We start from the raw sequence: 114524 nt of genomic DNA on the forward strand, positions 1-114524 counted from the left end.
TGCTGGTCGATCGCGGCCGGGTGGTGCTGGCCAACCGCGCCGCGCGCGACGTACTGGGCGCGCATGTGGTGGGCGAGGATGCGCGCGTCGCAATCCGCCACCCCGCCGCCGCCGCCGCGCTGGCGCAACCGGATGGCCGGCCGGTCGATCTGGTCGGGATCGGCGCGCGCGACCGGCACTGGGCGATGCGGGTGGCGGGCACGTCGGGCGGCCTTGTCGTGATCGACCTGCACGACCGCACCGAACATGCCGCGGCGGAGCGGATGCGCGTCGATTTCGTCGCCAATGCCAGTCATGAACTGCGCACCCCCCTCGCCTCGATCCTCGGCTATATCGAGACGCTGGACGACGAGGCGGGCGAGGAACCCGCGTTGCGCCGCCGGTTCCTGACGATCATGATGGCCGAGGCGCAGCGGATGCAGCGTCTGGTGGAGGACCTGATCTCGCTGTCGCGGATCGAGGCGGACAAGTTCCGCCTGCCCGACCAGTCGGTCGATCTCGGTATGCTGATGGCGGAGGTATGCGCGGAGTTGCGCGGTTCCGGGTCGCCGCGCGCGATGGACGTGGAATGCGCGACGGCCGGAGAGGTACCGCCGATCGCCGGCGACCGGGCACAATTGTCGCAACTGTTCCACAACCTGATCGGCAACGCGATGAAGTACGGCCGCGCCGCGACGCCGGTGGTCGCGCGGATCGAGCGGGTCACGGCGGGGATCTCGATCGTCGTCACCGATCAGGGCGACGGCATCGCCTCCGAACACCTGCCCCGCCTGACGGAGCGTTTCTACCGCGTCGACCCGGGTCGCAGCCGCTCGCTGGGCGGTACCGGGCTCGGCCTCGCGATCGTGAAGCACATCGTCGAGCGGCATCGCGGCCGGCTCGACATCGCGAGCCGGCCGGGGATCGGCACCACCGTCACCGTCACCCTGCCCCATCCTGCGACACCCGGTGCCGGTTTGGGCGCCGGATCGGGCGCGGGCGCTGTCATCAAAGAGTAACGCCACGGTCACATAGGCCGGATCGCCGGGCGGCTCGCCGCTCCCTTCAGGACGATCGATGCGCCGCCTTCTCCTCCTTGGCCTGATGATGCCGCTGGTCGCGTGCCAGGATCAGGCGAACGGCGGCGGCGCCGGCGCGCGCGACCAGATCACCGCGGTGGGATCGTCCACCGTCTATCCCTTCACGACCATGGTCGCCGAACAATATGTCGCCTCGGACCCGCAGGCCAAGGCGCCGGTGATCGAATCGACCGGTACCGGCGCGGGGATGAAGCTGTTCTGCGCGGGGGTCGGCGCGGCCCACCCGGATATCGAGGACGCCTCGCGCCGAATGAAGGCCAGCGAGTACAGGGACTGCGCCGCCAACAACGTGCGCGACATCCTGGAAATCCAGGTCGGGATCGACGGCATCGCCTTTGCGGAGGCGAAGAACGGGCCGAAGATGCGGCTGACCCCGACCGATCTCTATCTCGCGCTCGCCGCCGCGCCGAACGGCAAGCCCAATCAGCGGCGTAGCTGGGCGGATGTGAACCCCGCGCTGCCCGCCACCCCGATCCAGGTCTATGGCCCGCCGGCGACCAGCGGCACCCGCGACGCGCTGGCCGAACTGATCCTGACCAAGGGATGCGAGGCGTCGAACCCCGCCGCGAAGCCGCTCGCCAAATCGGATGCCGATGCGCACAAGGCGTTGTGTACCCGCGTGCGCGAGGACGGCGCCTATGTCGACGCCGGCGAAAACGACAATCTGATCGTCCAGAAACTGCAATCCAACCCCGATGCGATCGGCGTGTTCGGCTACAGTTATCTGGAGGCCAATGCGGAGGTGGTGAACGGCGTGCCGATCGATGGCGTCGCACCCACCTATGCCGCGATCGCGGCCGGCCGCTATCCGGGATCGCGGCCGCTCTATCTCTACGTCAAGAAGGCGCATCTGAACGCGATCCCCGGCCTGCGCGCCTTCCTGAAACTCTATGCGGGCGCCTGGGGACCGGAAGGGCCGCTGGTACGCCGCGGGCTGATCGCCGCACCCGACGCGGTCCGCGCCCGTGCCGCGCAGGTGATCGTCACCGAAACCCCGCTCGATCCGGCGACGCTGTCGTGAGCGGGATCGGCATCATCCTGATCGTCATCGGCCTCGCGCTGATCGGCTGGCTGACGGCACGGACGCGGGCAGGTGGTTTCCGCATCGCCGGGGCGGATACGGTCCAGCGGTTCAGTTCGCTGCCCGGTCATCATGGCTGGTACGTCGCCTTGTGGACATTGGTGCCGCCGCTCGCATTCCTGGCGATCTGGTCGCTCGTGTCGCCCGCGATGGTGACCGAAACGGTGCTGAACAGCCCGGTCGCGATGCGGCTGCCGCCGCCGGGGTTCGACCGCGCCTCGATCCTGTCGGAAGCGCGGGAACTGGGGGCGGGCCGTGCCTATGGTGCCTTCAACGAACTGTCGCGACTGCTCGCCCCTGCCTATGCCGCAGCGCAATCGCGCTATAACTGGATCGCGACCGGCCTGTCGCTGTTGCTCGCCTTTGCCGGCGGCGCGTTCGCCTTCACGCGAGTGCGGCCGGGGTTCGGCGCGCGGACGAAGGTGGAGCGGATCGTGATGGGGCTGCTGCTCGCCGCCTCGCTGATCGCGATCCTCACCACGATCGGCATCGTCGCCTCGCTGCTGTACGAGGCGGGGCGGTTCTTCCGCATCGTGCCCGTCACCGATTTCCTGTTCGGCACACACTGGAGCCCGCAGGTGATCGACGGGCGCGATCCGGGGGCGTCGCTGGGCGCGGTGCCCCTGTTCTGGGGCACCTTCTTCATCGGTGCGGTGATCGCGATGGCGGTCGCGATCCCGTTCGGGCTGATGAGCGCGATCTACCTGACCCAATATGCCGCGCCGCGCACCCGGCGCTGGATGAAGCCCATTCTCGAAGTGCTCGCGGGCGTTCCGACCGTCGTCTACGGCTATTTCGCGGCGCTGACGGTGGCACCGGCGGTCCGCGATCTCGCAGTGTCGATCGGCATCGGCGGTGCGTCATCGGAAAGCGCGCTGGCAGCGGGTGCGGTGATGGGGGTGATGATCATCCCCTTCGTGTCGTCGATGGCCGACGACAGCCTTGCCGCCGTGCCCGGCGCGATGCGCGACGGCAGCTTGGCGATGGGCGCCACCTCGTCGGAGACGATCCGCAAGGTGCTGTTGCCCGCCGCCCTGCCCGGCGTGGTCGGCGGCGTCCTGCTGGCGATCAGCCGCGCGATCGGCGAGACGATGATCGTCGTGATGGCCGCCAGCGGCGTCGCGACACTTACCGCCAATCCGTTCGCCAGCACCACCACCGTGACGCGTCAGATCGTCGACCTGCTGACCGGTGAGGCGGAGTTCGACAGTCCCAAGACGCTCGCCGCCTTCGCGCTGGGGCTGACGTTGTTCATCGTCACGCTGCTGCTCAACATCGTCGCCCTCCATGTCGTCAAACGCTACCGGGAAGCTTATGAGTAACACGCTCGTCGCGCAGACGCCGGTCGTGGGCACGGCGCATGATCCCGTGGCGCGCGTCCCGACCGACTGGTCGACCACGTCGATGCAGCGCCGCATCCGCCGCCGTTACGCCGCCGAGCGGCGGTTCCGCCTGATGGGGCTGGCCGCGGTGGTGATGTCGGCGGGATTCCTCGCCTTCCTGCTCGTCACCATGCTGATGCAGGGGCTGGGCGGCTTCACCGAAACGCGGATCGCGGTGCCGATCGATTTCGGCGCGGCGCGACTGGCGGTGACGCCCGCGCAGATGGAGGGGCGCGGCGCCGATCTCGCGCTGGCGGGCGCAGGGCTGAAAGGGACGGTCGATACCGCCGCCGCCCGCGCCTTTGGCGACGCGACGATCCTGTCGGACGGCGCCTGGCTGCGCGTGCGCGATGCGGTGAAGGCCGATCCGTCGTTGCTGTCGCGCCGGGCGACGTTCGAACTGCCCGCCGCCAGCGGCCTTGACGTCGCCGCCAAGGGGCAAGGCACCGCCGCAGCGGAGGGGACGCTGGCCGCCCTGCGACAGCGCGGCGTCGTGTCGCGTGGCCTCAATCGCGGCTTCCTCATGGGAGCCGATGCCACCGACCCTACCCGCGTCGGCATCTGGGGCGCGTTCAAGGGATCGTTGCTGACGATGCTCGTCACGCTGGCGCTGGCCTTTCCGATCGGGGTCCTGTCCGCGCTCTATCTGGAGGAATATGCCCCCCGGAACCGCTGGACCGACCTGATCGAGGTGTCGATCAACAACCTTGCCGCCGTGCCGTCGATCATCTTCGGCCTGCTCGGGCTGGCGGTGTTCCTCGGCACGTTCGGAATGCCGCGCTCGGCGCCGATCGTCGGCGGACTGACGCTGGCGCTGATGACGATGCCGGTGATCGTCATCGCCGGGCGCAATGCGATCAAGGCGGTGCCGCCGTCGATCCGCGACGCGGCGCTGGGCATCGGCGCCTCGCCGATCCAGGTCGTGTTCCATCACGTCCTGCCGCTTGCCCTGCCCGGCATCCTGACCGGCACGATCATCGGCATGGCCCGCGCACTGGGCGAGACCGCGCCGCTGCTGATGATCGGGATGCGCGCCTTCATCGCCGCGCCGCCCACCGGCCTGTCCAGCCCCGCCACCGCACTGCCCGTCCAGATCTTCCTCTGGTCGGATCAGGTCGATCGCGGCTTCGTGGAGAAGACATCGGCGGCGATCATCGTCCTGCTGGTCTTCCTGCTCGCGATGAACGGGTTCGCCATCTACCTCCGCAACCGATTCGAGACACGCTGGTGACCGACGCAAACTCCAAGATGCCGTCTCCAAAGATGACGGCGCGCAACGTCAACGTGTCGTACGGCGCCAAACAGGCGCTGCACGACGTGTCGATCGATATCGAGCAGGATCGCGTCGTCGCCTTCATCGGCCCGTCGGGCTGCGGCAAGAGCACGTTCCTGCGCACGCTGAACCGGATGAACGACACCGTCGCTTCCGCCCGCGTGACCGGGGACATCCGCCTCGACGGGCAGGATATCTATTCCGCCGAGATGGACGTGGTGCAGTTGCGTGCCCGCGTCGGCATGGTGTTCCAGAAACCGAACCCCTTCCCCAAGTCGATCTACGAGAACGTCGCCTATGGCCCGCGCATCCACGGGCTGGCCGGGGGCAAGGCCGATCTGGACGTGGTCGTCGAACGCTCGCTGACCCGTGCCGGCCTGTGGAACGAGGTGAAGGACCGGCTGGCCGATAGCGGCACCGCCCTGTCGGGCGGCCAGCAGCAGCGATTGTGCATCGCCCGCGCGATTGCCGTCGATCCGGAGGTGATCCTGATGGACGAGCCGTGCAGTGCGCTCGACCCGATCGCCACCGCGCGGATCGAGGAACTGATCCACGAACTGCGCGGCCGCTATGCGATCGCGATCGTCACGCACAACATGCAGCAGGCGGCACGCGTCAGCCAGCGGACGGCGTTCTTCCACCTCGGGACGCTGGTGGAATATGGCGCCACGTCGGATATCTTCACCAACCCGGTCCAGGAACGGACGCGGGACTACATCACCGGCCGCTACGGCTAAGGCGGAGGGAACGATGGAACATACCGTCAAGGCATTCGACAACGATATTGGCCAGTTGCGCGGGCTCATCAGCCAGATGGGCGGGCTGGCCGAAGACGCCATCGCGCGGGCGATGCAGGCGTTGCAGCGCACCGACCTGCAACTGGCGGCCGAGGTGCGCGCCGGCGACAAGGCGATCGACGCGATCGAGGCGGAGGTCGAGCGGCTGGCGGTGCGGATCATCGCCCTGCGTGCGCCGCTGGCCGTCGATCTGCGCGAAGTGGTCGCCGCCTTGAAGATCGCCAGCGTGGTCGAACGAATCGGCGATTACGCCAAGAACATCGCCAAGCGCGTGCCGATGATCGAAAGCGAGCACCGGATCGAGCCGGTCTCCGTCCTGCCCGCCATGGGGCGGATGGCGGCGGAGATGCTGCACGACGTGCTCGACGCGTTCGGCGCGCGTGACGCGACGGCGGCGCTGCGCGTGTCGGAAAGCGATTCCGCGCTGGACGATTTCTATGATGCGATCTTCCGGACGCTGGTGACCTATATGGTCGAGAATCCCGCGACGATCAGCCAGTGCGCGCACCTGTTGTTCGTCGCCAAGAATCTGGAACGGATCGGGGATCAGGCGACCAACATCGCCGAGATGGTCTACTTCGCCGCGACCGGCGCCCAGATGCCCGACCGCGATCGCGGCGGCGACCAGAACTGAATTGATGGGACTGAACCGATGGCCCGTGTCACCATGCTGCTGGTCGAGGACGACGCAGCGCTCGCCGAACTCCTCGAATTCCATTTCCGACGCGAGGATTTCGACGTCCACCACACCGCCGACGGCGAGGAGGCGTTGCTGATCGCGCGCGAGCGGACACCCGATATCGTCCTGCTCGACTGGATGATCGAGGGCGTGATCTCCGGTCTGGAGGTATGCCGTCGCCTGCGCCGCGCGCCGGAGACGCAGAACGTGCCGATCATCATGCTCACCGCGCGCGGCGAGGAGGAGGACCGGGTCCGGGGACTGGAGACGGGCGCGGACGATTACGTCACCAAGCCGTTCAGCCCCCGCGAACTGGTAGCCCGCGTCGGTGCAGTGCTGCGCCGGGTGCGGCCGGGGCTGGCGGGCGAGGCGCTCAACTATGCCGATATCGAGATGGATACGGTCGGCCACAAGGTGAAGCGCGGCGGCGAGACGGTGGCGCTCGGCCCCACGGAGTTCCGCCTGCTCAAGCACTTCCTCGAACATCCCGGCTGGGTCTTCTCGCGCGAGCGGCTGCTCGATGCGGTATGGGGGCACGACAGCGATATCGAAAGCCGCACCGTCGACGTGCATATCCGTCGCCTGCGCAAGGCGATCAACGTCGGCGATCGGCCGGACATCATCCGCACGGTACGGTCCGCCGGCTACGCGCTCGATTCGGAGGGCTGATCCCGGAACAAGGATCGCGGCGATCGTACCACAGCGGACACATTCCGGACATGGAACGTTGGGCTGCGGCGTGGACAATCAAGGTTCGCGTCGACATTCTCAGGAGATTCGCCATGAAGCTCATCCTTCTCGCCGCAACGGCGCTGATCGCCACACCGGTGATCGCACAGGACATGACCACGCAGACGGCGCCGGCCACGCAGACCGCCCCGACGACGCCGCCGTCCGATCCCGCCGCACCCGCGGACCCCGCCGCGCCGGCAACCCCGGCGGACCCTGCCGCCCCTGCCGCCGATCCCGGCATGATGGCGCAGGACGCCGGCACCGCACCCGCCCAGACCACGGGTCAGACCCCCGGCACCACCACGGCGTCGCCCGCCGGCATGAGCACGGGCGATCCGGTCGGCGGTTATCAACCGTCGCAGCCGGCCACGGCCGGTGCGCCCGGCGCGCCGACCACGTTCCGCGCGGCACCCAGCCCGTCGGAAGCATTCCCCGCGCCCGCAGCGCTGGAAAAGTATCCGGTCTGCAAGAAGGGTCAGTACGACAAGTGCCGTCAGCGCGGCGGCAAGTAATCGCCTGATCCGGTGACGTGATCGGGGCGCCCGCCACAAAGGCGGGCGCCCCTTTTGCTGTTCGGAGGCGGCGGCGGCGCGGGACCTATCCGTCGACCAGCTTCATCAACCGTCGCTCGACCGGGGCCAGCAACGGCCCCAGTTCGTGGCCGCGCTTCAGGACGACGCCCGCCTCCCCGACCAGCGCCCACATACCCTGACGCTGGCGCAAGGCAGGACGTTTCTCGATCCTGATTTCGGGCCGCTCGGCAGTGCGGCGGAAGGCGGAAAACACCGCCGCCTCGCGCCCCAGATCGATCGCATAGTCGCGCCAGTGGCCGGCGGCGACCATCCGTCCATAGAGATCGAGGATACGGGTCATCTCGGCGCGATCGAAACCGACCTGCGCCTCGCGTCGGGCGGGGAAGGGTACGACACCCATCAGGCCCGGCCGCGTTCCCGATCTTGCTCGGTGTCGCGCCGGTCCGCCTGCTCGGCCAGCAGCGCGTCGAGCCGCTTGCGCAACTGCTCCACCTCGCACCGCAGCAGTTCGGTCTTCTGCGTCACCGGATCGAACGTCTCTGAGCATTTGGTGCCATAGGGCAGGAAATCCGGGCGGGGGGCGGCCCCGCCTTCCACCATCGTCGGGCGAGCGGGGATGCCGACCATCACCGCGCCGTCGGGCACGTCGCGCGTCACCACCGCATTGGCGCCGATCCGCGCACCGCGCCCGACGGTGATCGGCCCCAGCACCTGCGCACCCGATCCCACGATCGCTCCGTCGAGCAGGGTTGGATGCCGTTTGCCCGCAACACCGTTATCGGGGCTGGTCCCGCCCAGCGTCACGCATTGATAGATGGTCACGTCGTCGCCGATCTGCGCCGTCTCGCCGATCACGACGAAGCCGTGATCGATGAAGAAGTTGCGGCCGATCGTGGCGCCGGGATGGATGTCGATCGCGGTCCAGCCGCGCGTGACGTGATTCACGATCCGCGCCATCAGGAACATTCGTGCCCGGAACAGCCGGTGCGCCACCCGGTGACCCGCCAGCGCCCATACGCCCGGATAGGTGAGCACTTCCGCCCGGCTGCGCGGCGCGGGATCGCGGGCACGGATCGAATCGATATAGGCGACGAGGCGGCTCGGCATAGTATATTTCCTTGCGCTGCGATCGCGCCCTGTCGCCGATCTAGGATGACCACCCTCGAATTGCCAGCATCGCGGCGAACCGGGGCGTGCATCGGATAAAGCCGATCTATCTTGTGGATATTCCGCACTGCGGTCACGTTGCCCCCGGAAAGGATATCCATGCCCGATTTCGCGACGTTCGATTTTTCCGCCATCCTGCCCTTCATCCTCATCGGATTCGCCGCGCAGGTGGTGGACGGAGCATTGGGCATGGCGTTCGGCGTGATCTCGAACACCGCCTTGTTGTGGATCGGCGTCCCGCCCGCCGCCGCTTCTGCCGGCGTGCATACGGTGGAGACGTTCACCACCGCAGTCTCCGGGATCAGCCACACCCTGCATCGCAACGTGAACTGGAAACTGTTCCTGCGGTTGATGATCCCCGGCGTGATCGGCGGGGTATTGGGGGCCTATGTCCTGTCCAATATCGATGCCGCGGTCGCAAAGCCGTTCATCCTCGTCTATCTGGCCGGGATCGGCATCTATCTGCTGTACCGGGCGGCGCGCCATGCGCCGACCACCAGGGAGCCGAAGATCGTCGAGCCATTGGGGCTGGTCGGCGGATTCCTCGATGCGGCGGGCGGCGGTGGCTGGGGGCCGGTCGTCACGTCGAACCTGCTGGTGCAGGGGGCGACGCCGCGGACGACGATCGGCACGGTCAACACCGCCGAATTCTTCCTGACGCTCACCATCTCGATCACCTTCCTGACGCAGCTCGGCTGGGCGGCGTTCACCGTCGCGACGGTCGGCCTGTTGATCGGGGGCGTACTGGCGGCGCCGTTCGGGGCGATGCTGGCGAAACGAGTGCCGGCGAAGACGTTGCTGACCATGGTCGGCGTCATCCTCATCATCACCAGCCTGTTCGGCTTGTGGCGCGCCCTATATCATTGATGGATGGGGTTCCATTGAGGTAGCGAGGCGTCGATGGCCGTCACCTATCTACCCACGCTGAAGCAGCTCCAGTATCTGGTCGCCCTGCACGACCATGGTCATTTCGGCCGCGCGGCGGAGGCGTGTTTCGTCACCCAGTCGACCCTGTCGGCGGGGCTGCGCGATCTGGAGGTGCTGATCGGCGTGGTGCTGGTGGAGCGGACGCGCCGCATCGTCCGCTTCACGCCGCTGGGCGAGCGGATCGTCGCCAAGGCGCGGCGGGTGTTGCGCGAGGCGGACGAACTGGGCGATCTGGCCCGCGCCGCCGGCCGTCCGCTCACCGGCGATATGCGGATGAGCGTGATCCCGACGATCGCGCCCTTCATGCTGCCGCGTATCCTGCCGAAACTGCGCGCCGACTATCCCGACCTCCGCCTCTTCCTGCGCGAGGAACCGAGCGCCGCCGCGTGCGAGGGGTTGCAGAACGGCCGTACCGACTGCGTCCTGCTCGCCCTGCCCTTCGCCTGCGGCGAGGTGGCGTCCGCGCCGCTGTTCGACGACCGCCTGTTCATGGCGTTTCAGGGTACCGAGGCGGACAGCCTGCCTGCGGCGATCACCGACGATACGATCGACGGCAGCCGCCTGCTCCTGCTGGAAGATGGCCATTGTCTGAAGGACCATGCGCTGGCCGCCTGCAACCGTCCCGAAACGCGGGCGGAGGCGACGATGATGGGTACCTCGCTTCATACCATCGTCCAGATGGTCGACAATGGTCTGGGCATCACCATGCTGCCGGAAATGGCGATCGCGGCGGGTATTCTGGACCATACCAGCGTTACCGCCCGGCCGCTGGCCTCCCCCGATGCGGTACGGCAGATCGCGCTGGTGTGGCGCCGCGCGTCGCCGCGGGAAAGCGATTTCAGGCTGTTGGCCGCTATCCTTAGCGAAGCGAAACAGGGCCGCGCCTGATCCCGATATGCGCGCGGATCGTCGCGTTTCGGGAACAAAATCGCGTCTTGCGCGGTCAACCGCAGGTTACACCATCGCAACGACCGGGAGCTTTGTATGCGATCCACTTTCCTGCTTACCGCCGGCCTGATGCTGGCCCCCGCCATCGCCACCGCCCAGACCACGGCGCCTGCCGCCCCTGCGACCGCGCCGCAGACTGCACCGGCAACGGGTGCAACGACCGCACCCGTCGGTACGCCGCAGACGGGACCGGGCACCACCGCCCCCGCGACGACCGCCGCTGCCCCGGTCGGCACCGGCACGATCGTCCAGGCACTGCCGAGCATCCCCGCCCATGCCACGCTGGTGCGCCTGCTGACTGCGGCGAAGCTGGATGCGCAACTCGGTGGTGCCGGTCCGTTCACGCTGTTCGCACCGAATGACGAGGCTTTTTCGCGCCTGCCCGCAGGAACGCTGGATACGCTGCTGGCCCCTGCCAATGTCGCGAGCCTGACGACGATCCTGAAGAACCACGTCGTGCCCGGCGCCCTGACCAGCGACCAGATCAAGTCGCAGATCACTGCCGGCGGCGGACGTGCCACGTTGACGACGCTGTCCGGCCAGCCGCTGGTCGCGACGATCGACAACGGGTCGATCCTGCTGACCGATGCGGTCGGCAACAAGAGCTATGTCGACAAGCCCGCCGACGTGCGTGAGGCGAACGGCGTGATCCATTCGACCAACGGCATCAGCCTGCCCAAACTGGGCTGACCCGATCCTTCAAAACGGTACGGGCCACTTTCGATCATTCGGAAGTGGCCCGTACCGGCGGTGCCTTACGGCCCTGTCGTCAATCCTCCGCCGCGATCCTGACCCGCATCCCGTCGAGCGCGTCATCAAACGGGATCTGGCACGACAATCGACTGGTCGTATCCCGCTCACCCACGGAATCGAGCAAGTCGTCCTCATCCGGGCCGATCGGCGGCAGGCGATCGACGAAAGCGGCGTCGACATGGACGTGGCAGGTCGCGCAGGAGCAGCAACCGCCGCATAGGGCCAGCAGTTCGTCGATGCCGCCGTCACGGATGACCTCCATCACCGACAGCCCCGCCTCGCCGTCCAGCTGGCGTTCTTCCCCTGTGCGCGTCGTGACGATAAGCGTCGGCATCATGCAATCTCCGGTATCATCGCTCTGCCATGCCGCCCGACGCCATCGGGTTCAAGTATCCCGGCCCCAACTATCACAGTGGAATCAACGATCATGGGGCTGAGTGCGGAACAGTTGAAAGCGGGTCTCGACGCACTTGCCCTTACCGAGCCGGCGATCGCGGACGCCATCGCCCGCATCGGCTACCCCGCACCGCGCCTGCGCGAACGTGGCTATGCCACGCTGTTACGCACGATTCTGGGCCAGCAGGTCAGCGTGCAGTCTGCCAATGCCGTGTGGCGCAAACTGGACGGGATGCTGGGCGATGCCAGCGATCCCGTCCGCGTTGCGGCGGCCAGCGACGAGACGTTGCGCGCCGCCGGTCTGTCGCGCCAGAAGGCCGGTTACGCTAAAAGCCTCGCCGACGAGGTAACGAGCGGTCGCTTACCCCTTGATGCGCTGGCGGAGGATGACGAGGAGGCGATCGCCCAACTGGTGCGGGTCAAGGGCATCGGCCGCTGGTCGGCGGAAGTCTATCTGCTGTTCGCAGAGGGCCGCCCCGACATCTGGCCGGCGGGCGATCTCGCCGTCCAGATCGAAATAGGGCGTATCTTCGGGCACGATACCCGCCCCTCGGAAAAACTGGTCCGCTCACTGGCCGAAGCATGGCGCCCGCACCGCGGCGCCTTGGCGATCTTCACCTGGCATCATTATGGCGCGGGGCCGGATACAGCGCCGGTGTGACCCGGTCGTCATGACCCGTGGGACAAGGGGTACCGGACGCCGACGAGCGCCCGGTGCCCCTATCGGGGAATAGTGCGCGGTTTCAGGCGAACACAATGTTTGCGCGGCGGCGATAACGAACGGCGGCACCGATCATGCCGAACCCGAGGAACATCATCGCCCAGGTGGCTGGTTCCGGCACAGCGGCGGCGAAGGCGTTGCTCATCACCGCGATATTGCCGCGGCCATAGACATTGTCGGTCGTGTCGACATAGAATCCGTATTCGTCACCGGCATTGACGAGGAACGAGAAACCTCCATTCTGGGATTTCTGCCCACCATCGTTCGTCAACTGCACGCGGTTGCCCTTCACGATGTAGCCGGCCGTGTCATATCTGGCTCCATCGACCGTGCTGTACCCGAACGTACCGAAGATGGTCTGGGTAAAGGTGGCGATATCGGCATAGATCGTGGAGCCGGCCAAGGCCGTCTGATTGTCACCACCGCTCAGTGTGAAATTACCGGCGGCGTCGTTTTTAACGACAAAGCCATCCGCATTGCTGTTGACCAGAATAGGCGCTGCCGCCGCCGGAACGGCAGACAGTGCGACGACGGCTGCTACTGCATAAGCGAACGACTTCATCTGTTTTCTCCGTAATACCGCAGACACGAACTTGTGTGTTGCAGCCTTCTATCCGGCGAAACGATGCTTTGAAATTTCGTATTTCGGTTAATTTATCCCAGAATATGACAATAATGATTGTTATATAGTTGATATGACATTCACCAAATCTGTCAGCAATATAATAACCGTTGCTCACCCGCCTTGAATTGGCTTTACGGGATGACCGGCATGTGATTGAAATCCAAGCAACATCATCCTATACCTGTCCGGCGGCGACCACGTTCCCGCCCCGTTTCGGGCAATTCAAGACCGGGACGGCCCGGCAGCCTGAAAGGAGGCTGTCGCATGGCATGGATATCGCTGATACTCGCGGGTTGTTTCGAGATAGTGTGGGCAACGGCGATGAAACAGTCGCACGGCTTCTCGCGGCTGTGGCCCAGCGTGGTGACGATCTGCGGAATGATCGTAAGTTTCGCACTGCTGTCATGGTCGATGCGGTCGCTGCCGCTGGGGACGGCCTATACGATCTGGACCGGCATCGGCGCGGTCGGGGCGTTCGTGATCGGGATCATCGTCTTCGGGGAGGCGGCGACGCCGATGCGAATAGTGGCGGCGCTGCTGATCGTCGGCGGGCTGGTGCTGATGAAGCTGTCGAGTTGATCAGTCGTCCGGCTTCTCGGTGAAGTCGAAGCGGATGCTGACCCAGGTGCCGATCATCGCCCGCCCGCCAACCCGGGGCGGCAGCACGCGGAACTGCCACGCCGCCTGCCGCATCGCGCTCCCGATGCCCGACCCCATCGGGGATTCGCTCAGCACCCGGCAGTTTTCGACCTGATAATCCTCGATCGTCCGGCACGCGATCACCCCCCACCCACCAGCAGGCGCGCCGCGCGGCAGATAGGCGGCCAGCGCGCCACGTGGCGGTCGGCGATACCATTCGGCCCGGTAGAGCCGCTGCCCGCCTGGCCCCTCACCCGGCCCGGCAACGTTGCCGCTGTCGCTGCCGGTGGCCGCCCCCCGGCCCTCACCCGCGCCGCTGCCGGCATTGGCGCTGCGCGTACTCATGGCACGGCCGCTGGCGGCGAACAGCGCCTCGCCACCCGGCAACAGGCCGGGGATCGTGATGGGCGGCGCCTCGCTGGGGCTGCGAAGCGGCGGTGGCGGCGGTGGCGGCGGCAGCGATGCAGCGGGCGGTGTTTCCGCCCGCTGTGCCCGGGGCGGCGCACCCCCGCTGCGGGTGGCACGGCTGGCGGTGGTCGCCCGCGATCCGGCGATGCTCGCCGCCGGGTTGGTGCTGACGTCGAAGGTGGTCAGCGCGCCGTCCTGCGCCCGCTGCGTCAGGTGGGGGGCGATCCGCAGCAGCAACCACAACAACAGCAGATGCGCGAGGACGGTGAGCACCATGGCGGTCGCCCGACGACGGTCCGACGAAGCCGTGTAAGATGTCGATGCCATCGCACGGCCCGCCTAGACGGCGGTGTCGCGCATCGCAACCGATACGGTCAGCGCGCGGGCGTCCAACGCTGCGTACGACAGAAAAAGGCGATGCAGCCCTGCACCTTCAGCGAACCGTCCCCCTCGTGCTTCAGGATGGATTTGTAGGTCTTGCCCGATTTCGGATCGTAGATCCGGCCGCGCCAGTCACTGCCGCCGTCGGTGAAACCGGTCAGGATCACCAGCCCTTCGATCGGCCGGTCGCGCAGTTTGGGGTCGGGATTGCTGGAGTCGACCGGCGGGCCGGATGGTGGCCCCTTGAGCAGGCGGGTGATCCGGCCGCAGGTCGATGTGCCGCACGGGGCGATCGTCACCACCGCCGTCTTCTCCTCGGTCAGCCAGCGGCCGGCAATCGGCGTGGCCGCATCGGCGGCGGCGGGGACGAGGGCGATCGCCGCGACGAGCGACAGAAGGTTGGTGCGCATCGATTGTTTTTGTCGTGGCCCGCGGCGAAAGGCAATGGGACGGAAAAAACGCTTGTCCCACAAGGTTTCACACGGGGTTGCCCGCCCCGCCCGCATCCGGCAGGACCCCCGTCGATGATCCCGACCACCTCCCGCTCGCTCGGTGACAGCCACCGGAGCATCGCGTTGCCCCCCGCCGGGGGAATCTTCCGGCGTTTCCTGGCCTTTGCCGGCCCCGGCTATCTCGTCGCGGTCGGTTACATGGATCCCGGCAACTGGGCGACGGACATCGCCGGCGGTTCGGCCTTCGGCTACACCCTGTTGTCCGTCGTGCTGCTGTCGAACCTGATGGCGATGGTGTTGCAGGCATTGTCGGCACGACTGGGCGTCGCCGCCGGGCTCGATCTGGCGCAGGCATGCCGCGCGCATTATTCGAAACCCGTCACGGTCATGCTGTGGCTGCTGTGCGAGATCGCGATCATCGCCTGCGATCTGGCGGAGGTGCTGGGCACCGCGATCGCGCTGAAATTGCTGTTCGGCCTGCCGCTGGTCTGGGGCGTGATCGTCACCGCGGTCGACGTGTTCCTGATCCTCGCGCTGCAACGCTATGGCTTCCGCAAGCTGGAGGCGTTCATCATCGCCCTGCTCGTCATCATCGCGGGCTGCTTCGTCTTCGAACTGATCCTCGCCCGGCCGGACATGGCGGCGGTGGCAGGCGGACTGGTGCCGACGCCGGAGATCCTGACCAATCCCGCGATGCTCTATATCGCGATCGGCATCCTCGGCGCGACGGTGATGCCCCACAACCTGTATCTCCATTCCTCGATCGTCCAGACCCGCGCCTTCGCACAGGACAGCGCCGGCAAGCGCGAGGCGGCGAAAATGGCGACGATCGACGGCACCATCGCGCTCGGCCTCGCCTTCTTCATCAACGCCGCGATCCTGATCCTGGCGGCCGCCACCTTCCACACCGCCGGCCGCACCGACGTGGCGGAGATCGACGAGGCATACCGTCTGCTCGCCCCCTCGCTGGGACTGGGGGCGGCGAGCGTGGTGTTCGCGGTGGCGCTGCTCGCCTCGGGCCAGAACTCCACCGTGACGGGGACGCTCGCCGGGCAGATCGTGATGGAGGGGTTCCTGAACATCCGCCTGCCCGTCTGGGCGAGGCGGCTGGTCACGCGGGCGCTGGCGATCGTGCCGGCGGTACTGGTGGTGGGCGCCAGCGGCGATGCCGGGGCGACGCAGTTGCTGGTATTGAGCCAGGTGATCCTCAGCCTGCAACTGCCTTTCGCGGTGGTGCCGCTGGTCGCGTTCACCGGCCGGCGCGACATCATGGGCGAATTCGCCAGCCCGATCTGGCTGCGGCTACTGGCCTGGGGAATCGCAGGCATCATCATCGGGTTGAACGGCACGCTGCTTTACGGAATGTTGTGACGGCGGCGCATACGAATGGGGCGTGACTTCGGCGCCGCCGCGGTACACACCGATCCGGACCAATTATTCGGGATACCCCTTTTGGCCTCTTCCGTTCCTGCCGTGCCCGTCGCCGACGCCGATCCACTGGCCGACGCCATCCTCGAAACGCTCGTCCATCGCATCGGCAAGGACCGGCGCGCCGCGCGGCCTCACGACTGGCTGGCCGCCACCATCCTGACCGTGCGCAACGACATCATCGAGAAGTGGATGGCCTCCACCCGCGAGGCGCATACGATGGGCGCCAAGCGCGTCTATTATCTCAGCCTCGAATTCCTGATCGGCCGACTGCTGCGCGACGCGCTCGCCAATCTGGGACAGACCGGCGAGATCGGCCGCGCGCTGGCCTCGCTCGGCGTCGATCTTGCCGAAATCGAGGAGATCGAGGCGGATGCGGCGCTGGGCAATGGTGGCCTCGGCCGGCTGGCGGCGTGCTTCATGGAAAGCATGGCGAGCCTCGACCTGCCCGCCTATGGCTATGGCATCCGCTATGTGAACGGCATGTTCCGGCAGCGGATCGACGACGGGTTCCAGGTCGAACTGCCGGAAAACTGGCTCCAGCACGGCAATCCGTGGGAGTTCGAGCGGCGGGAAAGCGCCTATTTCGTCGGTTTCGGCGGTGAGGTGGTCGGCAGCGAAAGCGGCCATATCCACTGGAAGGTCGGCGAGGCGGTGGAGGCGATCGCGGTCGATACGCCGATGGTCGGCTGGCGCGGCAAGCGGGTCAACACGCTGCGACTGTGGACCGCACGGGCGATCGATCCGTTGCAACTCGACCGGTTCAACGCGGGCGATTTCGCCGGGGCGCTGGCGGGACAGTTGCGCGCGGAGACGCTGACCCGCGTCCTCTATCCCAACGATTCCACCGCGGCGGGTCAGGAACTGCGGCTGCGGCAGGAATATTTCTTCTCGTCCGCGTCGATCCAGGACATCGTGCGTCGCCACGTCCAGTATTTCGGCGACATCCGCACCCTGCCCGACAAGGCGGCGATCCAGCTGAACGACACCCATCCGGCGGTGTCGGTGGCGGAACTGATGCGGGTGCTGCTCGACTTCCACGATCTCGGGTTCGACGAGGCATGGGAGATCACCAAGAAGACGTTCGGCTATACCAACCACACATTGCTGCCCGAGGCGCTAGAAAGCTGGCCCCTGCCGCTGTTCGAGCGGCTGCTGCCGCGTCACATGCAGCTGGTCTATGCCATCAACGCCCGCCTGCTGCGCGAGGCGCGGGCGGCGGGCAGCGACGATGCGGCGATCAAGGCGATCAGCCTGATCGACGAGGGCGGTGAGCGGCGGGTGCGGATGGCGAACCTGGCATTCGCCGGCAGCCATTCGATCAATGGCGTCGCCGCGCTCCACACCCAGTTGATGAAGCAGACGGTGTTCGCCGATCTGCACAAGCTGTATCCGGACCGGATCAACAACAAGACCAACGGCATCACCCCGCGCCGCTGGCTGCAACAGTGCAATCCGGGCCTGACCGGCCTGATCCGCGAGACGATCGGCGACGCGTTCTGCGACGACACGACCAAGCTCGACGCGCTGGCCGCCCATGCCGACGACAGCGCCTTCCAGCAGAAGTTCGCTGCGGTGAAGCGCGCGAACAAGGTCGCGCTGGCGCAGTATCTGAAGGGCACGATGGGGGTCCGCCTCGATCCCGACGCGATGTTCGACGTGCAGATCAAGCGTATCCACGAATACAAGCGCCAGTTGCTCAACCTGATCGAGACGGTGGCGCTGTACGACCAGATCCGCAGCCACCCCGAACGCGACTGGGTGCCACGCGTGAAGCTGTTCGCGGGCAAGGCGGCGTCGAGCTATCACAACGCCAAGCTCATCATCAAACTGGCCAACGACGTCGCGCGCCGGATCAATGCCGATCCGGCGATCGGCGGACTGTTGAAGGTGGCGTTCGTCCCCAACTACAATGTCTCGCTCGCGGAGAAGATCATCCCGGCCGCCGATCTGTCCGAACAGATCAGCACTGCCGGCATGGAGGCATCGGGCACCGGCAACATGAAGTTCGCGATGAACGGCGCGCTGACCATCGGCACGCTGGACGGCGCGAATGTGGAAATCCGCGACCATGTCGGCGCGGAGAACATCGTGATCTTCGGTATGACCGCCGACGAGGTCGCAGCCAAGCGTGCCGGTGGCTACAATCCGCGCGAGGCGATCGAGGCATCGCCCGAACTGGCGCAGGCCTTGGCCAACATCGCATCGGGCGTCTTTTCCCCCGACGATCCCGATCGGTACAAGGGGCTGATGGCCGGTTTGTATGACGGCGACTGGTTCATGCTCGCGGCCGATTTCGACAGCTATGCCGCCGCGCAACGCGAGGTGGACCGCCGCTGGTCGAGCCGTCCCGAATGGAATGCGGCAACGATCCGGAACGTCGCCCGCGTCGGTTGGTTCTCGTCTGATCGAACGATCGGCGAATATGCCAGGGAAATTTGGGGAATCATGTGAACCCACCGAGTGACGCCATCTCCGCCCTGATGGAAGGGCGTCACGACGACCCCTTCTCGCTCCTGGGTGTGTTTTCCGGGCCTGAGGGGAGTTTCGCCCGCACCTGGATACCGGGTGCGGAAACCGTGGAGGCCTTCGACTTGTCGGGCGCCTCATTAGGCATCCTCGCCGTGGCGAGCCATGCCGGCCCCGATGGCGAGGGGTTGTTCGAGGGACCGATCGCCGGCGATCCGCAGCCGGTGCGCTATGTGGCGCGCGGGCACGGATCGGAATGGTCCGTCACCGATCCGTACAGTTTTGGCCCGGTGCTCGGCGAAACAGACGAATATCTGTTCGGCGAGGGCACCCATCTGCGCCTCTGGGACAAGATGGGCGCCCATCTGATCGGGCATCAGGGTGCGACCGGCACCCATTTCGCGGTCTGGGCGCCCAACGCCCGGCGGGTGTCGGTGGTGGGAAATTTCAACAGCTGGGACGGCCGCCGCCATGTGATGCGACGGCGCGGCGGGGTCGGCATCTGGGAGCTGTTCCTGCCCGATCTTGGCGCGGGTCATGCCTACAAGTTCGAGATTCTTGGGTCAGACGGCCGGTTGCAGCCGCAAAAGGCCGATCCGTTCGCCTTCGCCGCCGAATTGCGCCCGCGTACCGCCTCGCTCACCACCGGGCCGATGCAGCATGTGTGGCAAGACGACGGCCACCGCGCGCACTGGGCCTCGGTCGATCCGCGCCGGGTGCCGGTGTCGATCTACGAAGTCCATGCCGGGTCGTGGGACAAGGACGAGAATGGCTGGTTCCTCAGCTGGGATGCGCTGGCCGACAAGCTGATCCCCTATGTCGTCGAGATGGGCTTCACCCATATCGAGTTCATGCCGATCACCGAACATCCCTATGATCCATCATGGGGATATCAGACGACCGGGCTCTACGCCCCGTCGGCGCGGTTCGGCGATCACGAGGGGTTCGCCCGCTTCGTCGACGGTGCGCATCAGGCGGGAATCGGCGTGCTGCTCGACTGGGTGCCCGCCCATTTCCCCATGGACCCGCACGGCCTGATCCGGTTCGACGGCACTGCGCTCTACGAGCATGACGATCCACGTCAGGGTTATCACCCCGACTGGAACACCGCGATCTACAATTTCGGGCGGCGCGAGGTGTCGAGCTATCTCGTCAACAACGCGCTGTTCTGGGCGGAACGCTATCATCTCGACGGGCTGCGCGTCGATGCGGTCGCGTCGATGCTGTACCGCGACTACAGCCGCAACGCCGGCGAATGGATTCCCAACGCGGAAGGCGGTCGCGAGAATTGGGAGGCGGTGGAATTCCTGCGTGCCGCCAACCGCGCGGTGTACCGCGAGCATCCCGGCATCTTCACCGTCGCCGAGGAATCCACTTCGTGGCCCGGCGTGTCCAGCCCGGCGCCTGCCCCCGGCGAACGGGATGGCGGACTGGGCTTCGGGTTCAAGTGGAATATGGGCTGGATGCACGACACGCTCCAGTACATGGCGCGCGATCCGCTCCACCGGCAGCACCATCATGGCGAGATCACCTTTGGGCTCGTCTACGCCTATTCCGAGAATTTCGTCCTGCCGCTGAGCCATGACGAAGTCGTGCATGGTAAGGGATCGCTCCTTGCCAAGATGCCGGGTGAAGACTGGCAGCAATTCGCCAATCTCCGCCTCTATTACGCGTTCATGTGGGGTTATCCCGGCAAGAAGCTGTTGTTCATGGGGCAGGAATTTGCCCAGCGGGGCGAATGGTCCGAGGAACGCGGGCTCGACTGGCATCTGCGCGCCAGCCCGGCGCACGAGGGAGTGCGCAATCTCGTCCGCGATCTCAACCGGCTGTATCGCGACACGCCCGCCCTGCATGCGCGCGATTGCGAGCCGGAGGGATTCGAATGGCTGGTCGGCGACGATGCCGCCAATTCGGTCTTCGCGTGGCTGCGCAAGGCGCCGGGACAAAAGCCGGTGGCGGTGATCGCCAACATGACGCCGATCGCGCGCGCGCCATATCGGATACCGCTGCCCCATGACGGCCGCTGGCGCGAGATCATGAATTCCGATGCCGCGGACTATTGGGGATCGGGGCTCGGCAACATGGGCGGCGTCGAGGCGAAGGATGGCGCGGCCTGGGTGACGTTGCCCCCGCTGGCGACCGTCATGCTGGAATATGAAGGATAATCGCGTGCCGGTCTTGTCCGGGCATCGGCGCTACCGCACAGTCGCGGCAGCAACGCCGATCCCGGACCGGAACCGGGCAATCATAATGGGCCATAACAGGCCATAACGGGAGAGTGACCGTGGATCATCGTCGGGGCCAGCCGCTTGCACGCGATGCGATGGCCTATGTGCTGGCCGGGGGTCGCGGCAGCCGGTTGTTTGAAATGACCGACACGCGCGCCAAGCCCGCGGTCTATTTCGGGGGCAAAAGCCGGATCATCGATTTCGCCCTGTCCAACGCGATCAATTCGGGCATCCGCCGGATCGGCGTGGCGACGCAATACAAGGCGCACAGCCTGATCCGCCACCTTCAGCGTGGCTGGAACTTCCTGCGCCCCGAACGCAACGAAAGCTTCGACATCCTGCCGGCCAGCCAGCGTGTGTCGGAATTTCAGTGGTATGAGGGCACCGCCGATGCGGTGTTCCAAAACATCGACATCATCGAAAGCTATGCGCCGGAATTTATGGTCATCCTGGCCGGCGACCATATCTACAAGATGGATTACGAGATCATGTTGCAGCAGCACTGCAACAGCGGTGCCGACGTGACGGTGGCGTGCATGGAAGTGCCGCGGATGGAGGCGACCGGCTTCGGCGTGATGCATGTCGACGAAAATGATCGCATCGTCGATTTCATCGAGAAACCGGCCGATCCCCCCGCCATTCCCGGCAGCCCCGACATCGCGCTCGCCAGCCTGGGCATCTACGTCTTCGCGACCCGCTTCCTGTTCGAGGAACTGCGCCGCGATGCCGCGACGCCGGGATCGAGTCGCGATTTCGGCAAGGATATCATCCCCCATCTCGTCAAGCAGGCCCATGCGCAGGCGCATCGTTTCAGCGCGAGTTGCGTCCGTTCCTCGGAGGAACCGGGTTCCTACTGGCGCGATGTCGGCACGATCGATGCCTATTGGGAGGCGAATCTCGACCTGACCGACGTGGTGCCCGAACTCGATCTCTACGAGAACAGCTGGCCGCTCTGGACCTATTCGGAGATCACGCCGCCGGCCAAGTTCGTCCATGACATCGACGGCCGGCGGGGATCGGCGGTCGCCAGCCTCGTGTCGGGCAATTGCATCGTGTCGGGCGCCTCGATCAACCGCAGCCTGCTGTCCACCGGCACCCGGGCGCACAGCTTCTCGATGCTGGACGAAGCGGTGGTGCTGCCCAACTGCCATATCGGCCGTGGATCACGATTGCGGCGGGTGGTGATCGATGCGGGCGTGAGAATCCCCAATGGCCTTGTGGTGGGCGACGATCCGGTACTCGACGGCGCTCGCTTCCGCCGGACGGACAAGGGCGTCTGCCTGATTACCCAGCCGATGATCGACCGGCTGGACGCGTGACGACGCCGGCATCGCCCCCTCTTTCACCAAGAGGGGGATCGGCGACGCCCGTCCTGTCGCTCGCGTCCGAAGCTTATCCTCTCGTCAAGACCGGCGGACTGGCCGATGTCGTCGGCGCGCTGCCGGCCGCGCTGGGGGAGCATGGCTATCTGCTCACCACGTTGCTGCCGGGTTATCCCGCGCTGGCCCCCATGATCCGGGGCGGGCGCGAAGTACATCGATGGCCGGACCTGATCGGTGCTGAGGCGCGATTGGTGGAGGCCAGCCTTGGCGAACACGCGTTGCTGATCCTCGACGCGCCCGCCCTGTTCGGCCGTGACGGCGGCCCCTATGGCGATACGGGCGGTCGCGACTGGGACGACAACTGGCGCCGCTTCGCCGCCCTTGCCCGTGCCGGAGCGGAAATCGCGGGCGGGGTCGTACCGGGTTATCGTTTCCCACTGCTCCATGCGCATGACTGGCAGGCGGGCCTTGCCCCCGCCTATGTCCGCGCTCTGGATCTGCCGGTAAAGACGGTGATGACCGTCCACAACATCGCCTTCCAGGGGCGGTTCGACCTGAGCCTGTTCCCGGCACTCGGCCTGCCTGACTGGATGGCGAGCATCCACGGCGTCGAATATTACGGCGCGCTCGGCTATCTGAAGGCGGGATTGCAGGCCGCCGATGCGATCACCACCGTCTCCCCCACCTATGCCCGCGAAATCCGCGATCCGACATTCGGCATGGGACTGGAAGGGTTGATCGCCACGCGCGCGGCCAGCGTCAGTGGCATCGTCAACGGCATCGATCCCGCCGTCTGGAGCCCCGCCGCCGATGCTGCACTGCCTGCACGTTATACCGCCGCCACGCTGGACGATCGCACCGTCAATCGCAATGCGGTCGAAACGACGTTCGGCCTGGCTCCGGCGGACGGTCCGATCTTCACCGTCATCAGCCGGCTGACGTGGCAGAAGGGAATGGATGTCCTTGTCGACCTGCTCGACGATCTGGTCGCGAGCGGCGGGCGACTTGCCTTGCTGGGTTCAGGCGACAAATCGCTCGAAGCGGCATTCCTCGCCGCCGCTACGCGGCACCCCGGCCGGATCGGCGTTCGTATCGGCTATGACGAGGCACTTTCGCACCTGTTGCAGGGGGGCGCGGATGCGATCCTGATCCCGTCGCGGTTCGAGCCGTGCGGTCTGACGCAGCTCTATGGCCTCGCCTATGGTTGCGTTCCCGTCGTCGCGCGTACCGGTGGACTTGCCGACACGGTGATCGACGCGAACGAGGCGGCGCTGGCCGCCGGGGTCGCGACCGGCATCGTCCATGACGGCGTCACCCCCGATGCGCTACGCCATGCGATCCGCCGCGCGATCGATCTCTACGCCCGCTCCGACACATGGCGGAGGCTGCAGCGCAACGGCATGGCGGCCGACTTCTCTTGGCGGGAGAGCGGACGGCGCTATGCTTCGCTCTATCACGACCTGATGGAGCCGGCATGATCCGCGACTATCCGACGACGCCCTATTCCGACCAGAAGCCCGGTACCTCCGGCCTTCGCAAGAAGGTCCGCATATTCCAACAGCCTAATTATGCGGAGAATTTCGTCCAGTCGGTGTTCGACGTCATCGACGGCAAGGACGGCGCAACGCTGGTGATCGGCGGCGACGGCCGCTTTCTGAACCGCGAGGTGATCCAGGTCGCGATTCGGATCGCTGCCGCGAACGGGTTCGCGCGGGCGATCGTCGGGCAAGGCGGCATCCTGTCAACCCCCGCCGCCAGCAACCTGATCCGCATCCGGGGTGCGCTGGGCGGGCTCGTCCTGTCGGCCAGCCACAATCCCGGTGGGCCGGATGAGGATTTCGGCATCAAGTACAACATCGCCAATGGCGGCCCCGCGCCGGAAAAGGTGACGGAGGCGCTGCACGCCCGCACGCTGACGATCGACCGCTGGCGCGCGGTGGAAGCGGACGACATCGATCTCGACGCACCTGGCGAAATCCGCGTCGGCGACATGATCGTGGAGATCGTCGATCCCGTGGCGGACTATGCCGCACTGATGGAAAAGCTGTTCGATTTCGACGCGATCCGCGCGGCGAAACTGACGATGGCGTTCGACGCGATGAGCGCGGTCACCGGCCCCTACGCCACCGAAATTCTCGAACGCCGGCTGGGTTTCGCACCGGGCACGGTTCGGAACGGCACGCCCTTGCCCGATTTCGGCGGCCATCATCCCGACCCCAACCTCGTCCACGCACATGAATTGTACGAGACGATGATGGCCCCCGACGCGCCCGATTTCGGGGCGGCATCGGATGGCGACGGCGATCGCAATCTCATCATCGGGCGCGGCCGGTTCGTCACGCCGTCGGACAGTTTGGCGATGCTCGCCGCCAATGCGCATCTCGCGCCGGGGTACAAAGACGGACTGAAGGGCATTGCGCGATCGATGCCGACCAGCGCCGCCGCCGATCGCGTTGCCGCGAAACTCGGTATCCCCGCCTATGAGACACCGACCGGCTGGAAGTTCTTCGGCAACCTGCTCGACGCCGGCATGGCGACGATCTGCGGTGAGGAAAGCGCAGGCACCGGCTCCGACCACGTCCGCGAGAAGGACGGATTGTGGGCCGTATTGCTCTGGCTCAACATCCTGACCGCGACGGGCAAGTCGGTGGATGCCATCGCGCGCGATCATTGGGCGACCTATGGCCGCAACTACTATGCTCGCCACGATTACGAAGGCGTCGAGAGCGAGCGGGCCGATGCGCTGATGGCGGAACTGCGTGGACGGCTGACGACGCTGCCGGGCGAGCGGTTCGGCGACCTGACCGTCGAGACCGCCGACGACTTCGCCTATCACGATCCCACCGATGGCTCGGTCAGCCGCAATCAGGGCGTCCGCGTGCTGTTCGAAGGCGGCAGTCGCGTCGTGTTCCGCCTGTCGGGCACCGGCACCAGCGGCGCGACCTTGCGCGTCTATCTCGAACGGTTCGAACCGGACGCGATCGAGGGCGACACCAATACGATGCTGGAGGAGATCGTCACGGCGGCGGACGCCATCGCCGGAATCATCCGCCATACCGGACGCACCGGGCCCGACGTCGTTACGTGACGACGTCGCCGCGTGGCTGGCTGCGGCGGGTCGCCGATCTCGTCCTGCCAGCCGCCCCCTCCCCGCCAGACCGCATCTGCGGTGCCCATGTCCGGGGCGACGCGACCAGCTTCACGGTCAGGGCGCCGTCCGCCAGCGCCGTCACCCTGTGCCTGTTCGACGGTGCGGTCGAACGACAGGTGCCGATGGCGCGGGAAGGCGAGCGGTGGGCCGTCACCATGCCCGGCATCGGCGCGGGCCAGCGTTACGGCTATCGCGCGACCGGCGTTCATGATCCCGCCGCCGGACACTGGTTCGATCCGGCCAAGCTGCTGGTCGATCCCTATGCGATCGAACTCGACCGGCGCTTCGTCTATGATCCGGCACTGTCGCAATACGGGTTCGACACCGCCGCGCTGGTGCCCAAAGCCATCGTCTGCGCGCCAGCCGATGCCGGCCCGCCGCCACCGCCGCTGTTCGCGCCCGGGGGCCTGATCTACGAACTCAACGTCCGCAGTTTCACCATGCGGCATCCGGACGTACCGGCGGAACAGCGCGGTACCGTCGGCGCGCTGGCGCATCCCGCGATCGTCGCCCATCTGCGGAAACTGGGCGTCGCGGCGATCGAACTGATGCCGATCGTGGCATGGATCGACGAACGCCACCTGCCCCCGCTGGGGCTGACCAATGCATGGGGTTACAACCCTGTCGCTTTCATGGCGCTGGACCCGCGATTGTGCCCCGGCGGGGTTGCGGAACTGCGCGACACCATCGCGACGTTGCGGGAAGCGGGGATCGGCGTGCTGCTCGATCTCGTCTTCAATCATACCGGCGAAAGCGACACGGGCGGGCCGACGCTCAGCCTGCGTGGACTCGATCCGCAGTCCTATTCCCGTACGCCGAACGGATCGCTGGTCAACGACGCCGGCACCGGCAACACCCTCGATTTCGGACAGCCGCATGTCCGCGATCTGGCGCTGACGGCGATGCGGCATTTCGCCATGCTGGGCGTCGATGGGTTCCGCTTCGATCTTGCGCCGGTCATGGCGCGGTCACCGCGGTTCGACGCTGCCGCCCCGATCTTCACCGCGATCACCGCCGATCCAGTGCTGGCAAGCCGGGTGATGATCGCGGAGCCATGGGACATCGGCCCCGGCGGCTATCAACTGGGCCGGTTTCCCGACAACTGGCTGGAATGGAACGACAGGTTCCGTGACGATGTCCGCCGGTTCTGGCGCGGCGATGGCACCGCCGGCACGCTTGCCACCCGCATCGCCGGGTCCTCCGACATCTTCACCGGCCCCCATATCCGCAGCGTCAACTTCGTTGCCGCGCATGACGGCTTCACCCTGGCCGACATGTTGAGCTTCGCCACCCGCCACAACCACGCCAATGGCGAAGACAATCGCGACGGCCATGGCGGCGAAATCTGCTGGAACAACGGCGTGGAGGGACCGAGCGACGATCCCGCCATCCGCGCTGCGCGTGACAGCGATGCCCGCGCGCTGCTCGCCACCCTGTTTGCCTCGCGCGGTACGCCGATGCTGACGGCAGGTGACGAATTCGGCCGGAGCCAGCGCGGCAACAACAACGCCTATGCGCAGGACAACGAGACGACGTGGCTCGACTGGGCGAACCGCGATACCGCGCTGGAGGATTTCGTCGCCCGCCTGTCGCGGTTCCGGTGCGAAGGGCCCCTGGCCGATCAGGACTGGCTGACCGCCGCCGACTGGCGCGACATGACCGACCGGCCGATGACGCCGGATCGCTGGGCCGACACCGGCGGATTCCTGCTGCGCCTGCCGGCGGGTGACGACACCGTCTATATCCGCATCGACCGCGGCGAACGGCGGGTCACGCTGGCCCGCGCCACCCTTCTGGAGAGTCGATCTTGATCGCCCGCCTGATCCTCGCTGCCACCACCCTGCTGACGGTCGCCGCGACACCGCTGTCGCCGGCACAGCGGTTCGGCAGGCTATATCACGATGTACAGATGCGGCGGCTGTTTCCCGACGGCAAGACCTTCGCGGATGCCGTGCCGAAGCGATCCGATGCCCGCATCATCGCCGCCTATCGTCATTGCCGGTGTGGCAGCGATGCCGGCCTGCGCCGGTTCGTGCTGACGCATTTCACGCTGCCCGAAGCGCCCGTCACCAGGCCGCAGCCACGGCGTACCCTGACGCAGCATATCGACGAACTCTGGCCGCAACTGACCCGCACCACCACCAACGTAACTGCCGGATCGTCGGCGCTGACATTGCCGCGCCGCTATGTCGTGCCGGGCGGGCGGTTCCGGGAGATGTATTACTGGGACAGCTGGTTCACGATGCTCGGCCTGCCCCCCGCCGGACGACAGGATCTGGTCGAGGACATGGTGATCGATTTCGGCAGCCTGATCGATCGTTACGGCCACATCCCCAACGGCACCCGCACCTATTATCTCAGCCGGTCGCAACCACCCTTTTTCTATCTGATCGCGGGGCTGTCGCACGATGCCGCGACGCTTGCCGCCCGCAACCGGCAATTGCGTACGGAACATGCATACTGGATGGCCGGCGCAACCGCCCTAGCCCCCGGCACCGCGCAGGCACGGGCCGTGCGGTTGCCCGATGGTGCGTTGCTCAACCGGTATTGGGACGACCGGGATGATGCGCGCGACGAAAGCTACCGCGAGGATACCGAACTCGCGGATGCTACCCCGGGCCGGCCGCGCGGCGAACTGATGCGCGATCTGCGCGCAGCGGCGGAAAGCGGCTGGGACTTTTCCTCACGCTGGCTGGGCGACGGCCGGACACTGGCGACGATCCGAACGACGCGACTGGTGCCGATCGATCTGAACAGCCTGATGGTGGGGATGGAACAGGCGATCGCCGTCAATTGCCGTACATTGGGCGATACGGCCTGCGCCGCCTCGTTCGACGCGCGCGCCACCGCGCGGATCGCCGCTATCCGTCGGCACCTGTGGAACGGCCGGTTTTTTGCCGATCACGACCTCGATACCGGTCGCGCCAATGACAAGGTGACGGCGGCCATGGCATTCCCGCTGTTCGCCGGCGTCGCCACCCAGGATCAGGCCCGCCTCACCGCCCGGGCACTCACTGCGTTGATCGGCGAAGGCGGCGTACGGACCACGCCGGTCGCCTCGGGCCAGCAATGGGACGATCCCAATGGCTGGGCGCCACTGCAATGGATCGCCTATCGCGGCCTGCGCCGGTATGGTGAGGACAGGCTGGCGATCCGCATCCGTACCGCGTGGCTGGCGACGGTAAATCGTGAATATGATGCGTCGGGCAAGCTGCTGGAAAAATACGATGTGGTCGACCGCCGGCCCGGCGGCGGCGGCGAATACCCCAATCAGGACGGGTTCGGCTGGACCAACGGCGTCACCCGCGCGATGCTGCTGGAAAAATGACGCGTCATCGCTGACGGGCCATCATCTCCGTCATCGGCATCAGATTGTGGTGCAGATGATCCATGATCCACAACGATCCTACCAGCACCAGCACGACGATCAGGATGCCGAACGCCAGCGCCAGCGTATTGTTGGTATTGTCCGGCCCGGTGGTGATGTGGAGGAAGAAGACGAGGTGGACGCCCATCTGTGCCACCGCCAGCGCGATCAGCGCGACGGGAATGGCAGGCCCGTAGATCAGCCCGCTGCGGGCCGCGGCAAATGACGCGATCGACAGCAATGCGGCGAGCCCCAGTCCCACGAGATAACCGGTAAGCCCCGCAGCGACCGACTCAGGCTCGCCTTCCTCGCCCGGCGCCTGATCGTCGCCGCGCGGCGTATCGTCGGGGTGGCGCGTATCGCTCATGCGGCGGTTCCCAGCAGATAGACGACGGTCAGCAACGCCACCCAGATGATGTCGAGGGCGTGCCAGAACAGGCTGAAACAGGCGATCCGGCGCCGGATGTCCTCACGAAATCCCTTCGCCTGCACTTGCGCCATCATCGTCGTCAGCCACAACAGCCCCAGAAAGACGTGGACGCCGTGACATCCGACCAGCGCAAAGAATGCCGACAGGAAGGCGCTGCGCGACGGTCCGGCCCCCTCGTCGATCAGGTGCGTGAATTCGTACAGTTCCAGACACAGGAACGCAGCCCCCAGCGCGCCCGTTGCCGCCATCGCGATCTGGAACAGCCCGCGCCGGTCCGCAATCATCGCCAGCCCCGCCAGCCCGCATGCGAAGGACGACAACAGCAGCAACGCCGTTTCCCACCCGACCAGCGTCAGGTCGAACAGCTCGACACCCCGCGGCCCGCCCGCCGTCTCGCCGACCAGCACCGCATAGGCGGCGAAGAAAGCCGAGAACATGATGAAGTCGGACAGCAGGAAGATCCAGAAGCCGTAGCCGACCACAATCCGCTTGGGCGCCGGGCCACGTTGATCGCTTGGTATCTCGCCATGTCCCAACTGATGGGGGTCGGCGGGTGTGGCGTTGCTCATACCAGTGCCTCATCGGGAACACCCAGCAGATCGGCCTTGCCCTGACGGCGCAGGCGGTCACGGCGTTCCACCTCGTCGCCGGCGATGGTGTATTCCGCCTCGTCACGCCATGCGAAGACGACGAACGTCGCCCATGCGCCGACGAACCCGACGATCACCAGCCACCAGATATGCCAGACCAGCGCGAAGCCCATCGCGCTGGCGAAGAACGCACTGACGATGCCGGTCGGTGAATTGCGCGGCATCTCGATGTCCTGGTAATCGGGTTTCTCCGACAAGGCCCGGTTTTCACGCGCGGTGGATTTCAGACCCCAATAGGCTTCCTCGCCGCGCACATCGGGCAGGGTCGCGAAATTGAAGATGGGCGGCGGCGAGGTCGTCGACCATTCCAGCGTGCGCCCATCCCATGGATCGCCGCTGACATCGACGCGGTCATGCCGGGTGCGGATCGATACAGTGAACATGATGACCTGACAGCCGATACCACATGCGATCAGCACCGCGCCCCCTGCCGCTGCGATCAGCCATGGTTGCCAGCCGGCGACATCGTAATGACCCAGCCGTCGCGTCATCCCCATCAGCCCCAACACATACAACGGCATGAAGGCGAGATAGAATCCCGACAGCCAGAACCAGAACGACCGTTTTCCCCATTTCTCGTCGAGCGAGAAGCCGAACGCCTTGGGCCACCAGTAGGTCAGCCCCGCGAACGCGCCGAACAATACACCGGGGATCACGATGTTATGGAAATGCGCCACGAGGAACAGCGAGTTGTGCAGCACGAAATCGGCCGGCGGCACCGCCAGCAACACCCCCGTCATCCCGCCGATCACGAAGGTGACGATGAACCCCACCGACCATAGCATCATCGACGTATAGCGGATGCGTCCGCCATACATGGTGAAGATCCAGTTGAAGACCTTCACGCCGGTCGGCACCGCGATGATCATCGTCGAAATACCGAAGAAGCCGTTGACGTCCGCCCCCGCCCCCATCGTGAAGAAGTGGTGCAGCCACACCATGAACGACAACAGACATATCGCCATCGTCGCGAGGATCATCGATCGATAGCCGAACAGCGGCTTGCCGGAGAAGGTGGATACCACCTCGCTGAAGATGCCGAACGCGGGCAGGATCAGGATATAGACCTCCGGGTGGCCCCACGCCCAGATCAGGTTCACGAACATCATCTGGTTGCCGCCCAGTTCGTTCGTGAAGAAGTGGAAACCAAGGTACCGGTCGAGCGTCAGCATCGCCAGCGTCGCGGTCAGGATCGGGAATGCGGCGACGATCAGCAGGTTCGTCGCCAGCGACGTCCAGCAGAACATCGGCATCCGGGTATAGCCCATGCCGGGCGCCCGCATCTTCAGGATGGTGGTGACCAGATTGACGCCGGACAGCAAGGTGCCGACCCCCGACACCTGCAACGCCCACAGGTAATAATCGACGCCGACCCCAGGGGAAAAGCTCAGCTCGCTGAGCGGTGGATAGACCACCCAGCCCGTCTTCGCGAATTCGCCGATGACGAGGCTGATGTTGACCAGCAAAGCACCCGCCGCCGTCAGCCAGAAACTGACCGAGTTCAGCGTCGGAAACGCCACGTCGCGAATGCCCAGTTGCAACGGCACCGCGAAGTTCATCAGCCCGATCATGAACGGCATGGCGACGAAGAAGATCATCATCACGCCGTGGGCGGTGAATATCTGGTCGTAATGATCGGGCGGCAGGTAACCGGGATTGCCATAGGCGATCGCCTGCTGCGCCCGCATCAACAGCGCGTCGGAAAACCCGCGCAGCAGCATCACCGCCGCCAGGATGCAGTACATCACCCCGATCCGCTTATGATCGACGCTGGTGATCCATTCGCGCCACAGATAGGGTATGTGCCCCGCCCGCCATGTCCAGCCGAGCAGCGCGAGGATGCCAAGTCCCGCCAGTCCGAACGCGACCAGTGGCAGCGGCTGTTCCCAAGGAATCGAGTCCCAGCCGAGTTTACCGAACATGATTGTCCTCCCGCCCCGACCGGGCCTCGTCATGCACGCCGACACCGGCATTGGCGACGATCCGGTCGTACAATCCCGGCATCACCGCACGATAGCCACGCGGGGCCACATTGACCGTCGGTCGCGACAGTGCGGCGAGACCTTGACCGTCCAGCACGGGTCCGGCGGCCTTTGTCCGGGTCACCCAATCGGCGAACTGCGTGGCCGGCAGTGCGTCGACCGAAAAATCCATATCGGCGAAACCCTCACCGCTATAATGCGCGGACAGCCCATGAAAGCGGCCGGGTTTGTCGGCCTGCAGATGCAGCCGCGAATCCATGCCCGACATCGCGTAGATTTGACTGCCGAGTTGCGGCACGAAGAAGCTGTTCATCACGGTGCCGCTGGTGATCCGAAACGCAATCGGCGTGCCGGCCGGGATCACCAGCCGATTGACCGTCGCGATCCCCTGTTCCGGATAAATGAACAGCCATTTCCAATCGAGCGCGACGACCTGCACCATCACCGGTTTCCGCTTGGACACCAGCGGCCGCTCCGGGGCGAGTTGATGGGTGCCGATCCACGTCAGCCCGGCAAGGAAGATGACGATCAACGCCGGCACCGACCAGACCAGCAATTCGATGCGCCCGGAATAGGACCAGGTCGGGCGATAGGTCGCCCGCTTGTTGCCGGCACGAAACCACCAGGCGAAGCCGAGCGTCACGACGATCGTCGGCACCACGATCAGCATCATGATCGCCAGCGCATTGAACAGGATGGTCCGCTCACCTGCGGCGACCGGGCCGGCTGGTGACAGGACACCGGGCGCACATGCGTTGAGCGTCAGTACCCCGGCCAATGCCAACGGATAGACAATGGCAGATCGCGCGCGTCGCCGAACTTGTTCATTCCGGACAGCCATCAGGCCTGCCCCCTTCCCGTACCCGACCGCTACTTCCCACCGGCAACGTCGAACGCTAGGCTAAAACCATGCGTCCGATCCGCCACCGCAGCGCGCTTTTCATGCCCGCGTCCAACGCACGGGCATTGGAAAAGGCCCGTAACCTGCATTGCGATATCGTGATTCTCGATCTGGAAGATGCCGTCGCGCCCGAACGCAAGACGGAGGCGCGCACCGCCGCCCTCGCCGCCATGACCGATGGCGGGTTCGGGGATCGGGGCTGCGTGATCCGTGCGAACGCCGCGGCCACCGCGACGGGCAAGGATGATCTGACTGCCCTGACCGGAAGTGCAGCGGATGCGGTATTGCTGCCCAAGGTCGACGGCGTCACCGATCTGATCGACGCCCGCGCCCTGCTGGGGCCGGTGATTCCGTTGTGGGCAATGATTGAAACCGCGAAAGGCATCGTCGCACTGCCTGAGATCGTCAAGGCAGCCAATGAACTGGGGTTGGCTGCGCTGGTTGCGGGAACGAACGATCTGGCGCTCGATCTGCGCTGCCGCGTCGACGGTCATCGTACCGCGCTGTTCCCGCATCTGGCCGCGATCGTCGCTGCCGCCCGGGCGGGTGGCATGATGGCGCTGGACGGGGTCCTGAATGCGATCGAGGATGAAGATCGACTGGTTCGGGATTGTCTACAGGGGCGAGATTGGGGATTCGATGGCAAGACGCTGATTCACCCGTCACAGATCACCGCCGCCAATGCGGCATTCGGGCCGGATGCCGCCGAAATCGAGTGGGCGGAACGGGTCGTCGCCACCTTCGCCGATCCTGCCCATGCGGATCGTGGTGCGGTGCGGATGGACGGTGCGATGGTGGAGCGGCTTCATCTTGCCGAAGCAGAACGGATATTGGCGTTGGCCGGGCAACGCTGACGACCCGTCTGCCGTTCTCCACGACCGGTCAGGTGGCCATCATATCGGCAACGTCAGTGATGTCTGACGCACTGCTTTCGTCTTGCCAGCCCCGGCCGGGCAGCTCCGCCACCCGGTCAAAGCCACCCTGCCGTCCCGATTAGCGTCCGACCCAGTCCGCCACCTGTTGCGCCACCTGATTGGCCGCCTGGTTCAGCGCCGGCCCGGTCGATGCCGCATCGATCGCACTGACGGGAACACGCGCCTCGAACCGGCGCTTTTCGGTGCCCGTCGCACCCGATCGGGTCAGCGCTGCATCGAACGTGACGACCGCCATGCGCGCATCGGCGTCGAGGCCGAAGTTACGCAATTCACCGGCAAGCTGGTCGTTTGCCTCCGTTACTGCCTGAACCTGGCTCAACACCACGCGACCAGTGCGTGCAGTCGTCATATCTGAGAGCAGCCGCGCGAACAGCCGGGCGGGTGGTTCTGCCCATTGCGCGTCCTTTACATAGGCGATGCTGGTCGTGCTGGTCTGTACCGGCACCCGGGTCGTAGCCAGCGATTGCGGCGTCACCGGCACCGCGATCACGATCGACTTCGCGGTCGCACTGTTCTGCATCTGCCCGACCGGCAGGGCGGCGGTGCTGTTCAGCGTCAACAACGTATCGGGCGGCGTCGCACCGAAGCTGATGCACCCGGAAAGCGGCAGCACGGCGATCAGCGCCATCGGCAGCAGAAGCGATCTTGTCATGGCGACCCTCACTTACCCTTATAGTCCGGCAGCTTCTGCTGCCCGATCAGCGAGCTGGCGCCCTGCTGATCCACCTTTTCAGCCACCGACGACAGGGCCGCCGCCGTCACGCGCAGGTCGCGCACCAGCCTGTTCGCTTCCGGAACGGTCTGCCGCGAGAAGGTCTGGAGGCCGGGGCGGGCGTCGCCGATCGCGGCATTCAGCGTGTCGGCGGATTTACGCGCCGAATCGATCGCACCATTCAGGTTGCGGATCGTCGGCTGGATGTCGTTCGCCAGCAATCCGTTGGTGGTCGCCGCCAGATTGCCAATCTGCTGCGACGCCTCACCCGCCTGCTGGATCGCGACGCGGGTCTGCGCCAGTGTCGCGGCAATTTCCGGTCCACGATCGGCCAATGCATCGGTCAACCGGTTGGTATTTTCCAATATGCCTGCAATCGACGCCTGATTGCGATCGGTCAACAGTCCGGTCAACCGTTCGGTCAGCGTCGACAACCGTTCCAGCAACTGCGGTGCGGAATTCAGGATCGCCCCGATCCCGCCCTGCTTGGTCGCAATCACCGGCACGCCATACGGGCACTGGGTGGGATTGGGCGGATCCGGGCAGACGATCGGCTGCGCGCCCTTGCGCGCCCCGTCGAGCGAAACGGTGCTGGTGCCGGTAAAGCTGCCCACCACCGTCGCCGTCGTGCCCTGCAGGACCGGCGTATCGTCATTCACACTGATGCGGACGCGCACGAACTGCGGATCGTTCGCCCACAGCGCGATCTGCTTCACCTGCCCCGACGGTACGCCAGAATAGGTCACGACCGATCCACGCGCCAGACCATCGACCGACTGGCGGAAGAAGATGTCGTATTCCTTCTCCTCCGCCCCGCCGACGCGGGCGATCCACACCGTGAAGAGCGCGAGCATCGCGAGCAGGATCAGCACGACGGCACCGACCAATATGTGGTTAGAACGGGTTTCCATCAGCCTGTCCCTGTTGCCTTGCGGCCTGTATCGTCAGTGGTCGGGGTCGCCCCGCGGGCATGATCGTCGGCAAGCGTGCCCTGCGAACGGGTGTCGGTACGGTTCGTTGCGACCTCGGTCGGGTGGGCATCCGCCTCACGATCGGTGTCCTGCAACTCCTGCGTAGAGGCAGCGGCACGGCCGCGTGGACCCTTGAAATATTCCTGAATCCAGGGCTGGTCGGTTTCGAGCAGTTCGTCGATCGTACCGACCGCGATCACCCGTTTTTCCGCCAGTACCGCCACCCGGTCACAGATCGCATACAACGTATCGAGATCGTGGGTGATGAGGAAGACAGTCAGCCCCAGCGTCCGGCTCAACGACCGGATCAGCTCGTCGAACGCCGCCGCGCCGATCGGATCGAGTCCGGCGGTCGGTTCATCCAGGAACAGCAATTCGGGATCGAGTGCCAGAGCCCGCGCCAGCCCGGCCCGCTTTTTCATGCCACCCGACAGTTCGGCGGGGTATTTCGGACCGGCATCGGCGGGCAGGCCGGTCATCACCACCTTGTACGACGCGATCTCGTCGATCAACGATCGCGGCAGCTCGCGGTAGAATTCCCGGAGCGGCACCTGCACGTTTTCCGCCACGGTCAGCGTCGAGAACAAGGCGCCGCCCTGGAACAACACGCCCCAGCGTTTGCGGATATCGGTCGCCTCGGTTTCGTCGCGACCGATCGTCGGCTCACCAAACACGGTGATCTCGCCGGTGTCGGGCGTCTGAAGCCCGATGATCGAGCGCATCAGCACGGACTTGCCCGTCCCCGATCCACCAACGACGCCGAGGATTTCGCCACGGCGAACCTGCAGGTCGAGATTGTCGTGAATCACCGACTCGCCGAAGCTGTTACGCAGCCCCTTCACCTCGACGATGATATCGTCCGCGTTGCTGGCCCGGTCGTGAGGCATCAGTTCCACCCCACCCAGGTAAAGAACACCGCGAAGAACGCGTCCAGCACGATGACCAGGAAAATACCCTGCACCACCGCGGAGGTGGTACGCAGACCTACCTGTTCCGCGTCCGCTTCCACCTGCATCCCCTGGAAACAGCCTGCGATCGCGATGATGGCGCCGAATACGGGTGCCTTGATCAGGCCGACATACAGGTCGGTGATCGGCACTACCTCGCGAATACGCGCGACGAAGGTAACCGGCGGAATACCGAGCGACACCCATGCCAGCAATCCGCCGCCGATGATCGCGATCAACGATGCGTAGAAGCCAAGCAGCGGCATCAGCACGATCGCCGCCAACGTCCGCGGCAGCACCAACGCTTCCATCGGCGACACGCCGATCGTGCGCATCGCATCGATTTCCTCGGTCAGCTTCATCGTGCCGAGTTGCGCGGCGAACGCGGAGCCAGACCGGCCGGCGACCATGATCGCAGTCATCAGCACGCCCAGTTCGCGCAGCGTCAGCCGCCCAACAAGGTTGATCGTGAACACCTCCGCGCCGAACTGGCGCAACTGGACCGCCCCCTGTTGCGCGATGACGATGCCGATCAGAAAACTCATCAACCCAACGATGCCGAGCGCGGCGACGCCGACCGTCTCGAACTCATGGACCACCGAATTGAACCGGAACCGGCGGGGATGGCGGATGACCGACATGAACGCGAGCGTCGTCGCCCCGAGAAAACCAAGCAGCCCCAGAAGGGTACGGCCGGTGACGACCACCGCCTCGCCTACTTCGCCCAGTACGCGGGTAAAGCCGCTGCCGTGGCTGGGGCGCATCGCGACCTGCTGGTCGGACTGGACCACCTGATCGAACAGCTGCTTCCCGTCCGGCTCCAGCCCTTCGACCGGCGCATCGTGACGGGCAGCGAAGCGGTGAACGACATAGGCACCGACCGTGTCGATCCGGTCGACTCCGGACAGGTCGACCCGTGCGACCTTGCCCTCCACCTTGTCGAGTCGATCGGGCAGCGACCCAAGCCGCGCCAGCGACAGATCACCCGAGAAGCGGATTACATCTCCGTCTGCGCTGAAATCTGCCGTGGCGGTCATCGTCCGCACCATTGGGCGAAACCGGCAGCGACGGCAAGCGGCATGCAATCGCCCCCGGAAACATACCGTTTCACAGCAACACGTCGATCAGATGAATGGCCAGCCCTACCAGCCCGCCGACCACCGTGCCATTGATGCGGATAAACTGCAGATCCCGGCCGACCGCATTTTCCAACCGGTTGGTGATCGTCCGTTCGTCCCACCCACGCACGGTTTCCGATACCAGCCGCACGATCGCATCGCCGTAGCTGGCAGCGATGCCGACCACCGCCCGGCGAACGAAGCGATTGATCGACAGTGCCAGCCGGCGATCATCGCGCAAGGTGGCACCGATCTGATGCAGCACCTCTCCCAATTGCCCGGTCATCGCCGCCTCCGGATCGCGGGCGATCCGCAGCAACGCGGCGCGTGCCTGTTCCCACAGACCATCCAGCCACCGCGCCATCGCCGGATTGGCGATCAGTTCCACCTTTACCCGCTCCACCCGCTCACGCATCGCGGAGTCGTGCTGCAGATCCCAGGCCAGCCGATCCAGCCCCTCCTCCGCCTTCAGGCGCAACGGATGTTGGGGATCGGCCGCCATCTCGGCGATCAGGTTGTTGAGACCGGCGATCAGCTTGTCGGCGATGGTTTCGTCCAGCCCGGTCCAGCGCAGGATCGCGCCGGCCCGCTGGTGGATCATCGCGCGCATCAACGGCTCGTTGCTGCCAAGCGCCGCGCCGGCCCATCGGATCGCCGCGTCCAGCACCGGCTGATGCCGCTGCTGTGCCATCGCCGCGTTAAGCAATTGGCCGGCGATCGGTGACATCTCGGTCTGACGCAGGCGGTTGGCGACCGCCGCCTTGGCCATGCCGCCGAAACGCGCCGGATCGAGCGACTCGAGCACCTGTGCCACCATTCGCGACGCCCCCTGCCGAAAGCGTCCGCCTGCCCCCTCCGGAGGGTCTGTCAGCCAGCGCGCCACGGCGTTCGCCACGTCCAGCCGCCGCATCCGCCGTCCGACGACACGCGGCACGAGAAAGTTCGTGCGCAGGAACGAGGCCAGCGTATCGCCGATGCGATCCTTGTTCTTGGGCACGATCGCGGTGTGCGGGATCGGCAGGCCGAGCGGATGGCGAAACAGGGCCGTCACCGCGAACCAGTCAGCCAGTCCACCGACCATCGCCGCTTCGGCAAAGGCCCGGACAAATCCCCAGGCCGGATGCGACGCCACCAGCGACCGGCTGACGAGGAACAGCAATGCCATCGCGATCAGCAGGGCCGTCGCCACGCGCCGCATCCGCACCAGACCCGGGGGGGCCGTATCAAGGAGGCGCGCGCCGATCACTGTCATCTCCGTAACAATGACCGGCGGCACGGATGGTTCATGTCGTGCCGTTCGTCGCGACGCGCGATCATTCCGCCGGCTGGGTGCCGCCCTCGCGATAGCCGATCGTTCCAGGCCCCCGGCCCAGTCGCGTATCGCGGACAGGTCCCTCTATCACGGTCGCGCCATCGTCGCCCGGGCGGAAGGTGAGCAGGCGCCGCCCCAGACGACTGCCCATCCGGCTTTCGACCCCAACGGCCAGGCTGAATCCCGCCGGCACGATCAGCAGCGTCAGCAGCGTCGACAGGATCAATCCTCCGATCACCGTCACGCTCATCGGCGCGCGGAACGATCCGTCGCCGGTCAGCGACAGTGCCGTCGGTACCATGCCCGCGACCATCGCCACCGTGGTCATCACGATGGGCAGCGCACGCTTGTGCCCGGCATCGACGATCGCCTCGAATTTCGGGACGCCGTGGCTCATTTCCTCCAGCGCGAAATCGACCAGCAGGATCGAATTCTTGGCGACGATGCCCAGCAACATCAGCAACCCGATATAGACTGGCAGCGATACCGACATGCCCGCGATCCAGAGCGCCACGCATGCACCCAGCGGCGCCAGGAACAGCGACCCCAGATTGACGAACGGCGGCAGAAAGCGGCGATAGAGCAGGACCAGCACGGCAAAGAGCAGGAGGAAACCCGAGGTGACAGCGAGGATGATGTTGGTCACCAGTTCCGCCTGCGCCTTGGACTGACCCACCGTCAGGCGGCTGACCCCGATCGGCATCGATTTGACCGCGGGCAGCGCCAGGATCTGCTTCATCGCATCGCCTTCGACGATACCCGGTGCCAGATCGGCCCCGATCGTCAACTGGCGTTGCTGGGCGATCCGGTCGATCTGCGTCGGTCCCGCGCCGAAGCCAATATCGGCCACCACCTTCAGCGGTACCGAGCCGCCATTCTGCGTGGTGACGGGCAGGTTTTCGATGCTCGACAGCTTTTCACGCGCGCTTTCGGCGAGGGCGACGCGAATCGGAATCTGCCGGTCGGACAGCGAGAAGCGGGCGCTGTTCTGATCGATATCGCCCAGCGTCGCGACCCGGATCGCGTTGGACAGCGCACTGGTCGTGATGCCGAGATCGGCGGCAAGGTCCATGCGGGGCCGGATCACGATCTCCGGTCGTTGCAGCCCGCCCGCAGTGCGCGGTGCGCGCAGGATCGGCAGGCGGCTCATCTGCTCGACGATACGGTCAGCGGTCTGCTGCAGCAGGATCGGATCGTCGCTGCCCAGCGTGATCTGGAGATCGCGGCTAGGCCCGCCCCAGCCATTCTGATTCTGGAACGACACGCGTGCATCGGGAATGGCCGCGAGGGTCGGCGTCAATGCACGCTCGAACTCGACGCTGGTCTGCTCACGCCCTTCCGCCAAGGTCGCGGTGACACGACCGGTGCCGACAAAGGCGCGTTGATAGACCGACATCACCGTCGGCTTCTGCGCCGACAGGATGCCGGCGACGTTGCTGACGACCGCGTTGGTCTGTTCCAGCGTCGACCCGGGCGGCAGTTCGACCAGCACCGTGCTGCGGTCATTGTCACGTTGCGGCTGGAATTCCTGCGGCAACAGCATGAAGATCGCGACCGTCGCGACCAGTGCCAGCACGCTGAATCCCATCACCCAGACGCGGTGATCGACCAGATGCCCCACCAGCCGCCGCCAGCCGCCCCGCGCCGCCAGCGTGCGCTGGCGCGATTGATCGAGCGTCCAGCGCAACACCTTTACATAATTGCGCATCACCGGGCCATCTTCGGCAATCTCATGCCCGCCGGCCTTCATGAAATACGCCGCGATCATCGGCGTGATGAGGCGCGCCACCGCCAGGCTCATCAGCACCGCGGCGACCACGGTCAGCCCGAAATTCTTGAAGAACTGGCCCGACACGCCCGGCATCAGCGCCACCGGCAGGAACACCGCAACGATCGACATCGTCGTAGCCAGCACCGCCAGCCCGATCTCGTCCGCCGCGTCGATCGACGCCTGATAGGCATTCTTGCCCATCCGCATGTGTCGGACGATGTTCTCGATCTCGACGATCGCATCGTCCACCAGCACGCCCGCCACCAGACTGAGCGCGAGCAGCGTCATGTTGTTGAGGCTGAACCCCAGCAGATCCATGAACCAGAAGGTCGGGATCGCCGATAGCGGGATCGCAAGCGCGGAGATGAACGTCGCCCGCCAGTCCCGCAGGAACAGGAACACGACGATCACCGCAAGCACCGCGCCCTCGATCATCGAGTCGATCGCAATCTCGTAATCGCGTTCGGTATAGGTGACGCTGGTCGACAGCAGTTTGAAATGAACGGACGGATTGCGCTTTTCCAACGCCGCCAGCTTCTGCTCCGCCTCATGGAAGACGGTGACGTCGGATGCGCCCTTGGTCCGCGTGAAGCTGAACGACACCACCTGCCGACCATCCACCGCCGCCGCCGATTTCTGTTCGGCATAGGCATCGCGCACGTCGGCGATATCGGCCAGCCGCACCGTGCGGCCGTTACCCAGCGAAATCTGCGTCTGCCCCAGTGCATAGGCATTCTTGGCGTTGCCCAGCACGCGGACCGACTGTTCGGAGCCGGCGATCTCCGCCTTGCCGCCGGTGGCGTTCAGGTTCACCGCGCGCAGCTGCGCGTTCACCGCATTCGCGGTCAGGCCTTGCGCCTGCAGCTTGATGGGATCGAGGATGACGCGGATTTCGCGGCTGACGCCGCCGTTGCGCTCCACCGCCCCCAGCCCCGGCACCGACAGCAATTCCTTGCTGACCGTATCGTCGATGTACCAGCTAAGCTGCTCCACCGTCATGTCGGTGGTCAGCGCGGAGAAGCTGGCGATATCGTTATCGCTGGTGTCGACGCGGCCGATCTGCGGTTCCAGGATGCCGTCGGGCAGATCGCCGCGAATCTGCGTGATCGCGTCGCGCAGATCGTTGACCGCACGATCGATGTCGGTACCCAGTTGCAGCTGCACGACCGTCTGCGAATTGCCTTCCTTCACGGTCGAACGGATCTCGTCGATCCCGCGCAGGCTGCGGGCGGCCGCCTCGACGCGCTTGGTGACCTGCGTCTCCAGTTCGCTGGGCGCGGCGCCCGGCTGGCTGATCGCGACGAACGCGATCGGAAAATCGATATCGGGCTGCTGATTGACGTCCATGCGCATGAAGCTGACGATCCCCGCCAGCGTCAGCGCCACGAACAGCACGATCGGGACCACCGGGTTGCGGATCGACCATGCTGAGATGTTACGGAAGTTCATCGCGCCATCATCCCTTCGCCGCAACCGGCGGCGTCGCCCGCTTCAGCACGGGGTTCACCTTCTGCCCCGGGGACAGGAAGGCCCCGGCAGCCATCACCACGCGCTCGTTGCCGGCAAGACCATCGACTACCGAGACGCCGGCATCGGTGACCTGACCGACCGTCACGGCGCGCCGCTCTGCCCGGCTCTGGGCATCGATGATGTAGACGTAATTGCCCTTGCCGTCGCTCTGTACCGCGGATTCGGGCAGCAGCGGCACCGAACTGACCCCGCCGACCACCTGTGCGGAGGCGAAACCGCCAGGACGCAGCGCCGGGTCGTAGCGCAACGCGATCCGGGCGATGCCCTGCCGCGTCTGCGGGTCGATCACCGGCGACACCTGCCATACCTCACCGGTGAAGGATCGCGTACTGCCGACCGGCGTCACCACCGCCCGCGCACCGGCGCGCAGGCCCTGAAGGTCCGCCTCGCTCATCTGTGCACGCATCTCCATCTGGCCGCCCTGTGCCATGCGGAACAGCACGCCGCTGCCCGAACTGACGATCTGGCCGGGCTCCGCCTGCCGGGTCAGCACCAGTCCGTCGGCCGGTGCCCGGATGTCGAGCCGGCCATTGCGCGCGGTCGATTCGGCATAGCTGGCGCTGGCCACCTTCACCCGCGCCGCCGCGGCATCGCGCGTTGCCGTGCGACGCTGAAGATCGGCCTTGGAGATGAAACCGCGATCGACCAGCGTTGCCGCGCGGTCCAGTTCGGCCTGCGCCAGCGTCAGGTCCGCGCGGGCAACGCTGACCTGCGCGCCCAACGCCGCAGCGGTCTGCGTCTGGACCGATCGGTCGACCGTCGCCAGCACCTGCCCTGCCCGCACCCACTGGCCGGGTTCGACCGCCACGCGGGTGATCATCCCGCCCTCGCCCGCCACGCCGACCGGCATCTCGCGCCGTGCCGCCAGCGTTCCCGTCGCGGCAATGCCGCGGTCGACACTGGTTCGGCCGGGCACCACCACCGATACGCTGGGTAGCTGTTCGCCACCGCTGGCAGCGGCGGCCGCCGGCGGCTGTTCGCCCCGCCGCGCGAACGCCCAGACACCGGCAGCCAGCAGCAGCGCGATCACCGCACCGATCAGCCACCGCTTCCGGGACGATCTCGTCCCGTCCGCCGTCAGCTGACCTTGCGTGAACGAGCCCGTTTCGTAATTCATGCCGCCGCCATCCCCATCGCGCCCGACTTCAAGCGCACCCATCCGAGCTGTGTTATCGAAATAGATCACCCGGCTCAAGTCCTATACGGCCAAGCCGGTGCCAACGCTACCGATCCCGTTCATCAACCGTTGTATCGCAACGCCCTAGGCGGGCATCAACCTTTCGGGAGATTTTGATGAACCGCCTTGCCCCTTTTGCCGCCCTGACCGTGATCGCCGCCCTGGCATCCCCCGTCGCGGCCCAGACCGGCCAGCCCGGCATCGTCCCGATGATCCCGGCCACTGGCACCGTTCTCGACGTCTCGGCGGAGGGACGGACGACGCGGGTCCCGGATCTGGCGACGATCCGTGCCGGCACCGTCACGCAAGGCGCAACGGCGGCGCAGGCGATGGCCGATAATGCCGCCGCCATGGCCCGCGTGCTCGCCGCGGTGCGCAAGGCCGGGGTGGCATCGCGTGATCTCGCTACCGCCACGGTGCAGTTGCAGCCCCAATATCGTTACGTGGAGAATCAGGCGCCAGTGGTGACGGGCTATCAGGCGACCAACAGCGTCTCGATCCGTTTTCGCGACATTGCCCGGTCGGGCGCGATCCTCGACGCGCTCGTCGGAGTCGGTGCGAATCAGATCGATGGGCCGTCGCTATCGGTCGGCGAACCCGATGCCGCCCTGGACGAGGCACGTGCCGATGCGGTGAAGCGTGCCCGTGCCCGCGCGGACCTCTATGCCCGCGCTGCCGGGCTGCGGGTGGTCCGGATGATCTCCGTCGCGGAGGCAGGACAGGATGCCGGTGGGCCGGATCGCCCGCCCGTGATGTTCGCCCGGATGGCCAAGGCGGATGCTGCCCCCACCGAAATCGCACCGGGCGAAAAGGACATCACCGCCACGCTTCAGGTCCGCTTCCTGCTCGATCAGTAACGACGAAAGGGCCGCCCGGTCGCCCGGACGGCCCTTTCCTGCAATCGCTTGACGATGATCGGGTTAGCGAACCCGACCGCGACGAACGAGGTTCACGATCGCCAGCAGGATGATGGCACCCAGCAGCGACACGAGGAACGAGGTGATGTTCAGCGGCGCGTTGTTGATCGAGCCGCCCGAGATGATGAGCCCACCCAGAAACGCACCGACGATGCCGACGATGATGTTCAGGAAAATGCCCTGCTGCGCATCGGTACGCATGATGATGCTGGCGAGCCAGCCAATGACGCCGCCGATAACCAACCAAATGATAAGGCCCATGATCCAGTCCCTCCGTTGTGCCCGCGACCGGAGCGGGCGATGGGGAGGTAACTGTGTGCGGACTATCTTGTTCCGGCCCCGGATCGATTGTTAACGGTCCGGTGACCCGAAACGAGATTCAGTATTTGAGCTGGCGTTCGTATAATGAGCGATAATGCTGGATTCGCGTGACCCGCAATCCCGGCATTCCGGAGCGGTCGATCGCCCGCTGCCAGCCGGCAAACTCCTCCGCGGTCAGGTTGTAGCGCTCGCATACCTCGTCGACGGACAGCAGCCCGCCATTGACCGCCGCGACCACTTCCGCCTTGCGGCGCACGACCCAGCGGGTGGTGGACGGCGGCGGCAGCGTCTCGACCGTCAGCGGCTCGCCGAGCGGGCCGATGACTTTCGCGGGACGGATCTTCTGGTTCTGGATCATGGTCAACCTCTATCGGGGCTTCTGCCCCTCTCGATACGCGTGACGACGGTATGGACTATGCAGTTGAAGATCGGCTGAAACGCCGCGGTAAATACGCGCTTCATCTTTGCCGCCAACGGACGAGACGGGCCGCGACCCTGGCATTGAACGATCCGTGCGCCGGCGCGAACGGCCCCGCCGCCACCCTGGCCACCCCGGCCATCTGCAACCCGGCCTGGATCATCGCGGTCGCGCTGCTTCCCTGTCGCACCGCTGCGTCCAGCAGCAGCGTGACGCCCGATCCCGACGGCAGGGCCGGAATGACCCCGCGCGGTCGGTCGAAAAAGGTAAAGCTTAGGTCCACGGGCGTCTTCTCGTCGTCGCTGCTGAGGATGCCGCTTTACGACACGGGTCGTGAATGTCGGGTAAAGCCATACCTAAGCCCTCGTGAACCTTCGTTAATTTCCCCGCGCATCGCGCGACTTTGCACCAGCGGCCACCGACCACTATGTGGCGGTGATGGAACAAGAAGCCGATTTCCAGCTGACCGGCGACGGTACGGGCCAGCGTATCGTGGTGGCGATGTCGGGCGGGGTCGACAGTTCGGTGGTCGCCGCGCTGGCGGTACGCACGGGGGCAGAGGTGATCGGCGTCACCCTGCAACTCTACGATCACGGCGAGGCGGTGGGCCGGGCCGGCGCCTGTTGCGCGGGCCGCGACATTCGCGATGCGCGTGCGGTATGCGACCGGCTGGGTATCGCCCATTACGTGTTCGATCACGAAAGTGCCTTCCGGGCGGCGGTGATCGACACGTTCGCCGATGAATATCTCGCCGGGCGCACTCCGATTCCCTGCGTCCAGTGCAACACCGGACCGAAATTCACCGACCTGCTGGGATTGGCGCGTGAACTGGGTGCGGACTGTCTGGCGACGGGACATTATGTCCGCCGCGTCGCGGGGCCGACGGGGGCGGAACTGCATCGCGGTGCCGACCCCGCCCGCGACCAGAGCTACTTCCTGTTTACTACCACCCAGGAACAGCTCGATTATTGCCGCTATCCGCTGGGCGGCCTGCCCAAATCCCGCGTTCGCGAGATCGCTGCCGAACTCGGGCTGGGAGTCGCGGCCAAGCCGGACAGTCAGGACATCTGCTTCGTGCCGGACGGTGATTATGCCGGACTGGTCCGCAAGCTGCGCCCCGAGGCAATTCACGGCGGCGATATCGTCGACCTCGCCGGCGCGAAGCTGGGCGAGCATCGTGGCCTGATCCACTTCACCGTCGGCCAGCGCCGCGGGCTGGAAATCGGGGGCAGTGCCGAACCGCTCTATGTCGTCCGCCTCGAACCCGCCACCGCGCGCGTCGTGGTCGGCCCGCGACGGGCCCTGGCGGTCGATGCGGCACGGCTGGAACGGATCAACTGGATCGGCGGCGATCATCGCGGCCCCCTGACGGCCAAGGTGCGATCGATGGCACGGCCGGTGCCGGCCCGACTCGATGGCGATATGGTGGTGTTCGATTCGCCCGAATACGGCGTCGCGCCCGGCCAGGCCGCGGTACTGTATGCCGGTGACCGGGTGCTGGGTGGCGGCTGGATCGCGGCAACGGAAGCGGCCGCGATTGCCGCCTGACGCGAGCGGCCAGATTATCCTGTTTGGGCGAAGGCGGCGGGAGAGAGCATGATTGCCGCTCGATCTCCCGCCCTATCGTGTCGCCGGTGCCGGTTTGACCGGCGGCTCCGCTCCGAATTCGTCTTTGTTATTGACGGCGCAACGACAGTGACGATCGATTAGCCGGATCGCGGACGAAAAAAAAGGCCGGACGAACCGGCCTTGTGAAAGTTTTTAGGAGAGGATGCCTGAAAGGCACAGTCGTTGTGCATTGCAGCGCAGCATTTCGCAAGTGCAACTTGATCGTTTCTGCGTGCGTTTTTTGCATTCGCAAGGCTCCGGCTCGTCAGGGCAGTAAAAAAGCGCCCTCGATCACCGTGACGCAGGCGCCGCCCAGTATGACGCGATCCCCATCGAGCCGACAGGACAGCCGACCGCCGCGCTCGCTTGCCTGCCACGCGCTGAACGCATCGCGACCCAGTCGCTGCGCCCAATAAGGCACGATCACCGAATGGGCGCTGCCGGTCACCGGGTCTTCGGGAATGCCGAAAGCGGGGGTGAAGGCGCGGCTGACGATATCGGTGGCATCGCCCGGTGCCGTCACGATTACGAGCAGCCGCCCCCCGGCTGCCAGTGCCGGCTGATCCGGTCGACATGCCCGCACCGCCGCCTCGTCGCGCAGGACCACCACCGCATAGCCGCCGTCATGAAACAGCGTCTCGACGACGTCGGTCACGCCGAGCGCCGCGACGATCGCCGGCAGCGGCCGGGGGGCCGGCGCCATCGCCGGCAGGGCGAGCAGATACCCCGTCCCTTCGCGCCGGACCTCCAGCACGCCCGCCTGCCGGGTACGGAACCGCACCCGATCGAGCGCGGTGTCCGAGCTCAGGACCACATGCCCGCTGGCGAGCGTCGCATGGCCGCACAGCGCGATCTCGGCCGCCGGGGTGAACCAGCGCAATTCGAAATCGGCGGCACCACTGTCGTCCGGCAGGAAGAAGGCGGTTTCGGACAGGTTGTTCTCCTGTGCGATCTTCAGCAGCATCCCGTCGTCCAGCCAGCGCGACAGCGGCATCACCGCCGCCGGATTGCCGCCGAACGCCGTATCGGCGAAAGCATCGACCTGCGTGAAGGGAATACGCATGACCTAAAGCCTCTTGCCGAACCAATGCGGCGTCACGTCCGCCTCGACCAACGGATTGTCGGTATCGACATGCCCCTCGGGATCGAGATGGATCAACACCTCGACCTTGGGGAACGCCGTTTTCAGGTTGGATTCCACCGCCTCGACCAGATCGTGGGCGGCGCCGACCGTCAAATTGCGGTCGACCTCCATATGGAACTGCGCGAAATCATGGCTGCCGGAGCGGCGGGTGCGGAAATCGTGGATGCCGCGCAGGCCCGGCTGACGCGCCGCCACGTCGAGAAATGCCGCGCGCTGATCGTCGGGCCATTCCTTGTCCATCAACTGGTCGATCGCGTTGGACGACGCCTGAAACGCGCCCCAGGCGAGCCACAGGGCGATGACGATACCGAAGATCGGATCAGCGCGGGTCAGCCCGAAATACTGGTCGAGCACCAGCGCGACGATCACCGATCCGTTCAGCAGCACGTCCGACTGGTAATGGACATTGTCCGCCATGATCGCGACCGACCCGGTTTCGCGGATGATGCGACGCTGGTACCAGAGCAGTACCACGGTCGCCGCGATCGCGACGAGCGACACGCCGATGCCGAATTCGGCGTCCTGGGTCGGCGTCTCGCTGCCCAATGCCATGATCGCGCGCCAGGCGATGCCGACCGCGGAAGCGGTGATGAGGCCGACCTGGAACAACGCCGCCAGCGCCTCCGCCTTGCCATGGCCGAAGCGATGGTCGCTGTCCGCCGGCGTCGCCGCCAGCCGCACGCCGTACAGCGTGACGAGGCTGGCCAGCAGATCCAGCCCGGTATCCGCCAGCGACCCCAGCATCGCCACCGATCCGGTATGCCAGGCGGCGAAGCCCTTCAATCCCAGCAGGAACGTCGCCATCGCGACACTGGCCAGCGCGGCCCGTGTCGCATGTGGCACCATCTGCCGGCGTTCCTCGCGCGTCATGGAAACAGCAGTCCCTCATTCCAGCCGTTGCCGTTATCGTCGCGGATGAACACGCGGCGCTCATGCAGCCGGTGCGCGCGATCCTGCCATAATTCGATGCGCTGCGGCATGACGACATAGCCGCCCCAAAAGGGCGGACGCGGTACGCCGCCGCCTTCGAAGCGCGCCGTCACCTCGGCGAAGCGGGTTTCGAAGGTCGCGCGGCTGTCGAGCGGGCGGGACTGGTCCGACGCCCACGCCCCGAGTTGCGAATCGCGCCCGCGCGATGCGAAATAGGCATCCGACTGCGCATCGGTCGCCAGCGTCACCGGCCCCTCGATCCGCACCTGCCGGCGCAGCGATTTCCAATGGAACAGCAGCGCCGCCGCCGGATTGACGGCAAGATCGGCGGCCTTGCGACCCTCCCGATTCGTGTAGAACACGAACCCGTCCGCGCCATGCCCCTTCAGCAACACCATACGCACCGACGGGCGGCCGGCAGCATCGGCGGTGGCGAGGGCCATCGCATTGGGATCGTTGAGTTCCGCCGTCTTCGCTTCGGCATACCAGCTATCGAAGAGCGCGATGGGATCGTCAGCCATCCGCGCGCCATACCCGATCGCGGGTTCGAACGGAACGAGTCCGCGCGCGGGATCGACGGGTTTTCGAACCGGGCCGGATCGGTGGCCGCATATGGCCGGGTTCGTGCCGATTTAGGTTGCATCATCGCCCCCACCTGCGAAACGTCGCCGGTCACTGATTGGAAGGCGCGTCGATAACCGTGATCGCGATGCATCCCGCGCCCCTGTTCGATGCGGCGACCCATGCCGGGCGCTGGATCGAGGATTACCTCAGCCGCGCGCCGGCGCACGACATGATCCACGCCGGCCCGGTCGCGCCGTGGCGGGCGATGTTCGAGGAACTGGCCGCGGTCGCGTCCGACGATCTGGGCCATGCGCGTGAACGGGTGCAGCGCCATGCCACCGATATCGGCACCGGTTTCCGCATCATCGGCGATGGCGAGGAACGTCCCTGGCCGGTGTCGCCGGTACCGTTGCTGATCGACGGCGCGGAATGGGCTGGAATCGCCGCCGGGGTGCGCCAGCGCGCCGAACTGCTGGAACGGGTGACGGCCGATCTCTACGGACCCGGGCGGCTGGTCGCGGATGGCACGATCCCCGCCGCGCTGGTCACCGGCAGTCCGCTGTTCCTGCGGCCGATGGTCGGGCTTGATCCGCCCGGTGGACGCCACCTGCAATTCGTCGGCATCGATCTGGCGCGCGGACCGACGGGCGAGTGGCGGGTGCTGGCCGATCACCTGCGGGCGCCCGCCGGCGCCGGCTATGCGCTGGAGAACCGGCTGGCGGTCGCGCGCACGCTGGGCGGGTTGCAGGACAAGCTGAACATCCAGCGTCACGCCCCTTTCTTCACCGCTTTCCGGGCCGGTATCGCCGCCTTGTGCAAGCGCACCGATCCGCGCATCGGCCTGTTGACGCCGGGGCGGTTCAACCCGTCCTATCCCGAACAGGCGCATCTGGCGCGCTATCTGGGATTGCTGCTGGTGGAGGGCGCCGATCTCGCGGCGCTGGAGGGCAAGGTGTATGTCCGCACCATCGCGGGGCTGAAGCGAATCGACGCCCTGTGGCGGCGGCTGGACCCGCGACTGCTGGACCCCCTCGCCTTCGATACCCATTCGCAGATCGGCGTGCCCGGCCTGATCGACGCCTATGCCGATGGCGAGGTCGTGCTGGCCAACGCACCCGGCGCGGGCGTACTGGAGGCGCCGGCCTTCGCCGCGTTCATGCCGACGCTGGCCAAGGCGATGCTGGGCGAGTCGTTGCTGCTGCCGACGATCGCCACCTGGTGGTGCGCGGGCGCGGCCCAGCGCGCGCATGTCGAGGCCAATCTGGACCGGCTGACGATCGGCCCCGCCTTCGGTCATCTGCCGCTCGGGCTGGCGGATCATGCCTCGCGCGCCGATCTGCTCGCCGACCTGGCGCGGCGACCGCAGGATTATGTCGGTCAGGAGGAAGTCGCGCTGTCGACGATGCCGGCGGTGGTCGGCGACCGGCTGGAGCCGCGACCGTTCATCCTGCGGGTCTTCGCGGCGCGCGGCGGTGACGACGAATGGGTGGTGATGCCGGGCGGCTTCGGGCGGATCGGCGAACATCCCCGTGCCACCGTCGCCGCGATCGGCGAGGGACTGTGGTCCGCGGACGTCTGTATCCACGGTCCCGATCCGGTCACCCCGGTTTCGCTGCTGACCGCGCTCGATTCGTTGCATGTCCGGCGCAACCCCGGCACCCTGCCCAGCCGGGTGGCGGATAATTTCTACTGGCTTGGCCGCTATCTGGAACGGGGCGAGGCGTTGCTCGCCGCGATCCGGGTGCTGCTGGGCAATTCGATCGATATCGATGGCGGCGCGGTGCTGCCCCCCGCCACGCTCGGCAAGCTGGTCGGCATGATCGTGGGGGCCGGTGCGGCGGCGCATCCCGCCAACCTGTCGCGATCGACGCTGACGGGCTTCGCCCGCGCCGCGATGGAGGACGAGGGCTGGCAATCGGTCGCCACCGTGAACCGTCATGCCCGCGCGATCGGCGAGGCATCGCGCGACCGGCTGTCGGCCGACATGGTCCGCCTGCTCGAAGCCCCGTTTCCGGCGCAGCGCGGGATGCTGGAACGGGCCGGGTCGCTCCAGCGCCGCTATGCCGCGATCGCCGGCCTGTCCGCCGAGCACATGGTGCGCAACGAATCGTGGCGGTTCCACGATCTCGGCCGCCGGATCGAACGCGCGATGGCGAGCGCGCGGGCGCTGCGGCTGTTCGGCATGGCGGACGGCGCGCGCGGTGGCGGGCATGACGACCTGTCGACGCTGCTCGACCTGGCCGACAGCCAGATCAGCTATCGCCAGCGTTATCCGACGGGCATCGCCCGCGTGCCCGTGGTCGATCTCGTCGCGCTCGATCCGGGCAATCCGCGCAGTCTGGCGTTCCAAGCAGCGCGGATCGCAGAGCATGTCGCGACCCTGCCGGTGCTGGGCGACGACGACATGGCGGAACCGCAACAGGCGCACGCCACCGCGCTGATGGCGACGATCGCCACCGCCGACGCCGCGACGCTGAATCCCGATACGCTGGGGGACGTGGAACGGCGGCTGGGCACCCTGTCCGATGCGATCGCCCGCCGCTATTTCCTGCAGGGTGCCGAGCCGCTGCGCGCGGTCGGGCTGACGCTGGCGTGACGGTGGACCTGACCCGATGATCTACGACATCCGCCACATCACCCGGTTCGATTACGGCAATCAGGTGAAGTTCGCCCGGTGCAACCTGCGGCTGAAACCGATCGACTGGCCCGGCCAGACGCTGGACGATTACCGGCTGACGGTGGAGCCGGTCGGGCGGCTGGGCGCGGCGCGGGCGGAGGCCGGGCTGGCCAATGTGACGCGGCTGGTGGTCGATACCCCGGTACGCACGCTGTCGATCGAAAGCGCGGCGCGGGTGACCGTCGACCGGCTGGTGCCGGTGCCCGACGCCACCGACCCGACGCTGGCCGAGATCGCCGAATGGGCGCGCGACAGCGGCGACCTGTCCGCCGCGGGACCGGCCAACTACATCTATCCATCGCCGCTGATCCCGCTGGACCGCGATATCGGCGACTGGTGCGCGGTCGATCTCGATCCCGCCCGCGGGTGTCTGGAGGCGGGGATGGCGCTGGGGATGCGAATCCAGCGCGAATTCCAGTTCGACGGCACCGCGACCTTCGTCGACACGCCCCCCAGCGAGGCGTTCCGGCAACGGCGCGGCGTGTGCCAGGACTTCGCGCAGATCATGATCACCGGGTTGCGCGCCGCCGGCCTGCCCGCCGCCTATGCCTCCGGCTATATCCGCACCATCCCGCCCCCCGGCCAGCCGCGACTGGTGGGGGCGGATGCGACCCATGCCTGGGTGCTGCTGTGGTGCGGCCCGGTGCGCGGCTGGGTCGGGATCGATCCGACCAACGGCATCTGGATGGCGGCCGACCATATCGTGATGGCGGTCGGCCGCGACTATGCCGAGATCGCGCCGGTCGATGGCGTGGTGCTGGGTTCCGGCGCGCAGCAGATGGACGTCAGCGTCGACGTCGCCCCGCTGGACCAGGGCGGCTGATCCTTCCGGTGGCGCCGGCGGCGCGGAAAGTCACACCGGAAAGTCACGAAAGTCTCATCCTACAGCCCCTGTTCGCGGGTCAGGTCGCCGCGGCGGCATCGTCCAGTTCGGCGGCGCGGATATAGGCCGGGCGGGCGTGGAGCCGATCGAGATAGGCGGCGAAGGCCGGCGTCCGTTCGATCAGGCCGAACTGCGTGTACCAGCCGATGCTCGCCCCGACATAGACGTCGGCGGCGCTGAACCGGTCGCCGGCGATCCAGTCGCGCGTCGCCACCGCCCGGTCGAGCACCGAGGCGGCGAGATCGAGATGGCCATAGCCCGCCATCTGCCGCTGCTTTTCGTTCGGGGTAAGGCCCATCGCCTTGTCCAGCACCGCCGCTTCCAGCGGACCGGCGGCGAAGAACAGCCAGCGGTAATAATCCGCCCGGTCCGCCGGCGGAGGTGCCAGCCCGGCATCGGGAAATGCATCGGCCAGATAGGCGCAGATCGCCGCCCCCTCCGTCACCACCCGGTCGCCGTGGCGGATCGCGGGCACCTTGCCCATCGGGTTCACGCCCAGATAATCCGCGGTCTTCATCGCGCCGGCATAATCGAGGACCACCGTGTCGTAGGGTGCGCCGACCTCCTCCAGCATCCAGCGGGCGATGCGCCCGCGCGATTGCGGATTGGTATAGAAGGTGAGTCCCGTCACGATGTCTTCCCCCATGCTGCCCTGGAACATAACTAGAACATTTTCCGTTCAGCCGTCAAGTCGGGCGTGGAGGAACGTGGTGGTCCGCTGCCACGCCAGATCGGCGGCGGCCTTGTCGTACCGCGCGGTCGAGGTGTCGTTGTTGAAGGCATGGTCGACGCCCGGATAGGTGAACGCCTCGACCGGCTTGCCCGCCGCCTTCAACGCCGCGACCCATGGCTCGCCGGTCGTGTTCACGCGCGTATCCTTGCCGGCATAATGGAGCATCAGCGCGGCGCTGACCCGCGCCGCCTCCGCCGGCGCGGGGGCCGGGCCGTAATAGGCGACGCCCGCCGCCAAGGCCGGGCCGGCCGCCACCGCCAGCCGGTTGACGAACGCCCCGCCCCAGCAGAAGCCCATCGCCCCTGCCCGGCCGGCCCGGCCCGTACCCAGCAGCGCGCGGGCCTGCGCCAGCGCCAGATCGTAATCGAGCGTGCCGATCATCGTCCGCGCCTTGTCCTCATCGGCGGGGGTGCCGCCCTGCGGCGCGAGGAAATCGGGCGCGACGGCGCGGAAACCGGCCAGGGCGACCCGGCGGGCCACATCCTCGATATGCGGGGTCAGCCCGCGATTCTCATGGATGACCAGCACGGTGGCGAGCTTGCGGGGTGATTTGCGCGGCGAGGCGACATAGGCGATCGCCGGTGCCCCGGCCTGCGTCCCCCTGGTGCGCTCCACCGACAGGCGCGCATCCCGCGGATCGATCACCGCCGCCGCGACGGGGGAAGCCGCGATCCCCACGATCAACGCCTCCGCCGCCGCCGTGGAGCCGACCAGCAGCGTCATCTGCCGCAGCAACTCGCGCCGGTCGCGATGCTCGTGCGTGAAGGCGTCGTAAAGCTGGATCGCGCGGTCGCGGATGTCCGACATGGCTGGCCTCTCCTGATGATCCGGCGGAGGCTAGGCCGGATGGGGAGGCATGAGAAGGGGTTGGCGGATGTTCCCTGCGCATGTGTCGGGAGGGACAGGCATGGGCCGGGCCATGTGACGAGGGGCGGGATATGGCGGAGAGCGGACCGTCCGCTTACGGGAACGCCGATGGCGATAGTCGACATAGTGCAGCGCCGCCTTTCCCAAAAATGATCTTATTTCGAGAATCGAAGCTGGCACAGGCCGCGTCGCAAAAAGGGTCCCTTTTGTAACGTCGGGAACCGCCCGGAAACGGAATGGCCGCTTAAGGGAAGAAAGCAGAAACTGCCGTCTGGACAAGAGAAGCTCGTAATGACCTTACGCCATCTTGGTGACCTTATTTTTCAACGAGCCCTGCTCCACCGCCCAGTTGACTAAGGCTTCGATCGAGGGGCCGAGCGCGTACCCTTTGTCGGTCAGAGCGTATTCCACCTTCGGTGGAACTTGAGGATAGACAGTCCGCGTGAGGATGCCATCCTTCTCCAGTTCCTTGAGTTGCTGGATCAGCATTTTCTGATTCACGCCCTCGACGCGACGCTCCAGTTCGGAGAATCGCACCGGTTCTCTTGCCGCGAAGAGTTGGACGATGATCGCGATCTTCCACTTGCCTTCGAGCACACGCAGGGTTTCGCTTGTTGCCGCTGCCCAAACGAGCTGCTGCCTCGGGTCCTGGTTCTGGCACTCACGATCCATGCACTTACCTTTTGGTGTGTACCCCACCTATAGGTGAGTTCTTGCGATCAGCGCAGCTATCGTTATTTTTACCAGCAAGGCAACACTCATGATCGGAATACATAATGAAAATCGGAATCATTGGCGCAGGAAACATCGGGGCAAGTCTAGCTCAGATCTTGGCCAAAGCTGGCCATGACGTGAAGCTGGCCAACTCAAAGGCGCCTGAAACGCTCAGGGAGGTCGTGGATGGTACGGCGATCGATGCGGTCACCCGAGAGAATGCCGTCAAGAACGTCGATGTGATCATTCTTTCCGTTCCGTTTGCTCGAAATCCAGAACTTGCGCCGGTGCTCGCAGATGTTCCCGCGAGCGTGATCATCGTCGACACGTCCAACTACTACCCCGCGCGGGACGGCAGGATCGAAGAGGTGGATGAAGGAAAGCCGGAAACCGTCTGGAGCAGTGAGCAAATGGGACGGCCTCTTGTGAAAGCCTGGAACGCCCTTCTGTCCTTCACACTCGACGAAGCCGGATCAGAAACTGGTTCAACTTCCAGACTGGCCATACCGATCGCTGGCGACGATGAGGCTGCTAAATCCGTAGTGTCGCGCTTGGTTGATGATACGGGTTTCGATGCCGTGGACGCCGGCCCTATATCAGAGTCCTGGCGTTTCCAGCCGGGGGCGCCCGCCTATTGCACGGAGCTCAATGCCGTCGGCTTGGCGAAGGCGCTTTCGTCTGCTGATAAGGCCCGCTCGCCCCACAACGTTGAACTCATCACCCAAGCGTTCATCGACGGGAGATTGACGCTCGAACGTGACGCGATGGTAGCCTTTAATCGCAAGGTGTCAGGCTAAACTAGGTCAGGGTCTTAGGCCCTATTATCAGCGGTGCGTAAGAGCAGTCCATTGAGTTGTTCGTTTGCTCTTACGCGCGTGGTTTGATCGGCCATAGTATCTGAAAATTACCGCGAGGGATCTCGCATCGGAGTTGAGATGTCGAAGGTCCGAGATTGAGCGCTTTCTGCCAATCCCGGCGTTCCCGAAAACGAACCTGCAGCGAAACAGTCGCCGGCGTGATCGCGCCGAACGCCGTCTAGGGCATTCCCTTTCCCAAAATCTGTTCCCGATTGCTCATTCCTGAAATGGCCTGTCGGAGACGGAGAAACGGGAAATGTCGCGGGTGACGAATGATCGCTATCCAAAGCCCGGATCGCCAGCCTTGAGCCTCCGGGTTTGGGCGATATGCCGAAAGCTTACACCGCCAACCCCAGCGAGGCGGCGTCGCAGGCGCGATCGCGACCGGCGGCCTTGGCGGCGTAGAGGGCGCGGTCGGCCTGCCGGTACAGCGCTTTCCAGTCGGCCTCGCCCAGCAGCGGGCCGGTGCAGGTGCCGATGCTGGTGGTCACCGGAATGTCGAAGGGCATCCGGGCGCGACGCAGGCCGGTCAGCAACGTGGCCGGGGCGATGCTGGTGGCGGCGTCGCCCAGCACCGCGAACTCCTCGCCCCCCAGCCGGGCGACCAGCGCGCCCGGCGGGGCGGCTTCGGTCAGCGCCCGGGCGACCGCGCGCAGCACCTCGTCCCCGCCGTCATGCCCGATCGCTTCGTTGATCGTCTTGAAATGGTCCAGATCGGCGATCGACAGCGTCTGCGGCCCCGATCGGCCGATCGCATGGGTCAGGAACGCGCGACGGTTGAGCAGCCCGGTCAGTCCGTCGATATCCGCCAGCGCGCGTGCCACCGTCTCCCGCTCGCGCGCGACGTCGCGTTCGCGGCTGAGGGTACGGATGCGATAGGCGATGCCGATCGCCGACAGCAACGCCTCCAGCGCCATCGCGCCGATCGTCGAATGTTCGATCCAGCCGCCCCAGACGATCAATCCCATCGCCGCGGCGACCCGCGTCGAACCGACCGCGATCGGCGCCCCCCAGGCGATGGCGAAGACCCACAGGTAATTGCTGCGCCGCCGCCACGCCTGCACCAGCACCCACACCACGATCCCGACCAGCAGCAGATAGGTGGCGGTGACCAGCGCATCGAGCAGCCGGATGTGCCAGGGAGCGGCGGTCGCAAACAGTGCGGTGAAACTCAGCAACGCGGCGACGACGACCGCGTTCGCGCTTTTCAGCGACCCGTCGAACACACGGGGTTCGAAGAAGAAGCGGGCGAACACCAGCAGCGATGCCGCCGATCCACCGAGCAACAGGCCGCTCCAGCGCAGCCGCTCGATATCGTCCATCGCCGGCACCCATTCGATGATGATCCCCGACGAGGTCAGGCCATAGCCGATCAGGCAGAGCAGCATCAGGCAGTAAGCGGGCTGGAACGCCTGCCGCAGCGCGGCCCACAAGGCGAGATTGTACACGAGCAGCGCCACCGCCATACCGAAAAAGGCGGCATAGATGGCCCGCATCGTGCCATCGCGGCGCATCGCGCTCTCATGGTCGATCAACCTCGGTTCCAGCAGCACGCCACGGATATTGGCCGCGCCGCGAACATGCCAGAGCAGCCGGATGGGCGGAGACCGGCCCGCGGGCAGCGCCAGTTCGGTGACCGCCCCGACCCGCAGATAGGGGGCGATGGCATTGCTGCCGTACCCGGTCCGGTCGATCGTACCATCGGCGCGCAGGACGTGAAGCGTGACATGCGTGCGCCACAGGCTGGGGGTGCGGACCACCGGCATCGGCAGCCCTGCCCCGATCCCGGCCAATTTTTCGCTCAGAAGCCAGAAGTCGCCGCTGCCCAGGACACGCTGATCGATATGGCAATCAAAGGCGGACGGCCGCGCAAACAGGGCGGCGGCGGTCATCGCGGGGCGCGCGGGCAGAATGCAGACCGACAGGACCCTGCCACGCGAATCCGCACCGGCGGCGCTGGCGGCCGTCGCCGGCGCTGCCAGCATCGCCAGCAGCACCGTCATCCATCCGCAAAGCCACTGCCACCCCGTCATGGGGATGGTCTGTTAGCGCTCCGGTGAGGAAAGGTTAAGCGATATAGAAGCACCACCGGAGATAGAACACCAAACTGGTTCTATCTCCGTCGAGTAACTGTTATGCATGATAACCGGACAGGCAACCGCCACACCGCCAATAAAGGCCAGTGCGGCGACAACCCAGTTACTTGGCCTCGACCGGCTCGGTCTTGCCGCCCTTCTTGCGCGGCTTCTTGGGCGCGGAGGGTTCGATGGTGAAGGACAGTGCCCCGTCCTTCATCCGCACCGTCACCTCGCCGCCATGGACCAGCTTGCCGAACAGGAGTTCCTCGGCCAGCGGCTGCTTGATCTTCTCCTGGATCAGGCGACCCATCGGGCGGGCACCATAGAGCTTGTCATAGCCCTTCTCGGTCAGCCACGCCTTGGCGGCATCGTCGAGATTGATGTGGACACCCCGATCGGCCAGCTGGAGTTCGAGCTGGAGGATGAACTTGTCCACCACCCGTGCCACGACCTCGGTCGGCAGATAGCCGAACGGCACGATCGCATCGAGCCGGTTGCGGAATTCCGGCGTGAACAGCTTCGTGACCGCCTGCTCGTCCTCACCCTCGCGGCTGAGATTGCCGAAGCCCAGCGTCTCGCGCGCCATGTCCGAAGCGCCCGCATTCGTCGTCATGATGAGGATGACGTTGCGGAAGTCGACCGTCTTGCCGTGCTGGTCGGTCAGGCGGCCGTTATCCATCACCTGCAACAGGATGTTGAACAGGTCGGGATGCGCCTTCTCGATCTCGTCGAGCAGCAGCACGCAATGCGGGTTCTGGTCGACCGCATCGGTCAGCAGACCGCCCTGATCGAACCCGACATAGCCGGGAGGCGCACCGATCAGCCGGCTGACCGAATGACGCTCCATATATTCCGACATGTCGAACCGCTGGAGCGGGATGCCCATGATCGCCGACAGCTGCTTGGCCACCTCGGTCTTGCCGACGCCGGTGGGGCCGGTGAACAGATAGTTGCCGATCGGCTTTTCCGGATCGCGCAGGCCGGCGCGCGACAGCTTGATCGCGGAGGCCAGCTTCTCGATCGCGCTGTTCTGGCCGAACACGACGCGCTTCAGATCGGTTTCGAGCGATTCCAGCGCCTTCTTGTCGTCGGTCGACACGCTTTTCGGCGGGATGCGCGCCATGGTCGCGATGACCTGCTCGATCTCCCTGGGGGTGATCGTCTTCTTGCGCTTGGCGGCGGGCACCAGCATCTGCATCGCGCCGACCTCGTCGATCACGTCGATCGCCTTGTCGGGCAGCTTGCGGTCGTTGATGTAGCGCGCCGACAGTTCGACCGCCGATTTGATCGCGTCGGGCGTGTACTTGACGTTGTGGTGATCCTCGAACGCCGAGCGCAAGCCGGCGAGGATCTTGATCGTATCCTCGATCGTCGGCTCGTTGACGTCGATCTTCTGGAACCGGCGCAGCAGCGCACGATCCTTTTCGAAGTGGTTGCGGAATTCCTTGTAGGTGGTCGAGCCGATGCAGCGGATGCTGCCGCCCGACAGCGCGGGCTTGAGCAGGTTCGACGCGTCCATCGCGCCGCCGCTGGTCGCGCCGGCACCGATGACGGTGTGGATCTCGTCGATGAACAGCACCGCGTGCGGCAGCTTTTCGAGTTCGTTGACGACCGCCTTCAGCCGCTCCTCGAAATCGCCGCGATAGCGGGTGCCGGCGAGCAGCGCGCCCATGTCGAGCGAGTAGATCACCGCTTCCAGCAGCACGTCGGGCACGTCGCCCTCGACGATCTTGCGCGCCAGCCCTTCCGCGATCGCGGTCTTGCCGACGCCGGGATCACCGACATAGAGCGGATTGTTCTTCGACCGGCGGCACAGGATCTGGATCGTGCGATCCACCTCCGGCCCGCGCCCGATCAGCGGATCGACCTTGCCGATCTTCGCCTTCTCGTTGAGATCGACGGTGAATTGCTTGAGCGCGCTTTCCGTCTTGCCCTTCTCCTGTTGCCTGGCGGGCTTCTCTTCCTCGGCCGCGCCCTTGGGGGGCGTCGCCTCCGCAGTGCCGCCCTTGCCGACGCCGTGGCTGATGAAACTGACCGCATCCAGCCGGCTCATGTCCTGCTGCTGCAGGAAATAAACCGCATAGCTTTCACGCTCGCTGAACAGCGCGACCAGCACGTTGGCGCCGGTCACCTCGTCGCGGCCCGACGACTGGACGTGCAGGATCGCACGCTGGACGACGCGCTGGAACCCGCTGGTCGGCGACGGATCGGTCGCCGCCTCCACCTTCAGCGCGTCGAGTTCGGTATCGAGATAATGGGCGACCGTGGTCTTCAGTTCGCCGAGATCGACGTGGCAGGCGGTCATCACCTTGGACGCGTGCTCGTCGTCGATCAGCGCCAGCAGCAGATGCTCCAGCGTGGCATATTCGTGGCGGCGGGCCGATGCGGCCTCCAGCGCCTTGTGCAGCGTGGTTTCGAGGGCGGGAGCGAATGACGGCATTACGATACTCCAGTCGGGTCCGAGGCCGGACCCTTTCCGTCTATGTCGGAACGCATCCCCCCGGCATCAAGCGCCCCGTCGATCGAAGGGGCCGGGTGCCGGGGGAAAGCCGCGTCCATCATGACCGGAATAGGGCGTCGGCACTTGCGCGGTGATTAACGGCGCGTTCCAAATGACGGCGGGACCGCCCGATCTCGCGCTCCAGCGCGGTGATCCGCGCCTCCAGCTCGGCGACCGATAGCGGGTCCAGATCCTGCACGGCCAACATGGCGACCGGATCGCTGGACACCGGGCGGGGATCGTCGGGTTCCATGATGCAAACGTTGACCCATGCGTGCCGGTTGTCAATAACGGCGAGCACCTGCGACCAAGCCCCCCCCCCTACAGAGACAGGCCCAAATGGACCCCATACCGACGACGATGAAGGCGATCGACCCCGCGGAGCCGGGCGGGCCGGAGGTATTGCGGCTGGTCGACCGGCCGGTGCCCCGGCCCGGCCCGGGCGAGGTATTGATCCGTGTCGCCGCCGCCGGCGTCAATCGGCCGGAAGTGATGCAGCGTCAGGGAAAATATCCGCCGCCGCCGGGCGCCTCGTCGATCCTGGGCATGGAATTGTCGGGCACGATCGTGGCGGTCGGCGACGATGTGGAGGCGTTCCAGATCGGCCAGCCGGTATGCGCGCTGGTGACGGGCGGCGCCTATGCCGAATATGCGGTCGCCCCGTTCGGACAATGCCTGCCGGTGCCGGAGGCGGTGACGATGGCGGAGGCGGCGGCGCTGCCGGAGACGCTGTTCACGGTGTGGACCAACCTGTTCGAGCGCGCCTATGCCGGCGAGGGCGACAGCGTGCTGGTGCATGGCGGCACATCGGGCATCGGCACGATGGCGATCGCCCTGGGCAAGTTGTTCGGCCTGAAGACGATCGTGACCGCGGGCAGCGACGACAAATGCGCCGCCGCCCGGCAACTGGGCGCGACCCATGCGATCAATTACCGGACGGAGGATTTCGTCGAGCGGGTGAAAGCGATCACCGGGGGGCGCGGCGTCGACATCGTGCTGGACATGGTCGGTGGCGATTACGTGCCCCGCAACCTGCAATGCCTGGCGGAGGACGGTCGCCACGTGTCGATCGCGGTGCAGCGCGGGGCGTCGGCCGAAATCCCGCTGTTCGAGATGATGCGCCGCCGCCTGACGCTGACCGGATCGACGCTCCGCCCGCGCAGCGTGGCGTTCAAGTCGCTGGTCGCCGAGGAAATCGTGCGCACCGTGTGGCCGTTCGTGGAGTCGGGGCAGTTGAAGCCGGTGATGGACCGCAGCTTTCCCTTCGCGGATGCACCCGCCGCCCACACCCGGATGGAGGCGGGCGACCATGTCGGCAAGATCGTGCTGACGATGGAATGACCGGGGGAATGACCGGGGCAGTGATCGGGGCCGCGACCGGATGATCGATTGCTGCCGAAGGCGATGTCCCGCCGGGCGCCAACGGCTTTGCCGCCCGCGCCTTGCCCCGAAGGCCGGTTCGCACTAAGTCCGTATTACGTGTGGCCGCTCCGGGAAGGGGCGGCCCTTTCTGTTTATACGGAGTCTGCCCCCGTGGCCCAGCCCCTGATGCCCCATGCGACCGCTTCCTGGCTGGTCGACAACACCTCGCTCTCGTTCGAGCAGATCGCCGAGTTCTGTGGCCTCCACATCCTGGAGGTGCAGGCGATCGCCGACGATACCGCCGCGACCAAGCTGACCGGCCGCGATCCGGTGCGCGCGCACGAGGTGACGCAGGACGAGATCGACAAGGGTCAGGCCGACCCCGAATACCGCCTGAAGATGACCAAGGGGCCGGAACAGGTCCGCCGCACCAAGGGGCCGCGCTATACCCCGGTGTCGAAGCGCCAGGACAAGCCGGACGGCATCGCCTGGATTATCCGCAACCATCCGGAAATCACCGATGGCGCGATCGGCAACCTGATCGGCACCACCCGCACCACGATCGCCGCGATCCGCGACCGCAGCCACTGGAACATCGGCAACATCACGCCGAAGGACCCGGTGACGCTGGGGCTGACGACGCAGCGCGAACTGGACGCCGCCGTATCCAAGGCCGCGAAGGCGACCGGCGGCGAGGCGCAGCCCACCGACACCCGGCTGGAGGGCGACCGCGAGGCCCTGATCGCGCAGTTGCAGGCGGAGCGTACCAATGCCGTGCGCGATCCGGATGCCGGCCCGCAGGGCGATGCGGCGTCGCAGGCGCGCGCATTGTTCGAAGACCCGTTCCGCCGCTGATCCGAAGGGGGCCACGGCCCCCTTTCATCCCCGTTGCACCGCGCCGTGACGTTGCTTACACCAATGTCAATGAGCAGCGAATCTCCCTGGATCGACCATTATCGCCACCCCACGCGGTGGGATGAACCGATCCCGGTGCAGACGATGGTGACGTTGTTCGAGGCATCGGCCGCGCGGCGGGGGGCGGCGCCGCTGATCGACTTTCTCGGCCGCCGCTACAGCTATGCCGAAACGCTGGATGGCGCGCGGCGCGTGGCGTGCGGGCTGGCCGCGATGGGATACGGCCCCGGCGATCGCATCGGCCTGTTCCTGCCCAATGTCCCGCATTACGTGGCGGCCTATTACGGCGCGCTGATGCTGGGAGCGACGGTGGTGAACTTCTCGCCGCTATATTCCGCCGGCGAACTGGCGGATCAGGTCAACGATTCCGGGACGCGATTACTGTTCACGCTGTCCGCCAGCGCGCTGTTGCCGACCGCGATGCAGGTGCTGGAGCGCAGCGGGCTGGAACGGCTGGTGGTCGGATCGATCGCCGGCGCGCTGCCGCCGGCCAAGTCGCTGGTCTATTGCCTGTTCCGTCGACGCGAGATCGCGCCACGCCCCGACGATCCACGCATCGTCGCGTTTTCGGCGCTGATCGCGAACAAGGGCACCTGCACCGTGCCGGCGATCGACCCGGACCGCGACATCGCGCTGATCCAGTACACCGGCGGCACCACCGGCACACCCAAAGGCGCGATGCTGACCCATGCCAATCTGGCCGCGAATGCCGAACAGGTCGCGCGGCTCGACCCCGATCGCGGCACCGGCGTCGATCGCATCTTGGGGGTGCTGCCGCTGTTCCATGTCTTCGCCAACACCTGCGTGCTGAACCGCACGGTGCTGACCGGCGGCGAGATCGTGATGCTGCCCCGGTTCGATGCCGGGCAGACGCTGGCGGCGCTGGCGCGCACCGGCGCGACCACCCTGCCCGGCGTGCCGACGATGTACCGGGCGCTGATCGACCACCCGCGCGCCGCCGCCGCCGATTTCTCGTCGCTGCGCGTCTGCGTGTCGGGCGGGGCACCGCTGCCGCTGGAATTGAAGCAGCGGTTCGAGACGGTCACCGGCGCGACGCTGGTCGAAGGCTATGGCCTGTCCGAAAGCGCGGGCGTGGTATCGAGCAACCCCTATTTCGCCGAAGGGCGCACCGGATCAATCGGACAACCCATCCCCGGCACCGAGGTGAGGCTGGTCGACAAGGAAGACCCGACCCGGTCGGTCGCGGCCGGGGAACCGGGCGAGATCGTCATCGCCGGCCCGCAGATCATGCTGGGATACTGGCAACGGCCCGAGGTGGACGACACGACGTTCGTCGTCGATCACGACGGCCGGCGCTGGTTGCGGACGGGGGATGTCGGGGAGATCGACCCGGATGGCTTCATCCGCGTCGTCGACCGGCTGAAGGACATGATCGCAGTCAGCGGGTTCAAGGTGTTTCCCAGCCAGATCGAGGCGGTATTGCACCATCATGCGGCGATCAGGGAGGTATTGGTGGTCGGGCTGCCCGACCCCTATCGGGGGGAAGCCCCCCATGCCTATGTCACCGTCGCGGACGATGAGGCCATCACCGGCGAGGCGTTGCGCGATTGGCTCAATCCGCAACTGGGCCGGCACGAGCGGGTCGATCGGGTGGTGATCCGTGCCGTGTTGCCGAAGACGATGATCGGCAAGCTGAGCCGCAAGGACCTGCTCGCCGAAATCGCGACGGAACGCGGCTCGTAAGACCTCCAGATACACGAACCGTGCTCCCACGATGAGCGGGAACACGGTTCGGACGTATCAGCTATCGCATCGACACGGGCGCCGATGCCATTGGCCGGAACAGATCAGCGCGGCGGCGTGCCGGGGCTGGTCGTGGTCGGCGTACCGGGCGCATCACCCATCGTGCCAGGGGTGCCCATGGTCCCGGTCGTGCCCATGGTGCCGGGCGTTCCCATTGTTCCCATCGTACCGGTACCCATGGTGCCGCTCGGGTCGGTCGGCGTGGTGGTGCCGGTGCCTGCCGAACCGGGACGGCGGGTACGGTTGGTCGAACGCTGGCCATTACGGGCGCCGGTGGTGGAACGCACCGACGTATCCGGGGTGCCGGGGTTCATCTGGGTGGAGCCCATGGTACCGGGGGTCGATCCGGCATTGTCGATCGTCTGGCCCGCCGTCGGCATACCGGTGCTGCCCATGGTGCCGGTGGTCGTACCGTTCGTGGGCGATGTCGGCATGGTCTGGGCAAATGCTGCGGCCGGCAACAAAAGTCCAAGGGCGATCGCTGGTAGATGAATACGCATGGTTTCTCTCCTGTATCTTGTGAGAAGCCAAACGTATCTGATACTTAACCGTTCCCGTTATTATCCGCACTGGGCGCGGTGGAGCAACGCCTGGTCGGCCAATACCAGCGCGACCATCGCTTCCACCACCGGTACGCCGCGAATGCCGACGCACGGATCATGACGGCCCCGCGTCGCAATCTCCGCCGCCGCCCCGTCGCGGGTAATCGTTTCCACCGGGGTCAGGATCGAGCTGGTCGGCTTGAAGGCGACCCGAAGCCGGATCGGCTGACCAGTGGCGATGCCGCCCGCGATCCCGCCGGCATGGTTGGCGAGGAATTCGGGCGCATCGGTGCCGGGACGCATCGGATCGGCGTTCTGCTCGCCCGACAGGGCAGCGGCGGCGAACCCGTCGCCGATCTCCACCCCCTTCACCGCATTGATCCCCATGCACGCTGCGGCAAGCTCCGCATCCAGCTTGGCATAGAGCGGCGCCCCCCAGCCGGCCGGCACGCCGGTCGCCTCGCACGCCACCACCGCCCCCAGCGAGGAACCTGCCTTGCGCGCGGTGTCGACCAGTACCTCCCAGCGGCGGGCCGCCATGGGATCGGGGCAGAAGAACGGATTGCGATCGATCTCTGCGGGATCGAACGCCGCGGGATCGATCGCGTCGCCGCCGATCGCCTCCACCCATGCCCGCACCCGCACCTGCGGGATCACTAGCCGCGCCACGGCGCCGGCCGCCACGCGCGACGCGGTTTCGCGCGCCGACGAGCGACCGCCGCCGCGATGGTCGCGAAACCCGTATTTCGCGTCATAGGCGTAGTCGGCATGGCCAGGGCGATAGGCCTTGGCGACCTCGGAATAATCCTTCGACCGCTGGTCGACATTCTCGATCATCAGGCTGATCGGCGTACCCGTCGTCCGCCCCTCGAACACGCCGGACAGGATGCGCACCGCATCTGGCTCACGCCGCTGCGTCGTGAAGCGCGAGGTGCCGGGGCGGCGGCGGTCCAGCCATGGCTGGATATCGCCCTCCGTCAACGCGATCCCCGGCGGGCAGCCATCGACCACCGCCCCGATGGCCGGCCCGTGGCTCTCCCCCCAGGTCGTGAAGCGCAGGACGCGGCCGAAACTGTTCCAGCTCATCGCGGACCGTGCGCGTTCGGAGAGGCATTCAGCGCCATGGAATCGTCGTCCGTGCGTTGGAAGGGAGGGCAGGGATGCCCCGAAACAATATTACGCCAGTGCGATGTCGGGCGCGTCCTCGGCCTTCATGCCGATCACGTTGTAGCCGGCATCGACATGATGAATCTCGCCGGTCACGCCGCTGGCAAGGTCGGAGAGCATGTACAGCCCCGCGCCGCCGACATCCTCGATCGTCACGGTCCGCCGCAGCGGGCTGTTCAGCTCGTTCCATTTCAGGATGTAGTTGAAATCGCCGATGCCGCGTGCCGCCAGCGTCTGGATCGGGCCGGCAGAGATCGCGTTGATCCGGATGTTCTCCGGTCCCAGATCGACCGCGAGATACTTCACGCTGGTTTCCAGCGCCGCCTTGGCCACGCCCATGACGTTGTAATGGGGAATGACCTTTTCCGCGCCATAATAGGTCAGCGTCAGGATCGACCCGCCGTCCGGCATCATCCGGCGCGCGCGCTGCGCGACGGCGACCAGCGAATAGGCGGAGATGTTCATCGTCATCAGGAAATTGTCGAGCGTGGTGTCGTAATAGCGACCACGCAACTGCGACTTGTCCGAAAAACCGATGGCGTGGACCACGAAGTCGATCGTCGGCCATTCCTCGGCCAGCGCAGCGAAAGTCGCATCGAGCGCCGCCATGTCCGACACGTCGCAATCGAACAGCCGGGCGGTGCCCAGTTGTTCGGCCAACGGGCGGACCCGCTTGGCCATCGCCTCTCCCTGATAGGAGAAGGCGAGTTCGGCACCCGCTGCCGACAGGGACTTGGCAATCCCCCACGCCAGCGACTTGTCATTGGCGAGGCCCATGATGAGCCCCCTTTTGCCTGCCATCAATCCGTTCACGCGATCCATCGCCCTATGCCGTCACTTGTGCCGTTGCCATTGGGGCATCGTGTAGCGCCGGTTCGGGCGGTTCCGCCAGTGCCGCATTCAAATGCGCACCGAAAACCAGCCCCAACCCGATGATATAGAAGAACAGCAGCATCACGATGACGCCCGCCAGACTGCCATAGGTGAGATCATATCCGCCCAGTTGCGCCAGCGCGACCGGCAGCAGCGCGGTCATGCTGACCCACCAGATCGTCGTGAAGGCGGCACCCGGCCATTTGCGGCTGTCGGTGTAGCGATACTTGGACGGGGTCACCGAATAGAACAGCATGTACAGCGCGCCGAACATGATAAGCCCAGGAATGAAGCGGGCCAGCCCGATCAGCCCGACCCAGTCCTGCGCGAACGGCAGCAGGCGATAGACGAACTGTTCCGCCGCGGTCAGCAGCCCCTGCGCCAGAAACGAGAACAGCGCGACGACGACCGAAAGGATGATGACGCCCGCCGAGGACAGCCGCGATTTCCAGAAGGCGGCGGTCGCCTTCAGCCCGTAGGCGCGGTGGAAGATGTCGCGGATCGTCTCGACGAAGCCGCTGACCGTCCACAGGCCGACCAGCCCCCCCAGCCACAGCAGATTGCCGGTCCGCGCTTCCAGCACGTCCGAGATCGGTTTTTGCAGCAGCGTGGCGACATCGGGCGGCAGAACATGCAGGAAGCCGTTGACGGCGCGGATCGTCTCCTCGCTCTGCCCCAGCAGCGACAGCAGCGCCGCCGCGGTGATGAAGAACGGGAACAGCGTCATCAACGCCAGATAGGCGAGGTTACCGGCATGGGTGAACCCGTCGTTGAACACGCCGATCGCGGCGCGCTTCATCACCTCGAACGCGTAGCTGCCCGGCCGCACCTTGGCCAATTGGCGATCGAGGCGGGCACGCGTGCCGTGCCGGGCGCGCGATTCGGGGGTAAGGTCATCATCGTCCACGAGGCGTTCAGACGCCCATGGCCGCCCGCGGGTTCCCCTTGTCGCGTCCGGGCCACCCCTCGACGAAGCCACGCAGCGCCGCATCGTCGGCGGGCAATTCGACCATCAGCGTGACGAGCTGGTCGCCACGCTCGCCACCCTTGCGGGGAAACCCCTTGCCCTTCAGGCGCAGGACACGGCCCGAACTGGTGCCAGCGGGAATGGTGAGCATCACCGGATTATCCACGGTCGGGGCCTTCACCTTGCCACCCAGCACCGCCTCCGCCAGCGAGATCGGCAGGTTCAGGCGGATATCGTCGCCATCGCGCTCGAAGAAACGATGCGGCTGCACCTCGATCGTGACGATCGCGTCGCCCGCGCCGCCCGGCCCCGGATCGCCCTTGCCCGACAGGCGCATCTGCGTGCCGGACTGGACCCCGGCGGGCAGCTTGACCTCGATCGCCTTGCCGTCGCCCAGCGTCACCCGCTGCGGCGCGAGCGTGGCGGCATCGGTAAACGACACCTGCAACCGGTACTGGACGTCCGCGCCCTTGGGCAGGGGCTGGCGTCGCCCGAACCCGCCCTGGAAGCCACCGCGCGGCGCGCCGCCGCCGCCGCCGCCGAACAGCCCTTCGAAAATGTCGCTCATATCGGCGCCGTCGCCGCCGAAGTCGAAGCCCTGCGGCCGGGCACCGGGGCCCGGGCCATAGCCGGGGCGACCACCGGCCGGGCCGCCGCCGAAGCCGAACGGCGCGGCGGGATTGCCGTCGCCATCGATCTCGCCCCGGTCGAAACGGGCGCGCTTGTCCTTGTCGGACAGCAGGTCATAGGCGTTGGTGACCTGGCTGAACCGTTCCGCCGCCTTCGGATTGTCGCGATTGCGGTCGGGGTGCAGCTCCTTGGCGAGCTTGCGATAGGCTTTCTTGATATCGGCCTCGGCCGCCGTTCGGGCGACGCCGAGGGTCTTGTAGGGATCGGCCATTCACGCGTCCTTGGTGTATTACCCGGCTATGTTGGTCGGCTATGTGGGGCAGCGCGCGGCACAGTGCAACGCACTTGCCGCCCCCCGATCGCGGACCCGTGCGTTATGCCATGCGACGACATGGAACGTGGGAGAAAAAGCATGAGCGACAAGCAACCGATGCAGGCGGCCGGCGACGGCAACAATGCGGGCCGCCCCGACGGCATATCCGACACGCCCGCCAAGGACGCCGGCGGCGAAAGCGGCGGCGGCGCCTATCCCAACCCGCAGACGGGCAAGAAACCGAAAAGCGATGATATCATGGGCCATGGTGGCCAGACCGAGATCGATTATTCCGGCCCCGGCGGCAACGGCGATGGTGGCGACAATCCCAATGCCGCGACGGGGACGTGACGGCAGGTTCGATCGACGGGTGATATTCCGTCATTAAGGGCGGGGCGAAGCAACCCGGTGTTCCGTGTGACGCTCTGGATTGCTTCGCTCTGGCCGCAATGACGGGAAGAAGATGCCGCTAAGGCTGGATCACCAGCCGGGCATTGAGGAAGGCCGGGATCGGGCCGTTCCAGCCATCATCGGGACCGTCATCCACCTGATGGCGGCGATAGTCGCGGCGAGGCTCGCGCTCCTGACGCTCCGGCCGGCGATCTTCCCGCATCGGCGAGGGCGCGGCGGCGCGCGACGGCGCGGCTGGCGCCTCCACGGGAGCAACCGCCTCGTGAGCCGCTTCGTCGCGCACTGGTTCGTTGCGCACCGCCTCCGGGGCCGGACGCTCACGCCGGTTGCGGCGGGGGCGCTCCTCACGCGGGGCAGGTGCTTCCGCCACCGGTGCGGCGACCGCGACGGGAGCGTCGAGGCGCGGAATCTGCTGGCCGGTCAGCTTTTCGATGTTGGCGATATTCTCGTCGTCGTCGGGCGCGACGAAGGTATAGGCGGTGCCGGTCGCCCCTGCGCGGCCGGTGCGGCCGATGCGGTGGACGTAATCGTCCGGATGCCAGGGCGCGTCGAAGTTGAAGACGGTGCTGACGCCCTTGATATCCAGCCCGCGCGCCGCGACGTCGGAGGCGACGAGGATATTGATATGCCCGTCCTTGAACAGGTCGAGTTCAGCGATCCGCTGCGCCTGTTCCATGTCGCCATGGATTTCGCCGGACTTGAACCCGGCCTGTTTCAGCGTCTTGTTCAGTTCGCGCACCGTCGTCTTGCGGTTGCAGAAGACGATCGCGTTGGTGACCTCTTCCTGCGCGAGGATCTGGCGAAGCCGGTCGCGCTTGGCGGCGGTCGATCCGGCGACGGGGACCACCCACTGCTTGATGTTGATGTTGGTCGACGCGGGGCGTGCGACCTCGATCATCTTGGGATTTTCGAGGAACTTGTCCGCCAGCTTCTTGATCGGCGGCGGCATCGTCGCGGAGAACAGCAGGGTCTGGCGCTGCTTGGGCAGCTTGGTGCAGATTTCCTCGATATCGGGGATGAACCCCATGTCGAGCATCCGGTCCGCCTCGTCGATCACCAGCAGCGAACAGCCGTTGAGCATGATCTTGCCGCGGTTGAACAGGTCCATCAGCCGGCCCGGCGTCGCGATCAGCACGTCGACGCCTTTTTCCAACGCGGCGAGCTGGTCACCCATCGACACGCCGCCGATCAGCAGCGCCATCGACAGGTTGCTGTTGACCCCGTATTTCTCGAAATTCTCCGCCACCTGCGCCGCGAGTTCGCGGGTAGGCTCCAGGATCAGGCTGCGCGGCATGCGCGCCCGGCTGCGGCCATGGGCCAGGATGTCGATCATCGGCAGCACGAAACTGGCGGTCTTGCCCGTGCCCGTCTGCGCGATGCCGATGATGTCGCGCATCATCAGCACCGACGGGATCGCCGCCGCCTGAATCGGCGTCGGCTCCGTATAGCCGGCATCGGTGACGGCGTTCAGCAGTTCGTCGGATAGGCCGAGCTCGGCGAAGGGCATGCAGTTGTCCGGATAGGAGGCGCGGTTGCCGCACCCGTGCTTGTCGGGCGCTCGCCGAAACGGCCGCGAAAGTCAAGGAAAGAGCGCGATTCGCCGACCGTCCCGCCCGATGCGACCGGCATTTTCCGCTATCGCCGCGCCACCAGCAGCTTGAACGCGTCGATCGCGCATTTCGCGCCGGACCGGATGCGGATGACGTCGCGGTCCGCGCACAGGCGACCGTCGGGGCCTGGGCGTATATAGAGGCCCGTGTAGAAATCGGCGGAACGGCAATCCCCGTCCAGCCGCGCCCGCATCCAGCGCCCATCCCCCAGCAACAGGTCTACCGAGGCGGGGACCGCGATCACCGCACCGGCGACCTCGCCGATATCGATGCACGATGGTCCCTTCTTCTCCTTCCAGCGGCTGGCGACCGGCGCGGGACGCGAGATCGCGGTGGGCATGCGCGGCACCCGGATGGTGATCCGCTCATGGATCACCAGTTGCGCCGTCGCGGGCGTCGACGGGCCGGCCAGCGCGACCAGCAGGACGGGCAAGGACAGGGCGAGCAGGGCGGCGGGGATCGCAGGATGGGACATGGACTGATGATGACGGTGGGTCGCCGTGATTGAACGATCGATGAACCTGCCGTCATTTTGCCGCTTTTGCCCGCGGCTCGAACGGTTGCCAGCCCCGATTTGCGATCGTAGCGACACCGGATGACCCCTGCCCAGCAAGCGATGCTCGACGATCTGGCCCGCGATCTCGACCCGGCCGCGATCGTCACCGACCGGGACATGATCGCGCCGTGGGAAGTGGACTGGCGCCAGCGCTATCGCGGCCATGCGCCGGCGCTGCTGGCACCACGCGATACCGCCGCGGTGGCGACGATCGTGCGCGCGGCGGCACGGCACCGCGTGTCGCTGGTGCCGCAGGGGGGCAACAGTTCGATGGTCGGCGGCGCGACCCCGCCGGCGGAGGGCGATGCGCTGCTGCTGTCGTTGCGGCGGCTGAACCGGATCCGGGACATCGATGCGGCGGCGGGGCTGGCCGTGGTCGAGGCGGGGGTGATCCTGTCGACCCTGCACGACGCCGCGCTGGCGCAGGGCTGGCGATTCCCGCTGACGCTGGGCGCGCGCGGAACGGCGACGATCGGCGGGCTGGTGTCGACCAATGCCGGCGGTACGCAGGTGCTGCGCTTCGGCACGATGCGCGGACTGGTCGCGGGGGTGGAGGCGGTGATGGCGGACGGCCATGTCCATGACGGGCTTGCCGCGCTGGCGAAGGACAACCGGGGCTACAGCCTCGACCAGTTGCTGATCGGGGCCGAGGGAACGCTGGGGATCGTGACCGCCGCGACGCTGCGGCTGGCGCCCGCGGTGGTGGCGCGCGGCACCGCCTGGGCCGGGGTGGCGAGCCCTGCCGATGCGCTGGCGCTGCTGCGGCGGTTCCAGCGGGCCGGGCGGGCGGTGGAGAGTTTCGAGATCATGCCGGCGGATACGATGGCGGCGGCGGTGGCGCATGTGCCGGGTGCCCGCCCGCCGCTGGCCGGCACGCATCGCTGGCACCTGCTGATCGAGGCGACGGCGGGATCGGCCGAGGAGGAGGCGCCGGACGCGCTGCTGGAGCGGGTGCTGGCGGCGGCGATCGGCGACGGGCTGGTCGGCGACGCGACGATCGCGGCCAGCGAGGCGCAGGCCGACGCCTTCTGGCGGCTGCGCGATTCGCTGTCCGATGCAGAGCGCGCGCGCGGGCCGGCGGTGCAGCACGACATCGCGGTGCCGGTGGCGGCGATGCCCGATTTCATGATCGACGCCGCGGCGGCCTGCGACGCGCGCTTTCCGGGTACGCACGCCTCCGGTTTCGGGCATCTGGGCGACGGCAACATCCATTTCCACGTCCGCGCGCCCGGGGGAATCGATCGCGACCGCTGGTATGCCGAAGACGCGCCGGGCATCACCGCCTTCGTCCATGATCTGGTGACGGCGGCGGGCGGCACCATCTCCGCCGAGCATGGCATCGGACAGATGAAGCGCGGCGAACTGGCCCGCCTCGCCCCGCCGGGCCGGCTGGCGGCGATGCACGCGATCAAGGCCGCGCTCGACCCCAAGGGGCTGTTCAATCCGGGCAAGTTGCTTGCCCCGCACGATCCTGCACCGTAGAGCCACAGCCCATCCGGCGAGCGGGGGGTCTGCGCGCCGCACATGACAACGGAGTTTCCCGCATGGCCAGCGCGCCGCAAAACCTGCCGCTCTTCTATCAGGCGCTGGAACCGCTCTCCAGCCAGGTCCATGCCGATCACCGCATCCGGCCGCAGGAAACCGCGCCGTTCCTGATCGGCCAGCACGCCGTGCCGGTGACGGTCGACGAATTCCCGCTGGTCCAGCGACACATGCCGATCGTGTTCTCCAGCGGTGACGACGCGATCCCGCTGGCGCTGATGGGCCTGAACGAGGGCAGCAACGTGTTCGTCGATGGCGAAGGCAAGCTGACCGAGACGAACTTCTACGTTCCCGCCTATGTCCGCCGTTATCCGTACATGCTGGCGCGGCTGCGCCCCGAGGCGGACGAGCTGTCGCTGTGCTTCGACCCGACATCGCCGTCGATTGGCGTGTTCGACGAGGGTGACCGCCTGTTCGAGAATGGCGAGCCGAGCGAAGTGACCAAGCAGATTCTTGCCTTCAACGAGACGTTCGAACAGGCCGGCCAGCGTACCCAGCAATTCATGAACGAACTGCGCGAGCAGGGCCTGCTGATGGACGGTGAGGTGACGATCCAGATCGACGGCAACGCCCAGCCGTTCATCTATCGCGGTTTCCAGATGGTGAACGAGGAGAAGCTGGCGGGCCTGCGCGGCGATCAGCTGCGCAAGATGAGCCAGTCGGGGATGCTGCCGCTGCTTTATGCCCACCTGTTCTCGCTGTCGCTGATGCGCGAGATTTTCGCACGCCAGCAGGCGACCGGGCAGATGCCCGCGCCGCAGCTTCAGCCGGCGGGCTGATCCCGCCCTCTTGCCTTTCGGGGTGATCCGCAGTCTGCTGGGCGAACCGTCCGGCAGACTGCGGAGAAACCTATCCATGACCATCGGCCGCAGCATCGGATACGCCCCGACGGTTCGCTACTCCACCGTCGCGATGTGGTTCCACTGGACGATCGCGGCTCTGGTGATCGCGAACCTCGTCATCGGCCTGTTTCACGATGCGTTGCCGGGCGGGTCGATGCCCGCGCACAAGGCGATCGGGCTGACCGTACTGGCACTCACCCTCGCCCGGATCACGTGGCGGCTGGGCCACCGACCCCCGCCCCTGCCCGCCACCACCCCCGGCTGGGAACGCGGCGCGGCGCACGCGACGCACTGGCTGCTCTATATCCTGATGGTGGCGATGCCGGTGACGGGGTGGATGATGGTATCCGGTTCCACCACCCGGCGTCCGCTCGACTGGTTCGGCCTGTTCGACCTGCCCTATCTGCCGATCGGGTCGCAGGCGGGCGGGATCGGACATGACGCCCATGCGATCCTCGGCTGGCTGATGCTGGCACTGGTCGCGCTGCATGTCGCGGCAGCGCTGCGCCACCGGCTGATCCTGCGCGACGGCCTGCTCGCGCGGATGGCGCCGGCGCTGGATCGCTGAGGATCGCTGACGTCCCTCGCCAACCGATTGTACTTTTTTTGTCGACAACCTTGAACCAAAACCGGGTTCACCCATTTATCAATCGTACGGTTCTTGTGTCCCCCCTTTCGCAAGGCCGTACGACACGCTTTTAGCGTGTCTCCTCCCTGAACCTTGGCCACCTCGCGCGGATTACCGCACGGGGTGGTTTTTTTATTCGGCGGCCTGCGCCAGCGGCGCGAGCCGCGCCTCGTCGGCCAATGCGTCGATCATATCGCGGACCAGCCTGCCCGTAGCGGCCAGACCGGGACCCGTCCCATCCAGCAAGGCGTCGAGATACAGCGACCGATCGAGTTCGACCTGGACAGCATGAATGCCACGGCCAGGCCGGCCATGGCGCTCGACGATATATCCACCGGCATAGGGTGCGTTGGAGGCGCAGGCGATGCCGGCATCGGCGGCCACACGCTCGACCCGCGCCGTGAACCTGGCCCCGCAACTGCGCCCGAACCGGTCCCCGATCACGATATGCGGCCCGCGAGGTGCGAGCGGCGGCATTGAATGAAGATCGAATAATATCGCCACCCCGAACCGGGCACGCGCCGCCGCCAGCAGCGCATCGAGCGCCAGATGATAGGGCCGATGATCGGCGGCGATACGCGCATCGATCTCCTCGCCGGTAAACCGCCGTCGCCACAGGTCGCCCGCGCCCGATACGCGGCGCGGCACCAGCCCCAGTCCGCTGCGCAGCTTTGCGGAGGGCTGGCGCTGTGGCACCGCGCCGGCATCGACCTGCGGATCGCGTTCCCGCTCGGCGCGGTTCAGGTCGATCCACGCGCGGCCGCGACGCTGGACCAGGACGGTCTCGGGGCCGGACGCGGCGGCGGCGACGCGATCGACGTGCCGGTCCTCCAGTGCCGCCAGCGCGGTGACGGGCACGCGTAACGCTTCTAGCAGGGCGGCGGGATATTCGCTGCCGGCATGGGACACGGAAACGATGACCGGCGATGCCGGATCGTCGCTGCCCCAGCGGTCATAGCCCTTGTCCATCGGCGGCAGCGTAAGGCGGATCGCACCGGGTGCAAAGGGGGTGCGGCAGGCGGCAAGGACGCGGACGGGAGCGATAACGAAAGGGGCCGCCGTGGCGATCCACGACGGCCCCTTTCAGACGATCCGACCGATCAGTTCTTGTCGATCTTGATTGGCAGGAACCGGGCCGGGGTACGGCCGCGCTGGGCGAGGACCAGCACCTGTGGCCGGCCCTGCTGGCGGGCCTGCGCGACCGCTGCGGTCATTTCCGCAGGGGTGCGTATCGGCGTGCCGTTGATCGCCGAGATCACGTCGCCACGGCGCAGCTTGCCGGCGGCATCGCTCGACCCGTCGACCTGCGCGACCACCACGCCCTGCACGGTCGAGTCGACATTCACCTGCCGGGCGATCGCCGGGGTCAGCGTCTGCACGGTGAGGCCCAGCGTGTTGCTGCCGGCAGGAGCGACCTGCCCGGTGGTGGCACCCTCGTCCTCGCTGCCGAAATCATCGCCCTGCCCGGTCAGCGCCGCCAGTTGCTGCGTCGACGGGCGCACCGCGACCGTCACGCTGGCGGTGGCGGGCCGGCCGCCACGGATATAATCGAGCCGCGCGGTCTGCCCCGGCGTCACGTTCGACACCAGATACGACAGCGTCGTATCCGGCGTTACCGCCTGACCGTTGACCTTCGTCACCACGTCACCCGCGCGCAGGCCCGCCTTGGCAGCGGGGCCACCGGGCGAGACGCCGGCGAGTAGTTCGCCCTGATTCTTGGCGATGCCGAGGGCGGCGGCGGTCTCGTCGTCGACCGGGCCACCCTGCAGGGTGACGCCCAGATAGCCGCGCTGGATCTTGCCGCCCTTCATCAGCGTGTTGATGATGGGCTTGGCCTCTTCGGCGGGGATCGCGAAGCCGATGCCGATATTGCCGCCCGACTGCGAGAAGATCTGGCTATTGATGCCGATCACGTCGCCGTTCAGGTTGAACATCGGGCCGCCGGAATTGCCCTGGTTGATCGAGGCGTCGGTCTGGATGAACCGGTCATAGGCACCGCCCTGGCCGGTCACGCGGTGGACGGCGGAGACGATGCCCGCCGTCACCGTGCCACCGAGGCCGAAGGGCTGGCCGATCGCGACCACCCAGTCGCCGACGCGCGCGCGCGCCGAATCGCCGAACTTCACGAACGGCAGGTTGGCGGCATCGATCTTCAGGACCGCGAGATCGGAATCCTCGTCGCGGCCGATCAGCCGGGCGGTATATTCCTTGCGATCGTTGAGCGTGACGGTGATCGATTCCACCGTCGCCCCGCGCGCCGGCGCGACGACATGGCTGTTGGTCACGACATAGCCGTCGGGCGAAATCAGGAAGCCGGAACCGAGCGACTGGCCTTCACGCTTCTGCGGCTGGCCGCCACCGCCCTGACCCTGACCGAAGAACTGCTCGAACGGGGTGCCGGCGAACGGGTTCGCCTGCTGCGTGGGTGCCGCGATCGACTGTTTGGTGGAGATGTTGACCACGGCGGGCTGCAGCTTCGCGACCATGTCGGCGAAGCTCATCGGCGCGCCGGCCTTGGGCGACGCGGCCTGGATCGTGCCGGGCTCGTTCTGGGCAGTCTGGGCGGTGCTCGGCTGCAGCGCGACCGTCGCGGTCGCACCGCCGAGCAACAGGGCACCGGTAATGGCGTAGGCGTAGCGCACTTTTGTCACTTCCTCTCGTTCGTCGTTCGAACCCGGCGATTTATCGCCGAAATCGGCTGAACGATGGTTGAATATGAACGGATCGGCCCGAACGGGGCCTCAGCGTCCCCGGCCTTCGAACTCCCGAAGATAGGAATTGTTCGGCGACAGGATGATCGACGTGGCACCACGTCCCTCGGCGCTGCCGTCACCGACGAAGGTACGGCGATAGGACTGCATGGCGCGGTAGAAGTCGTAGAAATCGGCGTCCTTGCCAAAGCTCTGCGCGTAGATGCGCGACGCCTCGGCATCGGCGTCGGCCTGCACCACGCGGGCGCGGCGCTGGCCCTCGGCGGTGATGGTGATCGCCTCCTGCTGGCGCGCGGTCTGCATCCGGCGCAGCGCACTGTCGAGCGGCGTCCCCTCGGGCAGTTCGGCCTGCTTGATCCGCACGTCGACGATCTCAACGCCGTACTGGCGCGCGCGACGATCGAGCCCGGTCTGGATATCATCCATCACCTGATTGCGCTCGGCGGTCAGCAGCCGCGCGAACGGCACCTTGCCCAGTTCGTTGCGCAGCGTGGAGCCGAACAATGGGCGCAACTGGTTCTGCACCCCTTCCTCGCCACCGGCGGTCGCCAGCATCAGCCGGGGATCGATGACGCGAAAACGCGCAAAGGCATCGACGTTCAGCCGCAACTGGTCGCTCGACAGCACCGGCGTGTTTTCGAGGTCGAGATCGAGCGTGCGCTTGTCGACCCAGGTGATGCGATCGAGGAACGGCACGCGCGCGATCAGCCCGGCGCCGGAATTGCCCGGCTGTTCGTTCGGCTGGTAGCGATTGACCACCCGGATCGGCTGGGCGAGGCGATAGACTACCGCCTGCTTCGTCTCCGGCACGATCGCGAAAGTTGCCGCCGCCAGAATGACAAGCAGCAGCGCGGCGATCCCGAAGAAGACGGGGTTCTTCCAGTTCAGTTCGTTCACTGGCCGGCTCCCGCCTGAACGGTGGGTTGCGGCGCGGCCTGCACCTCGGGTGCGCGGCGGGCCTGCGGCAACGGCAGATAGGGCACCACGCTGGACGGCTCCACGATCGTCTTGTCGGATTTGGCCAGCACGGCCTCCATCGTCTCGTAATACATGCGGCGACGCGTCACTTCGGGCGCGAGGCGATACTGGGCATAGACGCGGTCGAATGCCGCCGCCTCGCCCTGCGCATTGGCGATCACCTGTTGCGCGTAGGATCGCGCCTTGTTGACCGCACCGACCGCTTCCTGCTGAGCCGCCGTCACCTTGTTGAAATCGTCGACGATCTGCTGCGGCGCGGCGGCGCGGTTGATCGAGACGCCCTGGATGCGCACGCCGGAACGGTAGCTGTTGAGGATCGACTGCATCGATTCCGCCACCCGCTGCTCGATCGTGGTGCGGCCGGCGCCTAACGCCTGATCCAGCGTGGTGGTGGCGATCACCGCGCGCATCGCGCTCTCGGCGGCGGCGCGCACCGTTTCCTCCGGCTGGGCGAGCTGGAACACGTAGTCGCGCGGATCGCCGATGTTCCAGCGGACCGAATAGGTAAGGTCGACGATGTTCTGGTCACCGGTCAGCGCCAGATTGACGCCGTCGCCACGGGGAAAATTCTCGGTGCGGAACCGTTGCACGTCCACCGTCTGCACCCGCGCGATCGGCGCGGGCGGGGTAAGCTGCACGCCGGGCTGCAACGTGCCGGCGTAGCGGCCGAAATAGGTCACGACGCCGCGCTGCTGCGGGCCAATCTGGTGGATGGAGGTGAACAGCAGCCAGGCGACCACGATCGCCCCGATCCCGATGCCCCACAACGCCCGTGGGTTGGCACCGCCGGGCAGGCTGGGAAAACCGCCGCCACCGCCGCCGCCGGGACCGCGCGCCTTTTTCAGGAACTCGTCGAGCGCAGTGGGACGCGCGGCCCCCTTGCGACCGCCGGGGGGCAGCGCCCACGGATTGCGCGGGCCGCCACCATTGCCGCCGTCGTCGCCGGCGCCTCCCCATGGGCCCTTGGGATTGTCGGTGGCAAGAATAGGCGGGCGCTTCCACCAGCGCGGCAGGATCGTCATCCACCCTGTATAGGAAGGCTGACGCGCGAAAAACAGTGCCAAGCGGGACCTGTATGCCTATCTGCGCGGACATGGCCGATAAAGACAGGATGACGACCGCCATCGCGGCGGTGGCGGGTGACCGCGCGACGGTGCGGATGGATGGCGAGCGGATGGGGGTGGTGCTGGACGCCACCGGCCTGTCCCCAGCCGCCCGCGACGCGCTGGAGGCCGCAGTACATGCCGCCGCGCCGGGTGCGCGGGTGATCGTGACGGCGGAACGCACCGGTCGCGCGCTGATCGCAGTGGCCAGCGGCAAGGGCGGGGTCGGCAAGTCGACGATCGCCGCCAACCTGGCCATCGCCCTCGCCCGGCGCGGCCGGCGTGTGGGGATGGTGGATGCCGACATCTACGGCCCCTCGCAACCGCGACTGCTGGGTGCGGAGGGCACCCGGCCACAGGCGCTGGAACAGCAACTGATTCCGGTCGCCACGCCCTATGGCGTGCCGTTGCTGTCGATGGGCCAGCTGGTCGAGCCGGGCCGGGCGATCGCATGGCGCGGGCCGATGACGGCAGGCGCGCTCGGCCAGCTGGTGGAAGGCGCGTGGGGCGCGGCGGATACGCTGGTGGTCGACATGCCGCCCGGCACCGGCGACGTGCAGCTGACGATGGTGCAGAAGCATCGCCCGACCGGCGCGGTGATCGTCTCGACCCCGCAGGATCTGGCGCTGATCGACGCCACCCGCGCGATCGACCTGTTCGTGAAGGCGAACGTGCCGATCATCGGGCTGATCGAGAACATGGCCGGTTATCGCTGCCCGCATTGCGGGGAGAATTCCGATCCGTTCGGGCGGGGCGGGGCGGAGGCCGCGGCGGCAGAACTCGGCATCCCGTTCCTGGGGCGGGTGCCGCTGGAGCTGGCGATCCGCACCGCCTCCGATGCCGGCCGCCCCCCGGCATGGGAGCCGGACGATACGATCTTCGCAGGGCTGGCCACCCGCGTTGCGGAATGGCTGGCGGCCCGGTAAAACGATCGCCGCAGAGGACCGAAGGAAGCGCAGCCATGCCGTTGACCACCGATGCCGATATCCACGATCTGCTCGCCGGGGCGCGTACCATCGCGCTGGTCGGCGCGTCGGACCGGCCGAACCGCCCCTCCTATGGGGTGATGGCGGCGCTGCAACGCCACGGCTACCGCGTGATCCCGGTCAATCCGCAGATCACCGGCGAACACGTTCATGGCGAATTCGTGTTCCGCGACCTGGCGCAACTGGGCGACCCGATCGATATCGTCGACATCTTCCGCAATTCCGCCGCCGCGGGCGAGGTGGTGGATCAGGCGATCGCGACGGGTGCAAAGGCGGTGTGGATGCAGCTCGGCGTCATCAACCACGACGCCGCCGAGCGCGCCGAGGCCGCGGGGCTGAAGGTGGTGATGGACCGCTGCCCCGCGATCGAACTGCGCCGGCTCGGTGTCCCGCCGGTGGCCTGAACCTCCCCACATCTTCGCCGCTTTACCGGCCGACCCGTTTCGGCCACATTCCTGGGCCAGACATCGGATCGGGAGGTGCTCTATGCTACCATTGATGCTGGCCCTGATCGATGACGTGGATGCGCTGGTCCGTTCCGCGCGGACGCTGACCGCGGCCGAGCAGCGATGCGTCGCCGCCGCCGATACCACCGACATCACCGTCTGCGGGCGGCGCCGCGCCGACCGGTTTCGCGTACCGTTCGTCGTCTACGAACCCGGTGACCCGCGCCATGAGGGGGTCGCGGCGGAACGTCACCGGCTGTTGGCGAAGACCGACAATTGCCAGGAACGCCGCGCCATCATGGTCAGCTGCGGCTTCGTCGGCGTGACGATGACCAGCGGTGGCGGCAAGACCGCGCTGGGCGGCGCGCGCAAGCTGGCACCGTGACGATGATCGCCCTCGCCCTGCTGCTCGCCGCCGGTCAGGTCGCCACCCCGGCGATGCCGCTGCCCGCCGCGCGCACTCCCGGTACGCCGCCGCAAAGGATCGTCCTGAGCAATTGCCCCGACGGGGTCGACGGGGAAATCGTCGTCTGCGGCACGCCGGACAAGCCACGCCTGCCCCTGCCCGACGAACGTGGCCCGCCCGATGGTCCGCGCAGACCGACCGGTGATCCTCGCGCCGCGCTCGATGCGGGAGACCCCGGGGCCTGTGCCCTGAGGGGGTGTCAGGCGGGGGTCGACATATTCGGCGCAGGCACCGCCGCAATCCGGCTGGTGGGCAAGCTGATCGATCCGGACAGTTGTTGCGAGCGGCCGGGCGAATCAACCAATCCCGGCATGCTGATCGGCGACGCCATCGGCGGCCTGAAACGCGCGTTCGGCAGGAAGCCCGACAAATCCGGCCGCGTCGCCATCTCGCTGGACGATCCGCCCCGCATATCGAGCGAGGGCCGGCTGCTGCCCTGAATCACCGCAAGCCTGTTCGAACATGGCTGCCTCACCGGTGGTCCCGGTGAGGCGATGCGTAGCTGTGCCAAAGAGCGGCATTCGTCCGGGAAGGCGAAAGCCCCCTTACCCCAGAATCGGCATCCATAGCGGCTGACCGGCGACGCTTTGCGAACCGCGCAGCCGTTCCAGCGCCTGCGCTACGCAGCGTTCCGGGCCGTCATGTGTCACGATCGCGACCAGCACCCGCCCGTCCTGCGTCGCGCCACGCTGGATCAGGCTTTCGATCGATACGCCTGCATCGCGCATCGCCGCGGCGATCTCGGCGAGCACGCCGACCCGGTCCTCGACCATGAAACGGACATAGGCGCGGCCGCGCCGCTCGCCGCTGTCGGCCGGGCGGGGCATGGTGAGCGAGGCGGCGGGCATCGCGAAGGGAGGACCATATTCGCCGCGCGCGATATCGATCAGGTCGGCGACCACGGCGCTGGCGGTCGGCCCCTCACCCGCGCCTGCCCCCTGGAACAGCAGGCGGCCGACGAAGTTGCCCTCCGCGACGACCGCGTTGGTCGATCCGGTGACGTGCGCCAACGGGTGATCGAGCGGCACGAGATGCGGATGGACGCGCTGGAACAGTCCGCCCGTCCCTGTGTTGTCCGGCCCGGATTCCGCCAGCCCGATCAGCCGGATACGATGCCCGAGTGCCGCCGCCTCGGCGATGTCGGCGCCCAATACGTGGCGGATGCCCTGCGCGACGACATCGCCGAACGCAGGTCGGGTGCCGAACGCGACGCTGGCGAGGATCGACAGCTTGTGCGCGGCATCGATGCCGTCGATGTCGAAGGTCGGGTCCGCCTCGGCGAAGCCCAGCGCCTGCGCCTCGGCCAGCACCTCGGCAAAGTCGCGGCCTTCCGCTTCCATCTTGGACAGGATGAAATTGCAGGTGCCGTTGAGGATGCCGTAGACGCGGGCGATCTCGTTCGCCGCCGCGCCGTCGCGCAAGCCCTTGATGACCGGAATACCGCCGGCGACCGCCGCCTCGAACTTCAGCGCGGCACCGGCGCGCTCGGCCGCCTCGGCCAGTTCGAGGCCGTGATGCGCCAGCATCGCCTTGTTCGCGGTGACGAGGCCACGCCCCGCCGCCAGCGTGGCCCGTGCCAGCGTCAGCGCGGGGCCGTCCGAACCGCCGATCATCTCCGCCACGACATCGACGTCGGGATGCGTCGCCAGCGCCGAGGTATCGTCGACCCAGGCGAAGCGCGACAGGTCGATCCCGCGATCCCGGGTCCGGTCGCGTGCGGATATCGCGACGATCTCGATCGCGCGGCCGGCACGACGGGTAATCAGGTCGCGATTGGCGTCCAGCAACCGGACGACGCCGCCGCCCACCGTGCCCAGCCCGGCCAGTGCCACCCGCAATGCTTCCGCCATCGTCGCTCGTCCCCTTGATAGAATGTTGCGACTAGGCGAGCGGGGCGGCTTTGCAAAGCGCCCGCGTTGCCGCCATGCTGTTTCGATGACGACGACCACATCCCGCCCGATCGCCGAACTGACGCTGCGCGGCGTCCTGCTCGGCGGGCTGATCACGCTGCTGTTCACCGCCGCCAACGTCTATCTGGGGCTGAAGGTCGGGCTGACCTTCGCCACCTCGATCCCGGCGGCGGTGATCTCGATGGCGATCCTGCGCTATCTGCCCGGCGCCACGATCCTGGAGAACAACATCGTCCAGACGGTGGCGTCGGCGGCAGGCACGCTGGCGGCGATCATCTTCGTGCTGCCCGGCCTGGTCATGATCGGGTGGTGGCAGGGCTTCCCCTATCTGACGACCGCGGCGATCACCGCCACCGGCGGCATCCTGGGGGTGATGTTCTCCGTACCGCTGCGCCGGGCGCTGGTGATCGACAGCCCCCTGCCCTACCCCGAGGGGCGCGCCGCCGCCGAAGTGCTGAAGGTGGGCGCGGGCAGTCGCGAGGGCGCGGCGGAAAGCGCGCGCGGACTGTGGACGATCGTGTGGAGCGCGCTGGCGTCCGGCGGGTTCGCGATCCTGACCCAGACCCGGCTGGTCGCGGCGGAGGCGACGATGTGGTTCCGGGCCGGGGCGGGCGCGACCGGCATCGCCGGCGGCCTGTCGTTCGCGCTGATCGGCGCGGGCCATCTGGTCGGCCTATCGGTGGGGTGCGCGATGCTGGTCGGGATCTTGCTGGGCTGGTGGATCGTGCTGCCGATCCTGACCGCCGCCGCGCCGATGCCCGCCGCCACGCTGGCCGAATGGGCGGGCGGGGTGTTCCGCAGCGACGTGCGCTTCTTCGGCGCGGGCGTGATCGGGGTGGCGGCGATCTGGACGCTGCTCCGCATCATCGGCCCCGTCATCGGCGGTATCCGGTCCGCGATCGCGGCGTCGCAGGCGCGGGCCGGGGGCGCGATCATCGCGGAGGCGGAACGCGATCTGCCGATCGGGCTCGTCGCGCTCGTGTCGCTGGGGATGCTGGTGCCGATCGCGGTGCTGCTGTGGTCGGTGATCGCGGGTGGACCGCTGGCGGGATCGGCGGTGGCGCTGATCGCCGGGGCGCTGCTGTTCGTCGTCGTCGTCGGCCTGGTGATCGCGGCGGTGTGCGGGTACATGGCCGGGCTGATCGGCGCATCGAACAGCCCGGTATCGGGGATCGGCATCCTTTCCGTTTTGGCCGCCAGCCTGTTGCTGGTCGGATTCTTCGGGCGCGGCACTCCGCCGGATACGACGCAGGCGCTGGTCGCCTATGCCTTGATCGTCACCGGCATCGTGTTCGGCGTGGCGACGATTTCCAACGACAATCTTCAGGACCTGAAGACCGGCCAACTGGTCGGCGCGACGCCGTGGAAGCAGCAGGTGGCGCTGGTGCTGGGGGTGATCTTCGGATCGCTGGTGGTGCCGCCCGTGCTCAACCTGCTCGGCTCGACGCTGGGCTTCGTCGGGGCGCCGGGCGCGGGACCGAACGCACTGGCGGCGCCACAGGCGGCCCTGATCTCCGCCTTGGCGAAGGGGGTGCTGGGCGGTGACCTGAACTGGGCGATGATCGGCTGGGGCGCGCTGGCGGGGGCGGTACTGGTGGTGCTGGACGAAGGACTGGGACGGGCCGGGCGGTTGCGGCTGCCGCCATTGGGCGTGGGGCTGGGCGTCTATCTGCCGATGTCGGTGACGCTGACCGTGGTGGTCGGTGCGGCGATCGGTGCGGTATACGACCGCTGGGCCAGACGCAGCGCCGATCCGGAGGCGGCGGAGCGGATGGGTGTACTGGCGGCGACGGGCATGATCGTCGGCGAAAGCCTGTGGGGCGTGGCGTTCGCAGGGATCGTCTATGCCACGGGCAGCGATGCACCGCTGGCACTGGTCGGTGCCGGCTGGGAAGTGCCCGGCGCGATCGGCGGGACGATCCTGTTCCTTGCCCTGATCGCAACACTATATCGCCAGGCGGCCCGTGCTACCCGGCATTGATCAAGCAAGCGACCAATGGCTGGAACGTGATGCTGACCTATAAAAGCAAATCGTATCAATATACCTGTAATTGGTTGTTATATGATCCATAATGCATTTGCTATCGAGACGTAATTGCATTGTCGTAACATTTCAGCTATGGTTTCGTCTCGTCATATGGGGCGCCACGGCGATGGGTATCAGCATTTATCAGGTTGCGCCCGAACCGGCGAACGAGGCAGTCCGCGAGGCTGCCGTGATCCGGTCCGACGCGCTGAACGCCACCGGGGTGGCCGAATTACAGTCGGTGGTCGATCGGGCAAGTGCCCTGTTCGATACCAGCATGGCCGCGATCTCGATCGTGTTCCGCGACTGGCAGTATCTGATCGCGACGAAGGGGATTGAGCCCGGCGTCTATCGACGCGCAACCTCATTCTGCGGCCATGCGATCATGACCCCGAACGACGTGTTCGTGGTGGAAGACGCCGAGCATGATGTCCGTTTCGCCGGGAACCCCAGTGTACTGGATGATCCTGTACTGCGTTTCTACGCCGGCGCGCCGTTGCTGGATACGCAGGGACTGCCGCTCGGCACCCTGTGCGTGTTCGACGGGGCGCCCCGCCATGCACTGTCCCGAACACAAACGACGGCACTTGCCGCCATGGCGTGCGAGATCGTCGCGGTGCTTGGCGATCATGCGGTCATCGCTGATCAGCCTAGCGCGACCATCGAAGCCGATAGAATCCGCCGGATGTCGATCTGACACTTCATAGACCGGCCCCCTCGAACCCGGGCCGGTCCACGACGCGTCACATGGCGGCGAGCAGATCCGCGATCGGGACGAAGGCGAACCCGATCGAACTGTCGGCGATGCCATAAGGCAGGAACAGCCGGTCGCCGTGGCGGATCGCGCCACACGAATAGACGACGTTGGGGACATAGCCCTCGCGGTCCTGATCCTTTGCCGACAGCAGGGGCTGCTGCATCCGGCCGATCACCCTGGCGGGATCGCGCTTGTCGAGCAGCACCGCACCGATCGAATATTTGCGCATCGCGCCGACGCCGTGCGTCAGCAGCAGCCAGCCCTCGTCCAGTTCGATCGGCGGGCCACAATTGCCGATCTGCACCAGTTCCCACGGATATTCCGGCGTCAGGATTTTCGCGCCGTCATCCCAGTGGGTCAGGTCGTCGGACTTCAGCAGGAACAGATTCTCCCCGTCCGACCGGCCGATCATCATATACTGGCCGTCGATCGTCCGCGGGAACAGCGCCATGCCCTTGTTGCGGCTGGCATTGCCCGTCATCGGCACCAGATCGAACGCCCGGAAATCACGCGTGCGCATCAGTTCGGACTGAATTTGCGAACCGTTATAGGCGGTATAGGTGCCGATCCATTCCCAGCTGCCGTCGTCATGCTGGAAATGAACAATACGCAAATCCTCCAGCCCCTTGGACTGGGCGCCGGTCATCGGGAAGATCACCGTGCCCGACAACGTCGAATCGCGGTGGCGATAGACGGTGATCGGGCCTTCGGGCATCGTTTCGTAATCGGTGCCGACCGCGTCGGTGGCGGTGGCGAAGGGCGGCTCGGGCGCCAGCTTCATCTGGTTGCCGTCGGTGATGATCCCCTCGCGGAAGGCGACGGATGAGATATGCCCCTCACCCACCGCCCGCATCGACATCAGGATACGCAGGGAACCCGGCGGCATCCCGGACTGGTCGAAATGCGGCACCGCGCTGGGGTTCATCAGCGCCGCGGCGGCATAGCTGTATTCATGACAGAAATAGGCGCCGATCAGCTGCCGCTTCTCGTCGCCGATCTCCTCTCCGTTCAGGTTCAGCAGTTCCTCGATCTCGTCGTAACGGGTCATGAAGACACGACGCGTCTGCCAATGGCGCGCCTCGAAATCCTTCAACACCACTTCCAGCTGCTCTCGCGCCTCGGCCGGGGTCATCTTCAATACCTCGGCAACCAGCCGCTCGGTGCGGCTCGGCGTGCCGCCGCTGCCGCCCCACGCGATATGGAAGGGCCGCACCACCACCCGTGACGGATCGGCATGCAACCGTAGTTCGTGATTGACCAGATTCATCGCAGGAACATCGCCTCGTCCGTGAGTGGCCGTCATGGCCATCGCAAGCGAGGCTATGCGACGACGCGGGATGTCCCTGCCACGGAGACAGGGCGTTGCGAAAGCCCCGAAATCGCACAATTCGCAAGTTGCAGCGCCAGGATCGACTCCGCACCCTGGTTTCGGTTGAGTCCGGTCGGCATCAGCCCGTCGAAACAACCGCCGTCAGCCGGGCTGGCAAGCGGCAGGTCGAGGTCGTTGAGGCCGATGAACCAGCCATAGGCGCGCTCCGCTTCCTGCACCCAACGCGCATCGCCGGTCGCCTCGAAGGCCGCGATGCAGGCATCGACCGTCGCCTGCGCTTCCAGCGGCTGCTGGTCGAACTGCAGGGGCGGCGAATAGGCGGGGCGGTTGAAGCTTTCGGTGCCGACCGCCCGGAACCGGCCCTCGGGCGAGGTCTGGCGCGCGCAGATCCAGTCCAGCGTCGACAGGCCACATTCGATCAGATCGCGGCGGTCCAGTGCCTGTCCGGCGCGGATCAGCGCTTCCGGCAGACGGGCATTGTCATAGGCGAGGACGATTTCGAACCACTGCCATTCGGGCCGCCGCGTCTCTTCGAGCAACTGGAGGTGCATGTCGGGGAAGCGCTGCAGGATAGAACGTGACAGTTCATGCCCGGGCTTCGCCTGCAACATCGCCGCCGCCCCCAGCATCGCGAAGGATTGCGCACGCGGCGATCCCAGATCGAACGCGATGCTGCCGGTGGTGTCGAACATGGCGCTCGCCCAGTCGCGATGCTTGGGATCGCGCGCGTCGCGTGCCGTGACACCTAGCGCCCAGAGCGTGCGGCCGTTGGAGTCCTCGGACCCCTCGTCCTCGCACCATGTGCGGTCGAAGTTCATGAAATTGCGGAAACGGCGCTTGTCCGGGTTCCAGGCATATTGCACGAACGAGGCGTAGATCGTCGTCCATTTGTCGCGCGCCACCGCATCCATGTCCGCGATCGCACTGACCAGCATCAGTGCGCGGGCATTGTCGTCGATGCAATAGCCGTGGCGACGATCGGGCACCGAATAGATCGAATGCTGCAACATGCCCGTCGAATCGCTCATGCGTTCGACCGCGGCGAAATCGGGGACCAGCGCCTTCAGCCCGGGAACGGGCTTGGCGATGCGTCGCGGGCGGCCGGCCACCGCCGCCTCGGTCTCCCGCATCGTCGCTTCGGCCAGTCGCGGCCAGATCATCGTGCGACCGCGCGCATAGGCACGGGCCGCAAGCCGGTGCCGGTCACGGTCGTTGGAAAGAAGCGCATCGATCTCGCGCGCAAAGGCGGCAACATCACCAAAATCGACCAGCACGCCGTGCCCATCGGCGAGAATTTCGGTGGCATGGACGTAAGGGGTCGAAACCACCGGCTTCCCGATACCGACCGCGTAGGACAGCGTTCCGCTCGTGATCTGGGCGGGATTGCTGTAAGGCGTCGCATAGATGTCCGCGGCCTCCAGATAGCCGAGCAGTTCGTCATGCTCGACGAAAGCATCGATGAACTGGACATTGTCCGCCACGCCATGCTGCACCGCCAGCCCCTTCAGGCGATCACGGTATTTCTCGCCCTCATGCGCGACGAGGTTCGGATGGGTGGCGCCCAACACCACGTACAGCAGATCGGGATGCCGCTCGACGGCGGCCGGCAAGGCCGCGATCATCGTCTCGATCCCCTTGTTGGGGGCGAGCAGACCGAAAGTCAGCACTACCTGCCGCCCCTGCCAGCCGAACCGGCCCTTGACCGTGGCGGGATCGACCAGGGCCCGGTCGGGCACGCCGTGCGGGATCATCACGACCTGCCGCAGATTGGCGCCATAGACGCGCTGGAGAATGTCACGTCCCCGCTCCGCCATCACGATGATCTTGGCGGCACGGCGCAATAGCCCTTCGAGCACGCGACGTTCGTCCGCGCTCGGCTTCTCCAGCACGGTGTGCAGCGTCACGATGACCGGCAACGTCGTGCGGTCCAGCAGCGCCAGGATATGTTCGCCGGCGGGGCCGCCATAGATACCGTATTCGTGCTGGATCCAGATCGCCTGTGCGCCGCTCGCTTCGATCGTCCGGGCAGTATCGAGATAGGCCGACAAATCCTGTTCGGGTATCGTGCCGACCACCGCATCGGGATAGTCATAGCGGCCGACATGGTCGTCCATCGCATAGACATCGACCTGAACGTCGGGAAAGCGATCGCGCACCGCGGTGTAGACATCGGTCGTGAAGGTCGCGAGCCCGCACTGGCGTGGCAGAAAATTGCCGATCAACGCCAGATGCCTGATTGCCGCCGCCTCCACCGATACCACCATCGCCGTTCCTCTTGTCGGGTATGGGCGCATGGATACACCACCGCCCTATCTCCCCGATAAACCGTTCAGCGATCAGAAAGTTTCACTATTGTGACGCGGTGCAGCAAGATGTGTCGCCGATAGCGGCCGAATGCTCAGCCCCGCCCGCGATAGGGCGCGACGCCCTGATCCGGCAGCCAGCAACTGGCGGGCGGAATTCCCGACTGCCAGAACACGTCGATCGGAATGCCGCCACGCGGATACCAGTAACCACCGATCCGCAGCCAGCGCGGCTGCATCTCCTCGAACAGCCGCTCGCCGATGCCGACGGTGCAGTCCTCGTGAAAGGCGGCATGGTTGCGGAAACTGCCCAGGAACAGCTTGAGCGACTTCGATTCGACGATGGTCTTGCCGGGTACGTAGTCGATCACGAGATGCGCGAAGTCCGGCTGTCCCGTCACCGGGCACAGCGAGGTGAATTCGGGCGCGGCGAAGCGCACCAGATAGGTGCGGCCGGGGCGCGGGTTGGGAACATAATCCAGCACCGCCGCTTCGGGGGAGGCGGGCAGTGCGCTGGTCTGGCCGAGGTGCATAGGGGTCATTCCCGACCATGTAGGAGGTACGGACCGCGATGAAAACGCTGATCCCGATATTGGGCGACCAGCTGTCGCCCGACCTATCGGCGCTTGCGGGTGCCGATCCCGCCGACAGCGTGCTGCTGATGATGGAGGTGGCGGACGAGACCGGGTATGTGCGCCACCACCGCAAGAAGATCGTCTATATCCTGTCGGCGATGCGGCATCACGCCGCCGCGCTGACCGCAGCCGGCTGGACCGTCGATTACGTCAGGCTGGACGATCCCGATGCCGCCGACAGCTTCACCGGCGAGATCGCCCGCGCCATCGCCCGCCACGCACCCGACCGTATCGTGGTGACGGAGGCGGGCGAGTGGCGCGTCGCGGCGATGCTCGACAGCTGGGAGACGTTGTTCGGCCTGCCGGTCGATATCCGTGCCGACACCCGTTTCGTGGCGAGCCATGCCGACTTCGCCGACTGGGCCAGGGATCGCGCCAGCCTGACGATGGAGTATTTCTATCGCCTGATGCGCCGACGCACCGACCTGTTGATGGAGGGGGACAAGCCGATCGGCGGGCGCTGGAACTTCGACAAGGAGAACCGCAAGCCGGCGGCGCGCGACCTGCTGATGCCCCGGCCCCACATATTCCCCCCCGATGCGATCACGCAGGCGGTGATCGATCTGGTGGAGGCCCGTTTCGCGGATCACCCCGGCTCGCTCGACGGATTCGATTATGCCGTGACCGCCGAGGATGCCGAGCGACAGGCCGCCGCCTTCTTCGCCCACGCGCTGCCGCATTTCGGCGATTACGAGGATGCGATGCTGACCGGCGAGCGGTTCCTGTGGCACTCGATCCTCAGCCCCTACATCAATTCGGGACTGCTCGACCCGCTCGACCTGTGCCGCCGGGCGGAGGCGGAATATCGCGCCGGTCGCGCGCCGCTCAATTCGGTGGAGGGCTATATCCGCCAGATCATCGGCTGGCGCGAGTTCATGCGCGGCATCTACTGGCGCGAGGGGCCGGATTATGTCGACCGCAACTTCCTGGATCACCACCGCCCCCTGCCCGGCTGGTACTGGACCGGCGACACCGACATGCACTGTCTGGCGGAGGCGATCGGCCAGACGATGGAGACGGCGCACGCGCACCACATCCAGCGACTGATGGTGACGGGCAATTTCGCGCTGCTGATCGGCGCGAACCCGGCGGCGGTGCATCGCTGGTATCTGGAGGTCTATGTCGACGCCTATGAATGGGTCGAGCTGCCCAACACGCTGGGGATGAGCCAGTTCGGCGACGGCGGGCTGGTAGGGTCGAAACCCTATATCTCGTCGGGCGCCTATATCGACCGGATGTCGGATTATTGCCGCCATTGCCGGTACGACGTGAAGCAGCGGATCGGGCCGGACGCCTGCCCCTTCAACGCGCTGTACTGGGATTTCATCGCGCGGCACGAAGACAGGCTGGCCGACAACCACCGCATGGCGATGCCGTACCGCACCTGGGCGAAACAGTCGCCGGAGGCACAGGCCGCGACGCGGGCACAGGCGGCGGCGTTCCTCGACAGTCTCGACGCGGGGGGCGACGCCGGTTACTGACCGGCGATGGACTCACTGGTATCCGTCGACTGGCTCGCCGATGCGCTTGGTGCCCCCGATCTGATCGTCGTCGATGCAACGCTGCTCGACCCGGCACTGGGGCGCGACGCGCGCTCGGAGTATGAGGCGGGGCATATTCCCGGCGCGGTGTTCCTCGATCTGGCGGCGCTCCGCGACACCGCGTCGCCTTTGCCCAACATGCTGCCGGATGCGGCGCAGGTCGCTGCGCATTACGGCGCGCTGGGGATCGGCGACGGGACACGGGTCGTGCTGTACGACGATTCGCCGTGGCGTAGCGCGGCGCGCGCGTGGTGGCTGCTGCGCAGCTATGGCCTTGGCGATGTCGCGATCCTCGACGGCGGGCTGGCGGCGTGGCGCGGCGCGGGGCATGAGCTGGAAACCGGCACGGTCACGCCTTCACCCAAGACCCTCATGCCCCGGTTCGATCCGGCCCGCCTGCGCGACATGGTGCAGATCCGGGCCAATCTGGCCAGCGGCGAAGAGCAACTGGTGGATGCCCGCTCGGCTGCCCGCTTCACGGGTGCGGAGGGCGATCCGCACGGTGCCGCCCCCGGCCATATCCCGGGATCGCGCAACATCCCCTACGCGCGGTTCTTCGACGCCGACGGCCGATGGAAGCGCGACGACGATCTTGCCGCGACGCTGGCCGGGCTCGACCCCGATAGGCCCGTTGTCGCGACCTGCGGGTCGGGCATCACCGCCGCGGTGATCGCGTTCGCCCTGCACCTGACGGGGCACGAGGCGGCGATCTATGACGGTAGCTGGTCCGAATGGGGCCGCGATCCCTCCACTCCCAAGGCGACCGGTTCCGATGAAGCATGATCCCGACACCCGCCCGGCCACGCAGGTGGTGCAGGCCGGCCGCCGCCCGGAATGGACCGGCGGCATCGTCAACCCGCCGGTGTGGCGCGCGTCGACCATCCTGTACGATTCGGTCGCCGATCTGCGCGCGGCGGCGGGCTGCGATACGCATCATCGCCTGTTCTACGGTCGCCGCGGCACGCCGACGCAGTGGTCGCTGGCGGAGGCGCTGACGGAACTGGAGCCGGGGGCGGAAGGGACGTTCCTCTATCCGTCCGGCGTCGCGGCGATCGCCGCCGCCTTGCTTGCGACCTTGTCGCCGGGCGACGAACTGCTGGTACCCGACAGCGCCTATGATCCGACGCGCGGCTTCGCGACGGGGATGCTGGCGCGGTTCGGCATCGCCACCCGCTTCTACGATCCGCTGGTCGGCGCCGGGATCGCCGACCTGATCGGTCCGGCAACGCGGGCGATCTTCATGGAAAGTCCCGGCAGCCTGACGTTCGAGGTGCAGGACGTGCCCGCGATCGTCGCGGTCGCCCGGGAACGCGGGCTGGTGACGCTGCTGGACAACACCTGGGCGACGCCGTTGCTGTTCCCGGCGATCGCGCACGGTGTGGACTATGCGATCCTCGCCTGCACCAAATACATCGTCGGCCATTCCGACGTGATGCTCGGGTCCGTCACCGCCGGGCCGGGCCGGTTCGCCGCCTTGCGCGACACCAGTTTCCAGCTCGGCCAGCACGTCGCGCCCGACGACGCATGGCTCGCCAGCCGGGGCCTGCGCACCATGGCGGTGCGGCTGCGCCAGCATGGCGACAGCGCGCTGGCGATCGCCCGCTGGCTGGCGGACCGGCCGGAGGTCGCCGCCGTACTCCACCCTGCCCTGCCCGGCTGCCCCGGCCATGACGTATTCGCCCGCGATTTTCATGGACCATCGGGTCTGTTCTCGTTCGTGCTGAACGGTGGCGACGACGCCGCCCGGGCCGCGCTGATCGACGGGCTGGCCCATTTCGGCATCGGCTATAGCTGGGGCGGTTACGAAAGCCTGGCGTTGCCCGTCGACCCGCATCGCCACCGCACCGTCACCCGCACCGATCGCGCCGGCCCGATGATCCGCCTGCAGATCGGGCTGGAGGACCCCGCCGACCTGATCGCCGATCTCGATCGCGGCCTTGCCCGCTTCGCCGCCGCGCGGGGGTAGGACGGCGACCGCTGTGTCGCCTGCGCAACAACCGGTCCCGATCTGGCTGGATCGCGCAACGAATCCCTTGTGCAGGTGCGAAGCCGCTGGCATGTCGGCCCGGTCGGCGGAAAGATCGCGCACGGGTTTGACCCGATACAGATGCGGCATCCCCGATATGCAGGCGTGAACATCGGATTCATCCCATGAAGGGGACAACGATGCGCTTCTCGCACCTTCTGGCCGGCGGGCTTTGCCTGATGGCCGCTACTCCCGCTCTCGCGCAGGAGGAAACCACTCCTCCCCCGCCCGTCACCGTCACCGGGTCGGTCGGCCTCGTCTCGGACTATCGCTTTCGCGGCGTGTCGCAATCGGATCGCAACCTCGCGGTGCAGGGCGGCGTGACGATCGCGCATGAAAGCGGGCTCTACATCGGCACATGGGGTTCGAACCTCGCGGGCTGGGGCACGTTCGGCGGCGCCAATATGGAACTCGACCTGATCGCCGGCTACAAGCTGCCGGTCGGCGGCGGCACGCTGGATGTCGGCGCGACCTGGTACATGTACCCCTCCGGCTTCGACAACACCGACTTCATCGAACCCTATGTGAAGCTGTCCGGCACGCTCGGCCCCGCCAGCCTGACCGCCGGTGTCGCCTATGCCCCGAAGCAGGAGGCGCTGGGCGCCTGGTCGTCGACCGGCGCGATCGCGGCCAATGTCGATTACGACAACGGCATCGGCTACGACAATCCCGGCGACAAGAACGACAATCTGTACCTGTGGGGCGACGCCGCCGCCGCCATCCCGAATACCGGCCTGACCGCCAAGGCGCACATCGGCTATTCGAACGGCAACAAGGGCCTGGGACCGTTCGCGACCAGCGTTGCGCCGACCGGCGAGTATTTCGACTGGCTGATCGGTGCGGACTACGCGATCAAGGGTACGCCGCTGACACTGGGTGTCGCCTATACCGATACCGACATCAGCAAGGCCGATTCCGCCTATCTCCAGCCCAGCTTCAGCAAGGGTCAGGACGGGGCGGGCACGATCGCCGGCGCGACGGTGGTGTTTTCGCTCACCGCCGCGTTCTGAGCGGACGGGCGGTGCGCCCCGTTCGGGGGACCGGGACGCGCCGCCCGTTAGAGCATGACCGGACCATGTCGAACCACCGTCATCGCCCGGTGGACGCCCGCTTCGCGGCGAGGCGCTTTTGACGAAATGACGCGTTGCTCGTCGGTCACGGCAACATCACCACCGTGCCGGTGACCCCACCTGCTCCGGTCAGGCTCCAGACGATGAAAAAGCCCCGTCTGCGACCATCGCAGGCGGGGCTTTTTCATTACCGATCGCGCGGGTGGCGCGTCCGTAGTTACGGCTGCGGCGTCGGGCTTGCCGTCGGCGCGGGAGCTGCGGTCGTACCGCCGGCGGTGGCGCGCGCGTCCTGCCCGTCGCTCGCCGGGGCGGCGACGATCGCGCGGGTGGCCGCACCCTTGTCCACCACGTTGGTGCCCGGATCGCCGACCGACGAGCGGATGCCGGGATCGGCGGCATCGACGCCCGCCTCGCCCAGCGTCGCGGTTTCGGCGGCGCTGCGCGGCGCACGGCCGCCGAACAAGGCATCCAGCGTCTGCGTCTGTCCCTGCGCGTCCTGCGGACGGGCGGCACCAGGCTGTGGCGGGACCAGCGCGTAATCGGGCGGGATCACCAGCGGTGCCTGCCGCGCGACCGCGAACTCGTCGGGCCGGGCACGATCGAGCGACTTGCCCGCGCACCCCGACAGGAGCGCAAGCCCCGCGGCCAGAACAACGACGTTACGCATGGGGACTCTCCACAATAGGCTGAGGCTTGTCGCGGGTCAGCAGCGCACGGACGAGCAGCACCAGCACCCCCACCGTAATCGCCGCATCCGCGACATTGAAGACCAAAAACGGACGCCAGTCGCCGATATGCAGATCGGCGAAATCGACCACGAAACCGAACCGGATGCGATCGAGGATATTGCCGAGCGCACCGCCCAGCACCAGCCCCAGCGCAACCTGGTCGGCTGGGTTCCTCTCGCGCATCATCCATACCGCGACGCCCGCCGCGATCACTGCGGTCATCGCGACCAGTGCCCAGCGGCTGGCATCGCTGTCCGCCGAGAGCAGCCCCAGCGAGACGCCGACGTTCGGCACGAAGCGCAGCGCGAAGAACCCGGTGATCTCCCGCGCGGCGCCGAGATGATCGATACCAAGCGGCCCGGTGATCGCCCATTTGCTCAACTGGTCGGCCGCGAACAACGCGATCGCCGCGACGATCCCGCGCACCGGCAGCATCATGCCACCACCGTCGCGCAGCGATCGCACAGCGCGCCATCCACCGTCACTTCGGGCAGATGCCGCCAGCATCGGCCGCACTTGTGCTTGTCGGTGGGCGTCACCGTCACCTCGACTCCAGCGGCCGGCGTGTCGCCCGGTGCGACCTCGACCGACGCGGCGATGCAGAGTTCGGTGAAGACATCGAGCCCGACCTCCTCGATCGCGCGCAGCGGCGGGGCGAGCGGGATGCGGACATCCAGATCGGCCTCCAGCCCGGTCCGCACGCGCTTTTCACGCCGGGCGCTTTCCAGCGCGACGTTGATGTCGCCGCGCACCAGCCGCAACGTCCGCCAGCGTTCGACCAGCCCGGCGTCCGCCGCCAGTTCGGGCAGCACCGGCCATTCGAGCAGATGGACCGACGCCTCCTCGTCCGGGAAGCGGGTCTGCCACACTTCCTCGGCGGTGAAGCACAGCACCGGCGCGGCATAGCGGACCAGCGCGTGGAACAGCGTGTCGAGCACCGTCCGGTAAGCACGGCGCACCGGGCTGTCGGCGGCGTCGCAGTACAGGCTGTCCTTGCGCACGTCGAAGAAGAACGCCGACAGGTCCTCGTTGGCGAAATCGGTCAGCAGCCGGATATAGCGATTGAACTCATAGCCCGTCGCCGCCTCGCGCAATTCGGTATCGAGCATCGCCAGCCGGTGGAGGACATAGCGTTCCAGTTCCGGCATCGCCGCCGGCTCGATCTTCTCCGCGTCGGTGAAGCCGTCGAGCGCGCCGAGCAGATAGCGGAACGTATTGCGCAGCTTGCGATAGGCGTCGGACGCGGTGGCCAGCACTTCCTTGCCGATCTTCACGTCGTCGAAATAATCGGTGGAGGCGACCCACATGCGCAGGATATCCGCGCCGCTCTCGCCGATCACCTTCAATGGATCGACGACGTTGCCGAGCGATTTCGACATCTTGCGCCCCTGCCCGTCGAGCGCGAAGCCGTGGGTCAGCACCGCGTCGTACGGCGCGCGGCCACGCGTGCCGCAGCTTTCCAGCAACGACGACTGGAACCAGCCGCGATGCTGGTCGGACCCCTCCAGATACAGGTTCGCGCGGGTGCCCTCGCCGTAGCGCGCCTCGACGGTGAAGACATGGGTGCAGCCCGAATCGAACCACACGTCGAGGATGTCGCGCTGGGGCTCGTAATCGGCCAGATCGTGATCGCTGCCGAGCAGCGCCTGATGATCCGCGGTGAACCACGCATCCGCCCCGCCATCGCGGAAGGCGGCGACGATGCGGGCGTTGACCGCCGGATCGTTCAGATACTCGCCGGTCTGGCGATGGACGTAGAGCGCGATCGGCACGCCCCATGCCCGCTGGCGGCTGATGACCCAGTCGGGCCGGCCCTGCACCATCGAGGTGATGCGGTTCTCGGCCCGCGCGGGCACCCACTTCGTCGCGGCGATCGCGTCTAGCGCGATCTCGCGGAGCGTGGCGCCGTTGCTGGACCCAGGCCCTTCGACTTCGCTCAGGGCGAACGGCGTAAGGGTATCTGCATCTCCACCCCCGTTCGTGCTGAGCGAAGTCGAAGCACCCTGCGCCCGGTCCATCGGAATGAACCATTGCGGGGTCGCGCGGAAGATCACCTTCGCCTTCGACCGCCACGAATGCGGATAGCTGTGCGCGAAGTCGTCGCTCGCCGCCAGCAGCGCGCCGACGCCGCGCAGGTCGGTGCAGATCGGCCCGTCCGCGCCGACGAACTTCTTGTTGATGACCGAGCCCTGCCCGCCCAGCCACGCCCAGTCCGCGCGGTACATGCCCGCACCGTCGACCGCGAAGACGGGGTCGATGCCGTATTGCTTGCACAGCAGGAAATCGTCCTCGCCGTGATCGGGCGCCATATGGACAAGGCCGGTGCCGGCATCGGTCGTGACGAAATCGCCCGGCAGGAACGGGCGCGGCTTGGCGAAGAAGCCGCCGAGCGCGTGCATCGGGTGGCGGGCGGTAGCGCCTTCCAATTGCGAGCCCTTGAACCGTTGAACGATCACCGAGTCATCAAGTTGAGCACGATCTTCCGCCGATTTCCTTAAATCTTCAGCAAAAACGTATCGGCCGCCGTCCTGATGAAGTGTCAGCACATACTCGATATCTGGTCCGTAACTCAGCGCCTGATTGACCGGGATCGTCCACGGTGTCGTCGTCCAGATCGCCGCATGGGCGCCGACCAGTTCGGGCGCGTTCGGCGCGTCGACGATCTCGAATGCGACGTCGATCTGGGTCGACACCACGTCCTCATATTCGACCTCCGCCTCGGCCAGCGCGGTCTTTTCGACCGGCGACCACATCACCGGCTTGGCACCGCGATAGAGCTGGCCGCTCTCGGCGAATTTCAGCAGTTCGCCGACGATCGCCGCCTCGGCCTCGTACTTCATCGTCAGATACGGGTCGGCCCAGTCGCCCATGATACCCAGCCGCTGGAACTGCTCGCGCTGCACCGTGACCCATTTCTCGGCATAGGCGCGGCATTCGGCGCGGAACTGCTCGACGGGCACGTCGTCCTTGTTGAGCTTCTTCGCGCGATACGCTTCCTCGACCTTCCACTCGATCGGCAGGCCGTGGCAGTCCCAGCCGGGGACATAGGGCGCGTCCTTGCCCATCAGCGACTGGCTGCGGACGATGATGTCCTTCAGCACCTTGTTCATCGCATGGCCCATATGGATGTCGCCATTGGCGTAGGGCGGGCCATCGTGGAGGATGAAGCGTTCGCGCCCGGCGCGCGCCGCGCGCAGCCGGTCGTACAGGCCGATCCGCGCCCAGCGATCGAGGATCGCCGGCTCCTTGGCGGCGAGGCCCGCCTTCATCGGAAAGTCGGTCTTCGGCAGGAAGACGGTGTCGCGGTAATCCCGTTCGGGAGCGCGGGCGGGTTCGGTTGCGTCGGTCATGGGTGCCCGCCGCTTAGAACCTCCCGCGCCCGCGCACAATCGGCCTCCATCTGCGCCATCAGCGCATCGAGGCCGTCGAACTTCGCCTCGGGCCGCAGATACTCGATCAACTCGACCTCGATCGTCTGCCCGTACAGGTCGCCGGCGAAGTCGAAGAAATAGGGTTCGAGCAGTTCCTTGGGCGGCTCGAACTGCGGCCGGATACCCAGATTCGCCGCGCCGCCCAGCACGCGCCCGTCCGCCAGCCGGCCGCGCACCGCATAGATGCCGTAAGCGGGGCGCAGATACTTGCCCATGTTGAGGTTCGCGGTCGGATAGCCGATCGTGCGGCCGACCTTGTCGCCATGCTCCACCACGCCCCGGATCGCGAACGGCCGGGTCAGCAACCGGGCGGCAGCGACCGGATCGCCGGCGCGCAGCGCGTCGCGGATTCGGGTGGAGGACACCGGCTCTCCGTCCAGCGTGACCGGGCCGATCGCGGTGGCGTGGAAACCGTGGCGCAGCCCCGCGTCGCGCAGCAAGGCGACATCGCCGCCCTTGTGCCGGCCGAAGGTGAAATCCTCCCCCGTCACCACTCCACCGACGCCCAGCGCCGCGACCAGCCGGTGTTCGACGAAATCGTCCGCGGTCAGCGCGGCGAGATCGCCATCGAAGCGGAACACCACCATCGCATCCGCCCCCGCCGCCGCGAACAGCCGTTCGCGCTGGTCGAGCGTGGTCAGCCGGAACGGCGGCGTATCGGGGCGGAAATGGCGCACCGGATGCGGATCGAACGTCGCGACCAGCGCCGGTCGCCCCTCCGCGCGGGCGCGCGCGATGGCGGCCCCCACCACCGCCTGATGTCCCAGATGGAACCCGTCGAAATTACCGAGCGCGACGATCCCGCCGGCAAGATCGCGCGGAATGGCCGAGCCGCCGTCAAGCCGCTGCATCGCCGCGCTCTAGCGGCGTCGAAGCCGGATGGCGAGTGGGTCCGCTATCGGACCAGTGTCACGAAGCTGTAGGCTGGCCGGTCGCCGTCCGCCGCGTGATCCTCGCGGAAAATCTCACGCCAGCCGGTGAAGGCCGGGACGACCGCGTCACCGGTCGGCGCCGCATGGACTTCGGTCAGTTCGATGCGATCGGGGGTGAACAGCGCGAAGATCTCCGCGCCGCCGATCACCGCGGCGTCGTTCCCCGCCAGCGCCAGCGCATCTTCGGGGGAATGCACCACCTCCGCACCGGTGGCTTGCCATGCCGGATCGCGGGTCAGCACGATATGGCGACGACCGGGCAAGGGCGCGGGAAAGCTGTCGAACGTGCGGCGGCCCATCACCATCGCCCGGCCCAGCGTCTGCGCCTTGAACCGTTTCAGGTCGGCGGGGATATGCCAGGGCAGACGACCGTCGATACCGATGACGCCGTTGTCGGCCCGCGCGAGGTGGAAGCTGATCATCGGCGCCTTATGCCCCGATGTATCGATGGCGGCGAGACGTTTGCCGCTACCGGGCCGCGCTCCACTTACGCTGGTGCGTGATCCTTCACATACGCCTTGGGGTCCTTGTCCACCGGCGTCACGCCCATCCGGTGCTCCGCCTCGAACTGCGCGAAGCGGACTGCCAATGCATGACGCTCATCCAGCGTGGCGTGGCGGCGGAAGTCCGTCAGGCCCTGCCGTTCCTCCTCGGCCATGTGGTCGCTGTTCGCCTGATTGCACTTGTTCACCGCCTCAAACCATCCGTCGCTGCCGACCGGATGTTCATCAACTGCATCGCCGGTATCGCGGATATCGTTGTGATCCTCGATCGCGTCCTCGGTTTCATCGGCCGCCGAATCGGCATCGCCGCCACCGGTACCGATCTGCATCAGCCGGGGGTAGAAGAAGCGTTCCTCCGCCTCGGCATGGCTGTCGAGCAGCGCCTTCAGCCGGTTCCAGATGGCGGCCAGCGCGGCCGTGTCGCTGCGATCGATCTGCTCGATCTGGGCAAACATTTTCCGCTGTTCGGCATGATCGTCTAGGATGAGTTGCGTGATGTCCATGCGCGCTCAACCATGGGCCCGACGCGCCGTTCCTGTTGCGAGTCGATTGCGCTCAGACCGCGACCGGTGCCTTGATATGCGGCTGCGCGACGTAATCGTGGAGTACGAAATCGCCTTCGTCATAGCCGTCGATCGCGTCGGGCCGGCGCAGTATCTCCAGCCGGGGTAATACGCCAGGCGCGCGCGTCAATTGCAGTTCCGCCTGTTCCAGATGGTTGAGGTAGAGGTGGCAATCGCCGCCGGTCCAGATGAAGTCGCCCGCCTCCAGCCCGCATTGCTGTGCCAGCATGTGCGTCAGCAGCGCATAGCTGGCGATGTTGAACGGCACGCCCAGGAAGATATCCGCCGACCGCTGGTAGAGCTGCAACGACAGCCGGCCGTTCGCGACATGGGTCTGGAACAGGCAGTGGCAGGGCGACAGCGCCATCGCGTGCAACTCACCGGGATTCCACGCGGTCACGATCTGGCGGCGGGATGACGGGTTGTCGCGGATCGTCGTCACCAGTTCGGCGATCTGATCGAGATGGCGGCCGTCCGCCGTTTCCCAGTCGCGCCACTGCTTGCCATAGACCGGGCCGAGATCGCCCGCCTCGTCCGCCCATTCGTTCCAGATGCTGACGCGGCGGTCCTGCAACCACTTCACGTTGGTGTCGCCGCGCAGGAACCACAGCAGCTCGACGATGATCGAGCGCAGGTGCAGCTTTTTGGTCGTCAGCACCGGGAAACCGGCGGACAGGTCGAACCGCATCTGATGGCCGAAGACGGAGCGGGTGCCGGTGCCGGTGCGGTCCATCTGCACTGCGCCGTCGTCCAGCACGCGACGCATCAGATCGAGATATTGCTTCATGGATGCATCGTCCGGGCAGGAGCGGGGGCGGGCGATTGCAAGCGGCACGGCTTGATCGCGGCCGGTTCGGGCCGTGGCCCCTCTGCCCGGAACGTCGCCATATAGCCGCCCGCGCTGCGCATCGGCACCTGCGATACCTGCACATAGCCGACCGCGGCGAACTCGCACGCCAGCAGCGGCGGCGGCGTGCCATGCGCCTGGGTGGGGCGATTGGCGTCGACCACCACGACCAGCCCGTTCGGCTTCAGCGACGGCCGCAGCCGCCACAGGAACTCGTAGGGCTGCGCGATCTCGTGATACATATGGACCATCAGCACCCGGTCGAAACTGGCATCGGGCAGCTTGGGGTCGGCGGCCTCGCCCAGCCGGACGCTGACATTGTCGAGCCGTTCGCGCGATACCCGTTCGGCCAGCTGGTCGCGGGTGGCGGCAACGATGTCCTCGGCCAGCACGCGGCCGTCCTCGCCGACCCGCGCGGCGAGGCGGATCGTGTAATAACCCTCGCCCGCGCCGATATCGGCGACGGTCATGCCACGGCGGATTTCGGCCTTGTCCATCACCTGTGCGGCCTCACGCAGCCGGTCGCGCGCCTCCTCGTTCGACCAGCGCGCCGAGACGATCGTCGCGACCGGACGGTCCGCGGCGGGGAACGGGCCGGGCTTTTCGGCCTCGCGCTTGATGAGCGGCTTGGAGCCGTCGCAACCCGCCGCCAGCAGCAGGAGCATCGCCAGCCCCGTCCCCCCCATCGTCATCCGTCTCAATCGACGTCCTCCACCTCGGCCACCTCACCCGTCACCCGCTGCGACAGGGCCGCCGCCATGAAGGGATCGAGATCACCGTCCAGCACGTCGGACGGGCTGGTGGAGGTAACGCCGGTGCGCAGATCCTTCACCAGCTGATAGGGCTGGAGAACATAGGAGCGGATCTGGTGGCCCCAGCCGATATCGGTCTTGCTGGCATTCTCCGCATTTGCCGCCTGTTCGCGGATCGCCAGTTCGCGTTCGTACAGGCGGGCGCGCAGCTGGTTGTACGCCTCTGCCTTGTTCTTGTGCTGCGACCGCTGGTTCTGGCACTGCACGACGATCCCGGTGGGTATATGCGTGATCCGCACCGCCGAATCGGTGGTGTTGATGTGCTGCCCGCCCGCGCCCGATGCGCGATAGGTATCGATGCGCAGGTCGCTTTCGTTGTACTCGACCTCGATATTGTCGTCGACGACCGGATAGACCCAGACGGACGCGAAGCTGGTGTGTCGCCGCGCCGCCGAATCATACGGGCTGATCCGCACCAGCCGGTGAACGCCCGATTCGGTCTTGGCATAGCCATAGGCGTTCTCGCCCTTCAGCAGGAGCGTGGCGGACTTGATCCCCGCCTGCTCGCCCGAATGGCTGTCGATCACCTCGACCTTCAACCCATGACGTTCGCCCCAGCGCGAATACATCCGGCTGAGCATCCCGGCCCAGTCCTGCGATTCGGTGCCGCCGGCGCCGGCATTGACCTCGATATACGTGTCGTTGCCATCCGCCTCGCCGGCCAGCAGCGCCTTCACCTTGTCGCGGTCGGCACGCGCAGCCAGTTCGGCGAGGCTCCTGGCCCCTTCGTCCGCCAGTTCGGTATCGCCCTCGGCATCGGCCAGTTCGATCAGTTCGACCGTGCCTTCCAGTTCCGATTCGATCGCGCGCGTCGCGGCGATCGCCTCGTCCAGACGGCGCCGCTCGCGCATCACCTCCTGTGCGGCCTTCGGATCGTTCCACAGCGCCTGATCCTCGACCCGCGCGTTGAGTTCGTCCAGCCGGCGCAACGCGCGGTCCCAATCGAGGAACCGGCGCAGCAGCGCGAGGGCATCGTTGATCGTATCGACATGAGCCTGCGCTTCGGCGCGCATGGTAATTCTCCAGCGGATCGGGGACGATCCGATTATGTAGGGATGCGGCTAGTAGATTCCGCCTTCCCTTTGCAAGAAATCGCTGTCGCGGGGTGCCTGCGTCGCCGCGGCGGCGGGGGCATCGGTCGTGGCGGGACGGGTGCTGCGGCGGCTGACGCGGCGCGGTTCGGTTTCCGCCTTGAACGCTTCCCAGATCACCGCCGCCTTCGGATCGGACGTATCGGGCCATGTACCGAACACAGGCCGGCCGCTGCGACGATCGATGCGGACCATCCGCATCCCCGGCGGCGCCCGGAACGGCAGTTTCTCCATTCCCTCATACGCCTTCGTCGCGAACTGCTTGAAGATCGGGGCGGCGACCGTGCCGCCCTCCGCCGCGCCCAGCTTGCGGGGATTGTCGTAGCCCATATAGAGCCCGGCGATGAACTGCGGCGTGCCGCCGATGAACCAGACGTCGGTCGGCCCGGTCGTGGTACCGGTCTTGCCGAACATCGGCCGATCCAGATCGCGCAGCACGGTGGCGGTGCCACGCTGGATCACGCCTTCGGTAATATGCACCATCTGATATGCGGTCTGCGCGTCGATCGCCTGCCGCATCCGGCTGGCCGGACGCGGCATCGCGCCACCGTTCCAGTCGCGCGCGTTGCAGCCGTCGCAGGCACGCCAGTTATCCGGCCAGATCACCTTGCCGTGGCGGTCCTGCACGAAATCGATCAGCGTCGGATCGTCGCCACGCCCCCAGTTGGCCAGCATCGCATAGGCGTTGACCATCCGCGCAACGGTCGTCTCGCCCGCGCCCAGCGCGAAGGAGAGATAGGGCGGATACGTCCCCACCCCCATCCGCTTCATCACGTCGACCACGCGTGGCATGCCGGTCTGCGCGGCGGTACGCACCGTCATCAGGTTACGCGACTGTTCGATCCCCCAGCGCATCGTCTGCGGCCCGGCGGCGCGCATGTTGGCGAAATTGCGGAAGCATTTCTGTCCCAGCCGCGCGCCCTGATAGACGCAGAACGGCCCGTCGACGATGATCGAGGCGGGCGTCATCCCGTTTTCCAGCGCGGCGGCGTAGACGATCGGCTTGATCGTCGATCCCGGCTGGCGCATCGCCTGCGTCGCGCGGTTGAACGCCTGCAATCGGTCGTCGAACCCGCCCTGCATCGCGAGGATGCGGCCGGTCGCCGGTTCCTCGACCACGAAACCGCCCGAGATACGCGGGACGGAGCGTAGCGCCCAGTCGCCGCCCAAGGGGGCCACCGCGATGATATCCCCCCGCTTGATCGCGCCGAATGCGGCGCCGGCGCTGCCCTGCCGCGGCAGTTGCGCGGCGCGGCGCGGCAGGGTGCCGGTACGGCCATTGGCGAAGCCGAGCTGCCACGTATCGCCATCGCGCTCGATCACGATCGCCGCGCGCCAGTCGTTATAATCGAGCGCGATATTGGTGTTGAGCAGCGCCTGCTGCCAGTCTTCGCCCGCGATCTCGACATGGCGCAACGGCCCGTTCCAGCTGCGTTGCCCGGCATAGCGGATCAACCCGTCCCGCAACGCCTGCGTCGCCAGCCCCTGCAGCCGCGTGTCGAGCGACGTGCGCACCCACAGGCCGCCCTGATAGACGCTGTTGGGACTGGCCTTCGCGGTCTCTCCGAACTTCGCGAGCAGATGCCGGCGAACCTCCTCAACGAAATAACCGCCCATCGCGACGAAGGTCGGCGTCCGCCGCAACACGGTACCCAGCGGTTCGGCCCGTGCCGCCGCCGCTTGCCGCGCACCGACGAAGCCGTTCCTCACCATCTCGCGCAGCACATAATCGCGGCGTTCCAGCGCGCGTTCGGTATGGCGGATCGGATCGTAGTTGGACGGCCCCTTGGGCAGGATCGCGAGATAAGCGATCTGTGCCAGCGTCAGGTTCTTCAGCTCCTTGTCGAAATAGGCGTGGCTCGCCGCCTCCACCCCGAACGCGTTCCGACCCAGAGCGATCTGGTTGAGATACAGTTCGAGGATTTGCTCCTTGGTCAGCGTATCCTCGATCCGCCACGCCAGGATCGCCTCCCGCAATTTTCGGGTCGGTGAATATTCGTTGTCGATCAGCAAGTTCTTCACCACCTGCTGCGTGATCGTCGATCCGCCCTTGGCGCGGCGGCCGCTGCCGATCTTGGTCACGTAATCGATCACCGCGCCGGCAAGGCCCGGATAGTCGACGCCGTGATGCTCGAAAAAGGTGCGATCCTCCGCCGCCAGGAACGCGTTCACCAGCATCGGCGGATATTCGGCATAGGCCAGCTGCACGCGCCGCTCGCGCGCATAGGTACGGATCGGCACCCCGTCGCCGCCCCGGACATTGGTGGGCAAGGGCGGCTCGTAGGTGCGCAGCTGATCGACCGAGGGCAGGTCGCGGATCACAAGCACCCAGAGCAGGAACAGACCTGCCACGCCGAGCAGCGCGATGCCAGCCAAGCCCTTTACCCACCAACGGCGCCACCACCGCCGGATCATGCCATGCCCCCTGCCGCGCGGGGCGGGGCGGACGAAAAGAAACGAGGGGATACGCACACCATGTCCGGCGATGCTATACCAGCTTGGCGGCTCGTCGCCAGTCGGCAGGAACGCGCCCGGCAAGGGGCCGCACCGGTCACGAACCGTTCAGCCATGGTCGCCGACGCTGACGTTCGACAATATCCGCCTGACGGGAATTCCGGTCTATACGTATGATGGCAATGCCCCTGACGATCGCCGTGACCGCTGGATCGGCGACCGCGCAGTGATAGGATGGCTATCGGGCGCCACCGCCTTCGCGCCGCATCGACCTGCCGACCCGCCCGATCGCCCGGGGACCGGCGCCACCATTCCCCAACCGACGATCGGACGCCAGGTCGACCGGATAGAAGATGACATTCGCCCCGATCGAGCCGGCGGTTGGTTAACCCGCAAGGAAACCCGGCAGTTGCGCCGCAAAAACGGCGTGATCGGTGATATCGCCTCCCGCCACGCCACGGACGGCGTGTCACTGGCGAGGCACGCGAGTTGCAGACCCGCACCAAGATGATGCGGGACATCGTTCGCCTGCGCCGCCTTCGCCCAACGCCCTGACATGACCTGAGGCCGGAACCGGCACAGGTCGACGACGCGTTTCGTTATTTCGCCGTCATCCGCCATGCGACCGGCTAGATGGAATCAGCAGACCTCTGGGTCTGGCCGAGCGGCGGGGCGGTCTCGAACAGATCAAGACGGCGGCGCCACCGCCCCAGCGGCCTTTCCACGATACGATACATCAAGGCGGCATAACCCCAGGTCGGCAGAATGGCGATGATGCCGGCCAGCAGCATCGAGCCATGAGTCAGGTTTTCGGCAATCAGATGGATGATCGCAAAATGAACCAGATAGATCGTGTATGAATACAGTCCGATACGTTTCAACACCGGATTGGCCAGAACGGTCCCCACCGGCCCCCGCGCCCATAACGCTGCCGAGAACAACACGAAAAGACTGATGCCCTGAATGGTGTAGCGCACCGTTTCCCGAAACTGCGGCTGCCGGATGGCGACGGTCATGAACAACGCGCCCAGCGCGACGGCCACCCAAAGGGGGCGCGGCTTCCACGCCTTTTCCCCCAGAACCGGGTTCTGCCAAAGGGCCAGGATACAGCCGAACAGGATCGAATCGATCCGGGTGTGGGTGAGGTAGTAGGGCTGGTACATGTCGTTCCAGACGAACACATGGACCATCCGCAACATCAGCACGACGACGCATAATATGCCGCACCAGACCGCAGTCCGCCGCGCGGTGGAGGTCTTCATCAGGAACAGGAACAATAGCGGGAACAGGAAGTAGAAATGCTCCTCCACGGCAAGCGACCAGAGCGGCATGCCGGGCAGGCCGAGCCGCCCGTACCACATTTCGACATAGTTCGTCGCGAACAATGCCTGCGCGGCGACACCGATCGGATCCGGATCGGCAGCCATCAGCCCCGTCGCCACCAACGCCGCCACGAACATCATCGTCAGCCACAGCGGCGGCATGATCCGGAACACGCGGCGCATGTAGAAGCCGAAGAAGCTGATCGTTCCGGCCCCGGCGAACTCCACCCGCAACAGCGACGTGATGAGAAATCCGGACAGGAAAAAGAAAATCGTGACGCCCAATCCGCCGGGCACCACCGACCCCAATCCGGAATGTGACACGAACACGATGCCGATCGCCAACGCGCGCAACCCGTCGAGCGCCGGCACATGCGGCATCGACAGCCGCTGCACGGCTGGATCGGCGACGACGAACGCCGTACCAGCATCGGTGTGCATGTTATCGTCCCTCATCCCGGCCCAGCGTTTCAACCCTGCGTTTCGGCTTTGGGGCATCGGCCCCTAGCCGTTAGCCGCTGCCGGCCGCGAAGACAATCGACCCCCTACTCCGCCCCCATCCGCCGCGCGAAATGCACCTCCACCGCCCGGCGCACACTCTCAGCGATGCGTTCGCGGCCCTTGGACGAATCCAGGAAGGCGGCGTCCTGCGGGTTGGAGATATAGCCCGTCTCGAACAGGATCGAGGGCATGTCGGGCGCCTTCAGCACCATCAGCGACGCCATGCGGTGGAAGCCCGGCTTCATCGGTACGAGGTCCCTGGCTTCCCGCCCCAGCAGCCGGGCAAAGTCGGCGGAATTGTTCATCGTCTCGCGCCGGGTCAGGTCGATCAGGATCGATGACACGTCGTCGCCCGCCTCACCCAGATTGACGCCGGCGATCACGTCCGCCTTGTTTTCGCGCGTGGCCAACCGTGCCGCCTCGCGGTCGGAGGCGACATCGGACAGGGTATAGACCGAGGCGCCGGTCGCCGCCGCCTGGCCCACGCTGTCGCAATGGATCGAGATGAACAGGTCGGCCTTCAGCCGGCGGGCGATGCCGTACCGCTCGCGCAACACCAGATATTTGTCGCTGTCGCGGGTTAGGGCCACCCGCACCCGGCCGCCGTCGAGCAGTTCGTCGCGGATCGCGCGGGCGATGCGCAGCGTCACGTCCTTTTCGCGCAGATGGCTGATCGGGTTGATCGCGCCGGGATCGACGCCGCCATGCCCGGCATCGATCACCACCAGCGGCCGCCGGTCGTCACCGCGCACGCGTGGCAGCGGCGGCCCCTTCTTGGGCGGCGGCACCGGGATCGACACCTTGTAGGGAGAGCGCCGCGTGAAGCGGAGCGACAGCGGCAGGAAGTCGAGCGGCCCCGCCGCACTTACCTGAGCGAAGCGGGCAGCTTCGACGGGTTGCAGCGAGAGCACCAGTTCGCGCCCCTCCGCATCCAGTCCGCCATCGGCGACCACCGCGGGGCTGCGCAGGTCGAACACGAAGCGCTCGCCGCCGGGTATCCGCTGCCGCCGGATCGCCCGCACCGGACCGTCGGCGGGAACCGCCGGGACGCCCGCCCCCGACGCATCGCCCAGCCCGGTGCCGCGCACGTCGACCGCGATCCGGCGGGGCGATTCCATCAGCGTCGCCTGGGCGGAGCTGGCCTGGCCGTCGAAATGAATCGCGATTCGCGTCGCCTCGACCGCGACCTCCACGAACGCCCATGCCCCGGCCGGCAGCGATGCGAACAGCATCAGGAGCGCGAGGACGAGCGACATGTGCCATCCATGCCGCGTGCGGCCCCTCCCCGTCCAGCCCGGACGGGGGGCGTCGCGTGGCCGGGCATGGCCGGTCATTGGTCCTGCCGCGTTCATCACGATCGCCTTCCGCGCCTCTCGACCGTTCGTCTCTCTGTCCGTCATAGCAGAGCGGTTTGGCGAAATCGCGCTTGCCGGGGCCTTAACGTCGATCACAGCCGTTGCGACGAACCGCAGGCGATGCTAGCCAGTGTCGGCACCCGTGCGTCGCCTGCGTTCATCGTTCGCCGCCGCCGGGCCGCTTGCCCGCCATCTGGCGGGCCAATCCAGGTTGACGCTCGCATGACGTATTCTTTCCCGCTGCTGCACCGCCAGGCCTTGGCCGGCGGTGCCGCGGGCGTGGAGAAGCCGCAGGGCCAGACGCCCCGGCACGGCATGCGCGCAGACGCGATTTTCCATGAACCCGGCACCCCGGCCCGATCGCGGCCGGCCGCCATTTATCATCGCGCGCGAGGGCTGCTTCGCAGGAACCGCCCGACGCGCGCGCGGAGACCATTCAATGACCACGCGTATGCTGATCGACGCACGCCACCGGGAAGAAACCCGGGTCGCCGTCGTCCATGGTAACCGGATCGAGGAGTTCGACTTCGAATCCGCCGAGCGCAAGCAGCTCAAGGGCAATATCTACCTCGCCAAGGTGACCCGCGTCGAACCGTCGCTGCAGGCGGCGTTCGTCGAATATGGCGGCAACCGTCACGGCTTCCTCGCCTTTTCGGAAATCCACCCGGATTATTACCAGATCCCCAAGGAGGATCGCGAGGCGCTGCTGGCCGAAGAGGCCGCCCACGCCGCCGAGGAAGCCGCGCTGCGTGCCGAGCAGGACGACGACGATCATGACGACGAGGAAGGCGACTTCGACGGCGACCATGACGACGATGATTCCGATCACGAGCATGACGGCGAGGATGCCCCGCCGCGCCCGCGCAAGGGCGGCGCCAATGACGATCAGGTCGAGGCGCTGCGCCAGCGCCGCCAGAACCTGCGTCGCCGCTACAAGATCCAGGACGTCATCCGCCGCCGTCAGGTGCTGCTGGTGCAGGTCGTCAAGGAGGAACGCGGCAACAAGGGCGCGGCGCTGACGACGTACCTGTCGCTCGCGGGCCGTTACTGCGTGCTGATGCCCAACACGTCGCATGGCGGCGGGATCAGCCGCAAGATCAGCAACGCGGCGGATCGCAAGCGGCTGAAGACGATCATGGCCGATCTGGCGCTGCCGCAGTCGATGGGCTGCATCGTCCGCACCGCGGGCCTTCAGCGCACCAAGGTCGAGATCAAGCGCGATTTCGATTATCTCGCCCGCCTGTGGGACGAGATCCGCGAGAAGACGCTGACTTCAGCCGCGCCGGCGCTCGTCTATGGCGACAGCGACCTGATGAAGCGCGCGATCCGCGACATCTACAACAAGGATATCGACGAGGTCGTGGTCGAGGGCGAGGAAGGCTATCGCCAGGCCAAGGACTTCATGCGTCTGCTGATGCCCGGCCATGCCAAGAAGGTGAAGCAATATGCCGATCCGGTGCCGTTGTTCCAGCGCGCACATGTCGAGGATCAGCTGGCGGCGATGTACAACCCCGTCGTCCAGTTGAAGTCGGGCGGCTATCTGGTCATCAATCCGACCGAGGCATTGGTGTCGATCGACATCAACTCGGGCCGGTCGACCCGCGAACACAATATCGAACAGACCGCGACCGCGACCAATCTGGAAGCCGCGCAGGAAATCGCGCGCCAGCTACGCTTGCGCGACATGGCCGGTCTCGTCGTGATCGATTTCATCGACATGGATCACTCGTCGAACGTCCGTAAGGTCGAGAAGGCGATGAAGGAGGCGTTGAAGAACGATCGCGCCCGCATCCAGGTCGGCCGCATCTCTTCGTTCGGGCTGATGGAAATGAGCCGCCAGCGCCTGCGCACCGGCGTGCTGGAGGCATCGACCCGTGCCTGCCCGCATTGCGAGGGCACCGGCCTGGTCCGCACCGCCTCGTCCGCCGGCCTGTCGGCACTGCGCCTGCTGGAGGAAGAGGCCGCGCGCGGCCGTGGTTCGCTGCTGACGCTGCGCGCGTCGCAGGAAGCGACGATCTACGTCCTCAACCGCAAGCGCGCCGACATCGCCGAGGTCGAGGATCGCTACGGCGTGACGATCGAGGTCATTCCCGATCGCGAGGAAGAGGGCGCGCGCATGTCGGTGGAGGCCAGCGGCCCGCCACCCGCCTATGCGCCCAAGATCGACGAACTGGTCCTCGAAGAGGAGGAGGAGGAGGATTACGTCGAGGAGCCCGAGATCGAGGAGGAAGAGGAGATTGAGGAGGAGGCCGTCCAGCCCGCTCCCCGTGCCCCGCGTCCGCCGCGTGAGGCACGGGCCGACGACGAGGGCGAGGGTCGCGGCAAGCGCCGCCGCCGCCGTCGTGGCCGTCGCGGTCGTCCGCTGACCGAAGGTGAGCAGGCCGATGGCGAGACGACCGAGGGCGACGATCACGAGGATGAAGCCGGCGACGAGATCGTCGCCGTCGCAGCCGACGAGGTCGACGCGGGCGAGGATGATGTGGTCGAGACGCCGCAGACCGAAACCGGCGACGAGCAGGCCGAAGGCGAAGGCGAAGGCGGTCGTCGTCGTCGTGGCCGTCGTGGTCGTCGCGGTGGCCGTCGTGGCGATGCACCGCTGAACGGCGAGGATGTGGCGGTCACGGTCGAGGAAGCCGCCGATGCGGGCGACTCCGGCCCCGTCACCGATCCGCTGGCGTTGCCCGTGCCCCAGCCTGTCGCCGTGGCGGTCCAGCCGGACGCGAAGATCGTCGAAACCGAACCCGCCGCCGAGGAAGCACCGATCGAGGTCGAGGCGGTCGAGGCTGCTCCCGCCCCCAAGACCCGCCGTCGCCCGCGTGCGCGCCCGGCCGCACCGGTTGCCGAAACCCCGGCGGTCGAGACACCGGCGCCGGTAGAGGCAGCGGAAGAGCCGGCGCCGAAGCCGAAGCGCACCCGCCGCAAGGCCGTGGCGAGCGGGGCGGCCGAGGTCGTGCCCGCGCCGGAAGCCCCGGCCGCGGAGCCCGCGCCCAAGCCGAAGCGCACCCGCCGCAAGCCGGCCGCCGACGCGGTCGCGGAGGCACCGGCAGAGGCAGCACCGCCGGCACCCGCCCCGGAGCCCGAGGCATCGGACGCGGCGGAAGCAGCGGACGGCGCGACGACCGGCGACGATACCGAACAGGCCGGCGGCACGCCGCGCCGCGGCTGGTGGCAGCGGACCTTCGGGGCCTGATGCGGGCCGGCGGGGCGACGTCAGCCGTGGTTCATACCGACCACGCGATGACGACGCCCCGCCATCCTGCCCCATGCGGAGCCGTCATGTCTCATTGTCGCCGCCGCCCGCTCCAGTCGCATCGCAATGTTTCCCGACCGCGGGCTGATGACGTCAGGCCCTTCTCCTCGATCGGCTGTGCGACCATATGATGCCCCGCATGACCCGTAGCCGCCTCGCCGCCGTGTTGATCGGCGCGCTCGTCTGGGCGCAACCCGCCACCGCGCAATCGATCCTTCGCGATGCCGAAACCGAGGCGATGTTCGCGGATATGTCCGCCGGGGTCGTCAAGGCCGCCGGGCTCAACCCGCGCGACATGAAGGTCGTGCTGGTCAACGACGATTCGATCAACGCCTTCGTCGTCGGCGGGCAGGTCGTCTACATCCATTCTGGCCTGATCCAGGCGGCGGACAATGCCGGCGAAGTGCAAGGCGTGATCGCGCACGAGGTCGGGCATATCGCCGATGGCCATGTCATCTCGGGCGAAGCGGCGCAGAAGCCGGCGATGGCGATGACGATCCTGTCGATGGTACTGGGGCTGGGCGCGATGGCGGCCGGCGCGGGCATGGCGGGCGCGGGCATCATGGGGCTGGGCCAGAGCGCGGCGATGGGCAACTATCTCGCCTTCAACCGCGTGCAGGAGGCGACGGCGGATGCCTCGGCGATCCGCTATCTCGCCACCGCCGGCCTGTCGGGGCGCGGGATGCTCAGCTTCTTCCGCAAATTGCAGAAGCAGGAGATGCGCTATCGCGGCCAGATCGATCCGTTCATGCAGAGCCATCCGCTGTCGGGCGAACGCATCGCCAACCTGACCGGCGATGTGGAGGCATCGCCTGCCTATAACGCCAAACCCGATCCCGCATTGGAGGAACGTTTCCGGCGCGTGAAGGCGAAACTGGCCGGATATGTGCTGCCCGCCGAACAGACATTGCGTCAATATCCGCTGACCGATCGCTCGCTGCCGGCGCATTATGCCCGTGCCTATGCGTATCACAAGGCGGGATACCCCGACAAAGCCGATGCCGAGGCGGATGCGCTGGTCGCCGCCAGACCCGACGATCCCTATTTTCAGGAGATCAAGGGCCAGATCCTGCTGGAGGCGGGTCGCCCGCGCGAGGCGCTGGTACCGCTGCGTCTCGCGACCGAGGGATCGCGGCAGAACCCGCTGATCGCCACCACCTTCGGCCACGCGCTGATCGCGACCGAGGACAAGGCTAACGTGCCCGAGGCGATCCGCGTCCTGCGCGTCGCCACGCAGCGCGACGACGACAATCCCTGGGCCTGGATGCAACTGGGCACCGCCTATGAACTGACCGGGGACGAACCACGCGCCGCGCTTGCCACCGCCGAACGGGCGAGCATGACCGGCGATCCCCGCACCGCCGTGGTCGCCGCGAAATTCGCGATGGCCGGCATCCCCGCCAACACGCCGGACTGGATCCGGGCACAGGATATCGCCATGACTTCCGGAGACGCCGCCGCCGCCGACAAGAAGCGCCGCAAGCGATGAACCGCTGGCTTTACCCCCTGATCGCGCTGGCCGGCGGGTTGGTCGGCGCTGGCGCGGTCGCCGCGCTTGATCGTCCCGGTGACGAGGTGCGCGACTATCTGCTCGCCCATCCCGAGGTGATACCGGAGGCGATGCAGAAATTGCAGGAGCGCGAGGCGGGGCGATCGGTGTCCGCCAATCGCGCCGCGATCACCACCCCGTTCGGCAGCGCCTTTGCCGGCAATCCCAGGGGCGACGTGACGCTGGTCGAA

At 66.7% G+C, this 114524-nt stretch carries 104 protein-coding genes (2 of these 104 only partly in view); 48 read left to right on the plus strand and 56 right to left on the minus strand.

From position 1 onward, the window contains the following. The 8 genes from ABD719_RS06930 to ABD719_RS06965 all read left to right on the plus strand — a co-directional run. On the plus strand, window positions 1-998 hold the 3' portion of the coding sequence (locus ABD719_RS06930; RefSeq protein WP_344692638.1) for a sensor histidine kinase. Its footprint begins 220 nt before the window's first position; only the last 998 of its 1218 coding nucleotides appear in the window; its start codon lies off the left edge, out of view; its stop codon occupies window positions 996-998. A gap of 58 nt (window positions 999-1056) precedes the next feature. After that, window positions 1057-2100 (plus strand): substrate-binding domain-containing protein, encoded by a 1044-nt coding sequence (locus ABD719_RS06935; protein ID WP_344692639.1) that lies wholly within the window; start codon window positions 1057-1059, stop codon window positions 2098-2100. Then, window positions 2097-3482: a phosphate ABC transporter permease subunit PstC gene (pstC, locus tag ABD719_RS06940; RefSeq protein WP_344692640.1), complete on the plus strand. Its 1386-nt coding sequence runs from the start codon at window positions 2097-2099 to the stop codon at window positions 3480-3482. Before ABD719_RS06935 ends, pstC begins: the two co-directional genes overlap by 4 nt. After that, a complete protein-coding gene (gene pstA / locus ABD719_RS06945) occupies window positions 3475-4773 on the plus strand; it encodes a phosphate ABC transporter permease PstA (protein WP_344692641.1) in 1299 nt (432 codons plus the stop codon). Before pstC ends, pstA begins: the two co-directional genes overlap by 8 nt. Before the next feature lie 17 nt (window positions 4774-4790). Then, on the plus strand, window positions 4791-5552 hold the full coding sequence (gene pstB, locus ABD719_RS06950; RefSeq protein ID WP_199860294.1) for a phosphate ABC transporter ATP-binding protein PstB: 762 nt from the start codon (window positions 4791-4793) through the stop codon (window positions 5550-5552). A 13-nt stretch (window positions 5553-5565) separates the two neighbouring features. After that, window positions 5566-6246: a phosphate signaling complex protein PhoU gene (gene phoU, locus ABD719_RS06955; protein WP_344692643.1), complete on the plus strand. Its 681-nt coding sequence runs from the start codon at window positions 5566-5568 to the stop codon at window positions 6244-6246. Between the two features lie 18 nt (window positions 6247-6264). Then, window positions 6265-6960, plus strand: coding sequence for a phosphate regulon transcriptional regulator PhoB (gene phoB / locus ABD719_RS06960; protein ID WP_344692644.1), 696 nt, complete (start codon window positions 6265-6267; stop codon window positions 6958-6960). A 113-nt stretch (window positions 6961-7073) separates the two neighbouring features. After that, the gene (locus ABD719_RS06965; protein ID WP_344692645.1) at window positions 7074-7535 is read left to right on the plus strand and encodes a hypothetical protein; all 462 of its coding nucleotides are present in this window, start codon (window positions 7074-7076) and stop codon (window positions 7533-7535) included. A gap of 85 nt (window positions 7536-7620) precedes the next feature. Here the strand turns inward: ABD719_RS06965 and ABD719_RS06970 are convergent, their stop codons facing one another. After that, window positions 7621-7956 carry a DUF2794 domain-containing protein gene (locus ABD719_RS06970; protein ID WP_344692646.1) on the minus strand — a complete coding sequence of 112 codons (336 nt, stop codon included), beginning with the start codon at window positions 7954-7956 and terminating at the stop codon, window positions 7621-7623. Next, complete coding sequence (epsC, locus tag ABD719_RS06975) at window positions 7956-8663, minus strand: serine O-acetyltransferase EpsC (protein WP_344692647.1); 708 nt, start codon at window positions 8661-8663, stop codon at window positions 7956-7958. The genes ABD719_RS06970 and epsC overlap by 1 nt, the downstream gene beginning before the upstream one ends. A 159-nt stretch (window positions 8664-8822) precedes the next feature. On the opposite strand from epsC, the gene ABD719_RS06980 reads away from it, so the two are divergent. From ABD719_RS06980 to ABD719_RS06990, 3 genes are all read left to right on the plus strand, one after another. Beyond that, window positions 8823-9590, plus strand: a complete 768-nt coding sequence (locus ABD719_RS06980; protein WP_344692648.1) for a sulfite exporter TauE/SafE family protein — start codon at window positions 8823-8825, stop codon at window positions 9588-9590. Between the two features lie 33 nt (window positions 9591-9623). Continuing rightward, complete coding sequence (locus ABD719_RS06985) at window positions 9624-10538, plus strand: hydrogen peroxide-inducible genes activator (RefSeq protein ID WP_344692649.1); 915 nt, start codon at window positions 9624-9626, stop codon at window positions 10536-10538. Window positions 10539-10634: 96 nt separating this feature from the next. Next, window positions 10635-11288 carry a fasciclin domain-containing protein gene (locus ABD719_RS06990; protein WP_344692650.1) on the plus strand — a complete coding sequence of 218 codons (654 nt, stop codon included), beginning with the start codon at window positions 10635-10637 and terminating at the stop codon, window positions 11286-11288. A 79-nt stretch (window positions 11289-11367) separates the two neighbouring features. On the opposite strand, the gene ABD719_RS06995 is transcribed toward ABD719_RS06990, so the two are convergent. Further along, window positions 11368-11685 (minus strand): 2Fe-2S iron-sulfur cluster-binding protein, encoded by a 318-nt coding sequence (locus ABD719_RS06995; RefSeq protein ID WP_344693070.1) that lies wholly within the window; start codon window positions 11683-11685, stop codon window positions 11368-11370. 93 nt (window positions 11686-11778) lie between these two features. Between ABD719_RS06995 and ABD719_RS07000 the strand changes: the two genes are divergently transcribed. Next, on the plus strand, window positions 11779-12408 hold the full coding sequence (locus tag ABD719_RS07000; RefSeq protein WP_344692651.1) for a DNA-3-methyladenine glycosylase family protein: 630 nt from the start codon (window positions 11779-11781) through the stop codon (window positions 12406-12408). Window positions 12409-12490: 82 nt separating this feature from the next. On the opposite strand, the gene ABD719_RS07005 is transcribed toward ABD719_RS07000, so the two are convergent. Beyond that, window positions 12491-13030 (minus strand): PEPxxWA-CTERM sorting domain-containing protein, encoded by a 540-nt coding sequence (locus ABD719_RS07005; protein WP_344692652.1) that lies wholly within the window; start codon window positions 13028-13030, stop codon window positions 12491-12493. A gap of 327 nt (window positions 13031-13357) precedes the next feature. Between ABD719_RS07005 and sugE the strand changes: the two genes are divergently transcribed. Further along, window positions 13358-13672 (plus strand): quaternary ammonium compound efflux SMR transporter SugE, encoded by a 315-nt coding sequence (gene sugE, locus ABD719_RS07010; protein ID WP_344692653.1) that lies wholly within the window; start codon window positions 13358-13360, stop codon window positions 13670-13672. Here the strand turns inward: sugE and ABD719_RS07015 are convergent, their stop codons facing one another. After that, window positions 13673-14416 carry a hypothetical protein gene (locus ABD719_RS07015; protein WP_344692654.1) on the minus strand — a complete coding sequence of 248 codons (744 nt, stop codon included), beginning with the start codon at window positions 14414-14416 and terminating at the stop codon, window positions 13673-13675. It lies immediately after the preceding gene. A 98-nt stretch (window positions 14417-14514) separates the two neighbouring features. Further along, window positions 14515-14931: a DUF2147 domain-containing protein gene (locus ABD719_RS07020; protein ID WP_344692655.1), complete on the minus strand. Its 417-nt coding sequence runs from the start codon at window positions 14929-14931 to the stop codon at window positions 14515-14517. Window positions 14932-15045: 114 nt separating this feature from the next. Between ABD719_RS07020 and ABD719_RS07025 the strand changes: the two genes are divergently transcribed. The 8 genes from ABD719_RS07025 to treA all read left to right on the plus strand — a co-directional run bounded on the left by ABD719_RS07025 (window position 15046) and on the right by treA (window position 28899). Beyond that, window positions 15046-16344 carry an Nramp family divalent metal transporter gene (locus ABD719_RS07025; RefSeq protein WP_192123778.1) on the plus strand — a complete coding sequence of 433 codons (1299 nt, stop codon included), beginning with the start codon at window positions 15046-15048 and terminating at the stop codon, window positions 16342-16344. A gap of 81 nt (window positions 16345-16425) precedes the next feature. Then, a complete protein-coding gene (locus ABD719_RS07030; RefSeq protein ID WP_344692656.1) occupies window positions 16426-18855 on the plus strand; it encodes a glycogen/starch/alpha-glucan phosphorylase in 2430 nt (809 codons plus the stop codon). After that, a complete protein-coding gene (gene glgB / locus ABD719_RS07035; RefSeq protein ID WP_344692657.1) occupies window positions 18852-21035 on the plus strand; it encodes a 1,4-alpha-glucan branching protein GlgB in 2184 nt (727 codons plus the stop codon). The genes ABD719_RS07030 and glgB overlap by 4 nt, the downstream gene beginning before the upstream one ends. 119 nt (window positions 21036-21154) lie before the next feature. Beyond that, on the plus strand, window positions 21155-22417 hold the full coding sequence (gene glgC, locus ABD719_RS07040) for a glucose-1-phosphate adenylyltransferase (RefSeq protein ID WP_344692658.1): 1263 nt from the start codon (window positions 21155-21157) through the stop codon (window positions 22415-22417). Continuing rightward, window positions 22414-23898: a glycogen synthase GlgA gene (gene glgA, locus ABD719_RS07045; protein WP_344692659.1), complete on the plus strand. Its 1485-nt coding sequence runs from the start codon at window positions 22414-22416 to the stop codon at window positions 23896-23898. The genes glgC and glgA overlap by 4 nt, the downstream gene beginning before the upstream one ends. Next, window positions 23895-25508 (plus strand): alpha-D-glucose phosphate-specific phosphoglucomutase, encoded by a 1614-nt coding sequence (locus ABD719_RS07050; protein WP_344692660.1) that lies wholly within the window; start codon window positions 23895-23897, stop codon window positions 25506-25508. The genes glgA and ABD719_RS07050 overlap by 4 nt, the downstream gene beginning before the upstream one ends. Window positions 25509-25582: 74 nt before the next feature. Continuing rightward, window positions 25583-27382, plus strand: coding sequence for a glycogen debranching protein GlgX (gene glgX, locus ABD719_RS07055; RefSeq protein ID WP_344693071.1), 1800 nt, complete (start codon window positions 25583-25585; stop codon window positions 27380-27382). Then, window positions 27379-28899 (plus strand): alpha,alpha-trehalase TreA, encoded by a 1521-nt coding sequence (treA, locus tag ABD719_RS07060; protein ID WP_344692661.1) that lies wholly within the window; start codon window positions 27379-27381, stop codon window positions 28897-28899. Before glgX ends, treA begins: the two co-directional genes overlap by 4 nt. Window positions 28900-28903: 4 nt before the next feature. Here treA and cyoD read toward each other — a convergent pair whose 3' ends face one another. The 4 genes from cyoD to cyoA are packed head-to-tail and all read right to left on the minus strand — an operon-like array spanning window position 28904 to window position 32841. After that, complete coding sequence (cyoD, locus tag ABD719_RS07065; RefSeq protein WP_344692662.1) at window positions 28904-29305, minus strand: cytochrome o ubiquinol oxidase subunit IV; 402 nt, start codon at window positions 29303-29305, stop codon at window positions 28904-28906. After that, complete coding sequence (locus ABD719_RS07070; protein WP_344692663.1) at window positions 29302-29937, minus strand: cytochrome (ubi)quinol oxidase subunit III; 636 nt, start codon at window positions 29935-29937, stop codon at window positions 29302-29304. The genes cyoD and ABD719_RS07070 overlap by 4 nt, the downstream gene beginning before the upstream one ends. Continuing rightward, window positions 29934-31940 (minus strand): cytochrome o ubiquinol oxidase subunit I, encoded by a 2007-nt coding sequence (cyoB, locus tag ABD719_RS07075; RefSeq protein ID WP_344692664.1) that lies wholly within the window; start codon window positions 31938-31940, stop codon window positions 29934-29936. Before cyoB ends, ABD719_RS07070 begins: the two co-directional genes overlap by 4 nt. Beyond that, window positions 31930-32841: a ubiquinol oxidase subunit II gene (gene cyoA, locus ABD719_RS07080; protein ID WP_344692665.1), complete on the minus strand. Its 912-nt coding sequence runs from the start codon at window positions 32839-32841 to the stop codon at window positions 31930-31932. The genes cyoB and cyoA overlap by 11 nt, the downstream gene beginning before the upstream one ends. Before the next feature lie 68 nt (window positions 32842-32909). On the opposite strand from cyoA, the gene ABD719_RS07085 reads away from it, so the two are divergent. Further along, complete coding sequence (locus ABD719_RS07085; protein ID WP_344692666.1) at window positions 32910-33755, plus strand: HpcH/HpaI aldolase/citrate lyase family protein; 846 nt, start codon at window positions 32910-32912, stop codon at window positions 33753-33755. A gap of 139 nt (window positions 33756-33894) precedes the next feature. Here ABD719_RS07085 and ABD719_RS07090 read toward each other — a convergent pair whose 3' ends face one another. The 7 genes from ABD719_RS07090 to ABD719_RS07120 form a co-directional block, all read right to left on the minus strand. Next, window positions 33895-34488, minus strand: coding sequence for an ABC-type transport auxiliary lipoprotein family protein (locus tag ABD719_RS07090; RefSeq protein WP_344692667.1), 594 nt, complete (start codon window positions 34486-34488; stop codon window positions 33895-33897). Between the two features lie 8 nt (window positions 34489-34496). Beyond that, window positions 34497-35459 carry an MlaD family protein gene (locus ABD719_RS07095; RefSeq protein ID WP_344692668.1) on the minus strand — a complete coding sequence of 321 codons (963 nt, stop codon included), beginning with the start codon at window positions 35457-35459 and terminating at the stop codon, window positions 34497-34499. Further along, complete coding sequence (locus tag ABD719_RS07100) at window positions 35459-36406, minus strand: ABC transporter ATP-binding protein (RefSeq protein WP_344692669.1); 948 nt, start codon at window positions 36404-36406, stop codon at window positions 35459-35461. Before ABD719_RS07100 ends, ABD719_RS07095 begins: the two co-directional genes overlap by 1 nt. Next, window positions 36406-37503 (minus strand): ABC transporter permease, encoded by a 1098-nt coding sequence (locus ABD719_RS07105; RefSeq protein WP_344692670.1) that lies wholly within the window; start codon window positions 37501-37503, stop codon window positions 36406-36408. The genes ABD719_RS07100 and ABD719_RS07105 overlap by 1 nt, the downstream gene beginning before the upstream one ends. 70 nt (window positions 37504-37573) lie before the next feature. Beyond that, window positions 37574-38782, minus strand: a complete 1209-nt coding sequence (locus ABD719_RS07110; RefSeq protein ID WP_344693072.1) for a DUF445 domain-containing protein — start codon at window positions 38780-38782, stop codon at window positions 37574-37576. 115 nt (window positions 38783-38897) lie between these two features. Beyond that, window positions 38898-42116 carry an efflux RND transporter permease subunit gene (locus ABD719_RS07115; protein WP_344692671.1) on the minus strand — a complete coding sequence of 1073 codons (3219 nt, stop codon included), beginning with the start codon at window positions 42114-42116 and terminating at the stop codon, window positions 38898-38900. Window positions 42117-42123: 7 nt separating this feature from the next. Continuing rightward, window positions 42124-43314: an efflux RND transporter periplasmic adaptor subunit gene (locus tag ABD719_RS07120; RefSeq protein WP_344692672.1), complete on the minus strand. Its 1191-nt coding sequence runs from the start codon at window positions 43312-43314 to the stop codon at window positions 42124-42126. A 176-nt stretch (window positions 43315-43490) separates the two neighbouring features. Here ABD719_RS07120 and ABD719_RS07125 point away from each other — a divergent pair, with 176 nt between their 5' ends. Then, window positions 43491-44231 (plus strand): SIMPL domain-containing protein, encoded by a 741-nt coding sequence (locus tag ABD719_RS07125; protein ID WP_344692673.1) that lies wholly within the window; start codon window positions 43491-43493, stop codon window positions 44229-44231. Window positions 44232-44294: 63 nt separating this feature from the next. On the opposite strand, the gene ABD719_RS07130 is transcribed toward ABD719_RS07125, so the two are convergent. The 3 genes from ABD719_RS07130 to ABD719_RS07140 form a co-directional block, all read right to left on the minus strand. Next, entirely contained in the window at window positions 44295-44552 is a 258-nt protein-coding gene (locus tag ABD719_RS07130) for a GlsB/YeaQ/YmgE family stress response membrane protein (protein ID WP_192123814.1), read from the minus strand. A 118-nt stretch (window positions 44553-44670) separates the two neighbouring features. Continuing rightward, complete coding sequence (gene sciP, locus ABD719_RS07135) at window positions 44671-44970, minus strand: CtrA inhibitor SciP (RefSeq protein ID WP_192123816.1); 300 nt, start codon at window positions 44968-44970, stop codon at window positions 44671-44673. Between the two features lie 100 nt (window positions 44971-45070). Continuing rightward, the gene (locus tag ABD719_RS07140; RefSeq protein ID WP_344692674.1) at window positions 45071-45313 is read right to left on the minus strand and encodes a hypothetical protein; all 243 of its coding nucleotides are present in this window, start codon (window positions 45311-45313) and stop codon (window positions 45071-45073) included. A gap of 155 nt (window positions 45314-45468) precedes the next feature. On the opposite strand from ABD719_RS07140, the gene mnmA reads away from it, so the two are divergent. Beyond that, window positions 45469-46578, plus strand: coding sequence for a tRNA 2-thiouridine(34) synthase MnmA (gene mnmA, locus ABD719_RS07145; RefSeq protein ID WP_344692675.1), 1110 nt, complete (start codon window positions 45469-45471; stop codon window positions 46576-46578). A 325-nt stretch (window positions 46579-46903) separates the two neighbouring features. Here the strand turns inward: mnmA and ABD719_RS07150 are convergent, their stop codons facing one another. The 3 genes from ABD719_RS07150 to pdxH are packed head-to-tail and all read right to left on the minus strand — an operon-like array spanning window position 46904 to window position 49233. Continuing rightward, window positions 46904-47701, minus strand: coding sequence for a PhzF family phenazine biosynthesis protein (locus tag ABD719_RS07150; RefSeq protein WP_344692676.1), 798 nt, complete (start codon window positions 47699-47701; stop codon window positions 46904-46906). Between the two features lie 3 nt (window positions 47702-47704). Continuing rightward, window positions 47705-48652, minus strand: a complete 948-nt coding sequence (locus ABD719_RS07155) for a cation diffusion facilitator family transporter (protein WP_344692677.1) — start codon at window positions 48650-48652, stop codon at window positions 47705-47707. Then, window positions 48649-49233, minus strand: coding sequence for a pyridoxamine 5'-phosphate oxidase (gene pdxH, locus ABD719_RS07160; RefSeq protein ID WP_344692678.1), 585 nt, complete (start codon window positions 49231-49233; stop codon window positions 48649-48651). The genes ABD719_RS07155 and pdxH overlap by 4 nt, the downstream gene beginning before the upstream one ends. Before the next feature lie 188 nt (window positions 49234-49421). Here pdxH and ABD719_RS07165 point away from each other — a divergent pair, with 188 nt between their 5' ends. Beyond that, window positions 49422-51872 carry a circularly permuted type 2 ATP-grasp protein gene (locus tag ABD719_RS07165; protein ID WP_344693074.1) on the plus strand — a complete coding sequence of 817 codons (2451 nt, stop codon included), beginning with the start codon at window positions 49422-49424 and terminating at the stop codon, window positions 51870-51872. A gap of 16 nt (window positions 51873-51888) precedes the next feature. Further along, window positions 51889-52776 (plus strand): transglutaminase family protein, encoded by an 888-nt coding sequence (locus ABD719_RS07170; RefSeq protein WP_344692679.1) that lies wholly within the window; start codon window positions 51889-51891, stop codon window positions 52774-52776. Window positions 52777-52855: 79 nt separating this feature from the next. Here the strand turns inward: ABD719_RS07170 and ABD719_RS07175 are convergent, their stop codons facing one another. The 3 genes from ABD719_RS07175 to ABD719_RS07185 all read right to left on the minus strand — a co-directional run bounded on the left by ABD719_RS07175 (window position 52856) and on the right by ABD719_RS07185 (window position 55108). Beyond that, window positions 52856-53497 (minus strand): glutathione S-transferase family protein, encoded by a 642-nt coding sequence (locus ABD719_RS07175; RefSeq protein ID WP_344692680.1) that lies wholly within the window; start codon window positions 53495-53497, stop codon window positions 52856-52858. Between the two features lie 18 nt (window positions 53498-53515). Next, window positions 53516-54376, minus strand: coding sequence for a dienelactone hydrolase family protein (locus tag ABD719_RS07180; protein ID WP_344692681.1), 861 nt, complete (start codon window positions 54374-54376; stop codon window positions 53516-53518). A gap of 357 nt (window positions 54377-54733) precedes the next feature. Continuing rightward, a complete protein-coding gene (locus tag ABD719_RS07185) occupies window positions 54734-55108 on the minus strand; it encodes a winged helix-turn-helix transcriptional regulator (protein WP_344692682.1) in 375 nt (124 codons plus the stop codon). A gap of 104 nt (window positions 55109-55212) precedes the next feature. Between ABD719_RS07185 and ABD719_RS07190 the strand changes: the two genes are divergently transcribed. Beyond that, on the plus strand, window positions 55213-55947 hold the full coding sequence (locus tag ABD719_RS07190; protein ID WP_344692683.1) for an NADPH-dependent F420 reductase: 735 nt from the start codon (window positions 55213-55215) through the stop codon (window positions 55945-55947). A gap of 398 nt (window positions 55948-56345) precedes the next feature. Here ABD719_RS07190 and ABD719_RS07195 read toward each other — a convergent pair whose 3' ends face one another. The 3 genes from ABD719_RS07195 to ABD719_RS07205 form a co-directional block, all read right to left on the minus strand. Continuing rightward, window positions 56346-58040 carry a sensor domain-containing diguanylate cyclase gene (locus ABD719_RS07195; protein ID WP_344692684.1) on the minus strand — a complete coding sequence of 565 codons (1695 nt, stop codon included), beginning with the start codon at window positions 58038-58040 and terminating at the stop codon, window positions 56346-56348. A gap of 166 nt (window positions 58041-58206) precedes the next feature. After that, window positions 58207-60525 carry an ATP-dependent Clp protease ATP-binding subunit ClpA gene (clpA, locus tag ABD719_RS07200; protein ID WP_344692686.1) on the minus strand — a complete coding sequence of 773 codons (2319 nt, stop codon included), beginning with the start codon at window positions 60523-60525 and terminating at the stop codon, window positions 58207-58209. A 118-nt stretch (window positions 60526-60643) separates the two neighbouring features. Beyond that, the gene (locus tag ABD719_RS07205; RefSeq protein ID WP_344692687.1) at window positions 60644-60838 is read right to left on the minus strand and encodes a DUF1192 domain-containing protein; all 195 of its coding nucleotides are present in this window, start codon (window positions 60836-60838) and stop codon (window positions 60644-60646) included. Between the two features lie 86 nt (window positions 60839-60924). Between ABD719_RS07205 and ABD719_RS07210 the strand changes: the two genes are divergently transcribed. From ABD719_RS07210 to ABD719_RS07220, 3 genes are all read left to right on the plus strand, one after another. After that, a complete protein-coding gene (locus ABD719_RS07210; protein WP_344692688.1) occupies window positions 60925-61926 on the plus strand; it encodes an NAD(P)H-quinone oxidoreductase in 1002 nt (333 codons plus the stop codon). Between the two features lie 192 nt (window positions 61927-62118). Further along, window positions 62119-62802: a DUF1013 domain-containing protein gene (locus ABD719_RS07215; RefSeq protein WP_344692689.1), complete on the plus strand. Its 684-nt coding sequence runs from the start codon at window positions 62119-62121 to the stop codon at window positions 62800-62802. 69 nt (window positions 62803-62871) lie between these two features. After that, window positions 62872-64566 (plus strand): AMP-binding protein, encoded by a 1695-nt coding sequence (locus ABD719_RS07220; protein WP_344692690.1) that lies wholly within the window; start codon window positions 62872-62874, stop codon window positions 64564-64566. Between the two features lie 104 nt (window positions 64567-64670). Here the strand turns inward: ABD719_RS07220 and ABD719_RS07225 are convergent, their stop codons facing one another. The 5 genes from ABD719_RS07225 to ABD719_RS07245 all read right to left on the minus strand — a co-directional run bounded on the left by ABD719_RS07225 (window position 64671) and on the right by ABD719_RS07245 (window position 69076). Further along, window positions 64671-65060 carry a hypothetical protein gene (locus ABD719_RS07225; RefSeq protein WP_344692691.1) on the minus strand — a complete coding sequence of 130 codons (390 nt, stop codon included), beginning with the start codon at window positions 65058-65060 and terminating at the stop codon, window positions 64671-64673. A gap of 126 nt (window positions 65061-65186) precedes the next feature. Next, entirely contained in the window at window positions 65187-66254 is a 1068-nt protein-coding gene (aroC, locus tag ABD719_RS07230; RefSeq protein WP_344692692.1) for a chorismate synthase, read from the minus strand. A gap of 90 nt (window positions 66255-66344) precedes the next feature. Next, window positions 66345-67148: an enoyl-ACP reductase FabI gene (fabI, locus tag ABD719_RS07235; protein WP_344693075.1), complete on the minus strand. Its 804-nt coding sequence runs from the start codon at window positions 67146-67148 to the stop codon at window positions 66345-66347. Window positions 67149-67161: 13 nt separating this feature from the next. Then, window positions 67162-68115 carry a YihY/virulence factor BrkB family protein gene (locus ABD719_RS07240; protein WP_344692693.1) on the minus strand — a complete coding sequence of 318 codons (954 nt, stop codon included), beginning with the start codon at window positions 68113-68115 and terminating at the stop codon, window positions 67162-67164. Between the two features lie 7 nt (window positions 68116-68122). Next, window positions 68123-69076 carry a DnaJ C-terminal domain-containing protein gene (locus tag ABD719_RS07245; RefSeq protein ID WP_344692694.1) on the minus strand — a complete coding sequence of 318 codons (954 nt, stop codon included), beginning with the start codon at window positions 69074-69076 and terminating at the stop codon, window positions 68123-68125. 141 nt (window positions 69077-69217) lie between these two features. On the opposite strand from ABD719_RS07245, the gene ABD719_RS07250 reads away from it, so the two are divergent. Beyond that, window positions 69218-69469, plus strand: coding sequence for a hypothetical protein (locus ABD719_RS07250; RefSeq protein WP_344692695.1), 252 nt, complete (start codon window positions 69218-69220; stop codon window positions 69467-69469). Between the two features lie 118 nt (window positions 69470-69587). Here ABD719_RS07250 and ABD719_RS07255 read toward each other — a convergent pair whose 3' ends face one another. Continuing rightward, window positions 69588-71036 carry a DEAD/DEAH box helicase gene (locus ABD719_RS07255; protein ID WP_344692696.1) on the minus strand — a complete coding sequence of 483 codons (1449 nt, stop codon included), beginning with the start codon at window positions 71034-71036 and terminating at the stop codon, window positions 69588-69590. Window positions 71037-71164: 128 nt separating this feature from the next. After that, complete coding sequence (locus ABD719_RS07260) at window positions 71165-71614, minus strand: hypothetical protein (protein ID WP_344692697.1); 450 nt, start codon at window positions 71612-71614, stop codon at window positions 71165-71167. Between the two features lie 120 nt (window positions 71615-71734). Here ABD719_RS07260 and ABD719_RS07265 point away from each other — a divergent pair, with 120 nt between their 5' ends. The 3 genes from ABD719_RS07265 to ABD719_RS07275 all read left to right on the plus strand — a co-directional run bounded on the left by ABD719_RS07265 (window position 71735) and on the right by ABD719_RS07275 (window position 74647). Beyond that, entirely contained in the window at window positions 71735-73177 is a 1443-nt protein-coding gene (locus ABD719_RS07265; RefSeq protein WP_344692698.1) for an FAD-binding oxidoreductase, read from the plus strand. 62 nt (window positions 73178-73239) lie between these two features. Then, entirely contained in the window at window positions 73240-74016 is a 777-nt protein-coding gene (locus ABD719_RS07270) for a SapC family protein (protein WP_344692699.1), read from the plus strand. 76 nt (window positions 74017-74092) lie between these two features. Then, complete coding sequence (locus ABD719_RS07275) at window positions 74093-74647, plus strand: cytochrome b (protein ID WP_344692700.1); 555 nt, start codon at window positions 74093-74095, stop codon at window positions 74645-74647. Between the two features lie 192 nt (window positions 74648-74839). On the opposite strand, the gene ABD719_RS07280 is transcribed toward ABD719_RS07275, so the two are convergent. From ABD719_RS07280 to hflK, 4 genes are all read right to left on the minus strand, one after another. Continuing rightward, entirely contained in the window at window positions 74840-75676 is an 837-nt protein-coding gene (locus ABD719_RS07280; RefSeq protein ID WP_344692701.1) for an N-formylglutamate amidohydrolase, read from the minus strand. 131 nt (window positions 75677-75807) lie between these two features. After that, window positions 75808-77349 carry a Do family serine endopeptidase gene (locus ABD719_RS07285; protein WP_344692702.1) on the minus strand — a complete coding sequence of 514 codons (1542 nt, stop codon included), beginning with the start codon at window positions 77347-77349 and terminating at the stop codon, window positions 75808-75810. A 99-nt stretch (window positions 77350-77448) separates the two neighbouring features. Next, window positions 77449-78315, minus strand: a complete 867-nt coding sequence (gene hflC / locus ABD719_RS07290; protein ID WP_344692703.1) for a protease modulator HflC — start codon at window positions 78313-78315, stop codon at window positions 77449-77451. Then, the gene (gene hflK, locus ABD719_RS07295; protein ID WP_344692704.1) at window positions 78312-79418 is read right to left on the minus strand and encodes a protease modulator HflK; all 1107 of its coding nucleotides are present in this window, start codon (window positions 79416-79418) and stop codon (window positions 78312-78314) included. Before hflK ends, hflC begins: the two co-directional genes overlap by 4 nt. Window positions 79419-79507: 89 nt before the next feature. On the opposite strand from hflK, the gene ABD719_RS07300 reads away from it, so the two are divergent. The 4 genes from ABD719_RS07300 (at window position 79508) to ABD719_RS07315 (ending at window position 81837) form a co-directional block, all read left to right on the plus strand. After that, complete coding sequence (locus ABD719_RS07300) at window positions 79508-80425, plus strand: Mrp/NBP35 family ATP-binding protein (protein WP_344692705.1); 918 nt, start codon at window positions 79508-79510, stop codon at window positions 80423-80425. Window positions 80426-80460: 35 nt separating this feature from the next. Continuing rightward, window positions 80461-80889 carry a CoA-binding protein gene (locus ABD719_RS07305; protein WP_344692706.1) on the plus strand — a complete coding sequence of 143 codons (429 nt, stop codon included), beginning with the start codon at window positions 80461-80463 and terminating at the stop codon, window positions 80887-80889. Window positions 80890-80971: 82 nt separating this feature from the next. Further along, window positions 80972-81316, plus strand: a complete 345-nt coding sequence (locus ABD719_RS07310) for a hypothetical protein (protein ID WP_344692707.1) — start codon at window positions 80972-80974, stop codon at window positions 81314-81316. Continuing rightward, complete coding sequence (locus ABD719_RS07315) at window positions 81313-81837, plus strand: hypothetical protein (RefSeq protein WP_344692708.1); 525 nt, start codon at window positions 81313-81315, stop codon at window positions 81835-81837. The genes ABD719_RS07310 and ABD719_RS07315 overlap by 4 nt, the downstream gene beginning before the upstream one ends. 105 nt (window positions 81838-81942) lie before the next feature. Here ABD719_RS07315 and ABD719_RS07320 read toward each other — a convergent pair whose 3' ends face one another. Further along, the gene (locus tag ABD719_RS07320; RefSeq protein WP_344692709.1) at window positions 81943-83247 is read right to left on the minus strand and encodes a homoserine dehydrogenase; all 1305 of its coding nucleotides are present in this window, start codon (window positions 83245-83247) and stop codon (window positions 81943-81945) included. A gap of 85 nt (window positions 83248-83332) precedes the next feature. Between ABD719_RS07320 and ABD719_RS07325 the strand changes: the two genes are divergently transcribed. Together ABD719_RS07325 and ABD719_RS07330 are read left to right on the plus strand one after the other, a co-directional pair. Next, a complete protein-coding gene (locus tag ABD719_RS07325) occupies window positions 83333-85288 on the plus strand; it encodes an OPT family oligopeptide transporter (protein WP_344692710.1) in 1956 nt (651 codons plus the stop codon). Window positions 85289-85460: 172 nt separating this feature from the next. After that, window positions 85461-86030 carry a GAF domain-containing protein gene (locus tag ABD719_RS07330; RefSeq protein ID WP_344692711.1) on the plus strand — a complete coding sequence of 190 codons (570 nt, stop codon included), beginning with the start codon at window positions 85461-85463 and terminating at the stop codon, window positions 86028-86030. Between the two features lie 46 nt (window positions 86031-86076). Here ABD719_RS07330 and ABD719_RS07335 read toward each other — a convergent pair whose 3' ends face one another. From ABD719_RS07335 to queF, 3 genes are all read right to left on the minus strand, one after another. Continuing rightward, complete coding sequence (locus ABD719_RS07335) at window positions 86077-87357, minus strand: glycoside hydrolase family 130 protein (RefSeq protein WP_344692712.1); 1281 nt, start codon at window positions 87355-87357, stop codon at window positions 86077-86079. A gap of 53 nt (window positions 87358-87410) precedes the next feature. Beyond that, window positions 87411-89684 carry a glycosyltransferase family 4 protein gene (locus tag ABD719_RS07340; protein ID WP_344692713.1) on the minus strand — a complete coding sequence of 758 codons (2274 nt, stop codon included), beginning with the start codon at window positions 89682-89684 and terminating at the stop codon, window positions 87411-87413. A 134-nt stretch (window positions 89685-89818) separates the two neighbouring features. After that, window positions 89819-90265, minus strand: coding sequence for a preQ(1) synthase (gene queF / locus ABD719_RS07345; protein WP_344692714.1), 447 nt, complete (start codon window positions 90263-90265; stop codon window positions 89819-89821). Between the two features lie 29 nt (window positions 90266-90294). Between queF and ABD719_RS07350 the strand changes: the two genes are divergently transcribed. The 4 genes from ABD719_RS07350 to ABD719_RS07365 all read left to right on the plus strand — a co-directional run bounded on the left by ABD719_RS07350 (window position 90295) and on the right by ABD719_RS07365 (window position 94935). Next, window positions 90295-91839, plus strand: a complete 1545-nt coding sequence (locus ABD719_RS07350; protein WP_344692715.1) for a cryptochrome/photolyase family protein — start codon at window positions 90295-90297, stop codon at window positions 91837-91839. A 6-nt stretch (window positions 91840-91845) separates the two neighbouring features. Continuing rightward, window positions 91846-92682: a sulfurtransferase gene (locus tag ABD719_RS07355; protein WP_344692716.1), complete on the plus strand. Its 837-nt coding sequence runs from the start codon at window positions 91846-91848 to the stop codon at window positions 92680-92682. Further along, the gene (gene metC, locus ABD719_RS07360) at window positions 92672-93865 is read left to right on the plus strand and encodes a cystathionine beta-lyase (RefSeq protein WP_344692717.1); all 1194 of its coding nucleotides are present in this window, start codon (window positions 92672-92674) and stop codon (window positions 93863-93865) included. The genes ABD719_RS07355 and metC overlap by 11 nt, the downstream gene beginning before the upstream one ends. A gap of 185 nt (window positions 93866-94050) precedes the next feature. Then, the gene (locus ABD719_RS07365; RefSeq protein WP_344692718.1) at window positions 94051-94935 is read left to right on the plus strand and encodes a TorF family putative porin; all 885 of its coding nucleotides are present in this window, start codon (window positions 94051-94053) and stop codon (window positions 94933-94935) included. 277 nt (window positions 94936-95212) lie between these two features. On the opposite strand, the gene ABD719_RS07370 is transcribed toward ABD719_RS07365, so the two are convergent. The 10 genes from ABD719_RS07370 to ABD719_RS07415 all read right to left on the minus strand — a co-directional run bounded on the left by ABD719_RS07370 (window position 95213) and on the right by ABD719_RS07415 (window position 106317). Then, window positions 95213-95662, minus strand: coding sequence for a DUF3035 domain-containing protein (locus ABD719_RS07370; RefSeq protein WP_344692719.1), 450 nt, complete (start codon window positions 95660-95662; stop codon window positions 95213-95215). Next, window positions 95655-96161: a signal peptidase II gene (gene lspA, locus ABD719_RS07375; RefSeq protein ID WP_344693076.1), complete on the minus strand. Its 507-nt coding sequence runs from the start codon at window positions 96159-96161 to the stop codon at window positions 95655-95657. The genes ABD719_RS07370 and lspA overlap by 8 nt, the downstream gene beginning before the upstream one ends. Next, the gene (gene ileS, locus ABD719_RS07380; RefSeq protein WP_344692720.1) at window positions 96158-99073 is read right to left on the minus strand and encodes an isoleucine--tRNA ligase; all 2916 of its coding nucleotides are present in this window, start codon (window positions 99071-99073) and stop codon (window positions 96158-96160) included. Before ileS ends, lspA begins: the two co-directional genes overlap by 4 nt. Next, window positions 99070-100005, minus strand: a complete 936-nt coding sequence (locus ABD719_RS07385; protein ID WP_344692721.1) for a bifunctional riboflavin kinase/FAD synthetase — start codon at window positions 100003-100005, stop codon at window positions 99070-99072. Before ABD719_RS07385 ends, ileS begins: the two co-directional genes overlap by 4 nt. Before the next feature lie 44 nt (window positions 100006-100049). After that, window positions 100050-100508 carry a dihydrofolate reductase gene (locus tag ABD719_RS07390; RefSeq protein ID WP_344692722.1) on the minus strand — a complete coding sequence of 153 codons (459 nt, stop codon included), beginning with the start codon at window positions 100506-100508 and terminating at the stop codon, window positions 100050-100052. A gap of 65 nt (window positions 100509-100573) precedes the next feature. Next, window positions 100574-101092, minus strand: a complete 519-nt coding sequence (locus ABD719_RS07395) for a hemerythrin domain-containing protein (protein WP_344692723.1) — start codon at window positions 101090-101092, stop codon at window positions 100574-100576. 52 nt (window positions 101093-101144) lie between these two features. After that, the gene (locus tag ABD719_RS07400) at window positions 101145-101939 is read right to left on the minus strand and encodes a thymidylate synthase (RefSeq protein ID WP_344692724.1); all 795 of its coding nucleotides are present in this window, start codon (window positions 101937-101939) and stop codon (window positions 101145-101147) included. Next, window positions 101936-102664: a class I SAM-dependent methyltransferase gene (locus tag ABD719_RS07405; RefSeq protein WP_344692725.1), complete on the minus strand. Its 729-nt coding sequence runs from the start codon at window positions 102662-102664 to the stop codon at window positions 101936-101938. Before ABD719_RS07405 ends, ABD719_RS07400 begins: the two co-directional genes overlap by 4 nt. A gap of 32 nt (window positions 102665-102696) precedes the next feature. Beyond that, entirely contained in the window at window positions 102697-103824 is a 1128-nt protein-coding gene (gene prfB / locus ABD719_RS07410) for a peptide chain release factor 2 (RefSeq protein WP_192123919.1), read from the minus strand. 48 nt (window positions 103825-103872) lie between these two features. Then, on the minus strand, window positions 103873-106317 hold the full coding sequence (locus ABD719_RS07415) for a penicillin-binding protein 1A (protein ID WP_344692726.1): 2445 nt from the start codon (window positions 106315-106317) through the stop codon (window positions 103873-103875). Window positions 106318-106387: 70 nt separating this feature from the next. Here ABD719_RS07415 and ABD719_RS07420 point away from each other — a divergent pair, with 70 nt between their 5' ends. Beyond that, complete coding sequence (locus tag ABD719_RS07420; RefSeq protein ID WP_344692727.1) at window positions 106388-106867, plus strand: hypothetical protein; 480 nt, start codon at window positions 106388-106390, stop codon at window positions 106865-106867. A 118-nt stretch (window positions 106868-106985) separates the two neighbouring features. Here ABD719_RS07420 and ABD719_RS07425 read toward each other — a convergent pair whose 3' ends face one another. Together ABD719_RS07425 and ABD719_RS07430 are read right to left on the minus strand one after the other, a co-directional pair. Then, a complete protein-coding gene (locus ABD719_RS07425) occupies window positions 106986-108119 on the minus strand; it encodes an acyltransferase family protein (protein WP_344692728.1) in 1134 nt (377 codons plus the stop codon). 104 nt (window positions 108120-108223) lie between these two features. Beyond that, window positions 108224-109435, minus strand: a complete 1212-nt coding sequence (locus ABD719_RS07430) for an N-acetylmuramoyl-L-alanine amidase (protein ID WP_344692730.1) — start codon at window positions 109433-109435, stop codon at window positions 108224-108226. Window positions 109436-109973: 538 nt separating this feature from the next. Between ABD719_RS07430 and ABD719_RS07435 the strand changes: the two genes are divergently transcribed. From ABD719_RS07435 to ABD719_RS07445, 3 genes are all read left to right on the plus strand, one after another. After that, window positions 109974-112724 carry an Rne/Rng family ribonuclease gene (locus ABD719_RS07435; RefSeq protein WP_425567126.1) on the plus strand — a complete coding sequence of 917 codons (2751 nt, stop codon included), beginning with the start codon at window positions 109974-109976 and terminating at the stop codon, window positions 112722-112724. Window positions 112725-112923: 199 nt separating this feature from the next. Further along, entirely contained in the window at window positions 112924-114273 is a 1350-nt protein-coding gene (locus ABD719_RS07440) for a M48 family metalloprotease (protein WP_344692731.1), read from the plus strand. Then, on the plus strand, window positions 114270-114524 hold the start of the coding sequence (locus tag ABD719_RS07445; protein ID WP_344692732.1) for a DsbA family protein. It continues 435 nt past the right edge of the window; the window shows 255 of its 690 coding nt (coding positions 1-255); its start codon is at window positions 114270-114272; its stop codon lies off the right edge, out of view. Before ABD719_RS07440 ends, ABD719_RS07445 begins: the two co-directional genes overlap by 4 nt.

Origin of the sequence: Sphingomonas cynarae, assembly GCF_039537815.1 — a bacterium.
In the GTDB taxonomy this organism is placed as follows: domain Bacteria; phylum Pseudomonadota; class Alphaproteobacteria; order Sphingomonadales; family Sphingomonadaceae; genus Sphingomonas; species Sphingomonas cynarae.

What these genes read in the sequence shown, in the direction of transcription:
- ABD719_RS06935 (WP_344692639.1), top strand. Translation starts at nt 1,057, where the DNA reads ATGCGCCGCCTTCTCCTCCTTGGCCTGATGATGCCGCTGGTCGCGTGC.
- pstA (WP_344692641.1), top strand. Translation starts at nt 3,475, where the DNA reads ATGAGTAACACGCTCGTCGCGCAGACGCCGGTCGTGGGCACGGCGCAT.
- pstB (WP_199860294.1), top strand. Translation starts at nt 4,791, where the DNA reads ATGCCGTCTCCAAAGATGACGGCGCGCAACGTCAACGTGTCGTACGGC.
- phoU (WP_344692643.1), top strand. Translation starts at nt 5,566, where the DNA reads ATGGAACATACCGTCAAGGCATTCGACAACGATATTGGCCAGTTGCGC.
- phoB (WP_344692644.1), top strand. Translation starts at nt 6,265, where the DNA reads ATGGCCCGTGTCACCATGCTGCTGGTCGAGGACGACGCAGCGCTCGCC.
- ABD719_RS06965 (WP_344692645.1), top strand. Translation starts at nt 7,074, where the DNA reads ATGAAGCTCATCCTTCTCGCCGCAACGGCGCTGATCGCCACACCGGTG.
- ABD719_RS06970 (WP_344692646.1), bottom strand. Translation starts at nt 7,956, where the DNA reads ATGGGTGTCGTACCCTTCCCCGCCCGACGCGAGGCGCAGGTCGGTTTC.
- epsC (WP_344692647.1), bottom strand. Translation starts at nt 8,663, where the DNA reads ATGCCGAGCCGCCTCGTCGCCTATATCGATTCGATCCGTGCCCGCGAT.
- ABD719_RS06980 (WP_344692648.1), top strand. Translation starts at nt 8,823, where the DNA reads ATGCCCGATTTCGCGACGTTCGATTTTTCCGCCATCCTGCCCTTCATC.
- ABD719_RS06985 (WP_344692649.1), top strand. Translation starts at nt 9,624, where the DNA reads ATGGCCGTCACCTATCTACCCACGCTGAAGCAGCTCCAGTATCTGGTC.
- ABD719_RS06990 (WP_344692650.1), top strand. Translation starts at nt 10,635, where the DNA reads ATGCGATCCACTTTCCTGCTTACCGCCGGCCTGATGCTGGCCCCCGCC.
- ABD719_RS06995 (WP_344693070.1), bottom strand. Translation starts at nt 11,685, where the DNA reads ATGCCGACGCTTATCGTCACGACGCGCACAGGGGAAGAACGCCAGCTG.
- ABD719_RS07000 (WP_344692651.1), top strand. Translation starts at nt 11,779, where the DNA reads ATGGGGCTGAGTGCGGAACAGTTGAAAGCGGGTCTCGACGCACTTGCC.
- ABD719_RS07005 (WP_344692652.1), bottom strand. Translation starts at nt 13,030, where the DNA reads ATGAAGTCGTTCGCTTATGCAGTAGCAGCCGTCGTCGCACTGTCTGCC.
- sugE (WP_344692653.1), top strand. Translation starts at nt 13,358, where the DNA reads ATGGCATGGATATCGCTGATACTCGCGGGTTGTTTCGAGATAGTGTGG.
- ABD719_RS07015 (WP_344692654.1), bottom strand. Translation starts at nt 14,416, where the DNA reads ATGGTGCTCACCGTCCTCGCGCATCTGCTGTTGTTGTGGTTGCTGCTG.
- ABD719_RS07020 (WP_344692655.1), bottom strand. Translation starts at nt 14,931, where the DNA reads ATGCGCACCAACCTTCTGTCGCTCGTCGCGGCGATCGCCCTCGTCCCC.
- ABD719_RS07025 (WP_192123778.1), top strand. Translation starts at nt 15,046, where the DNA reads ATGATCCCGACCACCTCCCGCTCGCTCGGTGACAGCCACCGGAGCATC.
- ABD719_RS07050 (WP_344692660.1), top strand. Translation starts at nt 23,895, where the DNA reads ATGATCCGCGACTATCCGACGACGCCCTATTCCGACCAGAAGCCCGGT.
- cyoD (WP_344692662.1), bottom strand. Translation starts at nt 29,305, where the DNA reads ATGAGCGATACGCGCCACCCCGACGATACGCCGCGCGGCGACGATCAG.
- ABD719_RS07070 (WP_344692663.1), bottom strand. Translation starts at nt 29,937, where the DNA reads ATGAGCAACGCCACACCCGCCGACCCCCATCAGTTGGGACATGGCGAG.
- cyoB (WP_344692664.1), bottom strand. Translation starts at nt 31,940, where the DNA reads ATGTTCGGTAAACTCGGCTGGGACTCGATTCCTTGGGAACAGCCGCTG.
- cyoA (WP_344692665.1), bottom strand. Translation starts at nt 32,841, where the DNA reads ATGGCTGTCCGGAATGAACAAGTTCGGCGACGCGCGCGATCTGCCATT.
- ABD719_RS07085 (WP_344692666.1), top strand. Translation starts at nt 32,910, where the DNA reads ATGCGTCCGATCCGCCACCGCAGCGCGCTTTTCATGCCCGCGTCCAAC.
- ABD719_RS07090 (WP_344692667.1), bottom strand. Translation starts at nt 34,488, where the DNA reads ATGACAAGATCGCTTCTGCTGCCGATGGCGCTGATCGCCGTGCTGCCG.
- ABD719_RS07095 (WP_344692668.1), bottom strand. Translation starts at nt 35,459, where the DNA reads ATGGAAACCCGTTCTAACCACATATTGGTCGGTGCCGTCGTGCTGATC.
- ABD719_RS07100 (WP_344692669.1), bottom strand. Translation starts at nt 36,406, where the DNA reads ATGCCTCACGACCGGGCCAGCAACGCGGACGATATCATCGTCGAGGTG.
- ABD719_RS07105 (WP_344692670.1), bottom strand. Translation starts at nt 37,503, where the DNA reads ATGACCGCCACGGCAGATTTCAGCGCAGACGGAGATGTAATCCGCTTC.
- ABD719_RS07110 (WP_344693072.1), bottom strand. Translation starts at nt 38,782, where the DNA reads ATGCGGCGCGTGGCGACGGCCCTGCTGATCGCGATGGCATTGCTGTTC.
- ABD719_RS07115 (WP_344692671.1), bottom strand. Translation starts at nt 42,116, where the DNA reads ATGAACTTCCGTAACATCTCAGCATGGTCGATCCGCAACCCGGTGGTC.
- ABD719_RS07120 (WP_344692672.1), bottom strand. Translation starts at nt 43,314, where the DNA reads ATGAATTACGAAACGGGCTCGTTCACGCAAGGTCAGCTGACGGCGGAC.
- ABD719_RS07125 (WP_344692673.1), top strand. Translation starts at nt 43,491, where the DNA reads ATGAACCGCCTTGCCCCTTTTGCCGCCCTGACCGTGATCGCCGCCCTG.
- ABD719_RS07130 (WP_192123814.1), bottom strand. Translation starts at nt 44,552, where the DNA reads ATGGGCCTTATCATTTGGTTGGTTATCGGCGGCGTCATTGGCTGGCTC.
- sciP (WP_192123816.1), bottom strand. Translation starts at nt 44,970, where the DNA reads ATGATCCAGAACCAGAAGATCCGTCCCGCGAAAGTCATCGGCCCGCTC.
- mnmA (WP_344692675.1), top strand. Translation starts at nt 45,469, where the DNA reads ATGGAACAAGAAGCCGATTTCCAGCTGACCGGCGACGGTACGGGCCAG.
- ABD719_RS07150 (WP_344692676.1), bottom strand. Translation starts at nt 47,701, where the DNA reads ATGCGTATTCCCTTCACGCAGGTCGATGCTTTCGCCGATACGGCGTTC.
- ABD719_RS07155 (WP_344692677.1), bottom strand. Translation starts at nt 48,652, where the DNA reads ATGACGCGCGAGGAACGCCGGCAGATGGTGCCACATGCGACACGGGCC.
- pdxH (WP_344692678.1), bottom strand. Translation starts at nt 49,233, where the DNA reads ATGGCTGACGATCCCATCGCGCTCTTCGATAGCTGGTATGCCGAAGCG.
- ABD719_RS07165 (WP_344693074.1), top strand. Translation starts at nt 49,422, where the DNA reads ATGCATCCCGCGCCCCTGTTCGATGCGGCGACCCATGCCGGGCGCTGG.
- ABD719_RS07170 (WP_344692679.1), top strand. Translation starts at nt 51,889, where the DNA reads ATGATCTACGACATCCGCCACATCACCCGGTTCGATTACGGCAATCAG.
- ABD719_RS07175 (WP_344692680.1), bottom strand. Translation starts at nt 53,497, where the DNA reads ATGTTCCAGGGCAGCATGGGGGAAGACATCGTGACGGGACTCACCTTC.
- ABD719_RS07180 (WP_344692681.1), bottom strand. Translation starts at nt 54,376, where the DNA reads ATGTCGGACATCCGCGACCGCGCGATCCAGCTTTACGACGCCTTCACG.
- ABD719_RS07185 (WP_344692682.1), bottom strand. Translation starts at nt 55,108, where the DNA reads ATGGATCGTGAGTGCCAGAACCAGGACCCGAGGCAGCAGCTCGTTTGG.
- ABD719_RS07190 (WP_344692683.1), top strand. Translation starts at nt 55,213, where the DNA reads ATGAAAATCGGAATCATTGGCGCAGGAAACATCGGGGCAAGTCTAGCT.
- ABD719_RS07195 (WP_344692684.1), bottom strand. Translation starts at nt 58,040, where the DNA reads ATGACGGGGTGGCAGTGGCTTTGCGGATGGATGACGGTGCTGCTGGCG.
- clpA (WP_344692686.1), bottom strand. Translation starts at nt 60,525, where the DNA reads ATGCCGTCATTCGCTCCCGCCCTCGAAACCACGCTGCACAAGGCGCTG.
- ABD719_RS07205 (WP_344692687.1), bottom strand. Translation starts at nt 60,838, where the DNA reads ATGGAACCCGACGATCCCCGCCCGGTGTCCAGCGATCCGGTCGCCATG.
- ABD719_RS07210 (WP_344692688.1), top strand. Translation starts at nt 60,925, where the DNA reads ATGGACCCCATACCGACGACGATGAAGGCGATCGACCCCGCGGAGCCG.
- ABD719_RS07220 (WP_344692690.1), top strand. Translation starts at nt 62,872, where the DNA reads ATGAGCAGCGAATCTCCCTGGATCGACCATTATCGCCACCCCACGCGG.
- ABD719_RS07225 (WP_344692691.1), bottom strand. Translation starts at nt 65,060, where the DNA reads ATGCCGACATCGCCCACGAACGGTACGACCACCGGCACCATGGGCAGC.
- aroC (WP_344692692.1), bottom strand. Translation starts at nt 66,254, where the DNA reads ATGAGCTGGAACAGTTTCGGCCGCGTCCTGCGCTTCACGACCTGGGGG.
- ABD719_RS07245 (WP_344692694.1), bottom strand. Translation starts at nt 69,076, where the DNA reads ATGGCCGATCCCTACAAGACCCTCGGCGTCGCCCGAACGGCGGCCGAG.
- ABD719_RS07250 (WP_344692695.1), top strand. Translation starts at nt 69,218, where the DNA reads ATGAGCGACAAGCAACCGATGCAGGCGGCCGGCGACGGCAACAATGCG.
- ABD719_RS07255 (WP_344692696.1), bottom strand. Translation starts at nt 71,036, where the DNA reads ATGCCCTTCGCCGAGCTCGGCCTATCCGACGAACTGCTGAACGCCGTC.
- ABD719_RS07260 (WP_344692697.1), bottom strand. Translation starts at nt 71,614, where the DNA reads ATGTCCCATCCTGCGATCCCCGCCGCCCTGCTCGCCCTGTCCTTGCCC.
- ABD719_RS07265 (WP_344692698.1), top strand. Translation starts at nt 71,735, where the DNA reads ATGACCCCTGCCCAGCAAGCGATGCTCGACGATCTGGCCCGCGATCTC.
- ABD719_RS07270 (WP_344692699.1), top strand. Translation starts at nt 73,240, where the DNA reads ATGGCCAGCGCGCCGCAAAACCTGCCGCTCTTCTATCAGGCGCTGGAA.
- ABD719_RS07275 (WP_344692700.1), top strand. Translation starts at nt 74,093, where the DNA reads ATGACCATCGGCCGCAGCATCGGATACGCCCCGACGGTTCGCTACTCC.
- ABD719_RS07280 (WP_344692701.1), bottom strand. Translation starts at nt 75,676, where the DNA reads ATGGACAAGGGCTATGACCGCTGGGGCAGCGACGATCCGGCATCGCCG.
- hflK (WP_344692704.1), bottom strand. Translation starts at nt 79,418, where the DNA reads ATGACGATCCTGCCGCGCTGGTGGAAGCGCCCGCCTATTCTTGCCACC.
- ABD719_RS07300 (WP_344692705.1), top strand. Translation starts at nt 79,508, where the DNA reads ATGACGACCGCCATCGCGGCGGTGGCGGGTGACCGCGCGACGGTGCGG.
- ABD719_RS07305 (WP_344692706.1), top strand. Translation starts at nt 80,461, where the DNA reads ATGCCGTTGACCACCGATGCCGATATCCACGATCTGCTCGCCGGGGCG.
- ABD719_RS07310 (WP_344692707.1), top strand. Translation starts at nt 80,972, where the DNA reads ATGCTACCATTGATGCTGGCCCTGATCGATGACGTGGATGCGCTGGTC.
- ABD719_RS07320 (WP_344692709.1), bottom strand. Translation starts at nt 83,247, where the DNA reads ATGGCGGAAGCATTGCGGGTGGCACTGGCCGGGCTGGGCACGGTGGGC.
- ABD719_RS07325 (WP_344692710.1), top strand. Translation starts at nt 83,333, where the DNA reads ATGACGACGACCACATCCCGCCCGATCGCCGAACTGACGCTGCGCGGC.
- ABD719_RS07330 (WP_344692711.1), top strand. Translation starts at nt 85,461, where the DNA reads ATGGGTATCAGCATTTATCAGGTTGCGCCCGAACCGGCGAACGAGGCA.
- ABD719_RS07335 (WP_344692712.1), bottom strand. Translation starts at nt 87,357, where the DNA reads ATGAATCTGGTCAATCACGAACTACGGTTGCATGCCGATCCGTCACGG.
- ABD719_RS07340 (WP_344692713.1), bottom strand. Translation starts at nt 89,684, where the DNA reads ATGGTGGTATCGGTGGAGGCGGCGGCAATCAGGCATCTGGCGTTGATC.
- queF (WP_344692714.1), bottom strand. Translation starts at nt 90,265, where the DNA reads ATGACCCCTATGCACCTCGGCCAGACCAGCGCACTGCCCGCCTCCCCC.
- ABD719_RS07350 (WP_344692715.1), top strand. Translation starts at nt 90,295, where the DNA reads ATGAAAACGCTGATCCCGATATTGGGCGACCAGCTGTCGCCCGACCTA.
- ABD719_RS07355 (WP_344692716.1), top strand. Translation starts at nt 91,846, where the DNA reads ATGGACTCACTGGTATCCGTCGACTGGCTCGCCGATGCGCTTGGTGCC.
- metC (WP_344692717.1), top strand. Translation starts at nt 92,672, where the DNA reads ATGAAGCATGATCCCGACACCCGCCCGGCCACGCAGGTGGTGCAGGCC.
- ABD719_RS07365 (WP_344692718.1), top strand. Translation starts at nt 94,051, where the DNA reads ATGAAGGGGACAACGATGCGCTTCTCGCACCTTCTGGCCGGCGGGCTT.
- ABD719_RS07370 (WP_344692719.1), bottom strand. Translation starts at nt 95,662, where the DNA reads ATGCGTAACGTCGTTGTTCTGGCCGCGGGGCTTGCGCTCCTGTCGGGG.
- lspA (WP_344693076.1), bottom strand. Translation starts at nt 96,161, where the DNA reads ATGATGCTGCCGGTGCGCGGGATCGTCGCGGCGATCGCGTTGTTCGCG.
- ileS (WP_344692720.1), bottom strand. Translation starts at nt 99,073, where the DNA reads ATGACCGACGCAACCGAACCCGCCCGCGCTCCCGAACGGGATTACCGC.
- ABD719_RS07385 (WP_344692721.1), bottom strand. Translation starts at nt 100,005, where the DNA reads ATGCAGCGGCTTGACGGCGGCTCGGCCATTCCGCGCGATCTTGCCGGC.
- ABD719_RS07390 (WP_344692722.1), bottom strand. Translation starts at nt 100,508, where the DNA reads ATGATCAGCTTCCACCTCGCGCGGGCCGACAACGGCGTCATCGGTATC.
- ABD719_RS07395 (WP_344692723.1), bottom strand. Translation starts at nt 101,092, where the DNA reads ATGGACATCACGCAACTCATCCTAGACGATCATGCCGAACAGCGGAAA.
- ABD719_RS07400 (WP_344692724.1), bottom strand. Translation starts at nt 101,939, where the DNA reads ATGAAGCAATATCTCGATCTGATGCGTCGCGTGCTGGACGACGGCGCA.
- ABD719_RS07405 (WP_344692725.1), bottom strand. Translation starts at nt 102,664, where the DNA reads ATGCTCCTGCTGCTGGCGGCGGGTTGCGACGGCTCCAAGCCGCTCATC.
- prfB (WP_192123919.1), bottom strand. Translation starts at nt 103,824, where the DNA reads ATGCGCGCCGAAGCGCAGGCTCATGTCGATACGATCAACGATGCCCTC.
- ABD719_RS07415 (WP_344692726.1), bottom strand. Translation starts at nt 106,317, where the DNA reads ATGATCCGGCGGTGGTGGCGCCGTTGGTGGGTAAAGGGCTTGGCTGGC.
- ABD719_RS07420 (WP_344692727.1), top strand. Translation starts at nt 106,388, where the DNA reads ATGCTATACCAGCTTGGCGGCTCGTCGCCAGTCGGCAGGAACGCGCCC.
- ABD719_RS07425 (WP_344692728.1), bottom strand. Translation starts at nt 108,119, where the DNA reads ATGCACACCGATGCTGGTACGGCGTTCGTCGTCGCCGATCCAGCCGTG.
- ABD719_RS07430 (WP_344692730.1), bottom strand. Translation starts at nt 109,435, where the DNA reads ATGTCGCTCGTCCTCGCGCTCCTGATGCTGTTCGCATCGCTGCCGGCC.
- ABD719_RS07435 (WP_425567126.1), top strand. Translation starts at nt 109,974, where the DNA reads ATGACCACGCGTATGCTGATCGACGCACGCCACCGGGAAGAAACCCGG.
- ABD719_RS07440 (WP_344692731.1), top strand. Translation starts at nt 112,924, where the DNA reads ATGACCCGTAGCCGCCTCGCCGCCGTGTTGATCGGCGCGCTCGTCTGG.